This window comes from Caballeronia sp. GAWG1-5s-s (assembly GCF_023631445.1).
Taxonomy (GTDB): Bacteria; Pseudomonadota; Gammaproteobacteria; order Burkholderiales; family Burkholderiaceae; genus Caballeronia.
Genome location: NZ_JALQDC010000023.1, coordinates 165,508 through 273,329 on the forward strand (window position 1 = coordinate 165,508; position 107,822 = coordinate 273,329).

General features: G+C 63.1%; 99 protein-coding genes and 2 pseudogenes. 48 read left to right on the forward strand and 53 right to left on the reverse strand.

Going from position 1 to position 107,822, the window contains the following annotated elements; genetic code table 11:
- Nucleotides 1–501 precede the first annotated feature (501 nt).
- Nucleotides 502–1,683 carry a 4-hydroxybenzoate 3-monooxygenase gene (locus NCR34_RS17320; RefSeq protein WP_250500658.1) on the reverse strand — a complete coding sequence of 394 codons (1,182 nt, stop codon included), beginning with the start codon at nucleotides 1,681–1,683 and terminating at the stop codon, nucleotides 502–504.
- A gap of 183 nt (nucleotides 1,684–1,866) precedes the next feature.
- On the opposite strand from NCR34_RS17320, the gene NCR34_RS17325 reads away from it, so the two are divergent.
- A complete protein-coding gene (locus tag NCR34_RS17325; protein ID WP_250500659.1) occupies nucleotides 1,867–2,733 on the forward strand; it encodes an SDR family oxidoreductase in 867 nt (288 codons plus the stop codon).
- 33 nt (nucleotides 2,734–2,766) lie between these two features.
- Here the strand turns inward: NCR34_RS17325 and NCR34_RS17330 are convergent, their stop codons facing one another.
- The gene (locus NCR34_RS17330; RefSeq protein WP_250500660.1) at nucleotides 2,767–3,819 is read right to left on the reverse strand and encodes an aldo/keto reductase; all 1,053 of its coding nucleotides are present in this window, start codon (nucleotides 3,817–3,819) and stop codon (nucleotides 2,767–2,769) included.
- A gap of 220 nt (nucleotides 3,820–4,039) precedes the next feature.
- Between NCR34_RS17330 and NCR34_RS17335 the strand changes: the two genes are divergently transcribed.
- From NCR34_RS17335 to NCR34_RS17360, 6 genes are all read left to right on the forward strand, one after another.
- Nucleotides 4,040–5,029 carry an AraC family transcriptional regulator gene (locus NCR34_RS17335; RefSeq protein WP_248323324.1) on the forward strand — a complete coding sequence of 330 codons (990 nt, stop codon included), beginning with the start codon at nucleotides 4,040–4,042 and terminating at the stop codon, nucleotides 5,027–5,029.
- Nucleotides 5,030–5,194: 165 nt separating this feature from the next.
- Nucleotides 5,195–5,572 carry a COG4315 family predicted lipoprotein gene (locus NCR34_RS17340; RefSeq protein WP_502800098.1) on the forward strand — a complete coding sequence of 126 codons (378 nt, stop codon included), beginning with the start codon at nucleotides 5,195–5,197 and terminating at the stop codon, nucleotides 5,570–5,572.
- Nucleotides 5,573–5,616: 44 nt separating this feature from the next.
- Nucleotides 5,617–6,132 (forward strand): sigma-70 family RNA polymerase sigma factor, encoded by a 516-nt coding sequence (locus NCR34_RS17345; RefSeq protein WP_250500661.1) that lies wholly within the window; start codon nucleotides 5,617–5,619, stop codon nucleotides 6,130–6,132.
- Nucleotides 6,129–6,896 (forward strand): anti-sigma factor family protein, encoded by a 768-nt coding sequence (locus tag NCR34_RS17350; RefSeq protein WP_250500662.1) that lies wholly within the window; start codon nucleotides 6,129–6,131, stop codon nucleotides 6,894–6,896. Before NCR34_RS17345 ends, NCR34_RS17350 begins: the two co-directional genes overlap by 4 nt.
- 350 nt (nucleotides 6,897–7,246) lie before the next feature.
- A complete protein-coding gene (locus tag NCR34_RS17355; RefSeq protein ID WP_250500740.1) occupies nucleotides 7,247–7,726 on the forward strand; it encodes a DUF2778 domain-containing protein in 480 nt (159 codons plus the stop codon).
- Between the two features lie 324 nt (nucleotides 7,727–8,050).
- Entirely contained in the window at nucleotides 8,051–8,527 is a 477-nt protein-coding gene (locus NCR34_RS17360; protein WP_250500663.1) for an Hcp family type VI secretion system effector, read from the forward strand.
- A gap of 98 nt (nucleotides 8,528–8,625) precedes the next feature.
- Here the strand turns inward: NCR34_RS17360 and NCR34_RS17365 are convergent, their stop codons facing one another.
- Nucleotides 8,626–8,829, reverse strand: a complete 204-nt coding sequence (locus tag NCR34_RS17365) for a hypothetical protein (protein ID WP_250500748.1) — start codon at nucleotides 8,827–8,829, stop codon at nucleotides 8,626–8,628.
- 300 nt (nucleotides 8,830–9,129) lie between these two features.
- Nucleotides 9,130–9,552: a BspC domain-containing protein gene (locus NCR34_RS17370; protein ID WP_250500664.1), complete on the reverse strand. Its 423-nt coding sequence runs from the start codon at nucleotides 9,550–9,552 to the stop codon at nucleotides 9,130–9,132.
- Between the two features lie 204 nt (nucleotides 9,553–9,756).
- Between NCR34_RS17370 and NCR34_RS17375 the strand changes: the two genes are divergently transcribed.
- From NCR34_RS17375 to NCR34_RS17385, 3 genes are all read left to right on the forward strand, one after another.
- A complete protein-coding gene (locus NCR34_RS17375) occupies nucleotides 9,757–10,296 on the forward strand; it encodes a putative glycolipid-binding domain-containing protein (protein ID WP_250500665.1) in 540 nt (179 codons plus the stop codon).
- A 65-nt stretch (nucleotides 10,297–10,361) separates the two neighbouring features.
- On the forward strand, nucleotides 10,362–11,441 hold the full coding sequence (gene selD, locus NCR34_RS17380) for a selenide, water dikinase SelD (RefSeq protein WP_250500666.1): 1,080 nt from the start codon (nucleotides 10,362–10,364) through the stop codon (nucleotides 11,439–11,441).
- A gap of 34 nt (nucleotides 11,442–11,475) precedes the next feature.
- Entirely contained in the window at nucleotides 11,476–12,405 is a 930-nt protein-coding gene (locus NCR34_RS17385) for a cation diffusion facilitator family transporter (RefSeq protein WP_250500667.1), read from the forward strand.
- Nucleotides 12,406–12,429: 24 nt separating this feature from the next.
- On the opposite strand, the gene NCR34_RS17390 is transcribed toward NCR34_RS17385, so the two are convergent.
- Nucleotides 12,430–12,654, reverse strand: coding sequence for a hypothetical protein (locus NCR34_RS17390; protein WP_250500668.1), 225 nt, complete (start codon nucleotides 12,652–12,654; stop codon nucleotides 12,430–12,432).
- 245 nt (nucleotides 12,655–12,899) lie between these two features.
- Here NCR34_RS17390 and NCR34_RS17395 point away from each other — a divergent pair, with 245 nt between their 5' ends.
- The 7 genes from NCR34_RS17395 to NCR34_RS17425 all read left to right on the forward strand — a co-directional run bounded on the left by NCR34_RS17395 (nucleotide 12,900) and on the right by NCR34_RS17425 (nucleotide 24,207).
- Nucleotides 12,900–15,458 (forward strand): mechanosensitive ion channel domain-containing protein, encoded by a 2,559-nt coding sequence (locus tag NCR34_RS17395; RefSeq protein ID WP_250500741.1) that lies wholly within the window; start codon nucleotides 12,900–12,902, stop codon nucleotides 15,456–15,458.
- Between the two features lie 198 nt (nucleotides 15,459–15,656).
- Complete coding sequence (locus NCR34_RS17400; RefSeq protein ID WP_502800101.1) at nucleotides 15,657–16,733, forward strand: purine-nucleoside phosphorylase; 1,077 nt, start codon at nucleotides 15,657–15,659, stop codon at nucleotides 16,731–16,733.
- A gap of 513 nt (nucleotides 16,734–17,246) precedes the next feature.
- On the forward strand, nucleotides 17,247–17,564 hold the full coding sequence (flhD, locus tag NCR34_RS17405) for a flagellar transcriptional regulator FlhD (RefSeq protein ID WP_175941724.1): 318 nt from the start codon (nucleotides 17,247–17,249) through the stop codon (nucleotides 17,562–17,564).
- Between the two features lie 17 nt (nucleotides 17,565–17,581).
- Complete coding sequence (gene flhC / locus NCR34_RS17410) at nucleotides 17,582–18,253, forward strand: flagellar transcriptional regulator FlhC (protein ID WP_175941722.1); 672 nt, start codon at nucleotides 17,582–17,584, stop codon at nucleotides 18,251–18,253.
- A 176-nt stretch (nucleotides 18,254–18,429) separates the two neighbouring features.
- Nucleotides 18,430–20,835, forward strand: coding sequence for a DNA polymerase II (locus NCR34_RS17415; protein WP_250500670.1), 2,406 nt, complete (start codon nucleotides 18,430–18,432; stop codon nucleotides 20,833–20,835).
- Nucleotides 20,836–20,928: 93 nt separating this feature from the next.
- Nucleotides 20,929–23,595: an ATP-binding cassette domain-containing protein gene (locus NCR34_RS17420; RefSeq protein ID WP_250500742.1), complete on the forward strand. Its 2,667-nt coding sequence runs from the start codon at nucleotides 20,929–20,931 to the stop codon at nucleotides 23,593–23,595.
- 9 nt (nucleotides 23,596–23,604) lie between these two features.
- Nucleotides 23,605–24,207, forward strand: coding sequence for a ParB/Srx family N-terminal domain-containing protein (locus NCR34_RS17425; RefSeq protein ID WP_250500671.1), 603 nt, complete (start codon nucleotides 23,605–23,607; stop codon nucleotides 24,205–24,207).
- On the opposite strand, the gene NCR34_RS17430 is transcribed toward NCR34_RS17425, so the two are convergent.
- From NCR34_RS17430 to NCR34_RS17480, 11 genes are all read right to left on the reverse strand, one after another.
- Nucleotides 24,197–25,180 carry a UDP-glucuronic acid decarboxylase family protein gene (locus tag NCR34_RS17430; protein ID WP_250500672.1) on the reverse strand — a complete coding sequence of 328 codons (984 nt, stop codon included), beginning with the start codon at nucleotides 25,178–25,180 and terminating at the stop codon, nucleotides 24,197–24,199. The two genes, NCR34_RS17425 and NCR34_RS17430, sit on opposite strands and share 11 nt — an antisense overlap.
- A gap of 36 nt (nucleotides 25,181–25,216) precedes the next feature.
- A complete protein-coding gene (locus NCR34_RS17435) occupies nucleotides 25,217–26,176 on the reverse strand; it encodes a glycosyltransferase family 4 protein (RefSeq protein ID WP_250500673.1) in 960 nt (319 codons plus the stop codon).
- The gene (locus NCR34_RS17440) at nucleotides 26,163–27,227 is read right to left on the reverse strand and encodes a glycosyltransferase family 9 protein (protein ID WP_250500674.1); all 1,065 of its coding nucleotides are present in this window, start codon (nucleotides 27,225–27,227) and stop codon (nucleotides 26,163–26,165) included. The genes NCR34_RS17435 and NCR34_RS17440 overlap by 14 nt, the downstream gene beginning before the upstream one ends.
- Nucleotides 27,224–28,279, reverse strand: coding sequence for a glycosyltransferase family 2 protein (locus NCR34_RS17445; RefSeq protein WP_250500675.1), 1,056 nt, complete (start codon nucleotides 28,277–28,279; stop codon nucleotides 27,224–27,226). Before NCR34_RS17445 ends, NCR34_RS17440 begins: the two co-directional genes overlap by 4 nt.
- The gene (locus NCR34_RS17450) at nucleotides 28,276–30,021 is read right to left on the reverse strand and encodes a carbamoyltransferase family protein (protein WP_250500676.1); all 1,746 of its coding nucleotides are present in this window, start codon (nucleotides 30,019–30,021) and stop codon (nucleotides 28,276–28,278) included. The genes NCR34_RS17445 and NCR34_RS17450 overlap by 4 nt, the downstream gene beginning before the upstream one ends.
- A gap of 12 nt (nucleotides 30,022–30,033) precedes the next feature.
- Nucleotides 30,034–31,218 carry a lipopolysaccharide heptosyltransferase II gene (waaF, locus tag NCR34_RS17455; RefSeq protein ID WP_250500677.1) on the reverse strand — a complete coding sequence of 395 codons (1,185 nt, stop codon included), beginning with the start codon at nucleotides 31,216–31,218 and terminating at the stop codon, nucleotides 30,034–30,036.
- Nucleotides 31,215–31,793, reverse strand: coding sequence for a D-glycero-alpha-D-manno-heptose-1,7-bisphosphate 7-phosphatase (locus tag NCR34_RS17460; protein WP_250500678.1), 579 nt, complete (start codon nucleotides 31,791–31,793; stop codon nucleotides 31,215–31,217). The genes waaF and NCR34_RS17460 overlap by 4 nt, the downstream gene beginning before the upstream one ends.
- Nucleotides 31,790–33,079 (reverse strand): glycosyltransferase family 4 protein, encoded by a 1,290-nt coding sequence (locus NCR34_RS17465; protein ID WP_250500679.1) that lies wholly within the window; start codon nucleotides 33,077–33,079, stop codon nucleotides 31,790–31,792. Before NCR34_RS17465 ends, NCR34_RS17460 begins: the two co-directional genes overlap by 4 nt.
- 197 nt (nucleotides 33,080–33,276) lie before the next feature.
- A complete protein-coding gene (locus tag NCR34_RS17470; RefSeq protein ID WP_250500680.1) occupies nucleotides 33,277–34,245 on the reverse strand; it encodes a glycosyltransferase family 2 protein in 969 nt (322 codons plus the stop codon).
- Nucleotides 34,242–34,961 (reverse strand): PIG-L deacetylase family protein, encoded by a 720-nt coding sequence (locus NCR34_RS17475; protein ID WP_250500681.1) that lies wholly within the window; start codon nucleotides 34,959–34,961, stop codon nucleotides 34,242–34,244. Before NCR34_RS17475 ends, NCR34_RS17470 begins: the two co-directional genes overlap by 4 nt.
- Before the next feature lie 84 nt (nucleotides 34,962–35,045).
- A complete protein-coding gene (locus NCR34_RS17480) occupies nucleotides 35,046–36,005 on the reverse strand; it encodes a hypothetical protein (protein ID WP_250500743.1) in 960 nt (319 codons plus the stop codon).
- 122 nt (nucleotides 36,006–36,127) lie between these two features.
- On the opposite strand from NCR34_RS17480, the gene NCR34_RS17485 reads away from it, so the two are divergent.
- From NCR34_RS17485 to NCR34_RS17515, 7 genes are all read left to right on the forward strand, one after another.
- Nucleotides 36,128–36,556 (forward strand): hypothetical protein, encoded by a 429-nt coding sequence (locus tag NCR34_RS17485; protein ID WP_250500682.1) that lies wholly within the window; start codon nucleotides 36,128–36,130, stop codon nucleotides 36,554–36,556.
- Between the two features lie 438 nt (nucleotides 36,557–36,994).
- Entirely contained in the window at nucleotides 36,995–38,389 is a 1,395-nt protein-coding gene (locus tag NCR34_RS17490) for an MFS transporter (RefSeq protein ID WP_250500683.1), read from the forward strand.
- A gap of 183 nt (nucleotides 38,390–38,572) precedes the next feature.
- The gene (locus NCR34_RS17495; RefSeq protein ID WP_250500684.1) at nucleotides 38,573–39,919 is read left to right on the forward strand and encodes a glycosyltransferase family protein; all 1,347 of its coding nucleotides are present in this window, start codon (nucleotides 38,573–38,575) and stop codon (nucleotides 39,917–39,919) included.
- A 73-nt stretch (nucleotides 39,920–39,992) separates the two neighbouring features.
- Nucleotides 39,993–40,193: a hypothetical protein gene (locus NCR34_RS17500; RefSeq protein WP_250500685.1), complete on the forward strand. Its 201-nt coding sequence runs from the start codon at nucleotides 39,993–39,995 to the stop codon at nucleotides 40,191–40,193.
- 27 nt (nucleotides 40,194–40,220) lie between these two features.
- A complete protein-coding gene (locus tag NCR34_RS17505; RefSeq protein ID WP_250500686.1) occupies nucleotides 40,221–40,538 on the forward strand; it encodes a four-helix bundle copper-binding protein in 318 nt (105 codons plus the stop codon).
- Nucleotides 40,539–40,733: 195 nt separating this feature from the next.
- Nucleotides 40,734–40,964, forward strand: a complete 231-nt coding sequence (locus NCR34_RS17510; RefSeq protein WP_250500687.1) for a hypothetical protein — start codon at nucleotides 40,734–40,736, stop codon at nucleotides 40,962–40,964.
- A 98-nt stretch (nucleotides 40,965–41,062) separates the two neighbouring features.
- Nucleotides 41,063–42,907, forward strand: a complete 1,845-nt coding sequence (locus tag NCR34_RS17515; RefSeq protein ID WP_250500688.1) for a glycoside hydrolase family 15 protein — start codon at nucleotides 41,063–41,065, stop codon at nucleotides 42,905–42,907.
- 337 nt (nucleotides 42,908–43,244) lie between these two features.
- Here NCR34_RS17515 and NCR34_RS17520 read toward each other — a convergent pair whose 3' ends face one another.
- The 5 genes from NCR34_RS17520 to NCR34_RS17540 form a co-directional block, all read right to left on the reverse strand.
- The gene (locus NCR34_RS17520; protein WP_250500689.1) at nucleotides 43,245–44,633 is read right to left on the reverse strand and encodes an FAD-binding oxidoreductase; all 1,389 of its coding nucleotides are present in this window, start codon (nucleotides 44,631–44,633) and stop codon (nucleotides 43,245–43,247) included.
- Nucleotides 44,634–44,748: 115 nt separating this feature from the next.
- Nucleotides 44,749–45,633, reverse strand: coding sequence for an anti-sigma factor family protein (locus NCR34_RS17525; protein WP_250500690.1), 885 nt, complete (start codon nucleotides 45,631–45,633; stop codon nucleotides 44,749–44,751).
- A complete protein-coding gene (locus NCR34_RS17530; protein WP_206469523.1) occupies nucleotides 45,630–46,148 on the reverse strand; it encodes a sigma-70 family RNA polymerase sigma factor in 519 nt (172 codons plus the stop codon). The genes NCR34_RS17525 and NCR34_RS17530 overlap by 4 nt, the downstream gene beginning before the upstream one ends.
- 28 nt (nucleotides 46,149–46,176) lie before the next feature.
- Nucleotides 46,177–46,872, reverse strand: coding sequence for an anti-sigma factor family protein (locus tag NCR34_RS17535; protein WP_250500691.1), 696 nt, complete (start codon nucleotides 46,870–46,872; stop codon nucleotides 46,177–46,179).
- Nucleotides 46,873–46,965: 93 nt separating this feature from the next.
- Entirely contained in the window at nucleotides 46,966–47,277 is a 312-nt protein-coding gene (locus tag NCR34_RS17540; RefSeq protein ID WP_250500692.1) for a DUF4148 domain-containing protein, read from the reverse strand.
- 180 nt (nucleotides 47,278–47,457) lie between these two features.
- Here NCR34_RS17540 and NCR34_RS17545 point away from each other — a divergent pair, with 180 nt between their 5' ends.
- A complete protein-coding gene (locus NCR34_RS17545) occupies nucleotides 47,458–48,513 on the forward strand; it encodes a catalase family peroxidase (RefSeq protein WP_250500744.1) in 1,056 nt (351 codons plus the stop codon).
- On the forward strand, nucleotides 48,500–49,042 hold the full coding sequence (locus NCR34_RS17550) for a cytochrome b (protein WP_250500693.1): 543 nt from the start codon (nucleotides 48,500–48,502) through the stop codon (nucleotides 49,040–49,042). The genes NCR34_RS17545 and NCR34_RS17550 overlap by 14 nt, the downstream gene beginning before the upstream one ends.
- Before the next feature lie 13 nt (nucleotides 49,043–49,055).
- Here the strand turns inward: NCR34_RS17550 and NCR34_RS17555 are convergent, their stop codons facing one another.
- The 5 genes from NCR34_RS17555 to xylA form a co-directional block, all read right to left on the reverse strand.
- Nucleotides 49,056–50,438 (reverse strand): 3-deoxy-D-arabino-heptulosonate 7-phosphate synthase, encoded by a 1,383-nt coding sequence (locus tag NCR34_RS17555; protein WP_250500694.1) that lies wholly within the window; start codon nucleotides 50,436–50,438, stop codon nucleotides 49,056–49,058.
- An 88-nt stretch (nucleotides 50,439–50,526) separates the two neighbouring features.
- Nucleotides 50,527–51,729 (reverse strand): sugar ABC transporter permease, encoded by a 1,203-nt coding sequence (locus tag NCR34_RS17560; protein ID WP_250500695.1) that lies wholly within the window; start codon nucleotides 51,727–51,729, stop codon nucleotides 50,527–50,529.
- A complete protein-coding gene (gene xylG / locus NCR34_RS17565; RefSeq protein WP_250500696.1) occupies nucleotides 51,726–53,297 on the reverse strand; it encodes a D-xylose ABC transporter ATP-binding protein in 1,572 nt (523 codons plus the stop codon). The genes NCR34_RS17560 and xylG overlap by 4 nt, the downstream gene beginning before the upstream one ends.
- Nucleotides 53,298–53,359: 62 nt before the next feature.
- Complete coding sequence (gene xylF / locus NCR34_RS17570) at nucleotides 53,360–54,388, reverse strand: D-xylose ABC transporter substrate-binding protein (protein WP_250500697.1); 1,029 nt, start codon at nucleotides 54,386–54,388, stop codon at nucleotides 53,360–53,362.
- Between the two features lie 184 nt (nucleotides 54,389–54,572).
- Nucleotides 54,573–55,889, reverse strand: a complete 1,317-nt coding sequence (gene xylA, locus NCR34_RS17575) for a xylose isomerase (protein ID WP_250500698.1) — start codon at nucleotides 55,887–55,889, stop codon at nucleotides 54,573–54,575.
- A gap of 222 nt (nucleotides 55,890–56,111) precedes the next feature.
- On the opposite strand from xylA, the gene NCR34_RS17580 reads away from it, so the two are divergent.
- Both NCR34_RS17580 and NCR34_RS17585 read left to right on the forward strand, forming a co-directional pair.
- Nucleotides 56,112–57,299: a XylR family transcriptional regulator gene (locus NCR34_RS17580; RefSeq protein ID WP_250500699.1), complete on the forward strand. Its 1,188-nt coding sequence runs from the start codon at nucleotides 56,112–56,114 to the stop codon at nucleotides 57,297–57,299.
- A 21-nt stretch (nucleotides 57,300–57,320) separates the two neighbouring features.
- Entirely contained in the window at nucleotides 57,321–58,415 is a 1,095-nt protein-coding gene (locus tag NCR34_RS17585; RefSeq protein WP_250500700.1) for an aldose epimerase family protein, read from the forward strand.
- A gap of 6 nt (nucleotides 58,416–58,421) precedes the next feature.
- Here NCR34_RS17585 and NCR34_RS17590 read toward each other — a convergent pair whose 3' ends face one another.
- The 4 genes from NCR34_RS17590 to NCR34_RS17605 all read right to left on the reverse strand — a co-directional run bounded on the left by NCR34_RS17590 (nucleotide 58,422) and on the right by NCR34_RS17605 (nucleotide 62,928).
- Complete coding sequence (locus NCR34_RS17590) at nucleotides 58,422–60,224, reverse strand: alpha/beta hydrolase (protein WP_250500701.1); 1,803 nt, start codon at nucleotides 60,222–60,224, stop codon at nucleotides 58,422–58,424.
- A 209-nt stretch (nucleotides 60,225–60,433) separates the two neighbouring features.
- On the reverse strand, nucleotides 60,434–60,883 hold the full coding sequence (locus NCR34_RS17595; protein WP_250500702.1) for a hypothetical protein: 450 nt from the start codon (nucleotides 60,881–60,883) through the stop codon (nucleotides 60,434–60,436).
- Between the two features lie 728 nt (nucleotides 60,884–61,611).
- Complete coding sequence (locus NCR34_RS17600) at nucleotides 61,612–61,941, reverse strand: DUF4148 domain-containing protein (protein ID WP_250500703.1); 330 nt, start codon at nucleotides 61,939–61,941, stop codon at nucleotides 61,612–61,614.
- Between the two features lie 93 nt (nucleotides 61,942–62,034).
- Nucleotides 62,035–62,928, reverse strand: a complete 894-nt coding sequence (locus NCR34_RS17605; RefSeq protein ID WP_250500704.1) for a ketopantoate reductase family protein — start codon at nucleotides 62,926–62,928, stop codon at nucleotides 62,035–62,037.
- A 242-nt stretch (nucleotides 62,929–63,170) separates the two neighbouring features.
- On the opposite strand from NCR34_RS17605, the gene NCR34_RS17610 reads away from it, so the two are divergent.
- Both NCR34_RS17610 and NCR34_RS17615 read left to right on the forward strand, forming a co-directional pair.
- Complete coding sequence (locus NCR34_RS17610) at nucleotides 63,171–64,061, forward strand: FadR/GntR family transcriptional regulator (protein WP_250500705.1); 891 nt, start codon at nucleotides 63,171–63,173, stop codon at nucleotides 64,059–64,061.
- A gap of 112 nt (nucleotides 64,062–64,173) precedes the next feature.
- Nucleotides 64,174–64,647 carry a ferritin-like domain-containing protein gene (locus NCR34_RS17615; protein ID WP_250500706.1) on the forward strand — a complete coding sequence of 158 codons (474 nt, stop codon included), beginning with the start codon at nucleotides 64,174–64,176 and terminating at the stop codon, nucleotides 64,645–64,647.
- Between the two features lie 52 nt (nucleotides 64,648–64,699).
- Here NCR34_RS17615 and NCR34_RS17620 read toward each other — a convergent pair whose 3' ends face one another.
- Nucleotides 64,700–65,356, reverse strand: a complete 657-nt coding sequence (locus tag NCR34_RS17620; protein WP_175941559.1) for a peroxiredoxin — start codon at nucleotides 65,354–65,356, stop codon at nucleotides 64,700–64,702.
- 328 nt (nucleotides 65,357–65,684) lie between these two features.
- Between NCR34_RS17620 and NCR34_RS17625 the strand changes: the two genes are divergently transcribed.
- A complete protein-coding gene (locus tag NCR34_RS17625) occupies nucleotides 65,685–67,193 on the forward strand; it encodes an amino acid permease (protein ID WP_250500707.1) in 1,509 nt (502 codons plus the stop codon).
- Here the strand turns inward: NCR34_RS17625 and NCR34_RS17630 are convergent.
- The 3 genes from NCR34_RS17630 to NCR34_RS17640 form a co-directional block, all read right to left on the reverse strand.
- Nucleotides 67,190–69,220, reverse strand: coding sequence for an acyl CoA:acetate/3-ketoacid CoA transferase (locus NCR34_RS17630; protein WP_250500708.1), 2,031 nt, complete (start codon nucleotides 69,218–69,220; stop codon nucleotides 67,190–67,192). The two genes, NCR34_RS17625 and NCR34_RS17630, sit on opposite strands and share 4 nt — an antisense overlap.
- An 87-nt stretch (nucleotides 69,221–69,307) precedes the next feature.
- Nucleotides 69,308–70,027, reverse strand: a complete 720-nt coding sequence (locus tag NCR34_RS17635) for an anti-sigma factor (protein ID WP_250500709.1) — start codon at nucleotides 70,025–70,027, stop codon at nucleotides 69,308–69,310.
- Nucleotides 70,017–70,652 (reverse strand): RNA polymerase sigma factor, encoded by a 636-nt coding sequence (locus tag NCR34_RS17640; protein ID WP_206468310.1) that lies wholly within the window; start codon nucleotides 70,650–70,652, stop codon nucleotides 70,017–70,019. The genes NCR34_RS17635 and NCR34_RS17640 overlap by 11 nt, the downstream gene beginning before the upstream one ends.
- A 267-nt stretch (nucleotides 70,653–70,919) precedes the next feature.
- Between NCR34_RS17640 and NCR34_RS17645 the strand changes: the two genes are divergently transcribed.
- Nucleotides 70,920–71,819: a metallophosphoesterase family protein gene (locus NCR34_RS17645; protein ID WP_250500745.1), complete on the forward strand. Its 900-nt coding sequence runs from the start codon at nucleotides 70,920–70,922 to the stop codon at nucleotides 71,817–71,819.
- Entirely contained in the window at nucleotides 71,816–72,187 is a 372-nt protein-coding gene (locus NCR34_RS17650; RefSeq protein ID WP_250500710.1) for a cupredoxin domain-containing protein, read from the forward strand. The genes NCR34_RS17645 and NCR34_RS17650 overlap by 4 nt, the downstream gene beginning before the upstream one ends.
- 26 nt (nucleotides 72,188–72,213) lie before the next feature.
- On the opposite strand, the gene NCR34_RS17655 is transcribed toward NCR34_RS17650, so the two are convergent.
- The 3 genes from NCR34_RS17655 to NCR34_RS17665 form a co-directional block, all read right to left on the reverse strand.
- Nucleotides 72,214–73,317 (reverse strand): 4-hydroxyphenylpyruvate dioxygenase family protein, encoded by a 1,104-nt coding sequence (locus NCR34_RS17655; RefSeq protein WP_250500711.1) that lies wholly within the window; start codon nucleotides 73,315–73,317, stop codon nucleotides 72,214–72,216.
- Between the two features lie 145 nt (nucleotides 73,318–73,462).
- Entirely contained in the window at nucleotides 73,463–73,711 is a 249-nt protein-coding gene (locus tag NCR34_RS17660) for a hypothetical protein (protein ID WP_248322389.1), read from the reverse strand.
- An 11-nt stretch (nucleotides 73,712–73,722) separates the two neighbouring features.
- A complete protein-coding gene (locus NCR34_RS17665; RefSeq protein ID WP_250500712.1) occupies nucleotides 73,723–74,253 on the reverse strand; it encodes a lecithin retinol acyltransferase family protein in 531 nt (176 codons plus the stop codon).
- 384 nt (nucleotides 74,254–74,637) lie between these two features.
- Between NCR34_RS17665 and NCR34_RS17670 the strand changes: the two genes are divergently transcribed.
- Nucleotides 74,638–74,928, forward strand: a complete 291-nt coding sequence (locus tag NCR34_RS17670) for a hypothetical protein (RefSeq protein ID WP_250500713.1) — start codon at nucleotides 74,638–74,640, stop codon at nucleotides 74,926–74,928.
- A 52-nt stretch (nucleotides 74,929–74,980) separates the two neighbouring features.
- A complete protein-coding gene (locus NCR34_RS17675) occupies nucleotides 74,981–75,751 on the forward strand; it encodes a PP2C family protein-serine/threonine phosphatase (protein WP_206468316.1) in 771 nt (256 codons plus the stop codon).
- Between the two features lie 11 nt (nucleotides 75,752–75,762).
- Here NCR34_RS17675 and NCR34_RS17680 read toward each other — a convergent pair whose 3' ends face one another.
- The 10 genes from NCR34_RS17680 to NCR34_RS17725 all read right to left on the reverse strand — a co-directional run bounded on the left by NCR34_RS17680 (nucleotide 75,763) and on the right by NCR34_RS17725 (nucleotide 88,343).
- A complete protein-coding gene (locus tag NCR34_RS17680; RefSeq protein WP_250500714.1) occupies nucleotides 75,763–77,064 on the reverse strand; it encodes a sigma-54 interaction domain-containing protein in 1,302 nt (433 codons plus the stop codon).
- Complete coding sequence (locus tag NCR34_RS17685) at nucleotides 77,061–80,120, reverse strand: peptidase domain-containing ABC transporter (protein ID WP_250500715.1); 3,060 nt, start codon at nucleotides 80,118–80,120, stop codon at nucleotides 77,061–77,063. Before NCR34_RS17685 ends, NCR34_RS17680 begins: the two co-directional genes overlap by 4 nt.
- 15 nt (nucleotides 80,121–80,135) lie before the next feature.
- Nucleotides 80,136–80,888 carry a peptidylprolyl isomerase gene (locus tag NCR34_RS17690; RefSeq protein ID WP_250500716.1) on the reverse strand — a complete coding sequence of 251 codons (753 nt, stop codon included), beginning with the start codon at nucleotides 80,886–80,888 and terminating at the stop codon, nucleotides 80,136–80,138.
- A gap of 25 nt (nucleotides 80,889–80,913) precedes the next feature.
- A complete protein-coding gene (locus NCR34_RS17695) occupies nucleotides 80,914–82,287 on the reverse strand; it encodes a beta-barrel domain-containing protein (RefSeq protein WP_250500717.1) in 1,374 nt (457 codons plus the stop codon).
- Complete coding sequence (locus NCR34_RS17700) at nucleotides 82,265–84,778, reverse strand: FHA domain-containing protein (RefSeq protein ID WP_250500718.1); 2,514 nt, start codon at nucleotides 84,776–84,778, stop codon at nucleotides 82,265–82,267. The genes NCR34_RS17695 and NCR34_RS17700 overlap by 23 nt, the downstream gene beginning before the upstream one ends.
- A gap of 148 nt (nucleotides 84,779–84,926) precedes the next feature.
- A complete protein-coding gene (locus NCR34_RS17705) occupies nucleotides 84,927–86,330 on the reverse strand; it encodes an efflux transporter outer membrane subunit (protein WP_250500746.1) in 1,404 nt (467 codons plus the stop codon).
- Nucleotides 86,331–86,565: 235 nt separating this feature from the next.
- Nucleotides 86,566–86,844: a hypothetical protein gene (locus tag NCR34_RS17710; protein ID WP_175941592.1), complete on the reverse strand. Its 279-nt coding sequence runs from the start codon at nucleotides 86,842–86,844 to the stop codon at nucleotides 86,566–86,568.
- Nucleotides 86,845–86,884: 40 nt separating this feature from the next.
- A complete protein-coding gene (locus NCR34_RS17715; protein WP_248322398.1) occupies nucleotides 86,885–87,169 on the reverse strand; it encodes a hypothetical protein in 285 nt (94 codons plus the stop codon).
- Between the two features lie 218 nt (nucleotides 87,170–87,387).
- On the reverse strand, nucleotides 87,388–87,846 hold the full coding sequence (locus NCR34_RS17720; RefSeq protein WP_250500719.1) for a DUF4399 domain-containing protein: 459 nt from the start codon (nucleotides 87,844–87,846) through the stop codon (nucleotides 87,388–87,390).
- Nucleotides 87,847–87,905: 59 nt separating this feature from the next.
- Nucleotides 87,906–88,343: a DUF4399 domain-containing protein gene (locus tag NCR34_RS17725; RefSeq protein ID WP_175941598.1), complete on the reverse strand. Its 438-nt coding sequence runs from the start codon at nucleotides 88,341–88,343 to the stop codon at nucleotides 87,906–87,908.
- Nucleotides 88,344–88,566: 223 nt separating this feature from the next.
- Here NCR34_RS17725 and NCR34_RS17730 point away from each other — a divergent pair, with 223 nt between their 5' ends.
- Nucleotides 88,567–90,384: an SUMF1/EgtB/PvdO family nonheme iron enzyme gene (locus tag NCR34_RS17730; protein WP_502800102.1), complete on the forward strand. Its 1,818-nt coding sequence runs from the start codon at nucleotides 88,567–88,569 to the stop codon at nucleotides 90,382–90,384.
- Between the two features lie 6 nt (nucleotides 90,385–90,390).
- On the opposite strand, the gene NCR34_RS17735 is transcribed toward NCR34_RS17730, so the two are convergent.
- Nucleotides 90,391–92,268 carry a DUF3857 domain-containing transglutaminase family protein gene (locus tag NCR34_RS17735; protein ID WP_250500721.1) on the reverse strand — a complete coding sequence of 626 codons (1,878 nt, stop codon included), beginning with the start codon at nucleotides 92,266–92,268 and terminating at the stop codon, nucleotides 90,391–90,393.
- Nucleotides 92,269–92,419: 151 nt separating this feature from the next.
- Between NCR34_RS17735 and NCR34_RS17740 the strand changes: the two genes are divergently transcribed.
- From NCR34_RS17740 to NCR34_RS17750, 3 genes are read left to right on the forward strand one after another with little or no spacing between them, the layout of a single operon-like run.
- The gene (locus tag NCR34_RS17740; protein ID WP_250500747.1) at nucleotides 92,420–93,565 is read left to right on the forward strand and encodes an HPP family protein; all 1,146 of its coding nucleotides are present in this window, start codon (nucleotides 92,420–92,422) and stop codon (nucleotides 93,563–93,565) included.
- A 7-nt stretch (nucleotides 93,566–93,572) separates the two neighbouring features.
- Nucleotides 93,573–93,983: a MarR family winged helix-turn-helix transcriptional regulator gene (locus tag NCR34_RS17745; RefSeq protein WP_175941602.1), complete on the forward strand. Its 411-nt coding sequence runs from the start codon at nucleotides 93,573–93,575 to the stop codon at nucleotides 93,981–93,983.
- 29 nt (nucleotides 93,984–94,012) lie between these two features.
- Entirely contained in the window at nucleotides 94,013–95,788 is a 1,776-nt protein-coding gene (locus NCR34_RS17750) for a chloride channel protein (RefSeq protein WP_250500722.1), read from the forward strand.
- A gap of 3 nt (nucleotides 95,789–95,791) precedes the next feature.
- Here the strand turns inward: NCR34_RS17750 and NCR34_RS17755 are convergent, their stop codons facing one another.
- Entirely contained in the window at nucleotides 95,792–95,929 is a 138-nt protein-coding gene (locus tag NCR34_RS17755) for a hypothetical protein (RefSeq protein WP_250500723.1), read from the reverse strand.
- 414 nt (nucleotides 95,930–96,343) lie between these two features.
- Here NCR34_RS17755 and NCR34_RS17760 point away from each other — a divergent pair, with 414 nt between their 5' ends.
- The 7 genes from NCR34_RS17760 to acuI all read left to right on the forward strand — a co-directional run bounded on the left by NCR34_RS17760 (nucleotide 96,344) and on the right by acuI (nucleotide 100,872).
- Nucleotides 96,344–96,913 carry a hypothetical protein gene (locus NCR34_RS17760; RefSeq protein ID WP_248322405.1) on the forward strand — a complete coding sequence of 190 codons (570 nt, stop codon included), beginning with the start codon at nucleotides 96,344–96,346 and terminating at the stop codon, nucleotides 96,911–96,913.
- A gap of 258 nt (nucleotides 96,914–97,171) precedes the next feature.
- Nucleotides 97,172–97,531 carry a winged helix-turn-helix domain-containing protein gene (locus NCR34_RS17765; protein ID WP_175941611.1) on the forward strand — a complete coding sequence of 120 codons (360 nt, stop codon included), beginning with the start codon at nucleotides 97,172–97,174 and terminating at the stop codon, nucleotides 97,529–97,531.
- 65 nt (nucleotides 97,532–97,596) lie between these two features.
- On the forward strand, nucleotides 97,597–98,535 hold the full coding sequence (locus tag NCR34_RS17770) for an aldo/keto reductase (RefSeq protein WP_250500724.1): 939 nt from the start codon (nucleotides 97,597–97,599) through the stop codon (nucleotides 98,533–98,535).
- A 24-nt stretch (nucleotides 98,536–98,559) separates the two neighbouring features.
- A complete protein-coding gene (locus NCR34_RS17775; protein WP_250500725.1) occupies nucleotides 98,560–98,982 on the forward strand; it encodes a DUF1810 domain-containing protein in 423 nt (140 codons plus the stop codon).
- A gap of 58 nt (nucleotides 98,983–99,040) precedes the next feature.
- Nucleotides 99,041–99,256, forward strand: a complete 216-nt coding sequence (locus NCR34_RS17780; RefSeq protein WP_250500726.1) for a hypervirulence associated TUDOR domain-containing protein — start codon at nucleotides 99,041–99,043, stop codon at nucleotides 99,254–99,256.
- Nucleotides 99,257–99,384: 128 nt separating this feature from the next.
- Nucleotides 99,385–99,822 (forward strand): PRC-barrel domain-containing protein, encoded by a 438-nt coding sequence (locus NCR34_RS17785; RefSeq protein ID WP_248322408.1) that lies wholly within the window; start codon nucleotides 99,385–99,387, stop codon nucleotides 99,820–99,822.
- Between the two features lie 66 nt (nucleotides 99,823–99,888).
- Nucleotides 99,889–100,872 (forward strand): acrylyl-CoA reductase (NADPH), encoded by a 984-nt coding sequence (gene acuI, locus NCR34_RS17790; protein WP_250500727.1) that lies wholly within the window; start codon nucleotides 99,889–99,891, stop codon nucleotides 100,870–100,872.
- A 24-nt stretch (nucleotides 100,873–100,896) separates the two neighbouring features.
- On the opposite strand, the gene NCR34_RS17795 is transcribed toward acuI, so the two are convergent.
- Nucleotides 100,897–102,576, reverse strand: a complete 1,680-nt coding sequence (locus NCR34_RS17795; protein WP_250500728.1) for a methyl-accepting chemotaxis protein — start codon at nucleotides 102,574–102,576, stop codon at nucleotides 100,897–100,899.
- A 229-nt stretch (nucleotides 102,577–102,805) separates the two neighbouring features.
- Between NCR34_RS17795 and NCR34_RS17800 the strand changes: the two genes are divergently transcribed.
- Complete coding sequence (locus NCR34_RS17800; RefSeq protein WP_250500729.1) at nucleotides 102,806–104,068, forward strand: aminotransferase class V-fold PLP-dependent enzyme; 1,263 nt, start codon at nucleotides 102,806–102,808, stop codon at nucleotides 104,066–104,068.
- A gap of 878 nt (nucleotides 104,069–104,946) precedes the next feature.
- Here the strand turns inward: NCR34_RS17800 and NCR34_RS17805 are convergent.
- A pseudogene (locus NCR34_RS17805) lies at nucleotides 104,947–105,795 on the reverse strand (NAD-dependent protein deacetylase); the annotation flags it as partial.
- Nucleotides 105,796–105,975: 180 nt separating this feature from the next.
- On the opposite strand from NCR34_RS17805, the gene NCR34_RS17810 reads away from it, so the two are divergent.
- Nucleotides 105,976–106,986, forward strand: coding sequence for a zinc-binding alcohol dehydrogenase family protein (locus tag NCR34_RS17810; protein WP_206468337.1), 1,011 nt, complete (start codon nucleotides 105,976–105,978; stop codon nucleotides 106,984–106,986).
- Between the two features lie 139 nt (nucleotides 106,987–107,125).
- Here the strand turns inward: NCR34_RS17810 and NCR34_RS17815 are convergent, their stop codons facing one another.
- Together NCR34_RS17815 and NCR34_RS17820 are read right to left on the reverse strand one after the other, a co-directional pair.
- Complete coding sequence (locus NCR34_RS17815; protein WP_250500731.1) at nucleotides 107,126–107,527, reverse strand: GFA family protein; 402 nt, start codon at nucleotides 107,525–107,527, stop codon at nucleotides 107,126–107,128.
- A gap of 65 nt (nucleotides 107,528–107,592) precedes the next feature.
- A pseudogene (locus NCR34_RS17820) lies at nucleotides 107,593–107,822 on the reverse strand (hypothetical protein); the annotation flags it as partial.

Here is a 107,822-nt window from a genome sequence, read left to right on the forward strand (position 1 = left end):
TGTACGGGCGTAGCCGAGGCCGTCGAGTTTTACAAGCGCCCGTTTGGCGCGGTCGGGATCGGACGGCTTTCGGCGACGACGGCAAGCTCGTCGCCCGCGAACTGGGTGCGCCGCGCCCGAAGCGGTCGCGCTCGCGCTGCGAGTCGATGGCGAGCGCGGCTGCCGCGGTCCGGCGCGGACGCGGCAAGCAGAATCTCGCTCGCGCCGCGGCCGAAGCGCTCGCGCTGCGAGTCGATGGCGAGCGCGGCCGCCGCGGTCCGACGCAGATGCGGCAAGCGAATTCTCGCCCGCGCCGCGTCCGAAGCGCTAGCGCTGCGTGTCGATGGTGGGCGCGGTCGCGGCGGTCCGAACGAGTGCGGTTAGCGGATCCTGGCCATACTCTTCGCCGGGCAACCGCCTAGTCATGGCCGCGGCGTGCTCGATGCCAGGCGACTAACAGCCGCTGATCAAACCGCTAAGCGCAGCGCCTTGCCATCCGCGCAGAGTAGAGCAACCGCCAACTCAAACCGCAACACTCCCGACATAATTCTCCGCAAGCGCCGTCGCCGCTGCGCGCGACGTCGTCACGTGCTCGAGCTCCGCAACCTGCAGCCGCTGCTCGAACGGCGAGTTGTCGTCGAGCTTGTGCAACATGCGCGTCATCCACCACGAGAAGTGCTCGGCGCGCCACACGCGCTTGAGCGCCGTCTCGGTGTAATGGGCAAGCGAGGCCGCGTCGTTTTCCTTGTAATAGCCGACGAGCGCCGCCGTCAGCACGCGCACGTCCGACACCGCCAGATTCATGCCCTTCGCGCCGGTCGGCGGCACGATGTGCGCCGCGTCGCCAGCGAGGAAGAGCTTGCCGGATTGCATCGGCGTGGAAACGAAGCTGCGCATGCCGACGATGTTCTTTTGAAAAATGCGCCCTTCAGTGATCTGCCAGCCGTCCGCCGTATCGACGCGTGCATGCAGTTCGGCCCAGATGCGGTCGTCGGACCAGGCATCGACCGAATCTTTCGGGTCGCACTGGAAGTACATGCGCTGCACGCCCGGCGAGCGCGTGCTGATGAGCGCGAAGCCGCGGTCGTGCCGCGCGTAGATGAGTTCGTCGGACGAAGGCGGCGCTTCCACCAGGATGCCGAACCAGCCGAACGGGTACACGCGCTGATAGTCCTGCCGCACCGCCTCCGGAATGCACTTGCGGGAGACGCCTTGCGAGCCGTCGCAGCCGATGATGAAGTCGCACTCGATCTCCTCGTCGCGTCCCTCGTGGCGGTACTTGATGCGCGGCTTGCGGTCGCTGTTCTCGGCGAAGTCGTGCAGCGAAACGTCCGACACGTTGAACTTCAGCGCACCGTTCACCGCCATGCGCGCCGCGACCAGATCCTTGATGACTTCGTGCTGCGCGTAGACCGTGATCGAGTGGCCCGTGAGTTCGGTCAGCGCGATGCGTCGCCGCTGTCCTTCGAACGCGAGTTCGAAGCCGTGATGCAGCGCGCCTTCGGCCTGCATCCGCGCGCCGAGGCCGGCTTCGTTGAGCAGGTCCATCGTCCCCTGTTCGAGCACGCCCGCCCGAATGGTGGATTCGATGTCCTGCTGGCTGCGCACTTCGAGCACGACCGATTCGATGCCGCGCAGATGAAGGAGATGAGAGAGCAGAAGCCCCGCCGGGCCCGCGCCGACGATGCCGACTTGAGTACGCATGAATGTCTCCGTTGCGTCGTGATGTTGTGCGTACAGTGTCGGCATGGCGGCGATATGCCGCAACGGGATACAGCGGATAGCGCCTATCCATTATTGAGATAACGGCCGCAAACCCGCGTGAAATCGGGTCCGGTGCTTGCTGACCAAGGGTTTATCCCGACTCATCAACACGAGGACACCGACATGGACGCAAGCGCATATCCGAAGCCGCCTTTCGCCGACCAGCAACAGGAACGCACGCCGGGCCTGACCGAAGCGATGAACCCGAAGCCCGATCATGGCGAAGAGACTTACAAAGGCAGCGGCAGGCTTGCCGGCAAAGCGGCGCTGATCACGGGTGGAGACAGCGGCATCGGCCGCGCGGTGGCGATCGCCTTTGCGCGCGAAGGGGCGGACGTCGCCATCGCCTATCTGGACGAACACGACGACGCGAAGGAAACGGCGCGCTGGATCGAGCAGGCGGGGCGCAAGGCGCTCTTGCTGCCCGGCGACATCACGGATCGCCAGCATTGCCGCGACATCGTCGCGAAGACGGCCGATGCGTTCGGCCGGCTCGACGTGCTCGTGAACAACGCGGCGTATCAGATGACCTACGACAGCCTCGAGGAAATCAGCGACGACGAGTGGGACAAGACCTATTCGACGAACATCGGCGCGATGTTCCGCATCACGAAGGCGGCGCTCGCGCATATGAAGGAAGGCGCGGCGATCGTCAACACGACGTCCGTGAACGCGGACGCGCCGAATCCCGGCCTGATCGCGTATGCCAGCACGAAGGGCGCGATCCAGAACTTCACGGGCGGACTCGCGCAGTTGCTCGCCGAGCGCGGCATTCGCGTGAATTGCGTCGCGCCGGGCCCGATCTGGACGCCGCTGATTCCGTCCACCATGCCGGCCGAGAAGGTGAAGAACTTCGGCTCGCAAGTGCCGATGAAGCGCCCCGGCCAGCCCGCCGAACTCGCGCCCGCTTATGTGATGCTCGCTTCGGACGAGGGCAGCTACATCTCCGGCGCGACCATCGCGGTGACGGGCGGCAAGCCGATCATCTGACCGGCCTGCCGGCTACCCTCGCAGGCCCGAGACTTACTCGCCCGCCGCTTCCTTCAACTGGTTGCGGCGGTATTCGCCCTGGCGCGTGAGCATCCAGCCGGGGTATTCGGCCGGCAACTGGCTCACTTCGTTGAGCGCGGCGAGTTCGTCCTCGCTCAGCCGCACGTTCGTCGCCGCGATGTTGTCATCGAGTTGCTCGATGCGCTTCGCGCCGACGATCACGCTCGTCACCACTTTCTGATGCAAGAGCCACGCAAGCGCGATCTGCGCGACCGACACGCTCTTTGCCTCGGCCACGCGGCGCATTGCGTCGATGCAGTCGTATGCGCGATCGACGTTCACCGGCGGGAAGTCGAACTTCGAGCGGCGGCTGCCTTCTTCCTTGCCGCCTTCGCGCGTGAACTTGCCCGAGAGCAGGCCGCCCGCGAGCGGGCTCCACACCATCAGCCCGACGTTTTCGCTTTGCAACAGCGGCACCAGTTCGCGTTCCAGATCCCGTCCGGCGATCGTGTAATACGCCTGCAACGATTCGAAGCGCGCAAGCCCGAGCTGCTCCGAAATGCCGAGCGCCTTCATGATTTGCCACGCCGCCCAGTTCGACACGCCGATGTAGCGCACGTGGCCGTGCTGCACGAGCGTATCGAGCGCGCGCAGCGTTTCTTCGATCGGCGTGGCCGGATCGAAGCCGTGGATCTGATAGAGATCGACGTGATCGAGTTGCAGGCGCCTGAGGCTCGCCTTCACGCCGTCGATGATGTGAAACCGCGACGCGCCCCGCGAATTCACGCTCTTGGTGCCGGCTTCGCCCAGAATCTTGGTCGCGACGACGACATTCTCGCGCGGCACTTTCAGGTTCTTGAGCGCCTGTCCGGTGATGATTTCCGACTGGCCGTCGGCGTAGACATCGGCGGTGTCGATGAAGTTGATGCCCGCGTCGAGCGACCGGCCGACCAGCTTGTCCGCGTCCGCCTGCTGAAGCTGGCCGATGTTGTCCCAGATGCCGCCGCCACCGCCGCCGAACGTCATGGTGCCGAGGCACAGTTCGGAGACGAAGAGGCCGGTGTTGCCGAATTTCCTGTAGCGCATGGTTGCTCCCGAGTGGACGATAGGCGTGAAGCGTTCGCTGAAATGCGACGAGCGTTCGGTGCCGCCAATGCAGTATCGTCCGGCAACGCGCGGCGTTCATAGCCTGATCCTGTCGAATCCTTGCCTGTTCCTGCAAACGCGGGGGCAGCTTGCGCGCACGATCGCGCTCGCGCGAGTAAGCTATGTCGACTTCTTCCACGCTCGAGTCCCTTCGGAAACCATGGCGCTGAACGACACGCCCGGCCTCGCCGGAAAAGATGCTCACGATCATTCCCGCGAAACGCACCGCGTTTCATCCGACTCCACGCTCGATCAAGCGCGGCTCGATCTCGTCGCGCTGATCGACCGTTTTACCGTAGGCTGCGAAGGCACGACGGAGACGCCGGTGCCGGGCCTTTTCCTGCATCGCGTGATGAATCCCGGCGGGCCCAAGCCGGGCATCCAGACGCCGGCGCTCGCGCTCATCGCGCAGGGTTCGAAGCGCGTGATCGTCGGCGATGAGGTGTATGTCTACGATCCGATGCACTATCTCGTTTCGTCCGTCGATTTGCCGGTGATCGGCCAGGTCACGGTCGCGAGCGATTCGGAGCCGTATCTCGGCCTGCGGCTCGACCTCGATGTCGAAGAGATCACCTCGCTGATCCAGGACCAGAACCTGCCGCCCGCGACGCAGACCGACGCTTCGCGCGGCCTCTTCGTCAATCGCCTCGGCACGTCCATGCTCGACGCCGTGCTGCGCCTCTTGCGCCTCATCGACACGCCGGAAGACGTGCCGATCGTCGCGCCGCTCGTCAAGCGTGAGATTCTGTACCGGCTACTGATGAACGGCTCCGGCGCGCGGCTGCGCCAGATCGCGCTCAATGACAGCCAGACGCAGCGCATCGCGAAGGCCATCAAGCTGCTGCGTCAGCATTTCGATCAGCCGTTGCGCGTGGAGGACATCGCGAAGGACGTGCATATGAGCGTGTCGTCGCTGCATCATCACTTCAAGGCCGTGACCGCGATGAGCCCGCTGCAATATCAGAAGCAGTTGCGCTTGCAGGAAGCGCGGCGGCTCATGCTGCTCGATATCGCGGATGCCGCGACGGCCGCGCATCGCGTAGGCTATGAAAGCGCGTCGCAGTTCAGCCGCGAATACAGCCGGCTCTTCGGCGCGCCGCCGCTGCGCGATACGCGCCGCTGGCGCGATGCGGCCGCCGCCGGCGCCTGAGCCGCACGACGCACGACGCATGACGCACGACGCATGACCTCACGAATGCTGACTGGCGATGCGTCGGCGCTGCCGCATCGGTTTATTTCATCGTCCGCGGAATAACGCAGCGCCGCGGGACGTTCTGCGGAAACTGCCACGTACTTTTTTCGCGAGGAAGATGAAATGAACAAGCACATTCTGATGGCCGTCACCGTAACCGTCGCGAGCGCCGCTGCCTGCGTCGCGTCGTCGGCTTTCGCGGCGGCGCCCAAGGAAGCCAACGGCATGTATGTCGACGAAAACGGCATGACGCTCTACACGTTCGACAAGGACACCAAAGGCAGCCCGAGCGCGTGCACCGGCGGCTGCGCGCAGGCGTGGCCGGCCGCGATGGCGAGCGACTCGGACCAGCCGAGCGGCAAATGGACGACCGAATCGGCCGACGGCGGCAAGCAATGGGCCTACGACGGCAAGCGCGTGTACCGGTTCGCCAAGGACACGAAGCCCGGCGACAAGAACGGCGACAACTTTCGCAACGTGTGGCACGTGGTCAAGCCTTGAAGCCGTGACCGGCGCGTTATAAACGCACACTCGGAAGCACGCTCGTGAACTTCGAGCACGATCTTCTCGCGCATCTCCCGCAGTTGCGCCGCTATGCGCGCGCACTGACGGGCGATCGCGCGTGGGCCGACGACCTCGTGCAGGATGCCACCGAACGCGCGCTCAACCGCGCGAGCATGTTCCGCGCGGGCACGAATCTGCGTGCGTGGCTTTTCACGATCATGCGCAACATCTATATCGACCAGTTGCGGGGACGCCGCGATATTGCCGTCGACGATGAAACCGCGCCCTGGCGGCAGATGGCCGCGCCGCGCGGCGAAGTCGATGGCCTCGTGCTGCGCGACGTGCAGCGCGCGCTGTACTGTCTGCCTGTCGAGCAGCGCGAAGTGATGCTGCTCGTATGCGTCGAGGAAATGAGTTATCAGGAAGCGTCGCAGGTGCTGAACGTGCCTGCGGGCACGGTCATGTCGCGCCTCTCGCGGGCGCGCGAACATATGCGCGTCTTGCTGGGCGAAGAGAAGGAGCGTCCTGCGCCGTTGAAAGTGGTGAGCCGCTTATGACGAATCAAGACCGCCCGGCCGATGACAACGAGCGCGCGTTGCAGGCGCTCTCCGCCTATATCGACGACGAGTTGCCCGGCGACGAACGCGACGCGACCGCCGCGCGCATCGCTAACGACGCCGCCTGCGAAGCGACGGTGGCCGCTTATCGCGCGCAGGACAACGCGTTGCGCGCGCTGTTCGCGGCGGAACAGGCGGAGCCGCAGATCGTCGTCATGCGGCCGCCCGCGAGGCAACGTTATCTGCTGGCTGCGTGCCTGCTGGTTGTTGGCATCGCCTGCGGATTTCTCATGCACATGCTGCTGCCCGCTCTGGGCGAGCCGCGCGCGCGTTTCGCGGAGCGCGCGGATATCGCCTACGCGGTGTATGCGCCCGAGCAGCGCCACGCGGTGGAAGTGGCGGCATCACAGCAGGATCATCTCGTGAACTGGCTGTCGAAGCGGCTCAACCGGACGCTCACGATTCCATCGCTTGCCGAGTATGGCTTCGAGCTCGTCGGCGGACGCCTCTTGCCGGGCGAAGAAGGGCCGGCCGCGCAATTCATGTATCAGAACGCATCGGGCGAACGGCTCACGCTATACATGACCACCGTCGCACGTAACGACGCGAAGGTCAGAACGCTGCGCGACGGACCGCGCACGACGTACTACTGGGCATCGGATCGCGTCGGCTATGCGCTCTCCGGGCAGATCGGGCAGGCGAAGCTGCAGGCGATCGCCTATGACACGTGCAAGGAACTGGGCGGGGATCCGAAGAATTGGTGACGAGTGGATTCACGCGATCTGTGTTTGGATGCAAGCGTCAGGTGAAGTGACAGAAATCCATACATAGCATTCTTCGTTAGCGATACTCTTACGGCGCCGATGTCGATATCAATATCAATAGGGAATGCTAACTATAGTCAGGGAAGTTCAGTGCGTGCCAAGGACGATCCGGGTAGCGACTTGCTCGGTGCTCGGTTCGTTGACATTCGGCCCATTAGTTCCGAAATGGCTGCGCTGTCGCAAGACTTAATGGCGTCGTCGTTCAGCCGAGCCAGCGCGATGACTTGCGGCGACCGTTCGTCTACGCCGCATTCTTCTAGCGCTGTGCGCGAAGCAACAAGGTCTTGAGCATGCCGGTTCGCTGCATCTTCACTCTTAATAATCGCCGCACTTCTACGCTAGTGTGTGAGGGGTATGGAACGGTAGAGGCGTTCTCGGGCCAGAAGGAGGGCCGGGACAATCCGGAGAAGATAGCTACGCCGAAGATCGGTCCAATACCGCCGGGGCAATACTATATTGTGGATCGTCTTTCAGGAGGGATATTGGGAGCACTGCGCGATTTCGGGGCTCCTTTCGTCGGGAGCACAGACCGTACGAAATGGTTCATGCTCTGGAACCCGAGAACTGGCGACGTGACGATGATCAACGGCATACAGCGAGGGCAATTCCGATTGCATCCTGAGGGAACGCACGGTATCAGTGAAGGATGCATTACGCTCGTTAATCCCGCTGAATTCGAATTCCTTCAACGATTCATTCGCCGGTCCCCGCCCGCACTAAGCGTCCCGGGGTCGGCGCAAAAAGCATATGGCACGGTGACGGTTCGATGAAGCACACGAAGGCTCCGTACATCGTCCTTATCACCGTTGCGTCGCTAGTTCTAGGCGTCTTACTAGCACGCGCCATCATTGTCCGGTCCGGAATGATGTCCTACGAAGAGGATATGGCGATCCGTTGGCTACTTGGCGTCTTTGGCGTGAAGGACCCTGCGCCTGAAGATATTCAGGACGTCGGACTCTACTCGATTGTTCTCGCTTGTTGGGCAAGCGTAGCGGCGGCCTTAGTTCTTGTCTGGAAGTTTGCGAAGCGCATGCACCGCAGGCGTAAGTCAATAAGAAATGATTCGTGAAGCGAATCGTCCATCGAACAGTGCAATGACCTCAGACATCTTTATCCAATTCGACGGCATCAAAGGCGAATCACAAGATGCGGAGTTTCTCAATGCCATCGACGTAATTCACTGGCAGTTCCTGATCGAACAAGATGCACGCATGCTGTCGGGCTCCGGCGGCGGCGCAAGCAAAGCCTCAGTGTCCGATCTCGTGTTTCAGCACGAGATGGATTGCGCATCACCGACGCTCGCCGCGTTCTGCTTCCAGGGCAAGCACATAAGCGAAGTCAAACTTTCGATGCGCAAAGCGGGAGGGTCGCCCTTTACGTTCTATCGAATCACGATGTCCGATGTGGTAATCACAAAGGTCCTGCCTTCGGCTGACGGCGGATACGCAATCGAAACGGTCGGTCTATCGTTCTCACGCATGAAGCAAGAATATATGCTGCAAAATCGGCATGGCGGCGCCATGGGTGCCGTTACGGGATTGATTGACATGAGGAACAATCAGACCGCGTAAGCTTCATCGCAGTCTCGTGCACTAACCACCCGCCGAAAAACAAAAAGCCGCAGCGACACAACGCGCTGCGGCTCTTCTACCGAGCGAAGCCCGCCCGATCAACCGCGATGCATGTGATGACGTTCCCAGTCCGCGCGCTGCCAATAGCGATGGCCGTCCCAGTAACGATCGCCGTGCCAGCCCACCTTCACGGCATGGTGATGCCCGTGATGCACGTTGGCCGAGGCGACGTTCACGAGGCCCATGCCCAGCGAAGCAGCAACGGACGCGATAAGCAGGCTCTTCTTTGTCTTGTCGAACATGATTGGCTCCTTGGTATTGTGATGACTCGCAGCGTGTCAGGCCGTTCGGGCTTTAGCGGTAATAGTCGTGATGGTGGTGATAGCCGCCTCCATCGGGCACGATGATGCAGCCCGACAGCGTGCTTCCCAACACCACGCTCAGTACCGCAAGAATCGCTAACTTCTTCATGGGTTTCTCCGTGTGAATCCGTGGAAACCAATTTAGCCGTTAGCAAAATGACAAGCCGTGTTCGTTTGTAAGCAAAAGTGTTGCCTGAAATATTTACGAAGCAGGCTTATAAACGCGACGCTTGCCGCCGCTCATCGGACGATTTGCGGCTTCATGTTCGGCGTGAGCGAGACGCCGACCACTTGTCCGTCGCGTACGCCGCAGCGGCTATCGACGCGCATCCATTGCGCCTTGCCGCGCGCCTTGGCGAACGCGCGCATCAAGATCACCTTGTCGACGGGAATGGGATTGGCGGGGCTCAGAATCGCCGTGTCGTCGTCGATCTTCGCGGACAGCACGCGGCGGTCCGGCACGATCAGCGTGTCGTACTTCGGCGCGTTCTCGACCCAGCGGTCGAAGGCCGCGACGCATTGCACGACAGTATCGGGCACATGCAGGCGCGTGAGATACGAATAGTCTTCGGTAGGGTCGGGCGTCTCTTGAGCCTGAACGATCTGGAACAGCGACGCCGAAAGCAGAAGCGCGCACAGCGCAGGGGCGATCAAGGTTTTCATGCAGTCACGATGGGCGTTGTCGGCAGGGAACGAGATGGAGCACGGACGCGCATCGCAGGGAGAAGCGCGCCTCGTTTTTGAGATGCCGAAGTATACCGTGCGATGTTTTTCTCCGTCGAGCGCATCGAAGATCGAATGCCGATCGAAAGCCTTGACGTCGCGTTGTATGCTTGTCGTGAGCCGGCTTACGAATCGAGGCACATCATGAAACAGGCGCGATGGATGCAGCGGGATGGCCGAGGGCTCGAGCACCTCGTGCTCGATGAGCGGTCCGATGGCGTCGTCATCGAAAGCGTCGTCGTGGGCGAAGGCGAGGCCGGGGCGTTCGGCATCACCTACCGCATCGAGTGCGATGCGCGCTGGCAGGTCACGCGGCTTGCCGTGAAGCTAGCCGGCGGCGGGTCGATCGATCTGCATCGCGCGCAGGCGTGGACCGACGAGCACGGCGCGCCGCACGAGGCTCTCGACGGCTGCATCGACGTGGACATCATCGCGACGCCGTTCACCAACACGTTGCCCATCCGCCGCCTGCGCTTGCAGCCGGGCGAGCGGCGCGAGATTCGCGTCGCGTACGTGCGTGTTCCGGAGATGACGGTGAGCGCCGTCGCGCAAGCCTATACATGTATCGAGCCGAACAGGCGTTACCGCTTCGAAGGACTCGACACGGGATTCACCGCCGAGATCGCGGTCGATGACGACGGCCTCGTGACCGACTACCCCGGCCTCTTCGAACGGATCGCGTAAAGACGCGCCGGGCCGCGAGCGGCGATAATGCAGGTCATCGAAGACTTTCTGGCATGACTCAAACGATGACCGATACCGCACTTACTCCTGAATCGACAAACGGCCCGCGTCTCACGAGCCTCTCGCATGGCGGCGGCTGCGGCTGCAAGATCGCGCCGGGCCTGCTCGCCGATCTGCTCAAGCGCAGCGCGCCGATGCCCGCGTTCCCGAATCTGCTCGTCGGGAACGATACCGCCGACGACGCCGCCGTGTACCGGCTCAACGATGAACAAGCCATCGTCGCGACGACGGACTTCTTCATGCCGATCGTCGACGATCCGTTCGACTTCGGCCGCATCGCCGCGACCAACGCGCTCTCCGACGTCTACGCGATGGGCGGCAAGCCGATTCTCGCGCTCGCGCTCGTCGGCATGCCGATCAATGTCCTGCCGCACGACGTCATCGCGCAAGTGCTGAAGGGCGGCGAGGCGGTGTGCGCGGAGGCGGGCATCCCGGTCGCGGGCGGCCACTCGATCGACTCCGTCGAGCCGATCTACGGGATCGCGGCGCTCGGCGTCGTGCATCCGTCGCGCGTGAAGCGCAACGCGGCCGCCCGCGCGGGCGACGTGCTGATCCTCGGCAAGCCGCTCGGCGTCGGCGTGCTTTCGGCGGCGCTCAAGAAGAATCAACTCGACGCGGCCGGCTACGCCGCGATGATCGCCGCGACCACGAAGCTCAATCGCCCCGGCGCGGAACTCGCGCAGCTTGACGGCGTTCACGCGCTCACCGACGTCACGGGCTTCGGTCTGCTCGGGCACACGCTGGAACTCGCGCGCGGCGCGGGGCTGACGGCGCGCATCCGTTATGCCGCGCTGCCGTGGCTGCCGCAGGTCGAGCAGTTCGTGCAGGCCGGCATCTTCACGGGCGCGTCGGGCCGCAACTGGGCGGCGTATGGCGCGGACGTCACGCTGGGCGAACTGGCGGGCACGTCGATGGAAGCGGCCCGAACCTTGCTCACCGATCCGCAGACATCGGGCGGGCTGCTCGTGTCATGCGCGCCCGAAGCCGTCGACGACGTGCTGGCGATTTTCCGTGCCGATGGTTTCGCCGAGGCGGCGGTCATCGGCGAAATGACGGACGGCGCGGGGCGCGTCGAGGTGCGCTAACACAACTCTCCTGGACAATCCTCAGCGGGTGCACATGAAGGAAGAATCGCCGAAAGCCATCTTCTACGCGCTCGCCGCGAATCTCGGCATTGCGGTTTGCAAGTTCGCGGCAGCCGCGTTCACGGGTTCCGGCTCGATGTTCGCGGAAGCCATTCATTCCACCGCCGACTGCGGCAATCAACTGCTGCTGCTTTTCGGACTGAAGCGCGCGCAGGCGCCGGCGAACGCGCTGCATCCGCTCGGCTCGGGACGCGAGATCTACTTCTACGCGCTTCTGGTCGCGCTGTTGCTCTTCTTCGTGGGCGGCGCGTTTTCGGTGTACGAGGGCGCGCATCGGCTGATGCATCACGAGCCGTTGTCGAATCCGATCGTCGCGCTTGTGATTCTCGGCGTGTCCGTCGCGCTGGAGGCGTTCTCGCTTGCCGGCGCCATGCGCGAGATTCGCAAGACCACGCCGAACAAGACGCTATGGCGATGGTTCCGCGAGACGCGCGAATCCGAGCTGCTCGTCGTGGCGGGCGAAGACGTGGCCGCGCTCGCGGGGCTCGCCATCGCCTTCACCGCTGTGCTGCTCACGATGATCACCGGCAACCCCGCCTACGATGCCGCCGGCTCCATCGGCGTCGGCCTGCTGCTCATGGTCATCGCGTTTCTCGTCGCCCGCGAGGTGAAGTCGATGATCGTCGGCGAGTCCGCGAGCCCCGAAGTGCGCAAGGCCATCGACGCGCATCTGCGCGCCCGTCCGGAAGTCACGCACATCATCAGCCTCATTACGTTGCAGTGGGGCAAGCATCTCGTCGTCGCGGTTCAGGCCGAGATGATCGACTATGCGAGCGGCCGCGCGATGATCGACGCGATCAACGTCATCGAGGACGATCTCCAGCGTGCGTTCCCGCAAGTGCGCTGGGTGTTCTTCGAGCCGGATGTGCCGCGCGACGTGCGCAAGTCAGCCGCCGCAGCCTGAGCCCGCGCTGCATATAAGGCAGACTCAAGGCAAATGCGCGGGCGCCCGCGCATAGTGCGGGCGCGGCGTGACCGGCGTCGCGGGCACTTGGGTGCGGCCGTGGTCCGGAACCTGCGTGACGCCCATCTCGGGCAACGGCGCTGTGTGTCGCCCATTCGCCTCAAGGGCGCCCGACGCGGCGCGCGGCGTGTTCGGCATGCCGCCCGGCGACGCGAAAAGCGGAGCGGGTGCGCCAAGTGCTACAGACAACGAAGTCGCCGCGAGCGCGACTTTCGCCCCGCGCGCACCGTCTTTCAACCAGCGAAATCGACCCCGGTACTGCGAACGTTTGAGCATTGTCCTTGTCATTGTGGTTTCAACTTCAACGCGATAGCACGCTTCGGTCCGCGGCGTGCAGTGCTTGCGGCGCGCCGCCTGTCGAGCCATCGCGTGATTCCGTGCCGTGCGCGTCGTCCGCATCGAGTCCCCGAAATTTCGTGATCTTCATCCGACCCATGCGCAACTATCTACTTGCCGTCTATTTCATTGTCGTGTCGGGCCTCGTCTCGATGCTTTCGCCAACCGCGCTGGCCGCAGCGCCCGCGCAGCATGCGTCGCAGCCTGCGGTCGCGCTGACGCCGCAACAGGCGCGCGATGCGCTCTCCGTTCTCGACGATCCGCAGCGGCGCGCGCAAGTAGCCGACACGCTGCGCGCCGTAGCCGCGGCCGGCACGCTCGCCGCGCCCGCGAGCGCGGCGCAGCCCGCTTCCGCTGCGGGCGCCGCGCCGGCATCCGGGGCGTCGGGCGTGCTGGCGAATTCGCTGAAGGCCAACGGCCTCGCATCGCAGATTTCGCGTCAGGCGGGCAACTGGCTCGTGCATTTCGGCACGGGGCTGCGGCACTCGGTGGCGGCGCTGCTCAACGTGCGCTCGGTGGTGCACTGGTGGCACGACCGGCTCGCGAGCGAGCAGGCGCGGGATCTGATGGCCCATGTCGCATGGTCGGTGCTGCTCTCGCTCCTGCCCGCGCTCGTGATCGAATATCTGGCGGGGCGTCTTCTGAGGAAGTCGCGCGAGAAAGTCGCCGCGCGCGGGGTCGCGGACGCCGAAGTGACCGAGCCGGAACTGGTGCAGGAGCAACGCGCCGCCGAACATGCCGAGGATGCGGCGCACCGCTCTGGCGACGAAGTGCAGCAGCATGTCGCGGAGCGAAAGGCCGACGCGGCGCGCGGCAAGCGCCATGCGGCGCGGCACTGGACCTTGCTGCGGCGTCTGCCGAACGCGCTGCTCTATCTCGTGCTGAAGCTGATCCCGCTCGGCGTGTTCATGGGCGCGGCGACCATTCTGATGTCGTTTTTCATCGACGACAACACGACCGAGGCGCACGTCGCGGGCGCGTTGATCGACGTGTATCTGGTCTGCCGCCTCGTGATGATCGTGTTCGGCTTCTTCGTCGCGCCGCGCGCGCGGGGCTTGCGGCTCCTGCAAATGCGCGATCAGTACGCGATGTACATGTACCGCTGGCTGCTGCGCATCGTGATCGTGGCGGGCGCGGGCATCGCGCTCGCGAACGGCTGCGAGCCGCTCGGCCTGACCGATGCCGCGCATATCGCGATTCTCAAGGTCGTCACGCTCGTCGTGCATCTGATGGTCGCGTGGGTGATCTTCGAATCGCGCAGGCTCGTCGGCGAGAGCATTCGCCAGCGCATGACGGCGTATCGGTCGGTCGCGCTCGTCGGCAGCTGGGTCGCCGATGTCTGGGCGGGCGTCGCGATCTTCTTCGTGATCGCGCTGTGGTTCGTCTGGGCGCTCGACGTGCAGAACGGCTACAGCACGCTCTTCCACCTCGGCGGCGTGTCGCTGCTGGTGCTGGTCGGCGCGCGCGTGGCTGCGATCGTCGCGTTCGGCGCGCTCGGGCGCATCTTCCGCGACAACGACGACGAAGACTTCGCCAGCAAGTCCATCGCGCATCGCCACGCGTACCGCTATTACCCGGTGCTGCGCCGGATCGTGCAGACGGTCATCGGCGTGGCGACCGTCATTGCGCTGCTGGAAGTGTGGGGCGTGCATGTCGTGCGCTTCTTCACCTCGGGCGGCGTGGGCAACCGGCTCGCGTCGGCGATTCTGACCATCGCGGTCGCCGCCGTCTTCGCGGTGCTCGTGTGGGAGACGGCCAACGTGCTGGTCGAGCGTCGTCTCGAACAGTGGAACGCCACGGGCGACCGCGTGCGTGCCGCGCGCCTGCGCACGCTCTTGCCGATGATGCGCACGGCGCTCCTCGTCGTCATCGGCATGGTGGTCGTGCTGACGGGGCTCTCGGAGATCGGCGTGAACACCGCGCCGCTGCTCGCGAGCGCCAGTATCTTCGGCGTGGCGCTCGGTTTCGGCTCGCAGAAGCTCGTGCAGGACTTCATCACCGGCATCTTCCTGTTGATGGAAAACGCGATGCAGGTCGGCGACTGGGTGACGGTCGCGGGCGTGTCGGGCACCGTCGAGTATCTGTCGATCCGCACGGTGCGGCTGCGCGGCGGCGACGGTTCGCTGTACACCGTGCCGTTCAGTTCGGTGACAACGGTGAACAACACGAACCGGGGCATCGGCAACGCGGCGGTGCGCGTATCGATTGCGCTCGGCCAGGACGTCGATCTCGCCATTGCGACGCTGAAGGAGATCGGCAGCGCGCTGCGCCAGGACGAGGCGTTCCGCGACGGCATTCTCTCCGACTTCAGCTTCTGGGGCGTGGATGCGGTCGATGGTTCGACCGTCACGCTCGCCGGCCAGATTCAGTGTCGCGACAGCGCGCGCTGGCCGGTGCAGCGCGAGTTCAACCGGCGCATTCTCAACGAGTTCACGGCGCGCGGCATCGAGATCGCGAATCCGCAGCGCAATTTCGTGATCGTCGGCGGCAACGGGCACGAGACCGCGCAGGAGCTCCAGCAGGATAGCGAACGGGCCGGCGCGGAACAGCGCGCGGAGCCGTCGAAGGCGTCGCAGCATCCGACGAGCGAAGCGGCCTCGGGCAGCAATGTCGCCGCGAACGCGCCGCCGCCGCGCGGCGCGCAGAGCGGTACATGAGCGGCACATGAGCATGGGAGCCCGCGCGGTCGAATAGCTTATTGGCTCTCCTATAATCGTCCGGGCCGGCCGCGCCGGCACATGATTGCCACGGCGCGGCGGCTTTTCTTCGAAGTTCGAACCTTCAAGAGGACGATGCTCGCCATGAAAATCGCCGCACGGTTTCAATCGACTCGTTTCAAGCGCGCGCCCGCGAAAATGCGCACGGCGCTCGCCGCCGCCGGCCTCGCGACGCTGTGTGCCTTCACCGGTTGCGCCTTCGCGCAACAACCCGACGACATGAGCGGCGAACGCCACGGAGACGGCGAACGCCACGGAGACGGCGGCCGGCACGTCAAGGTGATGATCGTCACCATGTTCGGGCCCGAAGGCCAGGTCTGGCTCGACAACCTCGGCCCGTGGCAGGCGGTGCATGTGCCGGGACTCTCGCCGGACTATCCGGATGTGCACTGTAATCGCGACGACGTGTGCGTCATCACCACCGGCATGGGCCACGCGAACGCCACGGCGTCGATCATGGCGCTTACGTTCTCCGACCGCTTCGACCTGCGGCACACGTACTTCCTGATCGCGGGGATCGCCGGAATCGATCCGGCGCGGGGGACGCTCGGCTCGGCGGCGTGGGCGAAGTATCTGGTCGATTTCGGCATTCAGTGGGAAATCGACGCCCGCGAAAAGCCGGCGGACTGGCCGACCGGCTTCCTCGGCATCAAGACGAAGAGTCCGCACGACAAACCGCCGCTCGACTATCGCACGGAAGTGTTCGCGCTGAACGCGTCGCTCGCGGACGCGGCCTATGCGCTTTCGCGCAACGTGACGCTCTCCGACAGCGATCAGGCGAAGGTGGCACGCGCCAAGTTCAACTACGCCCCCGCGAACCAGCCGCCACGCGTGATCCAGTGCGACACGCTCGCAGGCGATACCTGGTGGTCGGGCAAGTACATCGGCGAGCGGGCGCGTTACTGGACGCGCCTCCTGACCGACGGAAAGGGCGTCTACTGCACGACGCAGCAGGAGGACAACGCGACCTTCGAGGCGCTCAAGCGCGCCGCGAGCGTCAGGCGAGTGGATTTGTCCCGCGTGGCGGATCTGCGCGCCGGCTCGGACTTCGACCGGCCGTACGAAGGACAGACGGCCAGCGACAACCTTCTGAACTATTCGGCGCAGGGCGGTTTTACACCCGCCATTCAAAATTTGTATCTGACCGGCAATCCTTTCGTTCAGGAAATCGTCTCGCACTGGGGCGCGTGGCGCAAAGGCGTGCCTCAGCGGTAAGCATCGGGCAAACCCTCGTTTTGTCCGATGTCACAGCCAAGTAACAACACATCAGAATCTATTACATCTATAGCCGCGAATCGGTAATTTCCGGTATCGCGGCTTTTTTACCGTTTTTTGGCCGAAAAGCGCGTCTCAAAAATATCCCTTCAATGTGTCAACCGAACGCCCGAACGCCCCGTTGTTCCGGGCGTCAGGCGATTACTCATATAAAAAACCAGCCTCGCGAAATTCGAACGAGCAGACGAAAAACTCACGTCGAAACGCAGTCAAACTTGCCGGTTTCTCGACGAAGCAAACGTTACCGATCGAAAGTGTTGTTTGCAACAAAATATTATTGAGATGGTCTTGCGTTCGATTAAGGCCGTACTTAGAATCCGTTTCACAGTGTTGTTACAACTTGTAACGGCCTGTATCAAAGTTCGTAGCCGGGCGAAGAGAGCCCGGTGAGGCACAAAAAAGATATCGGCAAAAGCCGGCGAGAAAATCGGGGATTTACTGGAAGCAGCAACCATGAACGGTCGCGAGACGCTGGAATCGATCCGGGAAATCAACTTGTCTTACATCATGCTCGCACAGCGTCTGCTGCGCGAGGACCGGGCCATCGGCATGTTTCGGCTCGGGCTGTCGGCCGAACTGGCTGACCTGCTGTCGGGGCTCACGCTCGCGCAGGTCGTCAAGCTCGCGCAATCCGACAACTTGCTGTGCGCTTTCCGCTTCAACGATCACTCGATGCTGTCCGCATTGACGCAGCCCGCGAAGAACGCGGACATCGCGCCGACGCACGCAGCCATCCTGCTGGCTGGCCAGCCGGCCGAACAGTTCGCTTAAGAGAGACGGAGCGAGCCATGCTGAAGAAGAGCCTCACCGAAGACGCCCAGGAAGTGTTCCGCGCCATCGCGCTGATCGAACTCGGCGCGCGCATGCAAGTGCTGGAGAGCGAACTCACGCTTTCGCGGGATCGCATGATTCGTCTCTATCGCGAAGTGAAGGGCGTGTCGCCGCCCAAGGGCATGCTGCCGTTTTCGGCGGACTGGTACATGACGTGGCTCGCGAATATCCACGCATCGCTTTTCTACAACACCTATACGTTCCTCAAGAACGAAGCCGGTTGTTCGCATCTCGATGCGTTGACCAAGGGGTATCGGCTGTATCTCGAGCACTGCAATCATAGCGGCGCCGAGGCGGTACTCGACCTTACGCGGGCCTGGACTCTTGTGCGCTTCTTCGACGCGGGCATGCTGCAGATGACGGCGTGCTGCCGCTGCACCGGGAAGTTTGTCGCACACAAACATGATTTGCAGAACAACGTGGTGTGCGGGGCCTGCCAGCCGCCGTCACGCGCGGGGAAGACCAAGAAAGCGGCGGCCGCTCGACAGGCCGTTCAAGAAGCCGCTCTGGAGGTTGTGTCTAGCAAGAGCGAAGTGCCGCCAGCACCGGAGTTTCCGGCGCATGTCGCACTCGAAAACGTGGCGGCCTTGCAGCCGCCGCGCGCAAGCCTGGTCGCACAGGCTGCTTAGGCGGTAGCGGCGCCGGCGCATCCTTCGAGGACCATCCAGCGTGGATGTTCTGGATGGTGGATGACCGGCATGCCGCTACCGCGTTTTACTTTCTGCACTAGCTTTCTCGCTTCGTTCACGCCGGCGCGCTTTTCATGCGCGCCGCTGCATTTTCCGCCCCCAAGTAAAATGCTTCGATGGCACGCGCTTTCGAAGGACACGCCTTGGCTCAGGCACCGAATCACTCCCAGCAGGGCTTTTTGCTGACGCGTCATTGGCGCGATACGGCTGCGGGCACCGAGGTCGACTTCTGGCTCGCCACCGATGACGGTCCGCGCAAGGTCCGCATCGCGCCGCAAACGCCGGTTGCGTTTATCCGCGCGGAAGATCGCGATACGGCCGAGCCGCTCGTGCGCACGGTGCGCGATGCGCAATTGCGCGAACTGCCGCTCACGGACTTTCGCCAGAAGCCGGTGCTGGGGCTCTATTGCGCGCAGTATCGTCAATTGCTCGCGCTCGAAAAGACGCTGAAGAATGCGGGCGTGACCGTCTACGAAGCGGATATCCGTCCGACCGAGCGCTATCTGATGGAGCGGTTCATCACCGCGCCCGTTTCCTTCGAAGGCGAAGCGCGCGACGGCGTGGTTCACAGTGAGCTGAAGCCTGCGCCGGCGTATCGTCCGACGCTCAAGCTCGTCTCGCTCGATATCGAAACGAGCGCCACGGCCGAGCTCTATTCCATCGCGCTCGAAGGCTGCGGCGCGCGGCAGGTCTATATGCTCGGGCCACGCACGGGCGAGGCGCATCCGCCGCTCGACTTCGACCTCGAATATTGCGCGAGCCGCGCGGAGATGCTTCAGCGTTTCAACGCGTGGATCGCCGAGCACGATCCCGATGCGATCATCGGCTGGAACGTCGTGCAGTTCGATCTGCGCGTGCGGCAAAAGCATGCCGACGCTTATGACGTGCCGCTGGCCATTGGCCGGGATGGCAGCGTGATCGAATGGCGCGAGCACGGCATGAAGCGCAATCACTTCTTTGCATCCGTCGCGGGACGGCTCGTGGTGGACGGCATCGAGGCGTTGCGCTCGGCGACGTGGAACTTTCCTTCGTTCAGCCTCGAATACGTCGCGCAATCGCTACTGGGCGAAGGCAAGGCGATCGACAGTCCGTACGCGCGCATGGACGAGATCGCGCGGCGCTTTCGCGAAGACAAGCCTGCGCTCGCACGCTACAACCTGACGGACTGCGAGCTCGTCACGAAGATCTTCGAGAAGACCGAGCTTCTGCCTTTCCTGCTCGAACGCGCGACGGTGACAGGATTGGCCGCCGACCGCAGCGGCGGCTCGGTCGCGGCGTTCACGCATCTGTACATGCCGCGCATGCATCGCTTAGGGTACGTTGCGCCCAATCTCGGCGACGTGCCGGAAGAAGCGAGTCCCGGCGGTTTCGTCATGGATTCGCGGCCCGGTCTTTATGATTCCGTGCTCGTGCTCGACTATAAGAGCCTGTATCCGTCGATCATTCGTACGTTCCTGATCGACCCCGTCGGTCTCGCGCAAGGCATGAGCGAAGCGCAAGAACAGACGCGCACCGTGCCCGGTTTTCGCGGCGCGCGCTTTTCGCGCGACAAGCATTGTCTGCCCGCCATCGTCGAGCAAGTATGGGAAGGGCGCGAGGCGGCAAAGCGTCAGCGCAACAAGCCGCTTTCGCAAGCACTCAAGATCATCATAAACTCGTTCTATGGCGTGCTCGGTTCGAGCGGCTGCCGTTTCTTCGATCCGCGGCTCGCCTCGTCCATCACCATGCGCGGCCATGAAATCATGCATCGCACGCGCGAGCTGATCGAAGCACGCGGCTACAGCGTCATTTACGGCGATACCGATTCGACCTTCGTGTGGCTGCGCCGCGCCCGCAGCGAGGACGACGCCGCGCGCATCGGCCGCGCGCTCGTCGAGCATGTCAACGATTACTGGCGCGAGCATCTGCGCGAAACATTCGACCTCGAAAGCGCACTGGAACTGCAATTCGAAACGCACTTCAAGCGGTTCCTGATGCCGACGGTTCGCGGCACCGACGAAGGCAGCAAGAAGCGTTATGCGGGACTCACGCAACGCGCGGACGGCAGCGAAGAAATCATCTATAAAGGGCTAGAGACGGTGCGCACGGACTGGACGCCGCTCGCACAGCGTTTTCAGCAAGAGCTTTATATGCGCATCTTCAAGGACGAGCCTTATGAAGACTATGTGCGCGATTACGTCGAGCGCACGCGGCGCGGCGAGCTGAACGACTTGTTGATTTATCGAAAGCGTCTGCGTCGCAGCCTCGACGACTATGAGCGCAACGTACCGCCGCATGTACGCGCCGCGCGGACCGCTGACGAATTCAACGCGCAGCAGGGACGCCCGCTGCAATATCAGAACGGTGGATGGATCAGCTACGTGATGACGGTCGGCGGCCCCGAGCCGGTCGAAGCGCGTCATGCGCCGATCGACTACGAGCATTACGTGAGCAAGCAGCTACAGCCCGTGGCCGACGGCATTCTACCGTTCCTGCGCAACGACTTCGCCACGCTGATGTCGGGACAGCAAGCGCTTTTCTAGGCATCGAAAGACGAACGGGCGTGCGCGGGCGCGGCACTTGCTGCCGCTTTACGCGTTGCTTGCATCGACAACGAGAATGGAAGCATGCACATGATGACTGCGTCCACGGAAATCAGCCGCTCGCAAGTTCGTAACCGCATCGTGAAGGACCTTTGGCAGGCGATCTGGACGTTTCGCTTGCAGACGCTCGGTGCCGTCGCGTTGATGATTGCGTCGCGCCTTGCGGTGGTGTCCGTTCCCCTGATGCTGAAACACGTCATCGACGAGTTCAGCAAGCCCACCGCGAACGCCGTATTCCCGGTCTTCGTGATCCTGACGTACGTGCTGATGCGCTATCTCGGCGACGTGCTCAACGAAGCGCGCGACGTGCTGTTCAGCGTCGTCACGCAACGCACGGTTGCATCGTTTTCCGCGCGCACGTTCTCTCATTTGCACAACATGGGCGCGCGTTTTCACGCGCAGCGTGAAACGGGCGGCGTGGTGCGCGACGTGCAAAAAGGCGCGGACGGTATCGGCTTTCTGCTCGGCGTGGCCATTTTCACCATCGTGCCGACGCTCATCGAAATCGGCACGGTCGTCGCCATCATGGTGAGCCAGTATGCGAAGACCTTCATGGTTGCGATCGGCGCGACGTTCGTTTGCTACGCGATCTATACGCTGATTTTCACGCGCTACCGCATGCGTTTTCAACGCGCGGTGAACCGGCTCGAAGCGCAATCGGACAGCCGCCTCGTCGACAGCCTGTTGAACTATGAGACCGTCAAGCTCTTCGCGAGCGAAGACGTCGAACGCCAGCGTCTTTCCACCGTGCTCGACAAGTGGGTCGACGCGCGCACCGCGAACCAGCGCGCGTTGACGATCCTGCATGTGGGGCAAAGCACCGTGATCGCCATCGGCATCGCAGCCGTGATGCTGCTCGCCGCGCAGAGCGTGGTGGCGGGCACGATGAGCGTGGGCGACCTCGTGCTCGTGAACGCGTATATCGTGCAAGTGTGCGCGCCGCTCAACACGCTCGGCTTCGTGTTTCGCGAGACGAACGATGCCATCGTCAATGTCGAACGCATGTTCGAGATTCTGCTTGCGCGAGGCCGTCGCGGTGAAGACGTGGACGAGGCGGATGCCAAGCCGCTCGTCGTGACGGCCGGCGAGATCGAATTCGAGCATGTGGACTTCGGCTACGATCCGGCGCGACAGATACTGCGCGATATCGACTTCCGCGCGCATCCGGGCAAGAAACTCGCGGTGGTGGGCGGCAGCGGCTCGGGCAAGTCCACGCTCATGAAGCTGCTTTTCAGGCTCTATTCGCCGACGGCCGGTGTGATTACGATCGACGGTCAGGACATCCGGCAGGTCACGCAAAAGAGCCTGCGCGAAGCCATCGGCATCGTGCCGCAGGACACGGTGCTCTTCAACGATACGATCGCCTATAACATCGCCTACGGCCGGCCATCCGCCACGCGCGCCGATGTCGTGCGCGCGGCGCGTGCGGCGCAACTGGACAGCTTCATCGAACGATTGCCCGATCATTACGACACGCGCGTCGGCGAACGCGGCGTGCGGCTCTCGGGCGGCGAGCGGCAGCGCATCGCGATCGCTCGAGCCATTCTGAAAGATCCTCGCATCATCGTGTTCGATGAAGCCACCTCGGCGCTCGATACGCGCTCCGAGCGCGCTATTCAAAGTGAACTCGACCGGCTCGCGCAAGGCCGCACGTCCATCGTCATCGCGCACCGGCTCTCGACTGTCGTGAATGCCGACTGGATTCTCGTGATGGAGCACGGCCGCATCGTCGAGCAAGGTCAGCACGCGGAACTGATCGAGCGCGGCGGCGTGTATGCGCGTATGTGGGCGCTGCAATCGCAACAGGGCGAGCTCGCGCAAGTGCAGCGCAAGGTGTCGGCGCAACCGGTCGGCCTCGGCGCGTTGATCGCGGGCGTGGTCGATGGTCTGCACGAGGAGATCGTCGAACATGGCGTGCAGCTTTACACCATGATGCCCGATGCCGACTTGCGCGTGACCGGCGACCCCGGCGTGTTGCAGTTCGTGATCGCGGATCTGTGTCGCACGGAGATACGCGCGGCGGAGCGTGGCGAGCGCGTCGAACTGCGTGTGGAACGCGAAGCGAATCAGGTACGTGTTTGCGTGCTGGGCCGTCGCGCGCAGCCCGCGCCGCTTTCGCAGGAGCAGGCTCGCCGGCTCGAACAGGCGCTGGCGGAAACGGGCGGCACGTTCACGGTCGGCTATGTCGACGGCCACCTCGCCTATGTCGCGATGATGCCGCTGCGTCCCGTGGTCGATACCGACAGTCTCGCGGGCCTCGCGGAGCCGAACGCAAACGTTACCGGCAATCTGGAGGGCCTGTGCGTCATGGTGCTGGACGATCAGGAAGCCGCTCGCGAGGCGCTCGGCGCGGTGCTGGAGATGTCCGGGGCGGGCGTGAGACTGGCGGCATCGGGCAAGGAAGCGCTCGAATGGCTCGCGCAAGCGCCCACGCAGGAATGGCCCGATGCGTTCTTGTGCGACATCGTGCTCGGCGAAGAGGACGGCTATCAGGTGTTGCGCCGCGTGCGCGAACTGGAAGCAAGCCGGCGCGTGTCGCTCGGGGAGCGCATGCCGGCCATTGCGTTGACCGGACACACGCAGACGGAAGACCGGCTCCGCGCGCAGATGGCAGGCTTTCAGTTGCACTTGACAAAGCCCGTTCCCGCCGAGCGGCTGATCGCGGCGATCCGGCAGGTCGCCGCGCGCACCGAAGCATGAGGAGATGATATGGACACCGAAGCATCGGCGCGCATCGTTGAACTGAGACCGACGCAAGGCGCGCTCGGTATGGAGCATGTGCGCGAGAAAGTGCATCAAACGAGCAGCACGCCCGAGCACGAACGCGCGGCATTTCTGCGCGAACACGCGCTCCGTTTGGTGCGCGGGCCGGGCGACACGCTGCATGTGATCGATCACCATCACTGGGCGCGCGCGTGGCACGAACTAGGCATCGAGGTCGTGCCGGTCATGATCGCGTGCGACTACAGCGACCGCGATCAAGCTTCGTTCATCGCCGCGTTGCGCGAGCGGCGCTGGCTTCATCCCTTCGATGAGCAAGGCCGCGATACGCCGGTCGAAGCACTGCCGCCGTCCATTGCCGCGATGCCGGACGATCCGTATCTGAGCCTTGCCGCATTCGTGCGAATGGCGGGCGTCTATTCGGATCCTCCCGAGGCCAATGCCAAGTTCGCGTGGGCCGGATACTTTCGCGAGCGCGTGCACGGCGACTTCTCGTCGATTGCAGGTTTCGCCAAGGCGCTCGCGCAGGCAGTCGCCGCTTCTCGTGAAGACGAAGCGCGCGGACTGCCGGGACTCAACGTCAAAGCGTAGCCAGTGCCGAACGGGTCTGTTGCGCCTCGATGATCTGCCGGAAGTACGCGGCGGTGCGGCGCAAGCCTTCGTCGAGCATGGTCACCGGTTCCCAGCCGAGAAGCTGGCGCGCCTGCGTGATATCCGGCTGACGATGCCACGGATCGTCCATCGGCAGCGGGCGGAACACGATCTCCGACTTCGAGCCCGTCAACGCAACGATGCGCTGCGCGATCTCCAACATCGACAGTTCATGCGGATTGCCGAGATTGACCGGGCCCGTCACGTCGTCGGGCGTGTTCATCAAACGGATGAAGGCGTCCACCATGTCGTCCACATAGCAGAACGAGCGCGTCTGCGTGCCTTCGCCGTAGACGGTGATCGGCTCGCCGGCGAGCGCCTGCATCATGAAGTTGGACACCACGCGGCCATCGCTCGGATGCATGCGCGGGCCATACGTATTGAAGATCCGCGCGATCTTGATGTTGAGACCATGCTGCCGGCGATAGTCCATGAAAAGCGTTTCGGCGCAACGCTTGCCTTCGTCATAGCATGAGCGCGGGCCGATCGGATTCACGTTGCCCCAGTACGCTTCCTGTTGCGGGTGAACGCGCGCATCGCCATACACTTCGCTCGTCGATGCCTGAAAAATCTTGGCCTTCACGCGCTTGGCGAGCCCGAGCATGTTGATCGCGCCGTGCACGCTCGTCTTCGTGGTCTGCACCGGATCATGCTGATAATGAACCGGCGACGCAGGACACGCGAGGTTGTAGATCTCATCGACTTCCACGTACAGCGGAAAGGTCACGTCATGACGCATCAGTTCGAAGTTGGGACTGTCGAGCAGATGCGCGATGTTGTCCTTCGTGCCCGTATAGAAGTTATCGACGCACAGCACGTCGTGCCCTTGCGCCAGCAGGCGTTCGCACAGATGCGAGCCGAGAAAGCCCGCGCCGCCCGTCACCAGAATGCGCTTGCGATATGCTTCCTTCATGTCGGTTCCTTTTTGTGGTGATTGGGTCGCGGTCGGTCAACTGCACACATGGCGCAAGGTCGCTTCCCATTCGGCGGCGAAGCGGTCGATGTTGAAGCGTTCGAGCGCAAGACGGCGCGCGCCATCGCCGAGACGCCGCGCTTCTGCGGGATCGCGCAACAGTTGTTGCATGACATCGACGAGCGCGTTCGTATCGGTATGAATGAAGCCGCTCTCGCCGTTGCGAATGACGGTGGCGAGCTCCGTCGTAGCGAGACCGATGATCGGCATGCCGATCGTCATGGCTTCGACGATTGCGAGTCCCAGGCTCGTCCAGCGAATCGGGTTGAAGAAGAAGCGGTATTGCGCGGAGAACGCAGCCAAATCCAGATTGCCGATCTCGCCCAGACCGCCCGCCGATTCCGCGTCCATGCCGACCAGATCGAGCGGCACGCGTTGCGCGGCATCCGCGAACACGTCGCTGCCGAGCCTGCGCCCGCGCTGCCGCAAATGATTGATGACGACGATGCCGCGGTCCTTCTCGCCCGTATAGCGCACGCCTTCCGGCACGACCACGCCATGTTCGATCACGCGCGTCGGTGTCTCGCTGCTGTCCCACATCAGGCGATTGAAGTGCGTCACATGCACGAGTAGCGTGTCGCGATCCTGCACCCAATGGCGTTGCTCGAACGGATTCTCCTGCGGCGGATCGTGTTCGATATACACGCGAGGCAAGCGCCGCTGCGCATCCGAAAGCAGGTTGATGCGATCGTCGTCCCAGTGCGTGCGATGCTGAAACAGCACGACGTCGAACTCACGCGAAGCCACTTCGTCGGCGGGTACCTCATGGACGTTATCGCCCCACGGCAGCACGCCGACTTTGCCCGCGTAGCCGGGCGGATGACCGGGCTTCGTGACGAGATAGAAATCGTGCTTCGCCTGAGTCAGGTAGTAGAGGTAGTTGCCGTGCACGTGCCATGTGAGCACGCGCAGACGTCGTTGATTAGCAGTGGGCATCGGTTTCCAGTTTTTCTACGGGCAGTTGAAGTCGTGCGACGTCGAGCACTTGCGCGACGCTCACGTTGAGCGCGCAAGGATGCCCATACGGACACTCGCGGAACGAACACGGACGGCATGGCGGATAGTCCGCGAGCACGCGATGCCTGTCGTGATCGAGCGGCGCCCAACGTTGCGTGTCGCTGCCCGAGGCGATGACGACGCTTTTCGTTCGCATCGCGGCCGCCACGTGCGAAAGCCCCGTGTCGTTGCACACGATGAGTCGCGCGCGCGCGACCAGCGCCGCCAGCCCGCCGAGCGAAGTCTTGCCGGTCAGGTCGATCGCGTTCACGCCGGGCGTGTTCGCGATGCTCGCGGTGATGGCCGCTTCGCCTGCGCTGCCGGTCAACGCGACTTGCCAGCCATCGCTCGAAAGCGCGGCTGCCACTTGCGCGAAGCGTTCGGCGGGCCAGCGTCGCGAAGGCAACTGGGCGCCGGCATGCACGAGAACAAGCCGCGCGGTGTCGAGGCCATATCGTTCGATCAGTTCGTCGCACTCGCGCGTGTCGTGTTGCGTGAGCGGAATTTCGAGCTGCGTGTCGTGCGCATCGATACCGAGCGCCTGCATCAGCGCGTTGTAGCGCGCGACTTCCTGCAACGCGTCGGGCCACGGAATGAATACGCCTGCGCGCGGCGCTTCGTCCGGCTTGAGAAAGCCCGCGTTGACGCGCGCGTGCATCGCTTCGACGATATCGTTCGCCACGCCGCCGCTGCCGTGCAACTGGATAGCGAGATCGAAGCGGCGCGCGCGCATGGCATCGTAAAAGGCGGGAAGGTGCGCGTCCGTTTCTTCCTGCTCCGGAAAGCCCACGGCGCCCGGAAACAGGATCAATTCATCGACGAGATGCGCATAGCGTTCGACGAAACTATGCGCCCACGGCAAGCCGATCAGTGCGATGTGTGCATTCGGATAAGTGCGGCGCAGGGCACGCATCGCGGGCACGCAGCAGAGCATGTCGCCTAGCTGAAGCGCCCGAAAAATCGCAATGCGCTCGACGTGCTCCGGTTTCATATGAACACCACGCGGAACTTGACGGCGCCGTAAATTCGCCAGTACACCGAAAGAAACGGTATCCATAGCGATGTCCACGCCATTTCGAGCACGTGCGACGGTGTCAGCGCGGTCGACTTCAGGCGCTTGAAGCAGAACCATGCGGTCATGCCGAGCCAGGCCGCGAGGCACACGCCCGCGAGCTTGTTGTTGCCGTTCGCGAGCGCGAACACCGCCACGACTACCGCGACGATGATCGCGTAATAGAGCAGCGGCGGCAGGCTGCGAATGCGTGTCTTGAAGAGCGACCGATGCTTCTTGTAGAGCAGCGCATCGAACTGGCTCTTCTTCTGCTGCGACAAGCTCACGCCCCAGCGCGCAGGCCGCACCGGATGCAGAACCATCGCATCGTGCGATCGCACGATATGCGCGCCAATGCGCATCAGTTCGAATTGAAGGTCGGAGTCTTCGCGCCATGCCGACGTGAAGCGCGCATCGAAGCCGTCCACGCGTGCGAGCGCCGAGCGCGTCACGAACGTGTTCGCGGTCGCGAATTCCGCGCGAGAAAGGCCGGCTGCGTCTTGCTCGTAGTCGGTCGGACGAGGGCCGAGCGGCACCACGATACGCCCCGATACGGCGTCCGCGCCCGCCCGCAACGCGGCCACGCCTGCCGCGAGCCAATGCGGATCGGGAATCGTGTCGTCGTCGGTGAACGCGATCAGCGGCGCGCCCGATGCGCGCCATCCCGCATTGCGAGCGCCCGCAGGGCCTTGCGTCGCGGTGACGGGAACATAGCGGATGCGGGGCGCTTCGTCGAACTCGCGTGCGAGCGCGGTCACGCGCGAGCGCGTGGCTTCATCGGGACCGTCATCGCACACGATGATCTCGAAGCGCCCCTTGTCGTAGTCCTGCGCGATGATCGCGCGCAGACAGCGTTCCAGCATGTCGGGCCGCCGATACGTCGGCACGACCACCGACACGTCGAAGGCCGCGCCCGCCGCTGCGCCCGCATTGCGCTGCGTGGACGCGTCCCTCGCGCCGTCGTAGGGAAACGAGCCTGCAATCGTGCTCATGCACGCACTCCCGGCTTTTCGATCAGGAACGGCCCGATCACGAGCGCATCCAGCGGCGAGGTCCAGAACGATTCGAGCGCATCGCGCGGGGAATTGACCATCGGCTCGCCGCGCGTATTGAACGACGTATTCACGAGCACCGGCACGCCCGTACGCGCCTTGAATGCGGCGAGCAAGTCGTAATAGAGCGGATGCTGCGGGCGGTTTACGGTCTGCACGCGAGCGGTGCCGTCGATATGCGTTACCGCCGGAATGCGCGACTTCATGTCCTCGCGCACATCGAATACGAAGAGCATGAACGGCGCGACGCGTGCATCGACGAACCAGTCGGCGGCGTGTTCTTCCATCACCACGGGCGCAACAGGGCGAAAGTCTTCACGATCCTTGATTTCGTTCAGGCGCGCCTGCATGGACGGATCGATCGGCGACGCGAGGATCGAGCGGGCACCGAGCGCGCGCGGACCGAACTCCGTGCGTCCCTGATACCAGCCGATCACGCGATTGGACGCCAGAATCTCAGCGGTTTCGCTCGCAATGTCGTTCAGCCGGCGATACGGCGTCTTCGACCACTTGAGGAACTGCTCGATCTCGTCGTCTTCATAACGCGGGCCGAGATACGCGTGATTCATGTGCCAGCGGCGGCTGCTATCGCCTTGCTTCACGCGCTCCTGATAGTCAGTCCAGAGCGCCGCGCCGAGCGCGGTCCCCGCATCCCCCGCAGCAGGTTGAACCCAGATGTCTTCGAACGGACCCCGGTCGCGCAGACGCGCGTTCATCACGCAATTGAGCGCGACGCCGCCCGCCATCGCGAGATGCTTGAGGCCGGTGCGTTCATGCAGCCAGCGCGCGAGATCCAGCGCCGTTTCTTCGAGCACCACTTGCAGCGAATGCGCGATGTCGTAGTGATGCTGCGTGAGCGGACCGCCGCGTTCGCGTCGCGGGCCGAAGCGCTCGACAAGACGCGGCGCATCCACGGTATAGCTGCCGTCGTTGCGATACTTCACGATCTCGCGGAACTGGTCGACGTATGCGGGCTTGCCGAACGAGGCGAGCGCCATCACCTTGTACTCGTCCGACGAGTGAAGGAAGCCGAGATAGTCCGTCACGGCTTCGTAGAGCAAGCCCAGCGAATGCGGTAGTTCCACCTGTTTGAGGCGCTTGTACTCGCCATCGACGAACTGGCCGAGACTCGTCGTCACGCCTTCACCGCGGCCGTCCATCGTGAGCACCGCCGTGTTCTCATACGGCGCCGCGAGAAACGCGCTCGCCTCATGCGACAGATGGTGATCGACGTTGTGCCATTCGAAGCGCGGCGCGCGTCCGCCGCTGGCGAAACGCTTCTTCAGATGATGCGGCGCGCCGTCGAGCAACTGGCCGCGCGCATTGACGATATAGCTCAGGAAAAGCGGGTCCCACGGCGATTCAGAGGGATTGCCAGTCACATGCTCCGACGGCATGAAGGGCAGGGCGATGGTCGCCTTCGCCTGCTTGGGCATGCCCGAGAACAGATGCGGATCGTACGAATACGCTACATGGTCGATATCCGCGAGTTCGATGCCGGCTTCCTTCAGGCAATAGTCGATGGCATCGAAAGGAAGCTGCCACGTCGAGAAAGGCACGGGGCGCTTCGCATGCTTCACATGCGTGAAACGCTCGTCTTCCGCCGCCGCGATCACGACGCCGTCGCGAACCAGCGCCGCCGCGCTGTCGTGATAGACCGCATTGATTCCGAGTGTGTACATAAGGCGCGTCTCTCAGGGTAGTGTCAGATGAGCAGGATGGTGTTCGGTGCGGGCATCGAGTAAGGACAGCGCGGCATCGACGACTTCATCGACGCTCACGCCGAGCAGACACGCGTGATGCCCTTCGGGACACACGCTGCGATAGCACCAGCGGCAGGGCACATCGCGGTACAGCACGCGATGCGGCGTTTGCCACGGCATATGCTGCGGATTAGTGAGCGCATAGAGATCGACGACCGGCGCGTTAAGCGCCGACGCGATATGCACGGGACCGCTGTTGTTGGAGATCAGCACGCGCGCATGAGCGATCAGTGCCGCGAGCTCGCCCAGTTCGAGCGCGCCCGCGAGACTGACGACGCGCGCATCGCCGGCACTGACGGTCTCGCACAATGGGGCTTCGCTCGCCGAGCCGGTCACGAGCACGGGCCAGCCGGTTCGATCCGCGAGCACGCGCGCGGCCTGCGCGAATCGCTCGGGCGGATAGCGCCGCGATGCAGCGGTCGCGCCGGGATGCATGACAAAGAAGGGCGCGTCGAGATCGACACCGCGTTCGTCGAGCTTGCGCCCAAGCGATGTCTCGTCTTCGGCGCGCAACGCGAAGCGCATGCGCGTATCCGCGTGCGTTGCGCCGACGCTCTCGACGAGCGCAAGCTGCCGCTCGACTTCGTGTCGCGTGCCCTGTTGCGGCTCGCGTTCTGCGACCCAATCGGTTAGCAGGCCGTATGGATTCTCGCGGCAATGCGCGAGGCGTCGGGGAATCTTCGCCAGATGACAAAACATCGCTGCGGGAAGCGGATTCTGGCTATAGACCGTGAAGATGACGGCGGCATCGAAGTCGAGCGATGCAAGCCGCTCGCACATCGCGATGTCGCCGCTCGCATCGATGGGCTTGTCATGCTTGACCCACGGCGCGTCGTATTCGATCACGTCGTCGATATCGTCGATGAAGCGCGCCGCCTGCGCGCCCGAGCGCGATGCGAGCAACGTGAGATGCCGCCCCGGATACGCGTGTTTGAGCGCATGCAGCGCGGGCGTCGTCATCAGCACGTCGCCGAGATTGTCGAGTCGAATGCAGAGAATGCGCCGCACGTCCGCGCCCCATACGCGCTGAGGCGCGATGGCCGGCGCGCGCGCGTGCGCGTTCGCGGGCTGAAGAGGGATGGCGATATCGTTCGCCCGTGGCGGATCCCGCTTCATGTGGCGAGCTCCGTCGCATGCCACGCACGCTCGATGATGCGCGCGGCTTCGCCCATGTCCTTCGCAGTGGCATCCGGTTCACGCAACGGACCGCGCTGCCACAGCGTCTCGTTGCCGTTGTCGATCAGCACCGCGCGACAGCCCGCGCGATGGCCTGCTTCGATATCGTCGAGGATGTCGCCGACGAACCAGCTTCGCGCCAGGTCGAGGTCGAGTTCGCGCGCGGCCCGCTGAATCATGCCCGGCGCGGGCTTGCGGCAATCGCATGCGCGTGCATAACGTGCGACCGTGCCTTGCGGATGATGCGGACACCAGCAGATGCCCGCGAGCCGCGCGCCCGCTTCGGCAGCGAGCTCGTGCAACTTGCGTTCAACGTGCCGCAGCGCGGATTCATCGAACTTGCCGAGCGCGACACCACTCTGATTGCTGATGACGACAATCGGCACATTCATGCGCGCGAAGATGGCGAGCGCATCGCGTGCGCCTGGTGCAAGACGCATCTTCGCGGGGTCGACGTTATAGGGCACGTCGTCGAGCAGCGTGCCGTCTTTATCGAGGAAAACGGCGGGCTTCATGCGGTGGCGCTGCCGTATGCGGCGCGCCGGCTGTCGAGGTCCTGCGCGATATCGACGCCCGCCACGCGCGCATAGACGCGTTCGAGCGACTGCGCGACGCCGGACCATGTGAACATCGCGCGAGCGCGTTCGAGGCCCGCTGCGCCCATGCGTTCGGCGCGCGCGGGGTCGCGCTTGAGCGTGGCGAGCGCATCGGCAAGCGCGCGCGGGTCTTTCGGCGGCACGAGCAGGCCCGTTTCCTCGTGCGCCACCGAATAGCGGATGCCGCCCACGTCCGCGCCGATGACCGGCCGGCCGCAGGCCATGGCTTCGAGCGGCGTGATGCCGAACGGCTCATACCACGGCGTCGTCACGAACACATCGGCTGCGTTATAGAAGGTCTTGAGGCGTTGCCTTCCATGACGGCCGAGAAAGTTCACCTTGTCGGCCACGCCGCATTCCTGCGCAATGCCGCGCAAACGCCCGATTTCCGGCGTCGCGATCTCATTCGCTTCATCGGAGTTGCCGCCGATCACATACAAATGGGCGTCTTCGTTCAACTCGCGATTGCAGAGGCCGATGCCGCGCACCACGTTGTCGATGCCCTTGCGCGGCACCATGCGTCCGAGTTGCAGCACGATGAAGCGGTCCTGCGGCCAGCCGAGACGTTCACGCGCTTCGGCCTTCTTCATCGGATGAAACTCGGTGCTGTCGAAGCCGCACGGCACGAGGTCGATGCGTTCGCGCTCCGCGCGATACAGCGACACGAGGTCCGCTTCGTCTTGCGGGCATTCCGCGATCACCGAATCCGATTCGCGCACGAGCGCATCTTCGATCTCGAAGCGTTCATCGGGAAAGCCATCGCCCGCGCCTTGATGAATGCGCCGCACGCGGCCGAGCGCATGAAACGTGGTGACGAGCGGCACGCCCAGCGCTTCCTTGATGCGCATACCGACGAGTCCCGACATGAAGAAGTTCGCATGCACGACGTGATAAGGCGTCGCCTGCTTCTTGAAGAAGCCGATCATGAAGCGAGCGAACTCGTCCATGTGCGGAAGAAGCTGTTCCTTCGCCAGTTGCACCGGCGGACCCGCCGGCACGTTGATGACGCGAATGCCGCGTATGCCTTCGAAACGCGACACCAGCGGCAAGAGAGAACGGTCGCGGCGCGTGAAGACATCCACTTGATGGCCGTTGCGCGCGAGCTGCCGCGCGACGTGCGCGACATAGATATTCTGCCCGCCGCTGTCGACACCGCCCGCTACCGCGAGAGGCGACGCATGCTCACTGATAAGTGCGATCTTCACGTGTAGGCCCCCTCGATTCGCGTTGTTCGAAATGGGCTTCGAGCCGTTGAGCGCGCACAGGGATTGCCGCGTCTTTCGAAGCTTGATGGCCTGTGAGCATTCGTTGTGCCACCAGCGCAAAATTGCGCAGAATCGTTGGTTCGTTGCGGGACGAACAAAATTTCGTTAGACGTAGCTTCGACAGCAGCGGCGCGGTTTTACACGGTGTGTGTAGCGTCTGCCGGTATCGTGGCGTGTTTGCTTGCTTCTGCTCGAGCATGGCGGCGATCGTCTTCGCGCACGATCGATCGCATGATCCGCACGTGAGCGCCCACCACGCGCCGATGTGCGAGCGCCCAGGGCAATCCACGCAACATCTGAATCGCATCTCGCCAGAACGCGCCTTCGCGCCGCATGACGGCGAGCGCCTGCATGCTCGCGTGCAAGGCTTCGGAGAGCGGCAAGCGAAGCCACGCGACCCACGCCGCGTTACGCGCGAGCAGGCGCCGGCGCAAGGCGCTGTCGCGGATCGGAGAAGGGTGATGATGCAGCACGAGTTCGTCTGCATAGACGAGCGCGTGGCCGTGATCGAGCATGTCGAGCGCAAGCAGCGATTCCTCGCCGCCTATGAAAAGCCGCGGCTCATAGCCGCCCATATTCCGATAGACGCTCGTGCGAAACACGCTCGCGCCGGCCATGTAGCCGATGAGCGCCGGCCCCGGCAGACCGTTAGCGCCGAGCGGGCTCACGCGCATGCGCTCGCAGGTTTCGTCGGCATCGCCGTTTTCGCCGACGACCACGCGCGCGCTCAGCACCGCGACGCGCGGCGCGGCATCGAGGATCTCGACTGCGCGCGTGAGCGAGCCCGGGCTCCACCACGTGTCGTCGTCGCAGAAGGCGACGTACTCGGTGCGGACCTTCGCCACGCCGAGATTGCGCCCCGCCGCGCCCATGTTCGACGGCGCGACGACGAGTTCGACGAACGGGAAGGCTTGCGCGATGCGTGCCGCGGTATCGTCGGACGACGCGTTATCGACCACGACAATGTCGATGCGATCCGGCAGCGCCGCGAGTCTTTCCAGCGTGTCGAGTACCTGGTCCGCGCGGTTGTAGGTCAGCACGACAACGGTGAGGCGCGCGGCGGCGTCGTGAGCAGCGCGCGCAACGCGTTGCGGCAGCGAGCTCATGCGCGTGCCTCCGCAACTTCGAGCGTCCAGAATCGCTCGGGCAGGAATACGTCGTCGTATCCGTTCGGGCCGAACGCCTTCAACTGGCTCGGATACGCGTTCACCGCTTCGCGCTTCACCGCTTCGCGGCGCGCGGCTTCCGCATGCTCGGGAAGGCGCGCATTGAGCGGCGTGGCGTCGATGCCGCGTTCCATCAAGTCCGCGAGCCGCTGCTGCAAGAGTGCGCGCTTGCATCGGTACAGCGCCTCTTCATATGCGATGCACGGCCGCTCCGGATGACGCAACCATGCATCGCACGCGGCCTCGTGCACGAGCGCGTGGTCCGAATGAAAGAGGCCGAGCGGGATCAGCAGCGCTTCGGGGCGATGCTCGTCTATCGCGTCGAGAAACGCCTGCGTCAAGGTCGCGCGCGTGGGCTTGTCGGCCTCGGGCGCGAAAGGTACGTATTGCGAGTCGAGGAAGCCGAGATGCAGCGGCGTCACGCCGAGCAGCCCGAGCGCGCGGTTGTCTTCTTCGATACGCGCGACCATCGCCTCTTTCGCGTCCGAGAAGCCGCACTGGGCGTCCCAGTCCGTGCTGGCATCGGCAGGGGGGCAGCCCGTGAAGACCGTGCAGACGAGTACGTCCGAGGCGCCGGCGAGCGACGCGCCGCAGCCGAGCACGGCGTCGTCGAGATGGGGAGAGATGAGCAGCGTTTTGCGCGGGACGTCGATCATGGAGGAGCCGTTGAGAGCGAATGACGGCTCGTCCAAACGCAAATACCGCGCCAGCGGTGAAACGCGACGCGCGGAACGGCGCGGTCAGAAACGCATGCCGATGCCCGCTTCGATGATGTCCGCATCGCGGTCGTAGCGCGTGACCATGCGGTTCCACGTCGCGCGCACGAGCCAGCGATTCGTGAAGCGGTAGCTCGCCGACAAGGAGACGAGGCCCGCGAAGCGGCCATCGCCGGTGCGGTTCTGCGGCAGATCGTCGTTCTGCGTGATCGACAGATACGGTCCGGCGCCGACGCCGAGCGTCAGCCGGTCGTCGAAGAACGCGCGCGTCGCCCACAATTGAGCGGCGACGCCGTCGCGCCGGGATTGCACGTGGCCGCCCTCGTGCAGATACGACGCGGTGAAATCGACGTACTTCCACAGCCCGCGCCGGTATTCGATGCTTTCCGCCACGTTCGATTCGGAATCTAAGCTGTTGAGGATGGTCGTGCCGACCAGCACCGTGACCTCGTTGCCGGTGACGTTCGTGGTGCGCGACGGCGCGGAGTCGCGCGGGCCGTGGCCGTTCGGGGCGTCCAGTTGATAGCCGATGCCGAAGAGCAGCGCGGTCGTGTCCGGGCCGCCGAACGCCTGCACGCGATTGAGCTTCATCTCCGCGATCCAGCGGTTATCGAAGTAATACGCGGCGCGCAGCGTGAAGAGGCCGCCCCAGCCGTGCGTGTTGGAATAGTCGCCGCCGGCTTCCGCCTCGCTGGTGTCGAAGTAACGGTACGGGCCCGCGCCCGCCGACAATTCGAGGCGGTTGTTCCAAAGCGGCATCCGCGCCCACAACTGCGCCGCCTGACCGTCGCGGTGATGGTTCGGAATATGACCTTCGTTGATCCACGAGAAGCTCCAGGCCGCGTACGGGCCGAGGCCCTCGCGATAGCTTGCTTCCCACGAATACGTGTTCTGGCTGCCGCTCTGGAGCGGGCCGGCGAGAATAGAGAATTCCTGCGCTCGGGCCACGTGAGCCGTGGCGCTGAGCGCGAGGGCGGAGAGCATCAAGGCGGCGTTTCGGTACTGTCGTCGTAGGCTGAGAGAAGGCATCGATGGCGGATCGGAAGCGAGAATGCGGACGCTTTCGAATGAAAGCTCCGGCGAAGCATACCGGCTAAACGAGAATCATGCCGATCTGGCGCGGAGGGAATGTTCGTCGACGCACGTCCTGTTTTTTGTTTCGGCGCTACAAAGGAGGCGTTCCTTTCGAAGGTCGTCAGCAGGCGAAAGACGGCTTCGCACTCAAGCCTTTCCGAAGCGAGGATAAGATGGACGCCATTCCAGTGGAGTACCGCGGGTGTGAGTTGTCGGCGGTCGTCGTGCGGGCGGCCGGCGAGTTCATCGCGACGGTTCTGATCGAGCGGCCAGACGGCGTGCGGCGCGCGATCGGCCCGTTTCGACCGTTCGCGACGGCCCGGGCAGCCGAGCAGTTCGCGATTCAGTACGGCAGGGACGAACTGGATGGACGCCATCCGCCGCGCGGCGTCCATATGACGACTCACGATGATTCGACCGTTGGACGCTCGACCGGCTTTGCGCCCGAGCGCCGTCTGTAATCACGCGAGGAACGGCTCGGCCGATCGCGCCGCTTCAGCTGTCGATAACGCATGGCGGAGATTCGCGCGTCTCCGGCCCGGGATCGCACACCGCCTGAATCCTTCTTAAAAGCCGGACAAGCCAGGCGCCCTACGCGCGGGGGACCGCGCCACTCCAAGCTTGCGGCCTGACAGACATCGAAACCGAGGACCAAGACATCCGCGTCGTCGGGTCGGGCGCAACGCGCGAGTCGCCGACAAGTCACAGCGTGCGCGTTGTTGGCCTGCGAACGGTCGTTCGACAAAAATTTCGGTGATGCGATCGCCGACGCGCTCGCGCCAAGCGTCAGGCAGCAGTCAGCAGATTGGCGACCACCTGCTTTTGCACACGGACAGCCCTGTCCGTTACCATGCGGGCGCCGCGCGGCTTCGCTTCCCGCGGGCATTTCGAAAGAACACATGAACAGCGCCATACCCGCCACCCGCGTCAATTACTGGGCAGTCGTCTCCGTGCTGCTCGGCACGTTTCTCGGCAACCTCGATTCGTCCATCGCGAACGTCGCCTTGCCAACCATCGCGCACAACCTCTCGCGCAGCGCAGCCGATACCGTCTGGGTCGTCACCGCGTATCAGCTCGCGGTCGCCGTCTCGGTGCTGCCGCTCGCCGCGCTCGGCGAAAAGCTCGGCTTCCGGCGCGTGTTTCTGTGGGGCTTCGTGGTCTTCACGCTGGCGTCGATAGGCTGCGCTCTGGCGCCGACGCTGCCGCTCTTGGTCGCTGCTCGCGCGATTCAGGGCGTGGGCGGCGCATGCATGTCGACTATCGTGCCCGCGCTGCTGCGGCAGGTTTATCCGCCGAAGCTCGTCGGGCGCGGCGTCGCGCTGCTCGGCTTGACCGTGGCGCTCTCGGCGGCGCTCGGGCCGACCGTCGCGGCGGGCATTCTGTCGGTAGCCGGATGGCGCTGGCTCTTCGCGGTTAACGTGCCCCTCGGCATCGTCGGCCTCGGTCTCGCCGGCACGATGCTGCCGCCCGGCACGCCGAACGCCGCGCGCCGCTTCGACTTCGCGGGCGCGACGCTGAGCGCGCTTGCCATCGGGCTCTTCATTCTGGGCGTGGGCGGGCTCGGCGCTGGCGAAGGCGCGGGCGAGGGCCATGTGCAACTGCGGGCGCTGCCTCTCATCGAGATCGCGTGCGCGTGCGTCGCCGGTTTCGTGCTCGTCCGCCATCAACGCGGACGGCCCGCGCCGCTCGTGCCGCTGGATCTGCTGCGCATTCCGATCCTCTCGCTGTCCTCGCTGACGTCCATCTGCTCGTACGTGGCGCAGACGCTCGCCTATCTCGCGCTGCCGTTCATGCTCCAGCACCAGTTCGCTCGCAGCGCGACGACGACCGGACTGCTCGTCACGCCGTGGCCGCTCGTGATCGTCTTCGTCGCGCCGCTCGCCGGTCGCCTGTCGGACCGGCGAGCGCCGGGGCTGATCGGCGGCATGGGACTCGCCATCATGGCGATCGGGCTGTGCCTCTTGATCGGACTGCCGTCATCGCCTTCGAACGTGGACATCGCCTGGCGCGTCGCGGTATGCGGCATCGGATTCGGCTTCTTTCAGACGCCGAACAATCGCATCATGCTGACGTCCGCGCCGCATGAACGCAGCGGCGCCGCGGGCGGTCTCATGACGATGGCGCGCATGATCGGCCTTTCGCTGGGCGCGGCACTGGCCGCCGTGGCCTTCGGCATGTATGGACAGCACGGCGCACAGGTGTCGCTCGTCGGCGCTGCGGCAGCGGCCGCGATTGGCGTCGCGGTGGGCATCGTGCGCGTGATGCGAACACGCGAGCGCGCCGCCGGTCGTTAGTGCTTTCATGCTTCTGCGCGCGTCCTACAATTGAGCGCGGGTCGCTCTTCGCTGCGCGCGGCGATACTTCGGTTGACGCAATAATTTGCAAGTTCGTTGACTGCAACGGATATGCTTGGCCCCTTGCGCGCGGCCACTTGCGCCGCGCTTCGTGCGTCCACGCTATTCACTTGCCGGTACAACATGGTCACACTGGTTAGCTGCTTCTCCGACCGCCGCGCGACATCGTCACGCGACAACCACGCCGAGTTCTGTCGCCGCACGCAAGCGGCGCATTACGACGAGTCGATGTCGAGCAGCGTCGATTCGCTCGAACTCCGTGTCCTCTTCAAATACCAGATGATCAGCGACCGGCTCGCGCGCGCGGCCGAAGGCGAGGTCGTCATCTTCGCAACGGAAAATGCGCTTTTCGTCCGCTTCGAAGATTTCGGCCGGATCATGGAAGGACGAGACAGCCTCGTGACCAAAGGCTTCTTCGGCATCAATACGGAAATGTTCGTTATCCGAAATAACGAAGAGAACCGCCGCATCGCGCGTGGCATGGCTGCGCGATGCCGGGCCTTCTACGAATACGGCAAGTTCGTCACGGAAGAAGAATTGCTGGAGGCGTTTCCGACTGTTGCCGACTGGGACTTGTTGAACGGCGTGGTACCGATTGCATCCATGTGGTCGGGGCAGCACCCGGACTTGCGCGGCGCGCCGGTGGTGGCGGTGTCGCTCGTGTTCACGCCGCGTCTCTACAGCAAGTACGGTCCGCGCTGGCGAGCCGTGTTCGCGCGTCATCTGAACGCGTGCCATGCGGCCGGACACAGCGCGTTCTTCGACGCCTTGCCGGCACCGCAATGCGATACCGACGAGCCGCTGACCGTCTATCAGCCGGGCAGGGCGATCGCGGTCGTCATGTTGTACACGCCGAACATCGCGGGCTATGCGCGCTTCGGCGAAGCCAGTCTGCGCGCGTTCTGCGAGCGTCACGGCTACACGTTGTATCAACATCGCGCGGTGCCGGCCGACTTTCAGCGCGAAGCATGCGGCAACTGGTCTAAGCCGTTCTTGCTCGCCAAGTATCTGCCGCATCACGAATGGGTCTTTTGGATCGATGCCGACATTCTCGTCATGAATCCTTCCGTAAAGCTCGAACAATTCACCGAGGGCCGCGACCGCGTGCTGACCGCCGATATCTGCGGCTGGCGCTTCAATTCGGGCGTGATGGGCTTTCGCAACACCGATGCGAATGCCAGCGTGCTGCAAAGCGTCCTTGCGCGCGTGCTGGAAACGGAGGACATCAAGTACACGTTTTCGAGCCAGGGCGACCAGTTCTATTTCATGGAGCAGATGATCTCGCACGGCCTGTGCCCCGAGCCGGACTCTGCGGATCTCGTGAGCTTCAACGAACTCAACACGCCGTGGTACTACGCGAAGCCAGATACGTTCATGTGCCATTTTCACGGCTTGAGCACGGAGTTGCGCATGCTGTTCATGTCGATGGATAAGGTTCCGGAAGGCGGATACGAAGCGATCGAGATGTAGCCCCTGAGCGGCACGACGGGACCGCGGCTTGCTGCAACCTAGACGAACGATGACCGCGTCAAAGGAGGGCAGCATGACTCAGATTTCAGGCGATAACGACAACTCGCGCGCAACGGCCGACGACATGGACGAACCGGTGGGCGCCCCCGCCACTGGCGATACGCGGCAAGATAAGCTGGATGAGCGCGAAAAGCAGAAGCATCCCGCGAGCGAGAACGCGCTGCCGACCGCGCAGGACAACAACCCCGTGCCGCCGCAATCGACGCGCGGCTAGTCCAACTATCTGACGAGGATTTGCCGAATGAGCGACTATATCGACTGCATTGCCGCGCTGGACCGATGCGCCGCCGCTTGCGACAACTGCGCCTCCGCGTGCATTGCGGAAGGCCATCTGCCGGACATGGAGAAGTGCATTCGTCTGGACCTCGACTGCGCGGCGCTGTGCCGCTTCACGTCGGAATCGCTGGCGCGTGATACGCAGTTCATGCGCGATTTCCTCGACCTGTGCGCGCGAATCTGCGATGCATGCGCCGACGAGTGTAGCCGGCATACTGCGAGCCATTGCCAGGCTTGTAGCGACGCGTGCCGGAAGTGCGCGGAGGCGTGTCGGGCGATGTGACGCACGGCGGCAAGCCAACGCGCCGCGCCGGGCTTATCCACACTTTCTGTGCTCAACCCTGTGGACAAGCCGGGGACCCGCTCGCTATCCATTTGACGCGACGACCAAATCCCCGCGCGAGCGAATGCGCGTCGCCCCACGGTGCGCATCGCTCGTCGATGTTACGCTGGTACGTCAACACGAAATGGGGATGAGATGAAGCGCAAGTCATCGGGCGTGGCCGTAGTCGCGGTGCTCGTGGGCGTGGCCGTCGCGGTGACGCTCTATATCGCGAGCTATGGCAGGTCGTCGCATCACGCCAGCATCGACATGCCGGCGACGCACGACGCCATCGCGACGCAAGACGTGCCCGCGAGCGAAGCGAGCTTCACAGCAGCGCCGATGCAGCCCGTCTCCGGTCCGAGCGACACGACCGCGGCGCGTTGAGCTCGATCACCGGCGCGTCCATTCTTGTCCTCGACGCGACGCCGCGCGGGAATGCCCCTTGCTAAACGGCTTGGAACGTCAAGCCGGAGCACGTTCCCTTGGGCCATCCATCGCAGCAGATTCCGCCCGCCGTCCTGCCCGTCGATGCACGCGGCATCATCGGCAACATGAAGACGGCGGCGCTGGTGTCGGTGCGCGGCACGATCAACTTCATGTGCTTTCCGCGCGTCGATTCGCCCACGCTGTTCGCGGCGCTTCTGGACGACGAGCACGGTGGCGCGTTCGCGATCTCCCCGCGCGATGCGAACGCCAACGTCAAGCAGATGTATCTGCCCGAGACGAACGTGCTGCTCACGCGCTTCATGACAGGCGAGGGCGTCTGCGAGTTGCTGGACCTGATGCCCGTGCCGTCTTCCGACGCGCGCGTGGATGTGGTGCCCAACTGCGTGATGCGCATTGTGCGCATCGTCTATGGCCGCATGACACTGGACGTCCGCTGCGATCCGCGCTTCGACTATGCGCGTGTTTCGCATACGGCACATGCGGTAGAAAAGGGCGTGCAATTCACGAGAGCCGACAACGGCACGCCGCTGGAACTGCGCGCGAGCGTGCCGCTTTCCATCGAACGTGATGGCGTGCGCGCGACGCTCGACATGAAAGAGGGCGATTCAGCCTGCTTCGCGCTGGGCGCGGTCGATGACATGCCGAAGCTCGACACCAAAGAGAAGTTCGACGGCATGTTGCAGGAGACGATCGCTTTCTGGAAAGAGTGGTCGTCCCGCTCGATCTATCGCGGACGTTATCGCGAAGTCGTGTTGCGTTCCGCGCTGACGCTCAAGCTACTGAGTTCCGACGAACATGGCGCAATCGTCGCGGCGCCGACGTTCGGCTTGCCGGAAGCGCAGGACGGCTCGCGCCGGTGGGACTATCGCTATACATGGATTCGCGACGCCGCATTCTCCGTTTATGCGCTCTTGCGTCTCGGCTATACAGGCGAGGCCGAGCGCTTCATGCACTGGATTGCCGAGCGCAATCGCAATTGCAGTTCCGACGGATCGCTTGCCGTCATGTATGCAGTGGACGGCAAGCCTGCGCCCGACGAGACGCAGCTCTCGACGCTGGGCGAATCGACGCCGGGCACGCTCGTCGTGGGCAACGGCGCGCGTGGACAAACCCAGCTCGATGTGTATGGCGCGCTGCTCGACTCCGTTTATCTCTACAACAAATACGGCGCGGCGATCTCGTATCAAGGCTGGCAGCATGTCACCCGTACGGTCGACTATGTGGTGAAGCACTGGCGCGAGGCCGACCACGGCATCTGGGAGTTTCGCAACGGCAAGCGGCCGCTGCTGCATTCGCGGCTGATGTGCTGGGTGACGGTGGATCGCGCGCTGCGTCTTGCGCAGAAGCGCTCGCTTCCTGCGCCGCTCGCGACATGGTTTCAGACGCGCGACGACATTCATCGCGACATACACGAGCAGTTCTTCAACGAAGAGCTGCAGTCATTCGTGCAGACGCCGGGTTCATCGACGCTCGATGCATCCGCGTTGATGATGCCGCTCGTGCGTTTCATCGGCCCGAAAGATCCGCGCTGGACCGGCACGCTGGATGCGATCGGCCGCGATCTGCGCGTGGACCCGCTGGTGTTCCGCTACACGCGCGGCACGACGCTCGACGGTCTTCCCGGCATGGAAGGCGGCTTCAGCGCGTGCTCGTTCTGGTATGCGGAGGCGCTCGCGCGCTCGGGCCGCGTGGACGAAGGGCGGCTCGTGTTCGAGAAGATGCTCGCCTATGCGAACCATCTCGGGCTGTTCTCGGAGGAAGTGGCGACCAACGGCGCGGCGCTGGGCAATTTTCCGCAGGCGTTGACGCATCTGGCGCTGATCAGCGCGGCGTATCAGTTGGATCGGGATCTGGATCATACGCATGTGCCGTGGACTTGAGGGCGGGATAGGAGCGCTTCGGCGCTGGGCGTTAGTTGACATAACATAAATTAGCAACGTTTCAGTAAGCGCCCAAAACAGACTTTGCCGCGCCCTTGATGCATTCAGCCGAACACGGCCGGCTCATTCCGCTGGCGGCATCGGCTCCGACGCCTCGAGCGAACTCTCTTGCGCCGGCGACGCGCCCGGCCCGCCGGATTCACATCCGGCGGCGTGCCGAGCGTCGGACTCGGCTTGCGCTCGGGCGGCGCAATCGGCTCATTCGACGGATCCGCAGCGGGTGACGTGTTCGCCTAGTCCGTACACGACGAAAGCCAACCCGCCAGCGGACGAACGCCTAGACCACTTTGCCCGGATTCAACAGCCCGAGCGGATCGAGCGCGCTCTTGATCGCACGCATCGCGTCGATGTCCGTCTCGCGACGGCTTTGCGAGAGGAACGCTCGCTTCTTGACGCCGATGCCGTGCTCGGCCGATATCGACCCGTTCAACTCGCGCGTGACGTCGTAAATGACGCGGTCGATATCGTCATGGTCGTGCTTGCCCATGCCCGGCACGTCCACGACGATATGAATGTTGCCATCGCCCAGATGCCCGTAAATCATGACGAGCGATTGCGGCCAGTGCTCGCGCAGACGCGCCTCGCAGCGCGCGGCAGCTTCGCCGACTTGCGCGATGGAAAAGCTCACGTCATAGGCGGCGTGGTTCGGTATGAACCGCTGATACTCGCCGGGCGCATCGCGGATCGCCCAGAACGCAAGCGCGTGCGCTTCCGACGACGCAATCGCCGCGTCCGTCACGATGCCTTCTTCCAGCATTGCGCCGAGAAACTCCTCGAACGCTTCGCCGTGGCGCGCCGGATCGGTCCCGACGCTTTCCAGCAAGACGTAGAACGGATGCGCTGAACCGAGCGGCGCGCGCAACTGCGGCAGGTTGGCGAGGACCGCATCGTGATAGCCGGCCCACATGACCTCGAATGCCGACACCCCCGACGCCAGCCTCGCCTGCGAACGCGCGAGCAGCGTGGTCACCGCGTTGAAGTCGGGCAAGCCGCACCATGCGGTCGCCGTCGCAGTGGGCTTCGGACGCAGACGCAGCACGACGCGCGTGATGACCGCAAGCGTGCCTTCGCTTCCGATCACCAGATGCCGCAAGTCGTAGCCGCTGTTGTTCTTGATCATCTTGTTGAGATCGCCGACGATGGCACCGCTTGCCAGCACAGCTTCCAGCCCGAGCACCTGATCGCGCATCATCCCGTACTTGATGACGCGATTGCCGCCCGCGTTGGTCGCGAGATTGCCGCCGATCGAACAACTGCCGCGTGCGCCCAGATCGAGCGGAAAGTAGAAGCTCGCCGCGCTCGCCGCTTCCTGCACGGTCTGCAACGCGGTGCCGGCTTCGACCGTCATCGTGCCGGACACTTCGTCGATCTCCACGATGCGATTCATGCGATCCAGGCTCAGCGCCACTTCTCCGCCGCGCGCATTGGCGCCGCCGACGAGTCCCGTCAATCCGCCCTGCGTGACCACGGGTTGCCGAAAGCGCGAGCAAATGGAGAGCGCCTGCGCCACTTCTTCCGTCGTGCGCGGGCGAATGAGTGCAAGCGGAATCTCGCCCGGCAGTCCGCTCCAGTCCACGACGCGCCGGTCGCCGAATTCTTCCGGAAGCGCGACCACTTCCGCGCCGAGAGTCTCGCGCAATGCGCGTATTGCTTCTGTTGCCGTCATGTGCTGCGTGTCTCCGTGTGCGTTGCGGCGCGCTTGATCGAATGCGCGCCTTCGTCACCATATACCGCACCGGGCCGCGACGGCAAGCGCGCGAGCGTAGGCACCTTGCATGCGGTCATCGCGCAGCCGCGCCCTGCCCGTTCCTCGCGGTCAATTGTTCGTACACGTCGTGCGACACGGCGAGCAATTGCGGACGCGGGATCGCACCCGACACCGCATAGCCGAAATCGCCATCGACCCAATAGAACACGTTGACGGAGCCATCCTGATAGAGCTTGAACGCAGTGACGTCCGTGCTCACCTTGCGATGCGACACGTTGAGCGTGATGCGCTCGCCCTTGGCGTCGTGATACATGAATTGCGCAATCGGACCTTCGTCGCCGGGCAAGAGCCGTCCGCCCATCAGATTGAACCCGACGCGCGTGAGCACGGGCGCATGCACGTCGGTGCCGAGCCGGTTCGACAGCCACTTGACGAGCTCCTCTTCCTGATCCGCGCCGACCTCGACCGGGCGCGTCACCATCGGCGCATACGTGACATACGCGATCGCGGATTGCCGCGCGAACGACTCGTCCTTCGTCAGGCTCGCATGACGAAGCGACGCGTTGTCGTCGCCGGACGCGAGCATGTCGCGCGCAGGCGGACTCATCATGCCGGCCACGCCAATGCCTATGCCGAGCACGAGCGCCGCCGCCATGCCCGCATACTTCGGCCAGTTCGCCGCGGGACCTCGGCCGGCGTTCACCTTTGCGGTGCGCGTGGTGCTCACATCGGCCGCATCCAGCACGCGCGTCAAACGCTCCGGCAACGGTTCTTGCAATACGCGATCGAAGCGATCGTGAAGCATGCCGCTCAACGCGAAGTAATCGCTGACGCGGCTTGCGAGCGCAGGGTCGGTCTCCAGCAGCCGATCGATCTCTTCGCGCCGGTGCTCGGCGAGCACGCCATCGACATAGCCCTGGACTTCCTCTTCGCTGATGGGAGTCGTTTGTTTGTTCATCGCACCACCTTCAGTTGCACGCCTTCCTGCTTGCCCGCCATGAGCGCGCGTAACCTTTCCCGTCCACGCGATAGCCGCGACATGACCGTGCCGAGCGGAATCTCCAGCGCGAGCGCCACTTCCGCATACGACATCTCTTCGAGTCCGACCAGCAGCACCACCTGACGCTGTTCGACCGGCAGCCGTTGCAACGCGTAATCGAGGTCTCGCATTTCGAGCGATTGCGTGTCCCGGCTTGCCACCGCGAACTGGCTTTCGTCGAGAGGATCGTCGTCGACCGAAACATGCACCGCGCGTGCATCCGCGCGTCTCGTCTGATTCGCGAAGACGTTATGCATGATCGTGAAGAGCCACGCGCGCAGATCGGTGCCCGACTGAAACTTGTCCGTGTGCCTGAGCGCGCGTTCCAGCGTGTCCTGCACGAGGTCGTCGGCGAGTTCCTGATTGCGGATCAACGCGCGAGCATAACGACGCAAGCGCGGCAGATGATCCATGAGTTGTTCGCGCACGCTCATCGGCGCACCTCGCGGGGCAATCTTGCGTTCATCGTTCATTCCATTGCATGTTCTGACGAGCCATCGACACTTCGGCGGCACGCATGAGCCCCGGCGTACCGGCGCGAGCTCCGACCACCGTGCGAACGCCCGATGTCGATATCCATTCGACAAGACGCGCGGTTCCGATTCTATGCGCGTGCCACGTTGCGCGCATGAACGACGGCGGCGCACACGTCGAGAGCAGCACGAGCGGCTGATTTCTCTCATTGCGATACGCGAACACCTTCACGGTCGAGAAGGCCCCGAGCGTGACGTTCGTCGCATCGACGGCGTGAAAGCCCGCTGATGAAAGATCGGGCGCGTCCGCGATGCTCGCCGCGCGCGCGGGCGCCGCCGACTGAATCGCCAATGCGGACACGGCTGCGCGTTCCAATGCCGCGTCCGGTAGGCGCACCGTGGCCCAGATCGTGGCGATCACGAGCGAAAGGCAACCGGCAATGGCTGCCCACAGTCGCAATCGCGCCCCGGGCCGCCGATGAGTCCTTTGTCGCGCGCTGCGTTCGTCGCCGAACATCTCGCGCAACTGCGCATTGAGCCGATCATAGAACACCACTCTGCGCGCTTCCTCGGGCCGGCGAGCGAGATAGGCATGCAGCGACGCGGCCCGTTCCGACGCGAGCAGGCCGTCGGCGAAGGCCTGTACGTCGGCTTCGGAAAGGCGAGTGTCGGAGTGCGGGTCCACGGTCGTTGTCCTGCGCGCTGGAAAGGTCGTCTTCGATTGCTAACAACGTTGCGAGACGTTTATTCCCGCGAGCGTCGATTTTTTTTGTGGCGATCACGAGCCCGCATAGATGTGGCAGAAGCTGTAAGGGCCCACGCAATCGGACGGACTCATCGACGCACTTCCCGCGCCCGACGCGGTCTTCATGCCGCCGTAAGCGCCGCTCTCCGGCGTCTTGATGCGCGCTGTTTGATTCTGATAGATGGGGCTGATGTCCGGATACGAGGCATCGGTCACGAGACGCGAGCCGTTCTGCTCGGCCTGCACGAGTTGAGCGCGCACTTCGTCGCGCGTCAGACCTTGCGCGAATGCGCCCGTCGAGACGACGAATGCGGCGGAAACGGCGATAACTTTGGCGATGTTCATGTTCGACTCCTTGAGGAAGAATTCATTGGGCTTGCATGAAGGCAAACCGTCCGCGGAGCCGATCTATTCCAAAGAATTTAATCGACACGTTGCTGGAATAACGCTGCAAGCACTTGTGTTCGCGTCACTGATCCATCGAACAGCGAGCGAAACACCATGAAACAGGCACCTTTCTCACTGATGAGACTCTTGCGGAGTCCAAGGCGACATGCACGCGACCTCGCGAAACTGGCGGTCATCGGCGGCAGCGTGCTCGCCATCGGCACTGCGTTCGCCTACGTGGCGGGCATCGGCGACACGCACAGGTTGACTTCGACCAAGATCGTTGACACGCTCGAAAGTGTGAGCGGCGTGCACGCGGGATACCGGCGCAATCATGCGAAAGGCGTATGCGTCGAAGGCTGGTTCGACGGCAACGGCAACGCGTCATCGCTTTCCCGTGCCGAAGTGTTCAGGCGGGAGCGCACGCCGGTGACAGGTCGATTCGCGATACCCGGCCCGAATCCGTTCGTCAGCGATTCGGGCAACCCCGTGCGCAGCCTTGCCCTCGAATTCCGGCTGCGCGATGGCGAGCAGTGGCGCACCGCGATGAACAGTACGCCTGTGTTTATCGTGAACAGTGCGCAGGGGTTCTATGAGCAACTGGTCGCATCGCGTCCCGATCCGAAGACCGGCAAGCCTGATCCCTCGAAGCTCGCCGCCTTCTTTGCGGCGCATCCGGAAACCCGGCCGTTTCGCGATTGGGTCAAGACGCACGCGCCCTCATCGAGCTATGCCAATGCCGCGTATTACGGCATCAACGCGTTCCAAGCGACCGACGCTTCGGGTGCTACGCATGCCGTGCGCTGGTCCCTTGTGCCCGAAGCCAACTACGAGGCTGTATCGCAACGCGACGCCGCGCGTCACGACTTCCTCGACGACGAACTGAGAGATCGCCTCGCTCACGGCCCGCAACGGTGGCACCTGATCCTGACCGTCGCGCAACCGGGCGACGTCACGAACGACGCGACGAAAGCATGGCCTGACGACCGGAAGCATATCGACGCGGGCACGCTCGTGATCACGCGCGAGAGCCCGCAAGCCGACGGCGCTTGCCGCGACATCAACTTCGACCCGACCGTGTTGCCCGCTGGCCTCATGGTCTCGGACGACCCTTTGCTCGCGGCGCGTTCGTCCGCCTATTCCGTTTCGTTCAACCGCAGAACGCATGAGGAGGCGCATCATGAAGCGCACTGACGCGAACCACTTCAGTCCGGCGGCGCGCTGGATTCACTGGCTCATGGCGGTCCTTGTGATTGGCATGTTATTCATCGGTGTCGGCATGGTCGCGACGCTTTCGTCGTGGCACCAAACCTTGATCGCGATACATCGCCCTCTCGGCATCGTGATTCTTGCGCTCACGGTGCTGCGTCTCGCCGTACGCCTGACGCACCGCACGCCCGCCCTCCCCGACGACATGCCGCGTTGGCAGCAACGCATCGCGCATGGCTCGCACTGGCTGTTCTATGCGCTGCTGTTCGCGATGCCGCTCGTCGGATGGTCGATGCTATCCGCAGGCGGATTTCCGATCATCATGTTGGGCGGCGTGCATCTGCCGCCGATCGCGCCGGTGAACGTGCGCCTCTATGCGTTGCTGAGGAGCGCGCACACGTACCTCGCGCTGCTGTTGTTCGCGACCTTCGTGATGCACTTCGCCGCAGCCCTGTTTCATGGGCTGATTCGTCGCGACGGCGTGCTCGCGAGCATGGCGCGCAGCGGCCGATGACGAACGTGCGCGTTCATTCATTCGGCGAGACCTGATCGATTGCAACCATCAAGTCTTCCGTATGAACCATGAGTTCGCGCACTCGTTGCAGCATCGGGTATTGGTCCAACACGCCGCGCCAGCGAGGCGACTCCAGCAGATCATCCCACACGGGTTCGAGCATTCGGACATCGGCTGGTCGATGATCTTGCAGCATGCAGGCGTAATCGAGGCTGGCTTGCGCCGACAGCAGCTGCATGCGGCTGCCCGCGCCGAGCACGCGCTGCGCCGTGTCGGCAGGCGCATCGCAGCAGTAGAGAACGGTGCGTTGCAAGCCGGCCTCGTCGGTGGTCAGGCGGTGTAGCGACGAACCGCGCAAACGCACGGCGCCCTGCGCAGTTTCGAACGCGTACGAGACGTTTTCCTCGGCGTGCGCAAGGAGTTCGATACCACGAAGCAGCCGGGAAAGATCGGTCGTCGCTGCATCGACAGAGGCCTTCGATTCGACGAGCAGACAGACATCCCATTCCGGCGCTTCATCGGCGTTGTTGGCTCGCCTGAGCAGCACCGCATCCCACTCGCTCTTGGCGCGTTCGGCGCGACCCGGAATGGACGCAGGAACGTGCATGGAGGTCACGACGCGATACGCCGCGCGATCACCCTCTTCGTCTCCAAGACGGTCTGCCATAGCCTGCAACGCGTGACTGGCGCGCCCTTCGGCCGCTGCCCCGCGCTTCTGCGATGCGTTACCTTCCGCGGCGGCTTGCGCGCTGCCGGAACGCGGACCATGCCGGTCCCATAGCGACAGATACGCCTGCACACGCTCATCCCGAAGCAGCGTTTCCAGGCGTTGCAGCCGAAGCAAGGAAGGACTTTCGATCAGCCGCGTCAGGGCATCACGGGAGCGAGATTCCTCGGCGAATTCGGGAATGGTTAGCAGGTGTTGCGCGATATCGGCAAGGCCGGAAAAGTACGGCGATGACGCATAAGCGTGCAATTGCGCCAACGCCTCGCGCTGCGCATCCGACGACGCGCGCTGTTTGCCGGGATGAGCGATGGCGTTGACACTGGCGCGAATGGATCGACGATCCTGCTTCGCGTGCGCCGATAGCGACACGTATTCACGCACTTCCGCCACGCGGTGCCGGAGCAACGTGGCCTTGAAGACCGGGTCGCCGGATTCCTCGTGCAAGGCTTCTTCGATCAGACGTGCGAGCCCTTCGATAAAGGCCTGCTTCATCTCTATGGTCGGCGCTTCGCCTCGAGAAATCGCGCAGCGTGCCTCTTCGATGACGATTGCAAGCGCCGTGGCGGGTGACGGTATCGACGATCCATCGGACAAGGCAGCGAGCGCCGGCAAGCGGTACCGGCGCGCCGCGACGCGCAATGTTTCTCGCAGCAGAAGCGATGCACACATGAGAGGACGAGGGACGAAACGTAGCCTCGTACTTTACCTCGTCGATGCGCGGGCGGCCGCCTGCCGCCCGGCACCTCGCTGCTTGCGCTTATCGACGCGCAGTTCCCGACACGACATCGATCCACACGGCGAGCACGAGGATCGCGCCCTTGACGATCATCTGCCAGTAAGAGTCGACATCCAGCATCGACATGCCGTTGTCGAGGCTCGCCATCACGAGTGCGCCGATGATCGCGCCATACACGGTGCCGGAGCCGCCACGCATCGACGTGCCGCCGATGAAGCATGCAGCGATCGCGTCGAGCTCGCCCATCGATCCCGCAGAAGGCGAGCCAGCCGCGAGACGCGCCGTATTGACGAGTCCGCCGAACGCGCACATCAAGCCCATGAGCGCGAAGATAGCGAGCTTCACGCGGTCGGTGTTGATGCCAGAGAGGCGCGTCGCTTCCAGATTCGAGCCGACCGCATAGATGCGCCGGCCGAAGACCGTTTGCGTCGCAATGTAGGTGAAGACGCCGAGCAGCGCGAGCAGCACGAGCACGGGAACCGGAATGCCACCGTAACGGTTGAGCGTCGCGACGAACGCGAAGAGAATCACGCCCGCCGCGATGATCTTCACGGCGTCCTGCCACGGCGCGACAACCGGCAAGCCATAACGCTGACGGCTGCGTCGCTGGCGCAACGTCAACACTGCGAGCAGAGCGAAGAGCGCGATGGCAAGCGTATCGCCGGCCACGCGCGGCAAGTAGCCTTGCCCGATGAACACCAGTGAATCGGACACCGGCGCAATGGTCGAACCGCCGGTTATACCCAGCAACACGCCGCGATACGCCAGCATGCCGCCCAGCCCCACGATGAACGAGGGCACTCTTCGATACGTGGACCACCAGCCGTTGAAAAGACCAATGGCAACGCCGAGCATCATCACGACCAGCAAGGTGGCGGCAATAGGCCAGTGATACGTGACATCGAGAATCGCGGCCACGCCGCCGAGCAGCCCGAGCAGCGAGCCCACGGACAAATCGATTTCGCCGGAGATGATGACGAATACCATGCCGCACGCAAGCATGCCGGTAATCGACATCTGCCGCAAAAGGTTCGAGAGATTGCGCGGCGTGACGAACGCGCCATTGGTCAGGAACGAGAAGAACAGCCAGATGACGGCGACGGCGAGCAGCAGCGCTAACAGCTTATAACGCGTGAATAACTGCTTCATGCGCTGGCCGGCGGGCTGCGGCGCGCCCTTCTCGTCCTTGCTTGGCTTGGGCGTCGAAATGAGATCGGGAGTCATGCGAGGCTCGCTGAATCGATTGAGTCGGTTTCCTGCCGCGTTGCGATGGCGGCCGAAAGAATGTCTTCCTGCGTGAGGCCGTCGTTAAGAAAATCGCCTCGTAACTGGCCTTCGCCGATGACGAGCACGCGGTCCGAGACACCGAGCACTTCCGGCAATTCCGACGACACCATGATGATGGATACGCCGCGTTGCGCGAGTTCGAACATCAGCTTGTAGATTTCGTACTTCGCGCCTACGTCGACGCCGCGCGTGGGTTCATCGAGAATCAGCACATCGGGATTCGTCAGCAGCATGCGCGTGAGTACGGCCTTCTGCTGATTGCCGCCGGACAGACTCGCGATGGACAACATCGGATGCGCGGCGCGCACGGACAGGCGCTTCATCTCGGTGTGAATGGTGTCGAGTTCCGCTGCGGTATCAATACGTCCGCCTTTAGCGAAACGCTTGAGCACCGCGAGCGTGATGTTATGCCCGACGCCCAGTTGCGGAACGATGCCATGACGCTTGCGATCTTCGGGCACCATGGCGATGCCTGCCGCGATCGCGTCGCCGGGCGTGCGAATGGAAACGGGCTTGCCTTTCACGATGACTTGCGTAACGCTCTCCCCAGCGTATGCGCCGAACACTGCCTGCATGAGTTCGGTGCGCCCCGCGCCGACGAGCCCCGCAACGCCGAGAATCTCGCCTTTTCTCAGCGCGAATGACACGTCGTCCACGCGTTTGCGGTTCGGATTGTTGATATCGAAGCACGTGACGTGACGCGCTTCGAACACGACTTCGCCGATCGGCTGGCGGTCTTCCTTCGCCGGGCGCGGAAAGAGATTCGTGATCTCGCGCCCGACCATCATCGCGATCACGCGGTCGGTGTTCACGTTACGCATCGGATGCGTCGCGACGTGCTTGCCGTCGCGAATGACCGTCACGGTGTCGCATACGGCTTCGACTTCATCGAGCTTGTGCGAGATATACACGCAGGCGACGCCGCGCCGCTTGAGGTCCCGCACGATATCCAGAAGGATTTGCGTTTCCGACGCGGTAAGCGATGAAGAAGGTTCGTCGAGAATGAGCAGTCTCGCCTTCTTGTTGAGCGCCTTCGCGATCTCGATCAATTGCTGGTGGCCGCCGCCGTAATTCATCACCGGCTGCGCCACGTTGATGCCCTGTATGTTCAGCTCGCCTAGCAGTTCGCTTGCGCGCTGATACATCGCCGGGTAATTCATGCGCCCGCCGGGCAGCGTGAACTCGTTACCCAGGAAGATGTTCTCGGCCACCGACAGTTGCGGCACGAGCATGAGTTCCTGGTGAATGATGATGATGCCTGCTTGCTCGGTGTCGCGAATGCCGGCCGCCCGAAGCGGCTTGCCATCCCAGATGATTTCGCCCTGCCACGTTCCATGCGGATAGACGCCCGACAGCACCTTCATGAGCGTCGACTTGCCTGCGCCGTTTTCACCGCAAAGTCCCACGCATTCGCCTTGATTCACGACGAGGTCGATGCCGTCGAGCGCCTTGACGCCGCCGAACGACTTGGCGATGCCGCGCATCTCCAATAGCGCCTGTGCCATGCTTGGTGTCCTGACTGTGCTGAACGAAGCGGGCATCGCCTAAGGCAACGCCCGCAGGACCATTAATTGCCGGCCAGTTGCGCTTGCGAATAGAAGCCGTCCTTGATGACGACATCGACATTGGACTTGGTCAGCAATGTCGGCTGCAGCAGGACCGTGTCGACTTGCTTCTTGCCGTTGTCGTATTTCGCGTTGAACGCGGGCTTGTCGCCCTTGGCGAGATCGACGGCGAGCTTGGCGGCATCGCCTGCAATGAGTTTCAGAGGCTTGTAGACCGTCATGGTCTGCGTGCCGGCCACGAGGCGCTTGACCGCGGCGAGGTCGGCGTCCTGTCCCGACACCGGCACCTTGCCCGCGAGTTTCTGCGCGGCTAGCGCCTGAATGGCGCCGCCCGCCGTGCCGTCGTTCGATGCGACGATCGCATCGATCTTGTTGTTGTTCGCGGTCAATGCATCCTCGGTGATTCGCAGCGCCGTGGATGCGCTCCATTCCGGCACCCACTGCTGCCCCACGATCTTGATATCGCCGCGATCGACAGCGGGCTTCAGCACTTTCATCTGCCCTTCTCGCAGCATCTTCGCGTTGTTGTCGGTGGGGGCGCCGCCGAGCAGGAAGTAATTGCCCTTGGGTTGCGCGTTATAGACGCCTTGCGCCTGCAATTCGCCGACCTTTTCGTTGTCGAACGAGATATACGCATCGACGTCGGCATCGAGCACCAGGCGGTCATACGACACGACCTTGATGCCTGCCTTGTGCGCTTCCGCCACGACATTGCCGAGCGTCTTCGAATTGAACGGCACGATCACGATGACATCGACGCCACGCGAGATGAGGTTCTCGATCTGCGAGATCTGACGCGCTTCGCTTGCGTCGGCGGACTGCACCGACACTTTCGCGCCGAGCTTCGTGGCGGCCGCTACGAAATAGTCGCGATCGCGCGACCAGCGCTCCACACGCAGATCGTCGATGCAAAAGCCGATCTCGGGCTTGTCCTTGCTTGCATGCGCGAGCGGCGCCGCCAGTGAAAAGCCCGCGCACATGGCGGCGCAGACGAGCGAACTCAATACCGAACGGCGAATGGATGATTTCATGTCTCACTCCTGTTTTGGATGGCCGCGGGCGTAGTCGTGCGAGAGCGCCCGGCGTTACATACAGTGCGCCGCGAATACGTGTTCGCAGGCGTCGGTTTGATTGTTTCGACTCGAAGAGTGGCCGCTATTCGCCCGCGCTGCAATTGCGAAATCGACCGCTCGCGCTAACGTTTTTTGGCGTCGTTCAACCGTAGATCGCGCGGTTGACCCAATTCTCCAGGCGCTCCTGCTGGCCGCTCACATGTCGAGGATCGATTCCGCGAGAGATGGCATCGTTCGCCAGTGCGTCGAGTGAATAGCCGCCCGCGAACACCTTGCGCCCGAATTCGGATTCCCAACCGGCATAGCGGTCTGCTTTCAACTCGGCGAGCCGATCGTTCTCGACAAGCCTCGCTGCGCGTTCGAGCGCTATCGCAATGACGTCGATTGCGCCGATGTGGCCATGCAGCAGATCCTCGGCATCGATACTCTGTCGGCGTACCTTCGAATCGAAATTCATGCCGCCTGTCGTGAAGCCGCCGTTGCGCAGAATCTCGTATAGCGCGAGCGTGAGTTCTTCCACGCTATTCGGAAACTGATCCGTATCCCAGCCGTTTTGCGGATCGCCGCGATTTGCGTCGATACTGCCGAAAACGCCGAGCGCGAAGGCCGTCGCAATCTCGTGGTGAAACGAATGGCCGGCAAGCGTTGCATGATTGGCTTCGATGTTCACGCGGTACTCGTCTTGCAGGCCGAATTGCGTGAGAAAGCCATGCACGGTCGCGACGTCGTAATCGTATTGATGCTTGGTGGGCTCTTGCGGCTTCGGCTCGATCAACAGTGCGCCCTTGAAGCCGATCTTGTGCTTGTGTTCCGCGACCATCGCAAGGAAGCGCGCAAGCTGTTCGCGCTCGCGTTTGAGATCCGTGTTCAGAAGGGTCTCGTAGCCCTCGCGGCCGCCCCACAGCACGTAGTTCTCGCCGCCGAGATCGAGCGTGGCTTGCAGCGCCTCGCGCACTTGCGTGGCGGCGAAGGCGAATACGTCCGGGTTCGGGTTCGTGGCGGCGCCGGCTGCATAGCGCGGATTCGAGAACAGGTTCGCCGTGCCCCAGAGCAGCTTCACGCCGCTTGCCTCTTGCTTGCTCGCGAGGTACTCACGCATGCGCTTGAAGTTGTCGACGTATTCGCGAATGCTCGCGCCTTCGGGCGCGACGTCGGTATCGTGGAACGTATAAAACGGCGTGCCGAGTTTCCCGAAGAATTCGAACGCGGCGTCGGCTTTCATGCGCGCCATTTCCATCGCATCGCCCGGCTTGTGCCACGGCCGATCGAACGTGCCGGCGCCGAACACATCCACGCCCGGCCACACGAACGAATGCCAGTAACATACGGCAAGCCGCAAATGATCGGCCATACGCTTGCCGAGGACCATCTTGTCGGCATCGTAATGACGATAAGCGAACGGATTGTCTGAACCCGCGCCCTCGAAACGGGCGCTCGGAAGATGTTCGAGCGAAGGCATCGCGTCTCCTGTTTTCGAATGCGCGCATTCGAGTCGCGCTTTAGAGTGACGCCATGCTGCCAGCCGCGCGCCCGGTGCTTCAATTGCGAAATTCGCCAGCGCGATTAGCGATTCTTGGCAATGGCCCGAGTTGATTGACGCATGCCATTAGAATGAAGCGGCTGCATAGTCGGCAGTCGCGCTTCACATATGGAAAACCCTTAAGTCCGCTAAGAGATTTTCATGAATCGTCCGCATCGCATAGCGTTGCTCTTCAACGCAAACAAGGTGTACGACCGCGAGATCATCACGGGCATCGGCCAATATCTGCTCTCTACGCGGGTCGCCTGGGACCTCTTTCTCGAAGAGGATTTCAGGGCGCGGCTGACCGGTATCGAACGTTTCGACGGCGACGGCATCATCGCGGATTTCGATGACCCCGCCGTCTGCGAAGCACTCGCCGATTGCCCGCTTCCTGTCGTCGCCGTGGGCGGTTCGTATCACGACGCAGCGTGTTACCCCGCATCGTTGCCGTATATCGCCACAGACAACGCCAAGCTCGTATCGCTCGCCTATACGCATCTCATCAGCGCGGGACTGCAGCGCTTTGCGCTGTACAGCCTGCCGGAATCGAGCGAGAACCGCTGGGCTCAGGAGCGCGAACGCGCGTTTCAGGCGCTGGTCGAGGCGGACGGACTCGAAGCGGAGATCCATCGCGGTTTGCCGACGAGCGCCCCGGTATGGAGCCAGGCGAGCGCCGAGCTCACATCGTGGCTGCAAAGTCTGCCGAAGCCCGTCGGCATCATCGCCGTCACCGATGCGCGTGCTCGGCATCTGCTGCAAGCGTGCCTCATTTCGGGCATTGCGGTGCCCGAGGAAGTCGCGATCATCGGTATCGACAACGATCCGCTCACGCGCTCGCTCACGCGCATCGAGCTGTCTTCCGTGATTCAGGGAACAGAGGAAATGGGACGAACGGCCGCGCACTTGCTGCATCAGATGCTCGGTGGGGCGCGCTTTGCAGGGCGGCGAATACTGGTGCCGCCGGTCGGCATCAACGTACTCGAATCCACGCGTCATCAGCCCGTGGCGAGCCCTTACGTGATGCGCGCGCGCCATTACATTCGCCAATACGGATGCCAGGGCATCAAGACCGACCAGGTGGCCGATTACGTCGGTGTATCGCGTTCTTCGCTCGAAGATCACTTCCGGCGCGAACTGGGTTGCACCGTGCATCAGGAAATCCTCAGCCACAAGCTACAGGTGGCCAAGCAATTGCTTGCGAAACAGGACATACCCAGTGCGGAAGTGGCGATACGCTGTGGCTTCACATCGCTGCAATACATGTACGCCGTTTTCAGGCGCGAGCTCGATTGCACGCCGCGTGAATATCAGGAACGGCTTCAGGCCTCGTCTTCGCACACCGCCTGACGCCACGAAGGGTATCGACTTATGAATATCGCCGACACCGAGGGCGCTTCCCGAACGAACGCCGACCGAATCTCCGCCGAGCGCTGGGGCAGCCTGCCAGGCGGCGACAGCGTGCGTCTCTTCACGCTGCGCAACGCGCACGGCATGAGAGTCGCGATCAGCGATCTCGGCGCGACGCTCGTCTCATGGCATGCAGCGGATCGCGCGGGCCGCGTCGCCGACGTTCTGCTCGGACACGACACGCCCGAAGCCTATCTCAAGGGTCGCGCGTATCTGGGCGGCATCATCGGGCGATGGGCCAATCGCATTCGCGACGCCCGCTTCATGCTGGACGGAGTGAGTTATTCGCTGGATCGCAACGAAGGCTCGCAACATCTTCATGGCGGCGCAGCGGGGTTTCATCGGGCGATCTGGAGCGCACGCGAGAGCGACGGCGCACTGGTACTCACTCACGAGTCGCCGGAAGGCGACGCCGGCTTTCCGGGCAACGTCATAACGACCGTGCGCTATGCGCTCGACGACGACGGCACGCTCACGATCCAATACGATGCTGTCGCGGACGCACCCACGCCCATCAATCTGACGAATCATGCGTATTTCAACTTGTCCGGCGACGGTGCGCCTGGCGCATGCGATATACGCGGCCATGTCATTGCGATAGACGCCGATAGCTTCTTCGACATAGACGACGCGATGATTCCCGTCGCTCGCGCAAGCGTGGTCGGCAATGCGTTCGACTTTCGCGCGGGTGCGCCGATCGGCGCGCGACTGGACTGGCCCGATGCTCGTCTTTCACGCGCCGGCGGCTTCGACCATTGCTATATCCTGCCGGATACGAACGATGGCGGCGTGCGCAAGGTCGCGGTGCTGTACGACCCCGCGAGCGGCCGAGAGCTGACCGTATCGACGGACGCGCCCGGCTTGCAGTTCTATACCGGCAACTTTCTGCAAGGCGTGCCCGGCCGCGACGGCAAGCCGTATCGCATTCATGCGGGGCTGTGCCTCGAAGCCGGTGCGTTTCCGAACCAGATCAATATGGCGGATGCGTCGCGCGTGGTGCTGAGGCCCGGAGAGCGGTACAGTCAGACCACGCGCTATCGCGTCGGCGTGCGATAGATTCGCTCAGGAGACAGCGGGCGCGCGCACGCCCAATGTCCCCTCTCGTACCGGCGCGTTCGTTTCCTTGATGACGCTTTCGCACAGCGCGATGACTTGCGCCGCGCTCGCCGGATTGAATAGCGAATGGTCGATGTCCGGAAACGTCATCACGCGGACATTCGGGTATCGCGACAAGCGCACGCCCAGCTTGCCGCAATGCGCGGCCAGCAGATCGAGCCCCGCGTCATAGCTGCCATAGACGAGCAAGGTCTTGACGCCCTTGGCATCGAGCACGCGAGCGATCGCTTGGGGCGTCGTCGCTTGCTCGACAGATGCAACCGTGGAACTGTCGAGGCGGAACATGTCCGCGATGCGCGAACGTATGCGCGTCCCGGCATAACCCGCAATGAAGCCGAGCACGCGCAGCAGGTTTTTATCGCCGCGCAGTATCGCTTTCCATTTCTGCAACTCGAACATCGAGGCTGCGTAGCCCGCCATCGAATTGCGTGTCGATTGACGCATCTCGTCCGCCGACTTGTCCTCTGGCTGTTTGAACGTCGGAATGTTCACGGCGATCACGCCTGTAATGGCGGGCTCGGACGCGGCCGCTTTGAGTGCGTGATAGGCGCCGGAACATATGCCGAACGAGTAGATCGACGCGTAGCCGCGTTGCGAGAGCCATCGCGCGGCCGCCGCGGTATCGCGTGTCGCGACCGGATGATAGATCCGGCTATAGGGCGTATCGGTCTGACCCACGCCGGGTGCAGCGGGACTATCGCCGCGACCACGCGCATCGAAACGCAACGAAGCGATGCCACGTCTTGCGAGATCGCGCGCAATGCGCACGGAGAGCCGACTATCGCCTACTCGCGAACTCGCCGATGTATTGGCAAGCAGGAATGCGGAGCCACGCGACGCTGGACGGCGCGGTTCGCACATGATGCCGACGAGCCCGTCCTCGCCTATTCTCACGGGTCGCTCAATGGCTTCGGGCGTTTCGATGCTTAAGTCTTCGGGCCATTCAGATGTCATCGATGGTTCGTTGCAACGCTCATGCGATCCGTCGGCAAGCCACTGCACCGCCTGCGCGAACGCTGCATGCGGCATCACCATGAAGGCCGATTCCTGAATGAATCCGGTGAGGTCGTCGAAGGTCTGAACTTGTACATCGACGTCGAGCGAAGCCAGCGCATCGCGTAGCGCGTCTTTCGAACCGGCACGTCCGTGCATCAACAGGACGCGGGGCGCGGGTGCAATGCCGGATTGTTTGACGCTGGCTGCCAGATCGACGGCTTCCAGATCACGCCTGAAGTCTTCGCCATAGCTTTGACCGAGAACGTTCAGCGGACCGTCCTGTGGCTGTACTTCGCGCAACGGCGCAGCGAGCTTTTCGAGCCACGTCTTGCGCGTCACACTGAGTTCGCGCATGTACGTGCGTCCACTCACAACGGGCGCGAGGAGCACGAGCTCGTCCACGGGGTGGCGCAGTGCCGCATGCAACGCGAACGCAGCGCCCACCCGGAAGCCACAAAGCGCCACATGTTCGACGCCCGTCTGCTCTCTCAGGAAATCGACGGCGGCGCCGATGTCATCGACTGCCGACTGGAACTGACCCGGCGCGGCATCGTCGCCGATGGAATCACCAGTGCCGATGTAGTCGAAACGCAAGACCCAAAGGCCTTGGGCTGCGAGCAACTCCGCAAGCAGACGCAAGCCGCTATAGGTCCAGACATACTCATGGCCATAGGTATTGCAAAGCACGACGCCCCGCTTACCCGTTCCTGCATGCAGCCACCCCAATCGCCCACCGAATACGACCGGTCTCATTGTTCTGTCCTCGCTCTGGCGACGTACACGAATCCCAAGGGATGCCCCCGCTCCCTTTGCTCGCCTTTTGCCGCGGGATTCGTCGTGCGAGATCCGCAGCGTCGGTGTGCTGGTTGTCGCGATTATATTGAGCAAGTCGACTTAGCAATGTCGGCTTCCGACATTTCGTTTGAATAAGCTAGTGATTGGCGGCTATGGCAGCGCCTGAGTCATTGTGATGTGGTAGACGAAGGCACCGCCCATATGCTCTCTCCGCTCCAGGCGGCCATCGCGGGATTCACGGCATCTTGTGCAGCAAGGCGCGCATGTGCGTAGACACGGTCGCGCTCTCGGGCGACAAGGGCCTTCTTCGAGGCCACTGTTTGACGATGGAATCTCGGGTCGCCCATCATTGCGACGTATTCGCCGCGGCGGTAGCGCAAGTAGCGCTGAAAGAACTCGGCCCCGGGCAAGCCGCTGTCGAGCGCCAGAAGCACGCCATAGTCGATATCCTCGACGTCGCCCAGCGTCCTGACGGCGGACTCTAAAGCGGCGTATCGCTGTGTAAGCGGCACGCTCTTGTCGCACAAGGCATGGAAACGCTGATAAGTCAGTAATTGCCGATGTAATGCACAGCGTCTTAATGCCTTTGCCAGTTTCAGACTCAGTTCGGTTTCCACTTTCCCTCCCGCCATATCACGGATTGCAGGCGCGCGACTGCACACCATCCGCGAAAGCCGATGGCGGCTGAAACTGGCCTGCTTCAACTGTCAAAGCAAAGAGAAATGCCGATACTCACAGTCATGTTCAACATGACTGGCACGGCCAATTAGCGTCGATTCGCTCGATGCGAAGATTGGAACGCAGTCAAAGAGTGAGAGATTCCGTTAGCATTGCGTCAACGTTCGGCAAGCGATTGTCAGGACGCGACAATCATTAACGATGAATGCTGTCCCACCGGGCGATGGCCGTTGTTGGTTGAGCTCGATGGTGTTTACATGCTAGCAAACATATCGCGCCTAACCAAGAACAGAATGCTGTTTTTGCAGCCTCGTATTTTTCATCAAACTGTCAACCGGTAGTTTTTCCTTCTGGTGCGTCCGCATGAGTCATTGGCCCAGAGCCGATAAGCGAACTCATACGTAGTCGCTGAAGATTATCTTTATTATCCAAGCTGACTAAGCACCGCTCATTGAACAAACGTTGCCGGAAAACGTATCAATTGCACAGTATTGACACGGGCGATCTCAATGGCCGTTTAATGCGTAGTGAATTGAAATAGTCATAGACAGGTGCAATCAGGCTTAAGGGCCCGAGCGTCACCAATAAGCATGAAGGGCTGCTGCGAAGGCGTCCATTCAACCCCCTCGCAGCAGCCCGCCGTCAATGATGTGCTTCTCGCCGGAAATCAGTGCCCGAAGTAGACCGGCTTGTTTGCATCGTTCATCGGTCGCAATGCGCGCATGCCCGCTGCGGATGTCCCGCTGTCGACGCCACCATATGCGCTCGTTGCGCCCTGCGTTGCACCATTCTGGCCCGAGACGCGGCTTTCTGCCTTCTGCACGTCGCTCGGGTAGGTCGTGCGATCCGACTGTCCCGGGTTATAGCCTGCGGCCTCTACCTGCCGCAGATCCTGCTGCACCTGACCGCGATCCACAGCGGAGCCGGTTTGCGCGAAGCAAAGCGCCGGGGCAGCGAGCACAGCGGCAGCAGCGACTGCTTTAACGATCGACTTCATGACAGATCCTCCAGTTGTTAGACGGCGCGACAGCATTTCTGCGCCTGCTCCCAACATTTAGCATCGGTCGTTCCTGCGCTGCCCGCCGCGTTCTCATTCCGCCTTGGCTTCGACCAGCTTGACCAGCACGTGCAGCATGCGGTTAGCGGGCGTGGGCACGCCCAGCGCTTCACCGCGACGAACGATCAAACCGTTGAGGTGATCGATCTCGCTGTGCTTGCCGCGCGCGAGATCCTGGGCCGTAGACGAATATTGGTTCGGCATGGTCTCCGCGATGCGGCGCACGGCGGCATCCACATCGCCGGGGAGCTTCACGCCATCGGCCTTGGCGACGGCAACACACTCGTCGATGACATCGCGCATCGCGCGTGCGACGCCCTCGCCCTGAACCAGTCGTCCATAAGGCACCTGTGCAATGGCCGAAAGCGCGTTGTACGCACAGTTGAGAACGAGCTTCGCCCATAACGCGCCGCGCACGTTGTCCGATATCTCGGTAGGCACGCTCGCGGCGGCGAACATATGCGCGACGTCTTCGCTCATGCTCGAAGGTTCGATGACCAGTTCGCCACGCCCATGGTGTCGAATATGCCCCGGACCGGCCATTTCCGCAGCGACATAGACTACGGCCGCCGCGACTTCTTGCGGCAGCGACTGGCGCAAACGCTCGGCATTTTCCACGCCGTTTTGCAGTGACAAGACCAGCGCGCGGGGATCGAGATAAGGCGCAAGTGCCTGTGCGGCGCCGTCCGTATCCGTCGACTTGACGCAGAACAGCACCAACTGCGCGCCCTCTGCCGCGCTCGCGTCTGTGCTGGCCGCAACGCGGACGCGCTCATCGAAAGTCTGCGTGTCGAGTCTCAAGCCTTCGCGCTGGATTGCTTCGACGTGCTGGGGCCGTGCAATCAGCGCAACCTCATGTCCTGCGCGAGCGAGCATGCCGCCGTAATAACAGCCCACTGCGCCCGCACCCATGACAGCAATCTTCATGTTTCCTTTCTCCTGGTCACTGCATCACGCGAAGTCCGTTCGCTTTGCAACGGGAAAATATCACAACACCGCTCAAGGCTTCCGGCGCGGGCTTGGACCCGCAAACGCTTGCGCTTTGTATGCCGGCGCAACTTTGTGGGACGACGCACGATAGTCAGTCGAATTCCCAATGAACCATATTGTTAAAGCATGCCGAGGGACGATACGCTTGCTGCAGCGGATAGACGGCGAGTTTCCAGACCATGACCGACCGCTATGGGGTATGTGCTGCACGCCTTCCCGGCCGAAGGTGCCGGGAAGGCAGGCAATGTAGGGAGACCAATATACGGCGCGCCGAGGCGCCGCATGGCAGGAAAAGCGGTAGCGGCCCGGCAACGGGCGACGCGCAGCCGGAGCGTGGGGTGTTTTCACGAGAACAAAAAATGAACCATGGATATGAAGCATCGCTCGTCAAGCGCGTGGTGAACCAACTCGTCGCGGGCATTATCAACGGAGAATACAAGGACAACATTCTGCCGCCTCAAATCCTTCTTTCGCAGAAGCATGGTGTCTCCCGCACCATCATGCGCGAGGCATTGAGCGTTCTCATCTCGCGGCGCATGCTGGACGTGCGGCCGAAGACAGGCACCCGCATTCGGCCTGCGCACGAGTGGCTCATCATCGATTCTGAAGTGGCCGAGTGGCGCTTGCGTGCCCTGCCCGATCCAGACTGTCTGCGACGTCTCGTCGAGTTTCGGTCGCTCGTCGATCCACCGGCGGCCGCGCTTGCGGCGGCGCGTGCGAACAGGCATCAGCGCATCGGGATCAATGCCGCGTTTCAGCGGCTCGTGCATGCGAGTCCCGAAGAGACTTCCCATGCGGCCACGGAAGAAGCGTTGTTGACCGCTATTCTCGATGCGAGCGGCGACGAGATTCTGCGCCAGATGGGTAGCGTGGTGCGTGTGGCCATGAGGACCATCAAAGCCACGTTGCGCAATCACTCTCAGGGGCTCTCGCGCATGCCCGAGTCGGAGATCAGCGATTACGGCAAAGTGGTCCGCGCCATCGACGCGGGCGATGCAGACAGCGCGCGGTCAATCATGTCGCACATGCTCGAGCGTACTGCGTCGATGTGGATCGAAGAAGCCGTGTAATCGCCTCTGCCTTTTCCAATGCGAGTGCAGGAATCAATGACTACAATGGATCGATGATTCGGTCAATGATTCGGTGTGCCAGCCGCTCGGCATTGAGAACTCGGAGGCAGAGATGGCAGAACTCGACAAGGAAGAGATCGTCGTCGTATTGAACCGGATTCTCGAATCCGAGCTCGCCGGCGTCGTGCGTTACACGCACTATTCGTTTCTCGTCTTCGGGTTCGGGCGCATACCGATCGTTTCATGGCTGCGCGCGCAGGCGGATGAATCGTTGACGCACGCGCATCAGGCGGGCGAATGGATCACCACGCTCGGTGCGTATCCATCGCTGGAAATCGGCCCGCTCCTGGACAATCACACGTTCGATATCGCAACCATTCTTCGCGAGTCGCTGCAAGCAGAAAAAGTCGCGCTGGACCTTTATCGCGATCTCCTGAGACTCGTGGAAGACCGCTCGGTCGCGCTCGAAGAATATGCGCGGCAGATGATTCAGACCGAAGAACTGCACGCGGGTGAAGTGGACAAGATGCTGCGCCGTCCGGGAGAAGTCGACACGTCCCCGGAAAGACGCACGGGGCACGTCTGAGAACATGCGCTGCGCGGGACACCGCACAGCGCACGGAAGGTCCGGCAGCCGCTTACTTCGGCTGCGCGACCGTACGCAGATAAGGCTTGAGCGTCTTGAAGCCTTCCGGATACTTTTTCTTGGCGTCTTCGTCGGAAACCGAGGTCGGGATGATGACGTCATCGCCCGGCTTCCAGTTCACCGGCGTAGCGACGGTGTGCTTGGCGTTCAGTTGCAGCGCGTCCAGCAACCTGAGCACTTCGTCGAAGTTGCGGCCCGCACTCATCGGATACGTGAAGGTCGCTTTCATCTTCTTGTCCGGACCGATGATGAACACGGCTCGAATGGTGGCGTTGTCGACGGCCGTGCGCGGACCGCCGCCGCTCGCATTCGGATGAATCATGTCGTAGAGCTTGGCGACGGTCAGGTCCGCATCGCCGATCATCGGGTAATTGACGGCCGTGCCCTGCGTTTCCTCGATGTCTTTCGCCCACTTGGCATGATTGTCGACCGGATCGATCGACAAGCCGATGATCTTGGTGTTGCGCTTGTCGAACTCGGGTTTCAGCTTCGCCATATAGCCGAGCTCGGTGGTGCAGACGGGCGTGAAGTCCTTCGGATGCGAGAAGAGGATCGCCCAACTGTCGCCGATCCACTCGTGAAAGCGAATCGGGCCTTCGGTGGTTTCTGCGGTGAAATCGGGGGCTTCATCGCCAATGCGGATGGACATATTTGATCTCCACGTCAAGGAATAATCAGAGAGCGTTGCGCCTTCGTGCAACAGGTCCCGTTGGTCAAAGCGAAACCGACAAGCCGATTATAGTGCCGCTCCGCGCGAGAGCGGACCACCGCCACGAATCACCCCGCTGAGCATGCGGTCTTCGGCACAGGGAATGCTTAAGCGACCGAGCGTTTCTTGACCTATGCGCTCGGGCATGCGCGGCTTCGTTCTCGTATTCCTCGGCAAAATCTGCTATTACGAAACTGCAACCCAGGCCGGCGTCGACTCGTCGCCCTGCAACTGTCCTGCCAAGGGACCGGAGGTGATCGTGGCCGTCATGCAGAGAAAGACCGTCGCTGCACTGCAAAAAGAAGCATCGGAAACGGAAGAGATTTTGCAGGAGCAAGGCGGCCACGCGTTGAAACGTTCGCTTACCGCGCTCGATGTGACCATGCTCGGCATCGGCTGCATCATCGGTGCGGGCATTTTCGTGCTGACCGGACACGCCGCGGCTTCAAATGCAGGCCCTGCCATCGTCATATCGTTCGTGCTGGGCGCAATCGTATGCGCGCTTGCCGGCCTTTGTTATGCGGAAATGGCTTCGACCGTACCGGTCTCAGGAAGCGCTTATACGTACGCTTATGCGACGATGGGCGAACTGATCGCATGGCTTATCGGCTGGGACTTGATACTGGAATATGCAGTCGGCGCGACGACCGTGGCGATCGGCTGGTCGGGCTATGTCGTCAGCTTTCTGCATTCACTGCATATCGATATTCCTGCGCAGCTTTCGCAAGCGCCCTTCGCCTATGACCCCGCCAAGGGATGGAGTCACGCGGGCGCTATCCTCAACGTACCGGCCATGGTCATCGTGGGGCTCATCACCATCCTGCTGGTGATAGGCATTCGCGAATCGGCGCGGGTCAACAGCTTCATCGTCGTTATCAAAGTGCTCATCGTGCTTGCGTTCATCGCGGCAGGCATTGCGTATGTCGATACGGGTCATTGGGTCACCGCAAAGAATCCCACGGGCGCATTCATTCCGCCCAATACCGGTGAATCCGGCGTGTACGGCATGAGCGGCGTTCTGCGAGGAGCAGCGGTCGTCTTCTTCGCTTATATCGGCTTCGATTCGGTGTCGTGCGTGGCGCAGGAGACGCGCAATCCACGCCGCGACATGCCGATCGGCCTGCTCGGCTCGCTCACCATCTGCACGATTCTGTATGTCCTCGTCTCGTACGTGCTGACGGGCATCGTGTCGTACGACAAGCTCAACGTATCCGACCCGATCGCAGTCGGCGTGGATGCCATCGGCATGCGCTGGCTCTCGCCCATCGTGAAGCTGGGCGCGATCTTCGGCCTGACTTCGGTCATTCTCGTCTTGCTGCTGAGCCAGCCGCGTATTTTCTATTCGATGGCGCGCGACGGCTTGTTGCCGCCCTTCGCCTCGAAGATTCATGCGCGCTTCCATACGCCGTACATCACGACGATCATTACCGGCCTGATCGTCATGGTCCTCGCAGGGCTGCTTCCGATCGGTCTCGTAGGCGAACTCGTCAGCATCGGCACGCTGTTCGCATTCGCCGTGGTCTGCGTCGGCGTGCTGGTGTTGCGCATCAAGCAACCCGAGCTGAAGCGGGCCTTCAAAACGCCCGCCGTGTTCATCGTGGCTCCGTTAGGGGCAATCTCGTCGGTGTTCCTCATGTCCGGCTTGCCTGCCGATACCTGGATACGGCTCATCATATGGATGGCGATCGGCATCGTCATTTACTTCACATACGGCATACGGCATAGCCGCTTGCGCGTGGACAAGCAAACGCCTCCGGCTCAAACAGCAAGAAGCTAAGGTTGACGAGGCCGCCGGGTGCCATGTTCGCGCGCTTCTTGCGGGCTTTCGTAGATATACGGCGCGACGCCCCGGCGTTTCAGCGCATCGCCGAGTTTCATGCGTAGGAAGCTGCTCGTCGTATAGCGCGTTACGCCGCCATAGAACTGACTGACTAGCCGCGTGACCATCTCCGAATAAGCGTCGAGCATGCTCGGGCGAATGGAGAAGTTATCGTAATTGACGATAGCGTGCGGCTTGACGCTCACGCCCGCGAGTTGCTTCTCGACTTCGAGGCGAATTGCTTCGACGTCGTGCAGGCTCGCCACCTCAAAGCCTTCGAAGTTGATGAAGAAAAGGTTCTTGTCTGCGTCGTAGCTGAATCGCTCCGAAAGATCGAGGCCTAGAAGTATCTTGCGCAGACCCATCGGCTCGTCAGTGAAAATGCGCGGATTCATCAGGCTCGGAGGCGACTGAATCACGGGGCGAAAGTCCATCTGAGCCACGATATCGCGCTCGACGTCTATGCCGGGCGCCACTTCCTTCAGCGCCAATCCCTCGCTAGTCAGTTCGAACACACAGCGTTCGGTAATGTAAATCACCGTCTGACCGCGCTCCACGGCATAGGGCCCGCTGAACGTGCGATGCTCGACGGCATCCACGAATTTGCGGCAATTTCCGTCTCGGCGGATGATGAGCTTGCCGTCTTCGATAACGATATCGAGCTTGCCCGCATTGAACGTTCCGACGAAAACCACCTTCTTGGCCGACTGACTAATGTTGATGAACCCGCCCGCGCCGGCGAGCTTCGGTCCGAACTTACTCACATTGAGATTGCCTTCGCGGTCTGCTTGCGCAAGCCCGAGGAAGGCGATATCCAGCCCGCCGCCATCGTAGAAGTCGAACTGGTAAGGCTGGTCGATGATCGCCTGTGTATTCGTCGCCGCGCCGAAATTCAGGCCGCCAGCCGGGATGCCGCCTATCACGCCCGGTTCGGTGGTCATCGTAAAGAGGTCGATCACCTGCTCTTCGTTGGCCACACTTGCAATGCCTTCCGGCATGCCGATGCCGAGATTGACCACGCTATTGGCCATCAGTTCGAACGCGGCGCGACGCGCGATCACCTTGCGTTCGTTGAGTGGCATGGGCGGCAGCGAACCCGCGGCGACTCGCAACTCGCTGGAAAACGCAGCGCTGTATTGCTCGCCGAAGGTCTGCCAGTGATTCTCCGGGCGCGCGACAACGACGCAATCCACCATGACGCCCGGCACTTTCACTTGCCGCGCGTTGAGCGTGTTCGACTCGGCGAGCCGTTCCACTTGCGCGATAACGATGCCGCCTGAGTTGCGCGCGGCCATTGCAATGGAGAGTGCTTCCAGTGTCAGCGCTTCCTTCTCCATCGTGATGTTGCCGTTCAGATCGGCCGTCGTCCCGCGTACGATTGCGACGTCGATGGGAAAGGCTTTGTAATACAGATAATCGGTGCCGTCTATCTGCATGAGACGCACGATATCCTCGGTCGTGCGGGCATTGAGTTTTCCTCCGCCATTGCGCGGATCGACGAAGGTGCCGAGACCGACAGTCGATAGCTGGCCGGGACGATGCGCCGCGATATCGCGAAACAGCTGCGAAATCACGCCTTGCGGCAAGTTATACGCTTCGATGCGATTCTCGATGGCGAGCTTCTGTAAGCCGGGAACGAGTCCCCAGTGGCCGCCGATGACGCGCTTGACGAGCCCTTCATGCGCGAAATGATTGAGGCCTTTCGCACGCCCATCGCCCTGGCCGGCGGCATAGACGATGGTGAGATCCGCGATCGGCTCGTCTGCTTCAGCGTCGCCTGCTGTCTTGCCTTCGAGAAAGCGCGCCTCGAGCGCCATCGCCACTTCTTCCGCGAAGCCGACGCCCACGAAGCCGCTGGTTGCGATCGTGTCGCCCGACCGGATGAGGCGCACGGCCTCGCGCGCCGATACGATCTTGCCGCGCTCGACAAGCCGTGCCGATGACGAAAAGGCGTGGTGACGAGGCGGGGCGCTGCTGTTATTCATGGCGTCTCCTTGTCCGTTTCGGGCAAGGTAACACCAAATGAGCGCAGCGCGAAATGCGCGTCGTCCAGAAGTGCCGGGCTGTGTGCTTTAGCGAGGCGCGCCGGCCTCGATCGCCTGTATGAATTGATGCAACACTGCGCCGGACGCATCGGTCACGGCCCAGAACGTCATGCCGTCCTGATTCCAGCGGGCAAGCGCATAGCCGTCGTCCGAGCGCGTGACGACCGCCTTCGCGTCCTTTTGCGCCCCTGTCGATGTTTTCTCGGGGAACACATAGACGTCGATCGGATGCTTCAGATAGCGATAAACGACCACGGCCACCGGGCGATGCCCGATGTAGTCGAGCCGTCCGCCGACCAGCGCATAGCCGGGTCCTGCCGGGTCGATGACAGGCGGCGCATAGTCGATGCGGCCGTTGAACCATGGCTTCACCGTATGTTTATCGCTGGATAAAACGTCTATTGGACGATCCGACATGAGCGCCCGCACATGGCTCGATACGATCTCTTGCGCGATCGGCGGTTCGGCCGGCATGCGGGCGGCGGTCTGAATCCACAGCACGGCGCCCAGCACGACTGCCGATAGCGTCGCGCCTGCGAATGCCCCGCCGAAGAAGGGCCACGGCGCGGAAAAAGGCAGCCGCCATGTATTGCGCGCGTTAGGCGTTGGCGATTGCCGGCGTGCCTCGCGAGCCGCTTCGTCCCGCACGCGCGCCAGCACTTGCGCTCGCAGGTGCGTCGGCGCGTGGTGATAGAGCGAGCCATCGGTCAACCTCGTTTCGAGCGAGGCGGTTTCGTTATTGTCCATTGCCCGATTCCTCGGAATGACCCGGTTCTGATTTGCGCACGAGCCGCACGTTCGGTCTGTCGCCCTGAGCTGCGCGCACGGCTGCCGCCAGCATCTTCCGGCCGCGCGCGAGTCTCGACATCACGGTTCCTATCGGCACGCCCGTAATGGCAGCCACTTCCTTATAACTCATGTCTTCCAACTCACGCAGCACCAGCACCTCCCGAAAGACGAGCGGCAGTGACTCCAGTGCGCGATGCACCAGTTGCACCTCGTCCTTGCGCACCGCGAGCGTTTCCGGACTCACGCCGGCATCGTCAGACCATCCCGGCAATGCCTGGTCGCCCGCGATCTCCTCGTCATATGGCGTCGCGTCCGCCAACTGCACGCGACGCCGCCACTCCGTGAACCACGTATTACGCACGATCGCGAGCAGCCATCCCCGCGCATTCGACTCATCGCCGTCTTCGAAACCCGAGAAGAAACGGAACGCGCGCAGATAGGCTTCCTGCACGACGTCATCGGCATCGCTCGGGCTGCCCGAGAGCCAGCGCGCAAGGTTATAGGCGGCATCCAGGTGCGGCATGACCGTCGCTTCGAAGCGCGCATGCGGAGACTCGTCTACCTTCGACCTGCTTGGCCACATTGCGCGGATCTCCCAAAGCCACCGGATTCGAACCTATTGATTGCGTCCACACTGGCTGTTACCGCTTGTCTCGCCGATTTATTCCTTCGTATTTCGACCGAGGGCTAAAAAATATCTATCGGGAATATCGGAGGTGCTACGCCGGTTCGATGGACGCTGGATACGTCATTTCATCAAGGAGCCGCCGTGCAAACCGAACTCAATCCCTTATCTTGTCCGTCCGAACTCGACGATCACGGCAAACGCCGGCGCACCGCTCTCTCGTGCATGGCGTGGGCCGGTGCGGGCGTGCTCTGGACGATCAGCGGCGGCGTGCCGCGCTCGCAACTCATTTCGTCGGCTCATGCGGCCGAAACCACGCGCGCTTTCAGTTTCGTGCAAATCAGCGATAGTCATATCGGATTCAACAAAGATCCGAATACGGAGCCGACAGGCACGCTTCAGGAAGCCATCAGTCATATCCGCGCGATGCCGCAGCGTCCCGCATTCATGATCCACACAGGCGATATCACGCACCTGTCGAAGCCCGCTCAATTCGACACGGCCACGCAGATCATCAACGATGCCGGCATGCCGGTCCATTACGTGCCCGGCGAGCACGACGTGCTCGTCGAAAACGGCGATCCGTTTTTTGCGGGCTTCGCGGACCAGTATGGCAAAGGCGGCGCGCGTCACTGGTACAGCTTCGATGAGGGCGGTGTGCATTTCATCGGCCTGACGAATGTGCTCGACCTGAAGGGCGGCGGCCTCGGCTTTCTCGGCGACGCGCAACTCGCGTGGCTCAAACAGGACCTGCAGGCACGAAGCAGCAGCACGCCGATTGTCGTCTTCGCGCATATTCCGCTTTGGGCGCTCTACCCGCAATGGGGCTGGGGCACCGACGACAGCGCGCAGGCGCTCGCGCTTCTGAAGCGCTTCGGTTCCGTGACTGTGTTGAACGGACACGTTCATCAGGTCGCGCAAAAAGTAGAAGGCGACATGCGATTCTATTCCGCGATGTCGACTGCGTTTCCTCAGCCTGCGCCCGGTTCGGCAGCCGGCCCCGGACCCATGAAAGTCGGCGCAGAACAGTTGCGGTCCATGCTGGGCCTGCGAGCCGTCACGCATATACCGGGACGCGAACAGTTGGCCATCGTCGATACGTCACTCGAAGGAGCACGCGCATGAATGCCTCTTTCGCAGGACGATGCGTGCGTCAGCTAGCCGTCGCGATCATCGTCAAGGGACTCTTCGGCCTGATGCCCTCGGCTTGCGCCGAAGAGCCAGCGCAACAAGTCGCAGCGGTAGCGGCGCCGACCATCACCATCGACAACTTCTCGTTCAGCCAGCCGACGCTCACGGTCCCGGCCGGTACGAAGGTGACGTGGATCAATCGCGACGACATGCTGCATACCGTCGTGGATGAAACGAAGTCGTTCAAATCGGACCCGCTCGATAGCGGCGACACCTTCTCGCATGTGTTCGATCGGCCGGGCACGTACAAGTACTTCTGCTCGTTGCATCCGCATATGACGGGAACGATCGTCGTGCGGTGATGCAATGATGGCAAAGGCGCGCGCTGTCAGCGTTGCGCCTTTGCTATCGCATCAAGATTGCCTTCGCCGAAGCCATGATGCCCGCGTCTCTCGACGATCTCGAAGAACATGTCGCCGGGCCGCCGTTCGAGAAACGTTTGAAGAAAGAGTTGCGGCGTGCCGTCCGGAAGTATTTCCCCGTCGACGAGAATGCCGCGTGTACGCAGTTGCTCGATATCGAGGCCATGTCCTGGCAAACGCGTGTCGATCTCGTCGTAATAGCGCGGCGGGGGCGTGAGAAAGCGCACTCCGCGTGCGCGCAGCGCATCGACAGAAGCAAAGATGTCCGATGACGCAAGCGCGATATGCTGCACGCCCTCGCCTTCGTGGTCCGGTAGATACTGCTGCATGAGATCCGTGCGATACGCGCCCTCTTCATACACGGGAATGCGAATAGAACCGCACGGTGAGACCGTGACAGCGGAATCTTGCGACACGTGCCAGTCCGGATGCACCTCGTGAATCTCTTCGAAATGCAGGACTTCCCGGTAGAAATCGAGCCACTCCTGAATGCGGCCCGCGCCGACGGTTTGCGTGAAGTGATCGACTTCGAGCAGGCCCGTACCGCCGAGTCCAGTCGGCTCATGATCGAGCGGCCGAAAGTCGATGTCGTAGATCGAGGCTTCGCCGCTGTTCTTGCCGGGCCAGTGATCGACGAAATAGATATGCGAATCGCCGATACCCTGAATAGCGGGAATGGCGAGTTCGTTAGGGCCGATCTTCTCGCCCTCGAAGTCCCACGCGCCGTAGTCCACCGCGCGTTCATGAGCGATTTGCGCGTTCAGGACGCGAATGCCGATGGCCGCGATGCCCACGCCATGCGTCTCTGCGAAACGCGTGGCGAAGGAATCGGGCTCGGCGTTGAGCAGGAAATTCATGCTGGCCTGACGATAGAGCGTCACCGCCTTGCTGACGTGCTGCGCCACCGGCACGAAGCCTAGCCGTTCGAACAGCTCCGCAAGGCCTTGTGGATCCGGGCTCGAGAACTCCACGAACTCCAGCCCCGCAATGCCGAGCGGGTTGTTCCCGGCTTCGGAATCGGGGATCGCGCCGGCGGCCGTGGAAAGGTCAGCGGATTGCGGCTGGGTCATCGACAATACCTCGAAAAATGTACGAGTTGGTTCACGGACGTAAAAAGTACCATGACTGCCCCATCGTACGCCACAACGGACGCGGGCGGTCGTGCCAAGCGTAGCGGCAGCACGTCGCCCGTGTCAAAGCGAGGCATTGTTCGGCTCAAGCTGCAAGCCGCTGGGCATTCATCGAGGGACGGCGTGCCTGAGGCGGAAAGACGTTCCATGTGCCGTCGTCGTGACGAAAAAAAATGATGTCGATCAGCGCCCCGCCATGCCAGCCCTCGATGCGCACATAGCGCATGCCCGTGACGTGCGAGCGGCACAGTTGCGCGACGCGCGCGGGATGAGCGACCGTCGGCGCGAGCCATTTGTCGACGGCGCTATGCAGTGAGTTTGCCGAAGTTTGCATGATGGTCTCCCTTAGATGGCCAGTGCGGCGCAATCCGTGGCGCAGGCAGGCAGTGAATTCGCGCGACGGCGACGCTGCGCGGCGACATAGGCTCGCACGAGCCCTCTCACCGCGTGAATGGCGACGCGAGGATGAACGAGGCAGGCGCGCACTTGCGTGCTGCGCGCCTCACCGAACAGGCACCACGAGACGAAGTGCTCGCAGTTGTTGGTCAGAAGGCGATAGCGGTTCTCGCCAAGACGGCTGCGCGCGCGACGCACTGCTTCGACGCCGACGAAGTACGCTGAAGCATGTTGACGAACGATCACGCCGTAGCCGTCTGCGAACTGCGCGACACTCACCTCTTCGACGGGACCGCGGTGCAATGACTTGGCGAAGCCCGCATAGTGAATGACCTTGCCGTTACCCGCATAGATGCCGTGGTGTTCATAGCCGCAGCGGCGCGTGATCAGTTCGCTGCCGACCGGCGGTTCGTCATCGAACGCAAGCACGCGCGATACGGGCGCCTGATTGGTCCTGATCGACGTTGACGTGATTGACATGGCTCGCTCCATCTTTCGCAGGCTCGGCGCGATGTGTTCGTTTCGCGCCCGTTTGCCATGTCGTTTGCAGCTTTCTTGCCAGTCGTTGCGGAGCCTTGATTTGCGGGCTTCAGCGAAGCATGCGATGCTTCGGCTAGCCCGATGTGTTGAGGCTGGGCCAACGCTCTACGGCCTGTTTCGTTGGGTGTCTAGCGTCAGTTCGGGCTTAAAGGCGGTGTCGGTCTCTAGCGTTCTCTTCGGCAGACAATGTTGTTAGGCCGCTAACATCCTCGCTCGGGTAAGAGCGCGGAAGTCCGTCGATCAGACCGCTCGCGAGGCGCACGGAATCGGCACGGGCCTTGCATTGACTTCGTGCGTTCCTATGACACAGCCTGGAGAGGCACAATGGCCACGCTCACCATCACCGATCTCGCCTTCGACCGCCGGCTCGACCGCACGGCAATGTCCGCGATTGCCGGAGGAGGCGGCGCGCCATGGGTCTACGGCTGGATCACGCCGTTCATAGCGGACCGTCACGCGAACATCGGCGGCGTTGTCAACGTCTTCGAGATTACGAACAACTTCACGGCCGGCCAGATGATCAACCAGTTCCAGTCCGTCGACGTGCGCAATTCCGGCGATGGAGCGAATCTCACGGTGACGCCCAATGCGATATCGGCGAACCGTGCAGGCTGAGGTCGCGCGCAGCAAGATTGCACTGCTTTAGCGTCCGTTCAAGGAGACTCGCGTGACTTTCTCAACAGAGTTCGGATGGACATCCGCCGCGCGCTCGGACGTGGGGTGCGTCCGCTTAGTCAACGAAGACGCGGTGCTCAACTCGCCCGAGCAGGGTCTATGGGCCGTGGCCGACGGCATGGGCGGACATGCAGTGGGCGATCTCGCAAGCCGCATGGTGATCGAGCGCCTTACCGGCTTATCGACAGGCGGCGCACTGGGGAACGTCATCGCAGAAGCACGAGATCGGCTTCTGCGAGTGAACGATGAACTGCGTGCAGAGGCAGCACGGCGACAGGTATCGCGCATAGGCAGTACGGTAGTATTGCTCGCCGCGCGCGGCGGCGCGTGCGCATATCTCTGGGCTGGCGATAGCCGCATCTATCTATTCCGCAACGGCCGCCTCGCACAGTTGACGCGCGATCACAGTCATGTCGAAGAACTCAAGGCACGCGGCCAATTGACGGCGGAAGAAGCATTGCATCATCCCGCGCAGCATCTCATTACGCGTGCCGTAGGCGCGCTCGACACACTGGAACTCGACGAAAGCAGCGTTACGCTCGCCGACGGCGATACGTTCCTGCTATGCAGCGATGGCTTGTCCAACGAAGTGACCGAAGCCGAAATGGCGAGCGAACTGGCGCCGGGCAATTGCGAGGCGGCGGCGCAGCGGCTGCTGGAAATGGCGCTGGAGCGCGGTGGACGAGATAACATTTCACTCGTCGTCGCTCACGCCGAAGACGTGCTTGGATCGGACAGAACGCAAGTGAATCCCACTCTGTGAACCACGCTTGCTCACTGCTTGTTTCGTTGCGCTGCGAGCCTGAAGTCTTTCGAATGAAGCCCGTGCTTCTTCAGAAGCATTTGCAAGTGAGAGCGGTTCATGTCGTATCGCCGCGCAAGTTCCGCTACCGTGCCGCCGACTTCCTGCAAGCCGCGTTCGAGAAACGCGCGCTCTGCTTCGTCGCTGGCTACACGCTTCGCTTCGCTCAGCGAGCCGGCCATGGCGACACCTTCGCCGCTTGCCGAAGGCGCTCCCATCGCAATGGCGAGCGATGACTTCGGGCGTATGTCCACCGGCAGATGTTCGATATCCGCCATGTCGCCTGCGAGGCAAGCAAGCCGATACACCATGTTGCGCAACTCGCGGATGTTGCCGGGGTAGTCATAACTGCGCAGGAAATCCCGCAGGCGCGGCGATATTTTCACCGGACGGCGCTTGAGCGCAGCCGCCGCTTCGTCGCCGAAATACGCGAGCAGCAGCGGAATTTCATCGCGCCGTTCACGCAATGGCGGCAGCGTCAAATGAATGACACTCAAGCGATAGAACAAGTCTTCGCGAAACCGCCCTTCCTCGCACCAGCGCCGCAGATTACGATTCGTCGCTGCGACGATGCGCGTGTCGACTGCAATAGGCTCGTCAGAGCCGACGCGCTGTATCTCATGCGCCTCTAGCACGCGCAGTAACTTGACTTGGCCCGACAGCGGCAACTCACCGATCTCGTCGAGAAAGATTGTCCCCGTATGCGCGCTCTCGAACTTTCCTTTGCGGTCGTTCGTCGCGCCCGTGAATGCGCCCTTGCGATGGCCGAATAGTTCCGATTCGATGAGATTCTCCGGAATCGCGCCACAGTTCACGGAAATGTACGGCTTGTCCGCGCGCGAGCCGTTCGCGTGAATGACCTTGGCCATCAGTTCCTTACCGGTTCCGCTCTCACCGTCGATCAGCACCGGCAGATCGGTCGGCGCCGCTTTTTCCGCGATTTCCAGCGCCTCGAGCAGCTTCGGGTTATCGCCGAACGTGCCTTCGAAGACGAAGCTGCGTTCCAGGAGTGCCTGTCGCCTGGCGCCCGGCGACATCTCTCGCTTCGGCTCCGACGCCGCAGCCTGTACGAAACGCTCTTTGTGCGAGAGCTGCATGACCTCATCGCGCAGCGCGCTCGCCTGTCGCAACAGCTTCTCGATCTCGGGGCGCTCGAGGCGCGAGGTCCACCGCAGCGTCGAGCGCAATATCTCGATCTTCTCGATGAGACCCGCATACGAAATAGCCGATGCAGGTACGTTGCTGTCGCTTTCCGGTTGGTCGAGTATCTTCATGCTGCGCTCAATTGCTTCTGCACGAGTTGGTAATACATGCCTTTTCTCGCGACTAGCTCATCATGCTTGCCCTGCTCCACGATGCCGCCCTCGTAGAGCACGAGGATCTTGTCGGCGCGCATGATGGTCGACAGGCGGTGCGCGATGATGACGGCCGTTCGCCCTTTCAAAATCTCCTGCATGTTGCCGAGGATATTGCTTTCGGATTGCGTATCGAGCGCGGAGGTCGCTTCGTCGAATACCAGCAGGCGCGGGTCATGATAGACCGCGCGTGCAATGCACAGACGTTGCATCTGACCGCCCGATAGCCCCACGCCGCGTTCGCCGACCACCTGCTCATAGCCGAGCGGCATCTTGCTGATGAAACCGTGCGCGTCCGCCATCTTCGCGACTTCCTCGATGCGCTTGCGATCCGGCGCTTCGTCGCCGCTTGCGATGTTGTCGGCGATGGTCCCGGAGAACAGCAAATTGCTTTGCATCACATAACCGATTTGCGCGCGATAAAAGCCTTTGTCGATCACATTGATGTCGTAGCCATCGACGGTCATCTTGCCTTCCGTCGGCGCATAGAAGCCGACGAGCAGTTTCGCAAGCGTCGTCTTTCCCGATCCGCTGCGTCCGACCACTGCAATGAGTTCGCCCGGCTTGATATCGAAGCTGATGTTTTCGAGCACGTAAGGCGCGTCGCCCTCGCCGTAGCGGAAGTAGACGCCGTTGAACTTGATGTCGCCCTGAAGGTCGGGCAGCATCACGCGTTGCTGCATGTCCGCTGGCTTCTGCTCGGGCTCGATGTCCAGCACATCGCCGAGACGCTCCATGGCGACGCCGGCATCGTTGAGCAGACTCCAGAGATTGATGAGGCCCATGAGCGGGGACAATACGCTTCCCATGAATGCGTTGAACGCGATGAGCTGGCCGATGGTCAACTCGCGCGCGAGCACCAGATTGGCCCCTGCCCATAGCACTGCAATGGTCGTGGCGGCATTCAGCAATTGACTACAGAAGCCGACCGCAATATTGAAGCGTTGAGACTTATATTGAATCTCGAGTGACTTGGCGTACTTCTTCTCCCACTTCAGGCGAACGGCCCGCTCGATGCCCATTCCCTTGACTGTCTCCGCGCCACCCAGCGCTTCCATCAGGTACGACCGCGCGTCCGTCCCCGACGAAAATGTCTCGCGCGCGTTCTGCTTGATGCGAGGCGTGGCGAGCACGGTCAGCGCCATCAGCGGAATAATGAACGCGATCAGCAGCAACGTCAGCTTGACGTTGTAGAGAAACATGATGGTGAAGTAAATGAAGATCATCAACAGGTTCAGCACTGTCGTGACCGTGGATTCAGTCAGAAACGCGCGGATGGTGTGATTCTCCTGAAAACGCGCGAAGATGTCTCCGGTCTTGCGTTTGGCGAAGAAGCTGAACGGCAATGAGAACGTATGCTTGAAGAACTGCGACATCATCGCGAAATCCATGTTGCGCATCATGAAGTTCGCCAAATACGCGCGTATCGTGGACATGAGTTGCGAGAAGACGTTCGAGATAATCAGTCCGGCAATCAGCACATGGAGCAATCCGACATTCTGGTGAACGATCACGCCGTCCAGAATGTTCTGGATGATGAGCGGTGGAATCACGCCCAGAACCTGAATGACGAAGGTGGCGAGAAAGAGATGCAGCAGGATGGTGCGGTACGGTTTCATGTATCCGACGAATCGTATCCACGGCGAACTGGATACCGCCTTCTGCACCATATCGTGCGCTGGCGAAAAGACCAGGCACGTACCGCTCCAGCCGCGTTCGAACTCGTCCACGGTCATCTTTTTGAAGCCTATCGCCGGGTCCGCTACCCACACGTTCGCCTTCGAAATGCCGTAGACGATAATGTAGTGATAGCCCTCCCAGTGCGCGATGAACGGCAATTCGAAGCCGCGCAACGATTCATACGTGCACTGCACGCCGCGCGTGGTGAAGCCGAGCGCCTCGCCCGCGCGCGCCAGACTGTCGAGCGTCGCGCCTTGCGTCGTCACGTTAGCCAGTTCGCGCAGCTTGCCGAGCGTCATGCCGATGCCGTAATGCCGGCAGATCATCGCAAGACACGCGGCCCCGCAATCCATTTCCTCGGCCTGCTGCACCCATGCAAAGCGTTTGATGACCCGTTCGCCGAGTTCGGGCTTGCTGTGCAGATCGAGCATCGCGGGAAGACTTCGGCGTTCGGCCAGCTTCTTTTGCCGCTGTAACTCGCGCTCGCTGAAGCGGATGCGTTCTTCGAGCACTTCGCGCAGCCTGACGTTGCGCTCGATGATGAAGTGCACTGTCTTCTCGGGGATGACGAGTAGGCGCGTATCGGCGTTCGCAATGGCCGAGGCCATTTGCTCCTGACGCATCACGCACGCTTTCTCGCCGAAAATTTCGCCGGGGCCGAGCGTTGCCAGCACGTACTGATGCCCGCCTTCCTCACGCACGATGCGCACTTCGCCTTGGCGCACGACATAGAGGCGCCTGTCGTCGCGAGCGTCCTGCCTGAGAATCTCCTTCCCTTCACCGATACGCTTGACGCCGACGCTTCTCACGCATTCTTCCAGTTCCGCCTTGTCGAGCTTTCCGCGCAGGTCGAACAGCTTGGCGACGAAACCGCCTGCTGAAGCAATGGCGACATAGCTGGTCGCGAACGCAAGCGCCGCGGGATTCTTCGCGATGACGGGCTCGATCGCGCGACGCGGAATGTACAAAAGTTCGGTCTTGCCCGATGACCGCACGGACGACTCATGCCGATAGTCGCGCAGCATCGCGATATCGGCGAAAGTCTCGCGCTCCTTCTTCAGGCCCATGCTGATTTCTTTGCCATGCTCCTCGGTGAATATGCGCACCGAGCCTGCCCGTACGACATAGAGGCCATCAGCCACGTCGCCGGCATTGCACACGGTTTCGCCGAAGCCGTAGCGGCGCGACTCCGCGTGTTGCGCCAACTGCTCGATTTCATCGCGCGAAAGCGGTGACAATATCTCCACCGTCGCGAGGAAACTGGCGAGCGAGTCGAGGTTTGATGGTGCGTCCATGTCCGTGTGCAATATTCAGCGCGCCTGAATCACATGTTCCTGCGCTCTTGCAAAGAGCCATTCTTCCCGCAATAGCCGACGGATTTCCGCTGTCGTGTCTTCGTCCAGCTGCGCGGGATACTTGGACGTCACCGCAAAGATCTCGTATGAGGCGCCGTCTGGGGAGACGAACGGACCCAGCAGGTCGCCCGGCTCGGCGTTGAACACCTTGGCCTCGATATCCGCCCGCAACTGGCCACGCATCACGCGGCCGATCAGCCCGCCTTCTTCGCGCGTATCAGCGAGGGAATGCTCGCGTGCCATGTCCGCGAAGCTGTCGGGATCGTCGTTGAGATAAGACATCATCTCCTTCGCGCTTCCCTCGGAATCCAGAACGATATGACGCACCTCGATGCCGTCGAATCGCGGCGAATTGAGTTGGAAATACTCTTCGATGGCGCGTTGCGTGCCTACCTGCTCCAGCATTTTCTCCTGGTACAGCGTATCGGTGATATAGGCCTCGAATTCGTCGAGGCTCACATTGAGCGCGTCGAGATAGTTGTTCATGTCCGCTGCGCGGTGCAGCCCGCGGATGCGCCGGAACTGATCGGCGCGGGTCTGTATCTCGTCCGCCGTGAGCGTGACGCCGGCCTTCTTTGCCGCGCGCACCGTGAGCTTGTCGCGAACCAGTTGCTCGACGAGTCCGTCGAACTGTCCATTGAGTTTAAGAAGCCTCAGAAATTCGTCGACATCGACCACTTCATCGTCGATTCGCACAATCGCCGTCATGTCGTTCTCCGTTCGGTTTAGCCCGCTAGCCTGCTACGCTTCGGAAAGGATCGAGTCCAAGGTCGATCAGTCGCCGCTCGCGCACCACGATTTCTGCAGAAGCCGTCATGCCATAGCGAAGCGGATATCGCGTACCGGCAATCTGGTAGTAGTCGCGGTCCAACGTCACTCGTCCTTCATAGACCGGCTGCTTGGCGATTGCGCTCGGCTTCGTCGCTGGCGAAATGAAGGCGAGCGTGCCGTCAATCACGCCATATCGTTGATAAGGAAACGCATTGAACTTGAGTTTCACGCGCTGTCCTTCGCGCAGGAACGCGCGATCATGCTCGGCAATCTCTATCTTCAGCATCGGCCGCGCATTTGCCGGCGCGATGCCGCCGAGCGGCGTGTTCGCCTGAATCTTGTCGCCTGGCTGAGTCGAGGTCACGTCCGTGACCACGCCCGACACAGGAGCCAGAATCAGCAGAAAGTTGTCTTTGTCGATGTTCTCGAAACGGATGCGCGCGGCGGCGTCGGCAACGAGACGCGCGGTCTGCAATTGCAAACGTAGCTTGTCTTCCGTACTCGTCACCTCGCGCATGGCCGACTCATATTGCAGTCTTAGGCTCGTTGCTTCCTGACCGCTCGTTTCGAGTTGCGCCTTTGCTTGCTTGTATTCATGGCTCAAGCGAAAGTCGAGTTCAGCGAGCTTCGCCTGTTCGACGCGATAGGCGCCATCCGCTTCGAGATAGATGTTGCGCTTCGCTTCCACTTGCGATTCCGACACGCCGCCGCCGCCCGGCAAAGCGAAGAGTCGCGCGAAGCGGTCGAGTTCGCTCTTTGCAGCGTCGCGGGCGCGGCGCGCATTTTCCAGCACGCTGCGCTGCTCCTGGAGTTGCGCCTTCTGCCCTTCGGCGAGCTTGCTCGTTCCTTCGCTCACTCGCTGCTGATGCTGATGTTCCTCCACTTCCATCTGGTCCTTGAGCGCGGCGATTCTTCGTTCCATCAGCAACTTCTTCTCGGGAAACTGCTTCCATTCGCGCTCGGCGTCGTCGAGCTTGAGTTGCGCTTCCAGTGCGTTCGTCGCGGCTTCGATTGCGCCACGTGCGTTCAGGCGCGCCACGACGTCGTCCTTGCGCACCGGTTGCCCTTCCGCGATATAGAGGTCGGCCAGTTCTCCGTCGATAGGCGCGTAGAAGCGCCGCACCTCCGATTCGGGCGCAAGCGTGCCTTGCGCGGTGACGAGGACGTCCGCGTGACCGATGAAGGACCACGCGAGCGCCGCAACCACGAGCGCGACCATGGCAAGCACCACGGCTTGCGTGAGCTTCAGCGGCTCAGCGGTCAGAATCGCGACGCCTTCCGCGCCGTGATCGCCGAGCGCCTCGGAGAATGGCCTAAGGGGCGCGTTGCGCTTCACCGCTCGTCCCTCCAATCAGGTTCAGTTTTGCTTGCAGCAGCGACGGATCCAGCACCATGCGAAGGTCTTGCAGCGAGCGCCGTTGCAAAGCCGCTTCGTCATCGATCTCTTTGCTCAGCGCATTCCATTTGCCTTGATCCCCCTCGCCGTTTTGCGAGGCTTGCCTGAGCATGCGCATGCCGCGAACGGAAGCGTCCCGCGCATCCGACAAGCGCTTGGCTTGCGTTCGAAAGCCATCCGACACATCCGACTCCAGCCGTTGCGACCCGCCAATTCCACCGTTCGTCCGGTACTGCTCCCAAAGCGTCTGCGCATGAGTCATCAACGCTTGTCCTCGCGCGGCTGCTTTACCATTGAGCGCTGCAATGTCGGGCGCGATAGCCTTAGCGAAATAGCCGTCGCTCTGCGGGTCGATCGATTCATAGAACGAAAGCAGTGTGTCTTCATAGCGTCCGGAGCCGCGTGTCTTTTGCAACTCGTCGAACTGGGCGGCCACTGCCTTCTTGTGAGCCAGTTCGCCCTGCAAGGTCGGCGTCCAGTTGCCTTGCGGAATCTTCGTCAAGAGGTCAATTGCCTGGGCACTCCGCCCATTGCGCCAGGCATCGGATACAGCGGCGTATTGCGCCATCACAGGGGCGGGCGGCAACTGGTGCGCGCTCAATTCCGCCCACCTGTCCTTGAAAGGCGGCGTCGAGAATGTGGTCGTTCCGATCCAGTCGGCGAGCGGTGCGAGGCTCTTCGCGGTCATCGCGTGCTTGAGGCTCGCGTAGGCGTTCGCATCGGCGCGCAGGCGATCGAGGCCGCCCAGACGCGGATACCGGTCTGCATAGTCTTTCAACGCGGCATCGATTGCATCGAGGTCGTCCGTGGCGAGGCTCTTCACGACACTCGCATTCAATCGATCGATGGCGGCGAGATAGACCGAATCATCGCTTTGCAGCTTGCGCAGATGGCTTAACGCGAGCGCGTACGGATCGCGGAACTCGGGCACGTAGCCCGCGATGCGGTCCAGATCGCGCTGATGACTTCCTGCATCCGCTTCCCAATGCTTCAGGATGTCCCCGATGCGCGGTTCGTCTGCGTACATTCGAACGGGGGCGTCAGGGCCGCCACGGCTCATGACGAAACGTTCGAGCTTGCCGATCGAGCGCAATTCATCGAGCATGGAACGGACTTCCGCGTTGTGCTCGCTCAACGCTTCCATCTGCGCGATGATGCTGTCCGCCTGCTCGTAATCGCCTTTGCGCACCGCGGCGAGCCAACGCGGCACGTCGGCCTTTAGAACGGCCTCTGTGTTCATCGACGCTAACGGCGCGTCATGCGGATGCATGCGGAGATAGTCGTTGCTCAACACCGCAGCTTGCGCATAGTCGCCGCTTGCCATGAGCGACTTCGCGCGGCGCTCGAGTGATCCTGCATGGAAAAGCGCCAAGCCTCCGGCTGCAAACCCCAACAACACGCAGACAGTGACGACGCGTGCCCGCCGCGTGACGCGCTGATCCTCGCCGATGAACGCCCGTCGCAACTCGCGAATGAAGAGAGCCCACTTGCCGCGTTTGGATTTGACCTCGCCGCGTTGTTCCTTTTGAGCCGAGTCCGCCTGAGCGTCGGCGTTGATCTCATCATCGCCCGGCGCGGCATGATCCACGCAGAAGATGTCGAGAAACGAATGCGCGGAGCCGACGAAAGTCGTCTTGTCGCTGTCGCGCTCGTCTTGCGCATCAGGCTGCGCTGGGACCGCCATTTCGGTCAACGTAGATTCGCTTTCGTCGCCATGCAGACTCACTCGATAGACGAAATGCGTGCCGCCGAACGCCACCGTGTCGCCGTCCTTGATTGCAATAGCGGAGTCGCCCATGCGTTGGCCGTTGACGAAAGTGCCGTTCGTGCTGCCGAGATCTTCGACGAACGGCGCTCCGCCTCTTACGAACACATGCGCGTGACGGCGCGACACGTAGTTGACCTGATGCGGGTAACGCGGGCGATAACGCGCGAAGATGTCGTCGATCTTGCTGACGAGAAATGGAAACTGCGTGAGTTCGATCGGTTCGAGACCGAGTTCTTCGCGCACCGGCACGAGTGTGAGCGCGACCTGCTTCGCCGCATGAATTCGACGCCGGCGGGGCACGAATTGCACGCGATACGCGAGCCGGCTACCGAACGCAATCTCATCTCCGCCTCTGACGCGAGCGGGGACATCACGCACGGGCGTGCCATTCAACGTCGTCCCGTTCTTGCTCCCCAAGTCCGCGATATAGACGCAGCCGTGCTCGACGAAGATGCGCGCGTGACGGCGCGACAATTGCGCGACGGCTTCGGGCGGGCTCTCGTCGAATGGCGCTTCGCCGCGGCCGATCGCGAAGAGATCGTCCTCGATGCGAATCTCGCTCAACGCATGCGCTGGAGTGCCGCGCGACGCCGGCTCAAGGACGACATCGAATGCTTCGTCCACGCGCGGCTGCGGTTCGGCTATCGGTTCGCCTGGAGCCATGTCAGTTCACAGGATGCGTCGGACCGCTGCGAATCGAGCGGCTGTTCGAAGTGTAAGACACGCATTCGCTTAGTCAATTGGGCATTAGAGTGTGCGAACGTCATCGTGTCGACGTCGCGTATTCCGGTACGATCGTTAGCCATGCGATTCACTGATTCTTTCCAATGGCGGCGCTCTGTACGTCGACTGCCGGCCATCCGCCGCCGAGCGCCTTGTAGAGCGTGACCGTGTCCGACAAGATCTGCTGATGATTCGCGAGCAACGCGAGTTGTGCCGCGAGCAGCGTGCGTTCGGTTTCGAACACTTCGAGTTGTGAAATCACGCCTTCTTTGAGTTGCGCATCGATCTGCGCGGCGACGATCGTCAGATGCGCGACTTCCTGCTGCAATTCTTCTCGCTGTTTCGTATGCGAATCCAGATTGACGAGCGCATTCTCCACTTCCTCGAACGCATTCATCACCGTGCTTCGATACTGCTGTTCCGCTACCGTGCTTTGCGCTTCGGTGGTCTTGACGTGCGCGCGCACGCTCGGGTCGAGAATCGGAATATTGATGCTCGGTAAGAAGCTGAACGTGAAGGACTTCAATAAGTCCGTCAACGCAAAGCTCGCGGTGCCGCCACGCCCTGTCAGGCTAATCGTGGGTAACTGCGCGAGTTTCGCTTGTCCGACGAGATCGTAAGACTCGAGCACGCGATACTCAGCGGCAATCAGATCGGGCCGTCGCGCAAGCAACTGCGACGGCAGTCCGGAAGGCACAGGCGGAATCTGCACGCGCTTCTGCAATTGGCCGTCGGGCACTTTGAATTCGCCAGCCGGCACGCCGGTCAACGTAGCGAGCGCATTGTCCGCAAGGTCACGAGCGCGGCGCAGTTCGAGCAGATCACGCGTAAGACGATTCAGTTCGGCGCGTTGATTCAGCACCTGCGTGTGCGGTACCAGGCCGTTCTTCTCCATGCCCTCGAATATCGTCAGTATTTTCTGGTTCGTCGCAATGGTCAGCATCTGCTGCTGAATCTGGTCATCGAACTGAAGGATCTGGAAGTACGTCGTCGAAACGTTTGCAACGAGTTCGAGATAGCCGGCACGCCAGTCCGCTTCGCTCGCGCGATACTCGGCTTTTTGCGCCTGCACGCCCTTTTCCACCGCGCCCCAGATGTCGATGTCCCAGTTCACCTGCGTGCCGAGGTTGTATTGCTTCGTGAACGGCTGGCCCGTCGTCTTTTCGAAACTGGCGCCCGCGCCCACATCCATCGAAGGCAGCGCGCCCGCGCGCGCCTCGCCGATTTGCGCACCCGCTACCTGAATCCGCGCTGCAAGCACCTTGATATCGAAGTTTCCGTTGATGGCCTTGTCGATCAGTCCGTCGAGATACGGATCCTGAAACTGTTTCCACCAATCGGGCCGAATGGTCTCTGCGGGGGCAGCCTTGGGGACGCTTATCGTGGTGAACGCCGTCTTCTCCGGCGTATCGGGCCGCTTATAGACCGGCACGTTCACATCAATGCAGCCGGCGAGCAGCACGGCGGCAACGAGGCTCGCGCATGCGGTCATGAGGCGCGACGAGGGGATTAAAGCTCGCACGATCAGCTCCGACGATCACGCTAGTACGAGGAATGCGCGTTTCTCCATCACCGCGCTCGGGTGCGGATCGCTCGCCGTCTCGGGAACGACGAGCGATCCGCGCCGCCTTGCGACAGGCGGTTGATGCAGCGGAGCTCCCCGTGCTCCGCCTCTACTGCCAACAACATGAAACACCTACTCCGCCGTTATCCGGCGTGTTCCTGCTTCACGCCGCATACGGCCCATAAACGTTGATGTGGCTCGTGTTGTCCGCTTTCTGATGCGGCGCGACTTTCGCCGTGGTGTCATACGTGAAAGCGTTGTTCACGCCGTTTGCGCTGAGCGTGTTCTGCGCCTGATTAGTCAGTTGCTGCGTAGTGGCGCTCAAATCGAAGCTCGACTTGTAGCTCGGGAAATAGAAGCCGGTGCCGCCGCGCACCGCGGACATTTCATGGCGGCCCAGTTCGGCGTGATGGACGAGATCGTGGATGGTCAGCGTAGACATGATGTCGGTTCCTGGCTTGAGAGTGATGGATGGTGGTCGATCAGCGGAGCTCGAAGCCCGATCCGATGTTGATGGTGCTCGTGTTGGTCGCTTGCTGCTTCGGCGCGACGTGGGCCGTGATGTTGCCGCCGAACGCCACGTTCACGCCGTTCTGGCTCTGCGTGTTCTGCGTCTGGCCGATGAACTGCTGCGTATCGAACGAGAGCTCGACCTTCGAGACGTCATAGCCGGGAAAGTAGAACGAGGTGCCGCCGCGTACAGCCGACATCGCGCGGCGGTCGAGTTCTTCGGTGAGGGGAATGTCGAGGATCGTCAGCGTCTTCATGGTGGTTCTCCTTGGGTGCGCATTGCGCGTCGGGTGGGTTCGAGCAATCTGTTTGCTCGGGCCAGTACAATGCACGGGGTATGCCATCTTTGCGCTGATTCGTGCAATGCCTTGCGGTATAAGGCTTTCCACTTTAACTTCCCAATGCCGGTTCCCGTTCGCGATCGGTTGCAGACAAACACTTCGGAGTCCGACTGTTTGTCTTTCACCGACACCGTTCACCTGACGTAGACCGTGATCTTCTTCGAATAGACGGGCGGATTGTGCGGAATATGCCGGTCGTCGCCCATTAGAAGTTGAAGCGTATGCTTACCCGGCGGCAATTCGAGCATGGTCTCCGTCTCGCCTGCGCCGTAATGCAGATGATTACGGTCGGACGGAATCTCCTGATCCAATGGCGGCAAATCCGTATCGATCAATAGATGGTGATGTCCGGTGTTCGGAAACTTGACGCCGCGCGGAGCCACGCCCATGAACCGCAGCCCGAACCATACGCGGAATGGTTTCCCCGCCGGGAGCGTCTGCCCGTCGTTGGGATAGCCGATATACGCGTGCGCGTTGGCGGGCGCGGGCGTCGGTCCGCCCGCCGCGTGGCTCGCAGGGAATGGCGCGGCTAACGCCGCGGCGAGCAGAATCGAACGTGCGCACGAATGTGCGCCGGCAGTGCGTCGTTTCATGTCGTGTACCTTCAGGATGTGCGCCGGACGGTTTGCATCGGACGAAGCGACGGCCCGGCTCATTTCATCGTGATCGTGATCTTCTTCGAATAAACGGGCGGATCGTGCGGTACATGGTTGTAATCGCCCATGAGCAGTTGCAGCGTGTGCTTTCCGGGCTGCAACTCGATGCGCGCATCCGTTTCGCCCGCGCCGTAGTGCAGATGATTGCGATCCGACGGAATCTCCTGATCCAGCGGCGGAAGGTCCGTATCGATCAGCAGATGGTGGTGGCCCACGTTAGGCATATCGATGCCCTTCGGACAGACGCCCATGTTGCGCAGGCCCATGCGCACCCATAGCTTGCCGCCTGAAAGGACGGCGCCGTCGGGCGGCCAGATGATGTACGCCTCTGCGTTCGCGGGTGCCGGGCTGCGGGTACGCCCGGCGGAAAACGACGCGTCCGCGGCCAGCGCCGCTATCGAAGCGAGCGCGCCGAGCACAGTTCTTCTCAGCATGTTTCGGATGCCTCTTCAAAGAAAGGCCGTTCACAGGCCAACGATCAAGCTCTGTGTTCAGATTAGGACGTAACGATTTGAAAAGATACATGCGTGCGAGGGGTCGCAGACGCTGCATGCGGATACCTACGTTTAGGGGATCAAAACGTGGCGGACAGCGTGCTATCGTTGTTTGTGCGGCACACGTGCGTCTCCCTCAACGCCATACGGACAGGGTATGAATATGTGGCGGATATTCTTCGTTGCGACTGTGTTCGTCGCCATGAACGCAGCCTTCGCGCAATCCGGACAGTCGCCCGCTCCCGTACTCATCGATCACGACGGTTCAGCGCATAGCGTCGCGCTCGTCATCGGCAACGACCGTTACGGCGAAGAGCCGCTGAGCAGCGCGGCCACCGACGCGAGAGACATGAGCGCCGCACTCTCCGCAATGGGCTTCGACGTGACGCGCCGCACGAATCTGACTGCCGATGCAATGCAGCAAGCCATTCAGTCATTCATCGATCATCTTGGTCCGCGCGACACCGCATTGGTGTACTTCGCCGGGCACGGCGTTGGGGCGCGCGGGCAGGCGCTGCTCTTGCCGATCGATGCGAGCAGCATCGAGAAAGGCATCGCAGCGCAGGATCTCGCGGCGCGCATGGCGCGTGCGAGGCCGCTTGCGACCAACGTCGTCATACTCGACATGTGCCTCGGCTATTCATCGCCTCATGCTTCGGCCAGACCTCTTCAACTTTCGCCGCGAACGCTGATCGCATTCGCAACGCAACTCAATGCAGGCGCAGCCGAAGACGGGCGCAACGGTCGCTATACCGCAGCGCTGATACGCGCCTTCGCGAAAGACAAGCAGATGACGTCCGCTTCATTCGATACTGCCGCGTCCGACGTCGCCAACGCCTCGCGGGGCGCGCAACGGCCGTGGGTAGCGTCGACATTGACGGGCCATGTCACGCTCGGACGCGAAACGGTCGCTCTGCCGGCGATGGCCGAATCCGCCGGTATGGATGGCGGACCGATCCGCATGCGCGGCATTCTGCCGAAAGACAGCAGCGAGCAATACGAACTGGCGTTCTGGGAATCGATCAAGGACAGCACGTATCCGAGCGATTACGAGGCGTACTTGAAGTCGTATCCGAACGGGCGTTTCGCGGCACTTGCGAAGGCGCGCATCGACCGGCTCAAAGCGACGGCGAGCGCGAAGCCTTCCGTTGCGGCTCCGGCATCGGCTCAAGCATCGGCTCCGGCCAAGTCGCCCAGCCCCGTCGCGAGCGCCAAACCGATGGCACCGACGAACACCACGGCCAAGCCCACGGGCAACGAAATCAAGGACTGCCCGCAGTGTCCGTTGCTCATTCCCATCGTGCCGGGCGCTTTCACGATGGGCAGCAATAACGATGATCCCGGCGAGAAGCCGTCGCATCGCGTGACGCTCGGGCGGCCGTTCGCCATCGGCAAATACGAAGTGACCGTGGAGCAATGGAATGCGTGCGCCGATGCGGGCGCCTGCACCCGCATCGCGTCGGACAGCAACGCAAGCGCCCCGCCGCCGCCCAATTCGCCGATGCGCAACGTCAGTTGGGACGATGCGCAGGTCTACGTGAAGTGGTTGAGCAAGGTAGGCGGCAAGCCGTATCGTCTGCCGAGCGAAGCGGAATGGGAGTTCGCCGCGCGCGGCGGCACGCAAAGCACGTTCTGGTGGGGCGATCAGATGAAAAAAGGCACGGCCGACTGCAAGGACTGCGGCGAGCCGTATCACGCGGATGCGCCGGTGCCCGTGGGTTCGTTCGCGCCGAACGGGTATGGCCTCTACGACATGAACGGCAGCGTGTGGGAATGGGTCGCCGACTGCTGGCATAGCTCATACAAGGGCGCGCCCGTCGATGGCCGCGTGTGGGACGAGCCCTCCTGCTCGGTGCGCGTGATTCGCGGCGGCTCCTGGCGCGAAGGCGGCGACTATATGCAATCGGCCACGCGCTTCAAGTACAGCGCGAGCGTGCGTCAGTCGCAGAACGGCTTTCGCGTGGCGCGCGACACGCAGTGACTGCGCTCACTGCGCCGATACCTTCACGATGATCTGCGCCTGCGTATCGCGTTCGATCTTTCGAAGCGCCGGCAGCGATGCCTCGAAATCTTCGGGCGAACAAACCTGCTTGCCGAAACGCGCATCCAGCGTGCGCGATACCTGGATCACATTGCTCGCCGGATCGAACACATAGCGCGAGCGATAGCGGAAAAAGCCGCTCGTCAGTTCGAGATCGTCGGGCACTTCGGCGACTCGCATGGTTTTCGGCAGCGCGATCTGCGATACCTCGTCGTAAGCGCCACCCACGCACAGATACGGCTGCGTGCGCGAGCGTTCCGCGAGCCAGTTGCGCGTCTGCGTGGCGATGCCGCCCGACAGGCTCGTGAGCGCGGGCAAGGCGGTCGTGCCGGTCGGCCAGACGACGTCGTCGAGCGTGCCGCGCAGCGTCGTCGCGAACGGGCCGCTGGTGGCATCGACATCGGTGGTGGTCAGCGCGCCCGCGCCGCGCAAGTTCGTGAAACGCAGGCGGTCCGCGGCGATCTGGTCGCGCCGCTGCGCGCTCGCGAGCCGCAGATTCATGCGCTCCAGCGCGGCGCTCCATCCCGCGTCCTCTACCCAATACGCGAACGTCGCCTCGCCTTGCGGCGCGACATCGATCTGAAGACGCGCCGTGCGCGACAACGGCTGCGTCGCGGGCGTGCGCGAGAGCGCGCCGCTATCGACGAGCAGCGTCGGCCGGTCCATGTCCGCCAGCGGCAAGAAGCCGAACTCGACGCTCGACGCCGTGCTGTCCGCGAACATCGCGAAGTCCGGCAGATACGTGATGATGTGATTGATCGCGCCCGCGCCGTAGCCCGGCACCGAAGGCAGCGAGTAGACGGAGCCGAGGCCGATCAACGCGGGCTCGTTGCGAATGCCCACCGCGTCGAGCAGCGCGCCGTACAGCGCGACGTGATCCTTGCAGTCGCCGTAGCGGTTCGCGAGCACGTCCGTCACGCGATGCGGCACGGCCGGACTCTGCCCGATGAACATCGCGACGTAGCGGATGTTGCGGCGCACCCAGTCGTAGAGCGTCCGGGCCTTCGCGCGGGCGTCGGCGTCGTTGGCGGTCAGCGCTTGAGCGAGCGCCCGCACGGCAGGATCACGCGCGCTCGCATCGGCGGCGGACGCGCGATAGCTCGCCGCGAAGCTTGCGTAGTCGGGAAACGTGGAAACCATCAGCCGGTCGCCGTATTGCGCATAGCCGACGGAACCGCTTTCGATGCGCGCGATCTGCTCGCGACGGTAATCGAACACATAGCGCGTGCGGCCGTTTGCGGTGACAGGCGCGCGCGCGACATAGCCGCGCGTATCGGCGTAGAGCGGCTTCGTCGCGGGAAGATCGAAAACGAGTTGCTGATCCAGCACTGGCCGCTGTCCCGGTTCGACGTAATAGCCGAACTGGCCGGGAATGACCGGGCTCGCCTGGCTCTTGCGCGAATGCAGGTGCACCGTCGAGCCGACGCCCACCGCCGGAAAGATCACCGCGCGCAGCTTCGCGTCCTGAAACGTCGGCGCGCCCGCCGAGCGCGGCTCCTGAATATCGCGGATCTGATCAGACGAGACGTCGTGGCGCGCGCCGTTCGCATCGACGGAATACGCCTCCACGATGTCCACCTTCGACACGCCGCGGTCGTACCAGACGTAACGCTGCGCGATCTCGTCGACGCCCGCCGCCGTGTTCGCGCGCAGCACGGTGCGGTCGTCCTCGCTGACGGAGCCGTCGTCCGCGACGACGAACTCGTGCACGTCGGATACGACGGTGGACGGCTCGTCGGCGTCCTGCGCCGGCGCGGCCCACGCGCCGAGCGCGACCAGGCACAGCGCCAATGCGTACGGGATTTGCCTGAAGAACCGGCTCATGTTCGGCTCACGAGGAAACGCGCGAGCGTTCATCGTACCCGAGCCGATGTCGCCGCGACACTTTGTATCACGTTGCGATACAATTTCACGCTTCGCCGCGTTACCGACGCGCGATTCATTGAACCTCTCACAAGAACTCCTCGCTGAAAACGTGTCGCGCACCGTCCTCTTACGCTGGTTACATGGCTTCCTTCCCGCTCCCGTCACGCTTAGATGGACCGAACGGCTGCGCGCGGGCGCGGGCGCGCTCATCGGCATTGCGCTGACGGGCGGCATCGCGCGTCTGCTCGTCGGCGATAGCGCGGCAATCCCGTTCCTGATCGCGCCGATGGGCGCGTCCGCCGTGCTGCTCTTCGCCGTGCCCGCGAGTCCGCTCGCGCAGCCGTGGTCGATCATCGGCGGCAATCTCGTGTCGGCGATCGTGGGCGTGTCGTGCGCCGCGCTGATCCACGATCCCGTCGATGCCGCCGCGCTCGCCATCGCGCTCGCCATCTGCGGGATGTTCGCGCTGCGCTGCGTGCATCCGCCTTCGGGCGCGGTGGCGCTGACCGCGGTGCTCGGCGGCCCGTCGATCCACGCGCTCGGCTACGGCTTCGTGCTCGCGCCGGTGGCCATCCAGTCGGCGGCGCTGCTGTGCTCGGCCATCGTCTATCACGCGCTGACGGGGCACCGTTATCCGCACGTCGCGCAGGCGTCGCCGAAAGCGCCGGACGGCGCGGCTTTCACGCGCGCCGATCTCGAAGCCGTGCTCGCGCGTCGCAGCGAAATGCTCGACGTCGATCCGGACGATCTCGAAGCGCTGCTGCGCGAAACGCAGCTGCAGGCCTACGCGCGCCGCTTCACCGAATTCAGCTGCGCGGACATCATGTCGCGCGGCGTCGTGTCCGTGACGCCCGACACCACGGTCGACGAGGCGCTCGCGCTGCTCGCCCGGCATCGCGTGAAGGCGCTGCCGGTGATCGACATGACGCGGCGCGTGCGCGGCATCGTCACTCGAGCGGACCTCGCGCCCGCGCACCGGTCCGCGCCGCGCGATGCTTTCGCGCGCGCCGTCGAGCGCATCATGCGCGGCCCGTCGCAAGCGCCGGCGCGCGTCGGCTCGCTAATGACCACCGATGTCTGCACGATCGACTCGCGCACGCCCATCGCGGAACTCGTGCCGATGTTCGCGGACTTCGGGCACCACCACATTCCGGTGGTCGATCACAACGAGCGCCTGCTCGGCATGATCACTGAAACCGATCTGATCTCGGGGCTGTATCGCCAGAGCTTCGCGAGCGAGCGCAAGAGCGCCTGAAAAAACGATGAAAAACGCACGCACCCTGACCAAGCCGGACTTCGAGCAGCTTTCCGAATTCCGCTATCAGATGCGCCGCTTCGAGCGGTTCTCGGAGCGCGCCGCGCAGGAAGAAGGCATCACGCCGCTGCAATACCTGCTGCTTCTGCACATCAAGGGCTTTCCCGGCCGCGCGTGGGCGACGGTCGGCGAGTTGGCCGAGCGATTGCAATCGCATCACCACGGCGTCGTGGCGCTCGTCACGCGCTGTGAAGCGCTCGGGCTCGTGCGACGCGAGCAGAGCGCGGAGGATCGCCGGCAAGTGCAAGTGCATCTCGAAGCGCGCGGCGAGCAGGTGCTCGCGCGCCTCGCGGCGCTGCATCGCGCGGAGTTGAAATCGCTCGACGGCGCGTTCCGCGTCCCGCAAATCGATCTCTGAGTCTCGCGGAGTTTTCTGGAGTGACAGGCATGAACCATCATAAACGCGACTTTTCCGTGAACGACCGGCTGCTGCGCATCTGCGGGCTCGCGGCCGTGATCGGCGGCATCAGCACGCTTGCGGCGGTCGTGCTGCTCGCGCTCATTCATCTCTTCACGAATCTGTTCTTCTTCCAGACCTTCTCCATCGAGGATCGCTCGCCCGCGCTCCATACGCTTGGGGCCTGGGTCATCGTGATTCCGGTGATCGGCGGGCTGATCGTCGGACTGATGGCGCGCTTCGGCTCCGAGAAGATTCGCGGCCACGGCATTCCCGAAGCGATCGAAGCGATTCTGTTCGGCAAGAGCCGCATGTCGCCGAAAGTGGCGGTTCTGAAGCCGCTGTCCTCCGGCATCGTGATCGGCAGCGGCGGGCCGTTCGGCGCTGAAGGCCCGATCATCATGACGGGCGGCGCGCTCGGCTCGCTGATCGCGCAGTGCATCGACGTGACGGCCGCCGAGCGCAAGACGCTGCTCGTGGCGGGCGCGGCGGCGGGCATGACCGCCGTGTTCGGCACGCCGGTCGCGGCGGTTCTGCTCGCGGTGGAACTGCTGCTTTTCGAATGGCGGCCGCGCAGTTTTCTGCCCGTGGCGCTCGCGTGCGCCGTAGCCGGCTTCGCGCGGGCATTCGTGTTCGGCACCGGCGCGCTATTCCCGATGCAAACGCAGCCGCCGCACATGATTTCGCTGCTGTCGTGCCTCGTCGCGGGGCTGTTGTCTGGCGTGCTCGCGTCGGGTCTGTCGGCGGCGCTCTACAAGCTCGAAGATGCGTTCGGCAAGCTCCCGCTGCACTGGATGTGGTGGCCGGCCATCGGCGGCGTCGTGGTCGGCATCGGCGGATATCTGGAGCCGCGCGCGCTCGGCGTCGGCTATGACGTGATCGGCGATCTGCTGCATCAGCACATCGCCATTCAGGTGGCGCTCGCGATTCTGGCCGTGAAAGCGGTGATCTGGGTCGTGGCGCTCGCGTCCGGCACGTCGGGCGGCGTGCTCGCGCCGCTCTTGATGCTCGGCGCGGGCCTCGGCACCGTGCTCGGCGCGGTCTTGCCGGGCCACGACACCGCGCTCTGGCCGCTCGTCTGCATGGCCGCGACGCTCGGCGCGACACTCGGCGCGCCGCTCACCGCCATCGTCTTCGCATTCGGCCTCACGCACGACAGCAACGCGCTCCTGCCGCTGCTGGCGGCGACGCTCGTCGCGCACGGCTTCGCCACCGTGGTGATGCGCCGCTCGATCATGACGGAGAAGATCGCGCGGCGCGGCTATCACATCTATCGCGAATACGGGGTGGACCCGCTGGAGCGTCACCACGTCGATGAAGTGATGACGCGCGACGTGAACACCATCGACGCCGCGACGCCGCTCGCTGACGTGCTCGCGCGGCATTTCGGGCCGCAGCAGGCGCACCGCGCGTATCCGGTCGTGCGCGACGGGGCGCTCGTCGGCATGCTGGATCGCGCGGCACTGGCGGCGCTCGGCGAGGCGTCGCACGCGGGCGCCGTCACCATCGGCGAGGCGCTCACGCAGAGAAACGAAGCCGCGCCAGCCGTCGCGCTGCCCGGCGAACCGTGTCGTCTGGCTGCCACGCGCCTTGCCGTGCATGACCTGGAACGCCTGCCGGTCGTGGCGGACAAGGCGTCGATGCGGCTTGTCGGCATCGTCTCGCGCAGCGATCTCGTGAAGCCGGCGCGCGCGCATTTCGACGAAGAGCACCAACGCGAACGCTTCCGCGGCTTTCGGCGCGCTCAGGCGTTGCGCAAGCCTTAAGCGTCATCGGACGCGGCAAAAGCGATGCAGGTCCGCCTGCAATTCCGCGGGCGGATGCGACCAGTCGCCGAGCTGCGTCTGCCGGTAGAGACGCATGGACGGATACCACCGCGTGAACTGAAAGCGGAACACGTCCGACATCGGAGAGCGAAGGCCACGCTTCGGCCTCGGCGTACATGCCGAGACAGTTCATGTCGATGCGCATCTGCCCCACCCGCCCACCGCCGGCATCGGGCTGCGGCGATCTGGCGCAGCATGGCTTGCGCTTCGGGCGCCCGCCGTGCCATACGTAATGCGCGAACATTGTCGATAGTGACCCGAAGTTGAGCGTCGGATTGAACGTGCATTCTCTGAACGAGAACGAATGACAGCGCACGACGCCAGTTCGGCTGCTTCTTTCAATGTAATAAAAGGTGCCGACTTAATTGATAGGCGTGTTGCAGCGGGAATCGATCAATAAAATAACGCTGCTTGTCTGCGATTTGCGCATATCAGCCGAACTGAAAGTCGCACTTTAGCGCGACTCGCGCCGTTGCCTCACCGTTATCACATGTCATGGAATATCTTCGTCAACGCGTGCCGATAATCGCGGGCACGGCCGCGCTCTTTCTCATCACGCTTGTCGGAAATGAATTACTGTTTCCGCATTCCGAGTACGTGCCCGGCGCTAACTGGATTTATCTGCCGGCGGGAATGCGCTTGCTCTGTACGCTGCTCTTCGGAGAAGCCGGCGCAATAGGCATGCTGTGCGCAGCCTGGTTGAGTTGCGTCTTTCTGTATTTTCCGCACGATCCGGTGCGCTCGCTTTTTTACGGCACCATTTCGGCACTCGCGCCCTATCTCATCTATCTGTTCGCGACTGGCGCGCTCGGCTTGCGCACGTCGTTATCGAACTTGACGGCGAAGCGTCTTCTTTTACTGATTTTGCTGTATTCGATTGCCAGTCCGGCGCTGCATCAGATATGGCTCGCCATGCATGGCGAAGCCGCGGGCGCGGGCAAGCGCTTCGTGGTCATGGTGGTGGGAGATTTGTCCGGCAGTCTGATCGTGATTTACGCAATCAAACTGGCGTTATGGGTGATGGTGACGGTCCCGCCGTTGCGGCGGCGTTTGAGCGACTCGTGAACCGACTCGTGAACCGCGCGAAGGATGACGCCGCCCGGCTCGAATACCGGGCGGCGCCTGTTTTCACTGCTTCTCATCTCTCTCAGGTTCTCGCGTAGCAATCAGCCATATGCAGCAATTCATTGCCAACTCGATTACTTCGCATCATAGCATTTGCTTATCAGCTTGATAAGTTTTTTTGTGGACGAAGCGCCACACGCAGACAAGTATGATTCAGTGCACTACGATGTCAAATTCCCTGGACGCTGGAGCAAGCGCATGACAATGACGAAGAAACCGCTCGTCGACGCTTACTTTCGCTTTCTGAATCTCGCGCAGGCCGTGCAGGCGCTGCCTTCCGTGCCGAAGCTCGACGCGGCCGAGGAGCGCCTTCTCGAAGCGCTGACGGCGGCCTGGCACGCGGGCCGCACGCTGACGGTCACCGAAACAATGGCGCTGTCGGTCGCCGGCGCGCCCGCCACCGTCCACCGCAAGCTCACGCGCCTCAAACAGCAAGGTCTCGTCACGCTCGATGAAACCGGCGCGGACTTGCGCACGAAATCGGTGGTGCCGACCGCCAAGGCGCTCGCCTACTTCGAAAAACTCGCCGCGTGCCTGGAGGAAGCGAGAAAGAAGTAGCGCGCGGGTCGGCGCCGCGCGGTTTATTCTGTGGCTCCTGCACAACGAAAGCGGGAGTCCGAGCCATGAAGCCTCTCAACGCGCGGCGCTCGCCCGGCCGGCGCGACTTCCTGCGCGCGACCGCGGCCGCCGCGCTCGCCCTGCCCGGCGCTGGCGCATTCGCCGCGGACACGGCCATCGAGCCGATGCACAAACGCCCGATTCCCTCGACCGGCGAGGCATTGCCGGTCGTCGGATGCGGCACCTGGCGAACGTTCGATGTCGGCAACGACGCCGACCGCCGCCGCGAACTCGCCGACGTGCTGCGCGTGCTGTTCGCGGCGGGCGGCTCGGTCATCGATTCCTCGCCGATGTACGGCAGCTCCGAAGCGGTCGCCGGCGCGCTGCTCACCGAACTGCACGCGCGCGACAAGGCGTTCATCGCGACCAAGGTCTGGACCGAAGGCCGCGAGGAAGGCATCGCGCAAATGGAGCAGTCGATGCTGCGCCTCGCCGCGCCCCGCATCGACCTGATGCAGATCCACAATCTCCTCGACTGGCGCACGCAGCTTGCCACCCTGCGCGACTGGAAAGCCGCCGGGCGCGTGCGCTATCTCGGCATCACGCACTACACGTCGAGCGCCTTCCCGCAGGTCGAAGCCGTGTTGCGCGCCGAGCGCGTCGACTTCGTGCAGATCAATTACGCCGCCAACGACCGCGACGCCGAAGCGCGCCTCTTGCCGCTCGCGGCGGACCGCGGCGTCGCGGTGATCGTCAACCAGCCGTTCGGCGGCGGGTCGCTGCTCGCCGAACTGCGCGGCAAGCCGCTGCCGCCTTTCGCAGCGGAACTCGGCTGCGCGAGCTGGGCACAGCTTCTGCTCAAGTTCGTGCTGGGCAATCCGGCGGTCACGTGCGTCATTCCGGGCACGGGCCGCCGCGAGTACATGATCGACAACGTTCACGCGGGCATCGGCGTCTATCCGGATGCGGCGCTGAAACGGCGAATCCAGGAAGCCGTCGCGTGACGTTCAACGGGAGAAAGACAATCGATGGGCGATCCGTTCAACCTGCAACGCTTCGTGAGTGCGCAGGAAAGCATCATCGATGAAGCGCGCGCCGAGTTGTCGGCCGGCCGCAAACGCACGCACTGGATGTGGTTCGTGTTTCCGCAGATCGCCGGGCTCGGGCACAGCCCGATGGCGCAGCGTTACGCGATTCAGTCGCTTGCCGAGGCGCAGGCGTATCTCGCGCATCCGGTGCTGGGCGCGCGGCTCGTCGAACTGACGCGCATCGTCAATGGCGTCGAGGGGCGCAGCGTCGAGGACATTTTCGGCTATCCGGACCACATGAAATTCCATTCGTCGATGACGCTGTTCGCGCGCGCCGCGCCCGACGAGCCGATCTTCGACGAAACGCTGCGCCGCCATTTCGACGGCCAGCCGGACGAAGCGACGCTCATGCGCCTGCGCTGATTCGGGCTACAGGCATGGCCGTTGCAGCAGGCGCATGTCTACTTCAACGGAGCCCGACATGAGCCGATCGCTGAAAGTCCACGACCACGTGAGCTGGAACACGCCGCAGGGCGAAACCACGGGCCGCGTGGTGCGCGTCATTTCCGAGCGCACCACCCTCGACGGTCACACGGTCAACGCGTCGAAAGACGATCCCCACTACGAAGTCGAAAGCGACAAGAGCGGCAAGCGCGCGGTCCATAAAGGCAACGCGCTCAAGCACCTATCGCACTGAGTGGCGGAAGAAAGAAAAGAGCGGCGGCGCGGTTCATGCAAAAGCCCCGGGAAACGGTCAAACTGCTACCGCGCCGTCCATTGCGCCTTTTCGCAGAACCGTCTTGCCAAATCTTTTGAGGAATCGATATGAACTTGAAACTCGTGGCATCGCTCTTCGCTTCGTCGGCCATCGGCCTTGCTTCCACCTCTTCGTTCGCGCAGGTCGCGGGCGCGCAGCCGCTCGGCGTGTCCGTCCAGGTCTCGACCGCGATCATCGACGGATGGAGCGTCAAGAAGTCGATCCTGAACAAGCCTGTCGTCAATGACGAAGGCGCGCGCGTCGGCGTGATCCACGACATCATCATCGCGCCCGACCATTCGGTCTCGTTCGCGATCATCGCGGCCAATCAGTTCCTCGGCGTGTCGCACCACGACGTGGCGATTCCGATCGAGCAGTTCGACGTGAAGAACGGCAAGCTCGTGCTGCCGGGCGCGACCAAGGACGCCATCAAGGCGCTGCCCGAATTCCAGTACTCGAAGGTGAAGTCCACGCCGGCGCCGCGCGCCGACGCCGAACATCACTGACGTGGTAACTGAATGACGCAGCGGCGCGGCCGCCGCTGCATCCCTCTTACGTTCGACGGAACTCCCATGTTCAACGCGCTGCTGCTCGACAAACAGGACGACCGCACGGTTGCGTCGATTCAGTCAATCGACGAGTCGCGTTTGCCGCAGGGCGACGTGCTCGTGCGCATCGAATATTCGACACTCAATTACAAGGACGCGCTCGCGATCACGGGCAAGGGACCGGTCGTGCGCACCTTTCCGATGGTGCCCGGCATCGACTTCGCGGGCGTCGTCGAGGAGAGCACGCACGCGGATTACAAGCCGGGCGATCTCGTCGTGATGAACGGCTGGGGCGCGGGCGAAACGCACTGGGGCGGTCTCGCGCAGAAGGCGCGCGTGCCGGCCGGGCATCTGATTCCGCTCGCAGCGGGCATCACGACGCGTCAGGCGATGGCCGTCGGCACGGCCGGCTATACGGCGATGCTCTGCGTGCAGGCTTTGGAGCAGCACGGCGTCGCGCCCGGCGATGGCGACGTGCTCGTGACCGGCGCGAACGGCGGCGTCGGCAGCTTCGCGGTGGCGATTCTCGCCAAGCGCGGCTATCGCGTCTTGGCATCGACGGGCCGGCCGGAGGAAGCGGCGCGGCTTCGCGAGCTCGGCGCGGCGGATATCGTCGACAGACAGACGTTGTCCGGGCCGGGCAAGCCGCTGCAGAAGGAGCGGTTCGCGGCGGCGGTGGATTGCGTCGGCAGCCACACGCTCGCCAACGTCTGCGCGAGCTTGCGATACGGCGGCGCGGTCGCCGCGTGCGGGCTCGCTCAGGGCATGGATTTTCCGGCGACGGTCGCGCCGTTCATTCTGCGCGGCGTCGCGCTGCTCGGCGTCGATAGCGTCTACGTGCCGCGCGAACGGCGCATCGCGGCGTGGAATGCGATTGCGGCGGACGTGCCTGTGGAGACCATCGAGCGCGTCGCGAGCACCATTTCGCTCGCCGATGCGCCGGAAAGCGCGGCGAGCCTGCTGCGCGGCGAGATCAAAGGGCGCGTGATCGTGGATGTGAACGCGTGACCGCGGCGGCGGCGGTTGGCGCCGTCAGAACGTGCTCCATCCGCTCGCATCAGCTTCAGCGGTTGCCACTTCCTTGCGGACCGGCGCGGGCCGCGTTGCCTTGCGCGCGACGACCGGCGCAGGCGCCGCAACAGCCGAACCGCCCGCTTCGACGCTGAAGAACGCCATCACTTCGTTCAGCTTGCGTCCCTGTTCTTCGAGCGCCTGCGACGCGGCCGCCGCTTCCTCCACGAGCGACGCGTTCTGCTGCGTCACTTCGTCCATCTGCGTGATGGCCTGATTGATCTGCTCGATGCCGCGTCCCTGCTCCACCGACGCGGCCGCGATTTCCTCCATGATGTCGGTCACGCGCGCGACCGCCTGCGTGACTTCGCTCATCGTCGAGCCCGCTTCACCGGCGAGCGCCGAGCCGTCGCGCACCTTGTCGACCGACTCCGCGATCAGTTCCTTGATCTCCTTCGCCGCCGTCGCGGACCGCTGCGCCAGACTGCGCACTTCCGTTGCGACGACCGCGAAGCCGCGTCCCTGTTCGCCCGCGCGCGCCGCCTCGACCGCCGCGTTGAGCGCGAGAATGTTCGTCTGAAACGCGATGCCCTCGATCATCCCGGTGATCTCCGCGATCCGCGCCGAGCTGTCGCTGATGCCCTGCATCGTCGACACGACGCGGCCGACGTCATCGTTGCCCTTGCGCGCGACTTCCGACGCATTCGATGCCAGCGAGCTCGCCTGCTGCGCGTTGTCCGCGTTCTGACGAACCGTCGACGTGAGCTGCTCCATGCTGGCTGCCGTCTCCTGTAGCGACGCCGCCTGTTCTTCGGTGCGCTGGCTCAGGTCGGTATTGCCCACCGCGAGTTCCTTCGCCGCGCTGCCGACGGCACCGCCGCTTTCACGCACGAGGCTCACGGTATCGGTCAGGCGCGCGTTCATGTCGGCGAGCGCGCGCAGCAGATCGCCGGTTTCGTCCTTCGTCTCGGCGACGATCCGGCTGCGCAGATCGCCGCGCGCCACGGTCTGCGCGATCCTGACCGCTTCGGCAATCGGCGCGGTGATGGAACGCGTGACCGCGATGCCCGCGATCACAGCGAACAGCCCGCCGAACACGCTCAGCGCGAGCAGAAAGTCGCGCTGCGCCTGATAGTTCGCCTCGAATTGACGCACCATGTCGTCGCGGCGCACCTTCGTGTAGGCCGCGTAGTCTTCGGTCGCCTTCACGAGGCGCGCGAGCAGCGGGCGGCAATCCTCGTCGAGTTTCAACACGGCCTCGTCGTGACGGCCCGCGAGCGCGAGCGCTTCGATGGCGGTCGCAACCGGGCCGTACAGCGCCTCGACGCGCGTCATTTCGGCGACGAGACTGCGCGCCTTGTCGCTCGCGTCGCTTGCGGAGGCGATCATGTCCTGCAACTGCTTGAGGCGCGCCTGGACGTCCGCGTGCGCGCGCTCGACGTCGGCTTTCTCCAGTTCGACATCGGCCGGCTTCGTGACCAGCACGAGATTGCGCGCTGCGATGGCGCGGCGGTCGACGGCGGCGCGGACCTGCGCGGCCACGTCGGCGCGCGCGTTGATGCCGTGCACGTAATGCGCGAAGCCGTCGGTCGCCGTGGACAGCGCCCGCAGCGACATGCCCGCGACCAGCACGAGCAGCACGGCGAGCAATCCGAAGCCGGCAATCAGTTTGTTCTTGATGGTGACGTTGCGGAGATTCACGCTTGGGCTCTCTCAGGTCCGGAAATTCGTTGTGTGCATGGCGCTCACGCGCTTCGGCGTGAAAAAGCACGCGCGAACGTTTGCTGACGTCGCATCGTGCGTTCGTTTTTTATTACGGCGCGGCGAGCGCAGGTCTGAAGGGCTGGACCGGCGAATCGTCGATGCGCTGTCCATGGAGTGCCGGTCGCGCGATCGGCGATACTGACGCCTTTCCCCGCTCGATTTCCTCATGACCGATCCGCTCGATATCCGCACGCCCGAATTCGACGCCGCGTTGCGCGCGCTGCCGCCCACGCCTGCATCGTCCGCCGACGTCGCCACCGACGAGACCTACTGGGACGCCGTGCGCGCGCTGTATCGGCAGACGGATGCGGTCGTCAATCTGGAGAACGGCTACTGGGGCGCGATGGCCGAGCCGGTGAAGTCGGTGTTCCATCACTGGATCGACCGCCTGAATTTCGAAACGACGACGCTCGTGCGCCCGCATTGGGGCGCGATCCACGACGGCCTGCGCGAGCGCGTCGCGGCGGCGATGGGCTGCGGCGTCGACGAAATTGAACTGACGCGCAACGCGACCGAGGCGCTGCTCGCGCTCATCAGCGGCTACAACCGCCTGTCGCCGGGCGACACCGTGCTGTACAGCGATCTCGACTACCCGTGCGGCAAGGATGCGATGGAATGGCTGCGCGAGCGGCGCGGCGTGACGCCGGTGCGGATCACGATTCCCGAACCGCGCGCGAACGAGGATTTTCGCCGCGCGGTCATCGAAACTTACGCTGAAGCGCTGCGCCGGCATCCGCGAACGCGGCTCGTGCTGCTCTCGCACGTCTGCTTCGCCACCGGCCTCGTGATGCCTGTCGCGGAACTGTCGGCGCTGGCGAAAGAAGCAGGCGCGGACGTGATCGCCGATGCCGCGCATTCCTGGGGCGCGCTCGACTTCGACGTGCCCGCGCTCGATGTGCCATTCGCCGCGCTGAATCTGCACAAGTGGATCGGCGCGCCGCTCGGCTGCGGCGCGATCTTCATCCGCCGTGAACATCTGAACAACATCGATCCGTATCTGGGCGACCGCGCCTGGCCCGCCGACGACATCCGCTCGCGCGTGCATACCGGCTCGCCGAACTTCGCCGCGTGGGCCACGGTGCCGGCGGCGCTGGACTTGCACGCGCGCATCGGCGCACGTGCGAAGGAAGCGCGTCTGCGGGCGCTGCGCGATGCGTGGGTAAAGCCGGCGCGCGCGCTGCCGGGCGTGCGCATTCTGACGCCGGACGATCCGTCGATGGCGGTCGGCATCACCGCTTTCCGGCTCGACGGCCAGAGTGCCCGCGCGACGTGCGATGCGCTGCGCGAACGCTTCGGCATCTTCACGGTGACGCGGCCGGGTCCCGACGCGGGAGACGTGGTGCGCGTGACGCCCGCGCTGTTCTCGCGGATGTCGGATGCAAAGCGGTTGGCCGAGGCGCTCGGCGTGTTGTCGCGCGAGGCGAACTAGGCGGGGCGCGGCTTCGCTGATTGCGGATGGTGCATCGAGCCGTGCAATGAGGTCGCGTAGGCCTTCAGCGCGGGCGACGAAGGTTCAACATTTTCACAGTGACCCGGCCCGCGCGACGCCCGCGTTGTTCTCGCGGATGTCCGATGCCGAGCGGCTCGCCAAGACGCTTGGCGTGGCTTGGCGTGTTGCCGAACCAAGCGAGCTAGGCGGGCGCGGCTTCGCCGTCCACCGGCCTCGCGTCGACCCGCGCGATCAACATGCCCAGCCGCTCCGAGGTTGGCGCTTCCCCGTCAGCGCGCGAGGCAAGCTAGGCGGGCGCGGCCTGGCTGATTGCCAGCGCCCCGGACGGAGCACGACGCTTCCGCCTTCGCGCGGTCGGCGAAGGTTCGACATCTTCACCGCAACGCGGCCCGCGCTGTTCTAGCGGAGGTCGGATGCCGAGCGGCAGGCCGGTGCTCAGAGTGTTGTCGATAAGAAGCTAAGCGGGCGCGGCCTCGCTGCCTGCCGATCGCGCGTCGAGCCGCTCGATCAGCTCGCCCAGCGCCTCGGAGCACGACGCTTCCACCTTCGCGCGGTCAGCGAAGGTTCGACATCTTCACCGCAACGCGGCCCGCGCTGTTCTAGCGGAGGTCGGATGCCGAGCGGCAGGCCGGTGCTCAGAGTGTTGTCGATAAGAAGCTAAGCGGGCGCGGCCTCGCTGCCTGCCGATCGCGCGTCGAGCCGCTCGATCAGCTCGCCCAGCGCCTCGGAGCACGACGCTTCCACCTTCGCGCGGTCAGCGAAGGTTCGACATCTTCACCGCAACGCGGCCCGCGCTGTTCTAGCGGAGGTCGGATGCCGAGCGGCAGGCCGGTGCTCAGAGTGTTGTCGATAAGAAGCTAAGCGGGCGCGGCCTCGCTGCCTGCTGATCGCGCGTCGAGCCGCGCGATCAGTTCGCCCAGCGCCTCCGAGCACGGTGCTTCCACCTTCAGCGCGAGCAGCGCATCGGCGCGCGTCTTGCCGATGTTGATGGCCGCGATCGGCTTGCCGCTTTTCGCGGCCCACTCGCACAAGCGGTAGCCGGAATACACCATCAGCGACGAGCCGATCACGAGCATCGCGTCCGCGCCGTCGAGCGCGCTCGCCGCGTCCTGCACGATCTCGCGCGGCACGCCTTCGCCGAAGAAGACCACGTCCGGTTTGAGCAGCCCGCCGCAACGCGTGCAGCCGGGCACGTCGAACGCGCCGAAGTCCAGGTCTTCGATCAGCGCGTCGCCGTCCGGCACGGCAGGCGCCGTGTAGCCCACGAAGTCGGGATTCGCCGCTTCGAGCAGGCGTTGCACGTCCGCCCGCTCGTGCCGCGCGCCGCAGTCCATGCAGCGCACGCGGCCGATGTTCCCGTGCAGTTCGATCACGTCCGGATTTCCGGCGCGCGTGTGCAGTCCGTCGACGTTCTGCGTCACCAGCCGATGCACGCGCGAGCGGGCCGCCAGCGCCCGCACCGCGTGATGCGCCGCGTTGGGCCGCGCGCTCGCCACCACCGGCCAGCCGATCAGGCTGCGTGCCCAATAGCGCCGCCGCGCGTAATCGGAGTCGAGAAAGTCTTTGAGGAGAATCGGCGCGCGGCCGGTGCGCTGGCCTTCGCGATCGCGATAACAGGGAATGCCGGACTCGGTGCTGATGCCCGCGCCGGAAAGTACGAAGAGCCGCGGATGCCGCTCGACAAAGTCATGAAGTGAAAGCACGTGCTGTCCTTGGTGCGCAAAAAAACGCGCGGTAGTTGCCGGTGCGGTATCTTGAAAATATAAGGCTTAATGCCGACCGATGCACCGGCCTTACCACTTCGTCGATTCTGGAATTGGCTTGACCAAACGGCGGCGCGCCGATAGATTGATGCGCTGCCCCACCTTATTCGAACGAGAGACACGATGCTGACCGTCATCTGCGAAACCCCCGGCACCCTCAAGGCCGAAGAACGCGCGAAGCCGCAGCGCGCCGAGAACGAAGTGCTGCTGCGCGTGAAGCGCGTCGGCGTGTGCGGCACGGACCTGCACATCTTCACCGGGAATCAGCCGTATCTGTCGTATCCGCGCGTGATGGGCCACGAGTTGTCCGGCGTGATCGAGGAAGCGGACGCCGCGAGCGGCCTCAAAGCGGGCGATACCGTCTATGTGATGCCGTATCTGTCGTGCGGCAAGTGCATTGCGTGCCGTCAGGGCAAGACCAACTGCTGCGTCAACATTCAGGTGCTCGGCGTGCATCGCGACGGCGCGTTCACGGAATATCTGAATCTGCCCGCGCAATTCGTCCATAAGGCCGAAGGCGTCACGCTCGATCAGGCGGCGATGGTCGAATTTCTCGCGATCGGCGCGCATGCCGTGCGCCGCGCCGACGTGCAGCCGGGCCAGCGCGTGCTGGTGGTCGGCACGGGACCGATCGGGATGGCGGCGATCACGTTCTCGCGGCTGCGCGGCGCGAACGTCACCGCGCTGGATACGCGCGAGGACCGCCTCGCGTTCTGCAAGCGCGAACTCAAGGTGAACGCCACCGTGCAGATCGGCGAGCGCGACAAGGAGGAGTTGTCGCAACTGACGAACGGCGAGTTCTTCGACGTGGTGTTCGACGCGACCGGCAATTCGCGCGCGATGGAGCGCGGCTTCGAGTTCATCGCGCACGGCGGCAAGTACGTGCTCGTTTCGATCGTGCCGGACCGCATCTCCTTCGCCGATCCCGAGTTCCACAAGCGCGAGGCGACGCTGCTCGCGAGCCGCAATGCGACGCCCGAGGACTTCGAGACGGTGCTCGCCGCGATGCGCCGCGGCGACGTGCCGACGGATGCGCTCAACACGCATCGCATGGCGCTCAACGATGTGCCCGCGCAGTTTTCGTCGTTGCTGGACCCGAAGGCGGGCGTCGTGAAGGCGATCGTGGAGTGCTGAGGCGCTGATCTGGCCGGCTGCGCGTAGCGCGGCTGGCCTTGGGGGTGGCACATCGGTCTTGAAGTATTGCCCGCTACTGAGGCCGCGCCGTTTGCGCTGAAACGAACGGCGTCAACCCGATCGTAAAACTGCAGAACTGCTACTGAGGCCGGCTGCGCACGTAACGCGGCCGGCCTTGAGCGTCGTGCCACGGCTCGGCGGTATCGCGCCAGATCTCATACTCGGGCGGATACAGCCCGATCTCATCGAAGATGCCGGTCGGCACTTCGATCTCGGGCACGCCATCGAACGCGAGATAGACCGGCGAGCCGCACGTCGGACAGTGATGGCGGCGGCCCGTCGCGGAGCTTTCCCACCCGATGGTATCGCCGGACACCTCCACCGCGTCGCGCGCGAAAATCGCGTACACGCCGAACGGCGCGCCGTGGATGCGGCGGCACGTCATGCAGTGACACAGATTCACCTCGTTCGGCTCCGCGAACACGCGCACCCGAACCGCGCCACACGCGCAATGTCCTTCGTGAATGAATTGGCGGCTCATGCATCGCTCCCGGCGTTGCCTGCTTCGCCGCAATCTCGCGACGAAGCTCGAGCGCGCTCAGGCGCTCATCGCACGAAGTATCCGCGGTTTTGCATGCACTCGCTGTACGCGCGCCAGTAGCGGACCATCGGCGGCTCGGGCGGCGGAAGCGGCGGCATCTTCATGTCGCCGCTATAGAGCGCATGCGATGCGCCGCTCGCCATGCCCGGCATCGCCGGCATGCCTGCCATGCCCGTGCCTGCGGCGCCGGACGCCGCCATTGCCGCCGACGCGCCGCGCGGCGCCGATGCGCCCG

Coding starts and splice junctions, on each gene's coding strand:
- NCR34_RS17420 (WP_250500742.1), top strand. CDS start 20,929: ATGACTGCGTCCACGGAAATCAGCCGCTCGCAAGTTCGTAACCGCATC.
- NCR34_RS17510 (WP_250500687.1), top strand. CDS start 40,734: ATGAAGCGCAAGTCATCGGGCGTGGCCGTAGTCGCGGTGCTCGTGGGC.
- NCR34_RS17470 (WP_250500680.1), bottom strand. CDS start 34,245: ATGAGCTCGCTGCCGCAACGCGTTGCGCGCGCTGCTCACGACGCCGCC.
- NCR34_RS17715 (WP_248322398.1), bottom strand. CDS start 87,169: ATGAAGACGCTGACGATCCTCGACATTCCCCTCACCGAAGAACTCGAC.
- NCR34_RS17720 (WP_250500719.1), bottom strand. CDS start 87,846: ATGAAACGACGCACTGCCGGCGCACATTCGTGCGCACGTTCGATTCTG.
- NCR34_RS17445 (WP_250500675.1), bottom strand. CDS start 28,279: ATGAGCACGATTGCAGGCTCGTTTCCCTACGACGGCGCGAGGGACGCG.
- NCR34_RS17665 (WP_250500712.1), bottom strand. CDS start 74,253: ATGTCAATCACGTCAACGTCGATCAGGACCAATCAGGCGCCCGTATCG.
- NCR34_RS17580 (WP_250500699.1), top strand. CDS start 56,112: ATGAATCGTCCGCATCGCATAGCGTTGCTCTTCAACGCAAACAAGGTG.
- xylA (WP_250500698.1), bottom strand. CDS start 55,889: ATGCCTTCGCTCGAACATCTTCCGAGCGCCCGTTTCGAGGGCGCGGGT.
- NCR34_RS17440 (WP_250500674.1), bottom strand. CDS start 27,227: ATGAAACCGGAGCACGTCGAGCGCATTGCGATTTTTCGGGCGCTTCAG.
- NCR34_RS17765 (WP_175941611.1), top strand. CDS start 97,172: ATGACAATGACGAAGAAACCGCTCGTCGACGCTTACTTTCGCTTTCTG.
- NCR34_RS17460 (WP_250500678.1), bottom strand. CDS start 31,793: ATGAAGCCCGCCGTTTTCCTCGATAAAGACGGCACGCTGCTCGACGAC.
- acuI (WP_250500727.1), top strand. CDS start 99,889: ATGTTCAACGCGCTGCTGCTCGACAAACAGGACGACCGCACGGTTGCG.
- NCR34_RS17705 (WP_250500746.1), bottom strand. CDS start 86,330: ATGACCGCATGCGCGAGCCTCGTTGCCGCCGTGCTGCTCGCCGGCTGC.
- NCR34_RS17750 (WP_250500722.1), top strand. CDS start 94,013: ATGAACCATCATAAACGCGACTTTTCCGTGAACGACCGGCTGCTGCGC.
- NCR34_RS17495 (WP_250500684.1), top strand. CDS start 38,573: ATGGTCACACTGGTTAGCTGCTTCTCCGACCGCCGCGCGACATCGTCA.
- flhD (WP_175941724.1), top strand. CDS start 17,247: ATGAACGGTCGCGAGACGCTGGAATCGATCCGGGAAATCAACTTGTCT.
- NCR34_RS17560 (WP_250500695.1), bottom strand. CDS start 51,729: ATGACTCCCGATCTCATTTCGACGCCCAAGCCAAGCAAGGACGAGAAG.
- NCR34_RS17430 (WP_250500672.1), bottom strand. CDS start 25,180: ATGAAGGAAGCATATCGCAAGCGCATTCTGGTGACGGGCGGCGCGGGC.
- NCR34_RS17400 (WP_502800101.1), top strand. CDS start 15,657: ATGCGCACGGCGCTCGCCGCCGCCGGCCTCGCGACGCTGTGTGCCTTC.
- NCR34_RS17415 (WP_250500670.1), top strand. CDS start 18,430: ATGGCACGCGCTTTCGAAGGACACGCCTTGGCTCAGGCACCGAATCAC.
- NCR34_RS17700 (WP_250500718.1), bottom strand. CDS start 84,778: ATGGCTCCAGGCGAACCGATAGCCGAACCGCAGCCGCGCGTGGACGAA.
- NCR34_RS17650 (WP_250500710.1), top strand. CDS start 71,816: ATGAATGCCTCTTTCGCAGGACGATGCGTGCGTCAGCTAGCCGTCGCG.
- NCR34_RS17550 (WP_250500693.1), top strand. CDS start 48,500: ATGAAGCGCACTGACGCGAACCACTTCAGTCCGGCGGCGCGCTGGATT.
- NCR34_RS17505 (WP_250500686.1), top strand. CDS start 40,221: ATGAGCGACTATATCGACTGCATTGCCGCGCTGGACCGATGCGCCGCC.
- NCR34_RS17500 (WP_250500685.1), top strand. CDS start 39,993: ATGACTCAGATTTCAGGCGATAACGACAACTCGCGCGCAACGGCCGAC.
- NCR34_RS17395 (WP_250500741.1), top strand. CDS start 12,900: ATGCGCAACTATCTACTTGCCGTCTATTTCATTGTCGTGTCGGGCCTC.
- NCR34_RS17435 (WP_250500673.1), bottom strand. CDS start 26,176: ATGCCCACTGCTAATCAACGACGTCTGCGCGTGCTCACATGGCACGTG.
- NCR34_RS17810 (WP_206468337.1), top strand. CDS start 105,976: ATGCTGACCGTCATCTGCGAAACCCCCGGCACCCTCAAGGCCGAAGAA.
- NCR34_RS17685 (WP_250500715.1), bottom strand. CDS start 80,120: ATGGACGCACCATCAAACCTCGACTCGCTCGCCAGTTTCCTCGCGACG.
- NCR34_RS17760 (WP_248322405.1), top strand. CDS start 96,344: ATGGAATATCTTCGTCAACGCGTGCCGATAATCGCGGGCACGGCCGCG.
- waaF (WP_250500677.1), bottom strand. CDS start 31,218: ATGAAGCGGGATCCGCCACGGGCGAACGATATCGCCATCCCTCTTCAG.
- NCR34_RS17475 (WP_250500681.1), bottom strand. CDS start 34,961: ATGATCGACGTCCCGCGCAAAACGCTGCTCATCTCTCCCCATCTCGAC.
- NCR34_RS17590 (WP_250500701.1), bottom strand. CDS start 60,224: ATGAGACCGGTCGTATTCGGTGGGCGATTGGGGTGGCTGCATGCAGGA.
- NCR34_RS17450 (WP_250500676.1), bottom strand. CDS start 30,021: ATGTACACACTCGGAATCAATGCGGTCTATCACGACAGCGCGGCGGCG.
- NCR34_RS17710 (WP_175941592.1), bottom strand. CDS start 86,844: ATGTCTACGCTGACCATCCACGATCTCGTCCATCACGCCGAACTGGGC.
- NCR34_RS17680 (WP_250500714.1), bottom strand. CDS start 77,064: ATGAAGATACTCGACCAACCGGAAAGCGACAGCAACGTACCTGCATCG.
- NCR34_RS17670 (WP_250500713.1), top strand. CDS start 74,638: ATGGCCACGCTCACCATCACCGATCTCGCCTTCGACCGCCGGCTCGAC.
- NCR34_RS17610 (WP_250500705.1), top strand. CDS start 63,171: ATGACCGACCGCTATGGGGTATGTGCTGCACGCCTTCCCGGCCGAAGG.
- NCR34_RS17355 (WP_250500740.1), top strand. CDS start 7,247: ATGCCGGTTCGCTGCATCTTCACTCTTAATAATCGCCGCACTTCTACG.
- selD (WP_250500666.1), top strand. CDS start 10,362: ATGACCGATACCGCACTTACTCCTGAATCGACAAACGGCCCGCGTCTC.
- flhC (WP_175941722.1), top strand. CDS start 17,582: ATGCTGAAGAAGAGCCTCACCGAAGACGCCCAGGAAGTGTTCCGCGCC.
- NCR34_RS17525 (WP_250500690.1), bottom strand. CDS start 45,633: ATGAACAAACAAACGACTCCCATCAGCGAAGAGGAAGTCCAGGGCTAT.
- NCR34_RS17735 (WP_250500721.1), bottom strand. CDS start 92,268: ATGAGCCGGTTCTTCAGGCAAATCCCGTACGCATTGGCGCTGTGCCTG.
- NCR34_RS17320 (WP_250500658.1), bottom strand. CDS start 1,683: ATGCGTACTCAAGTCGGCATCGTCGGCGCGGGCCCGGCGGGGCTTCTG.
- NCR34_RS17520 (WP_250500689.1), bottom strand. CDS start 44,633: ATGACGGCAACAGAAGCAATACGCGCATTGCGCGAGACTCTCGGCGCG.
- NCR34_RS17585 (WP_250500700.1), top strand. CDS start 57,321: ATGAATATCGCCGACACCGAGGGCGCTTCCCGAACGAACGCCGACCGA.
- NCR34_RS17630 (WP_250500708.1), bottom strand. CDS start 69,220: ATGAATAACAGCAGCGCCCCGCCTCGTCACCACGCCTTTTCGTCATCG.
- xylG (WP_250500696.1), bottom strand. CDS start 53,297: ATGGCACAGGCGCTATTGGAGATGCGCGGCATCGCCAAGTCGTTCGGC.
- NCR34_RS17555 (WP_250500694.1), bottom strand. CDS start 50,438: ATGTGTGCATCGCTTCTGCTGCGAGAAACATTGCGCGTCGCGGCGCGC.
- NCR34_RS17490 (WP_250500683.1), top strand. CDS start 36,995: ATGAACAGCGCCATACCCGCCACCCGCGTCAATTACTGGGCAGTCGTC.
- NCR34_RS17815 (WP_250500731.1), bottom strand. CDS start 107,527: ATGAGCCGCCAATTCATTCACGAAGGACATTGCGCGTGTGGCGCGGTT.
- NCR34_RS17340 (WP_502800098.1), top strand. CDS start 5,195: ATGAACAAGCACATTCTGATGGCCGTCACCGTAACCGTCGCGAGCGCC.
- NCR34_RS17745 (WP_175941602.1), top strand. CDS start 93,573: ATGAAAAACGCACGCACCCTGACCAAGCCGGACTTCGAGCAGCTTTCC.
- NCR34_RS17770 (WP_250500724.1), top strand. CDS start 97,597: ATGAAGCCTCTCAACGCGCGGCGCTCGCCCGGCCGGCGCGACTTCCTG.
- NCR34_RS17775 (WP_250500725.1), top strand. CDS start 98,560: ATGGGCGATCCGTTCAACCTGCAACGCTTCGTGAGTGCGCAGGAAAGC.
- NCR34_RS17385 (WP_250500667.1), top strand. CDS start 11,476: ATGAAGGAAGAATCGCCGAAAGCCATCTTCTACGCGCTCGCCGCGAAT.
- NCR34_RS17335 (WP_248323324.1), top strand. CDS start 4,040: ATGGCGCTGAACGACACGCCCGGCCTCGCCGGAAAAGATGCTCACGAT.
- NCR34_RS17690 (WP_250500716.1), bottom strand. CDS start 80,888: ATGACGGCGATTGTGCGAATCGACGATGAAGTGGTCGATGTCGACGAA.
- NCR34_RS17325 (WP_250500659.1), top strand. CDS start 1,867: ATGGACGCAAGCGCATATCCGAAGCCGCCTTTCGCCGACCAGCAACAG.
- NCR34_RS17625 (WP_250500707.1), top strand. CDS start 65,685: ATGCAGAGAAAGACCGTCGCTGCACTGCAAAAAGAAGCATCGGAAACG.
- NCR34_RS17620 (WP_175941559.1), bottom strand. CDS start 65,356: ATGTCCATCCGCATTGGCGATGAAGCCCCCGATTTCACCGCAGAAACC.
- NCR34_RS17725 (WP_175941598.1), bottom strand. CDS start 88,343: ATGCTGAGAAGAACTGTGCTCGGCGCGCTCGCTTCGATAGCGGCGCTG.
- NCR34_RS17730 (WP_502800102.1), top strand. CDS start 88,567: ATGTGGCGGATATTCTTCGTTGCGACTGTGTTCGTCGCCATGAACGCA.
- NCR34_RS17365 (WP_250500748.1), bottom strand. CDS start 8,829: ATGTTCGACAAGACAAAGAAGAGCCTGCTTATCGCGTCCGTTGCTGCT.
- xylF (WP_250500697.1), bottom strand. CDS start 54,388: ATGAAATCATCCATTCGCCGTTCGGTATTGAGTTCGCTCGTCTGCGCC.
- NCR34_RS17530 (WP_206469523.1), bottom strand. CDS start 46,148: ATGAGCGTGCGCGAACAACTCATGGATCATCTGCCGCGCTTGCGTCGT.
- NCR34_RS17360 (WP_250500663.1), top strand. CDS start 8,051: ATGACCTCAGACATCTTTATCCAATTCGACGGCATCAAAGGCGAATCA.
- NCR34_RS17800 (WP_250500729.1), top strand. CDS start 102,806: ATGACCGATCCGCTCGATATCCGCACGCCCGAATTCGACGCCGCGTTG.
- NCR34_RS17655 (WP_250500711.1), bottom strand. CDS start 73,317: ATGACCCAGCCGCAATCCGCTGACCTTTCCACGGCCGCCGGCGCGATC.
- NCR34_RS17375 (WP_250500665.1), top strand. CDS start 9,757: ATGAAACAGGCGCGATGGATGCAGCGGGATGGCCGAGGGCTCGAGCAC.
- NCR34_RS17605 (WP_250500704.1), bottom strand. CDS start 62,928: ATGAAGATTGCTGTCATGGGTGCGGGCGCAGTGGGCTGTTATTACGGC.
- NCR34_RS17615 (WP_250500706.1), top strand. CDS start 64,174: ATGGCAGAACTCGACAAGGAAGAGATCGTCGTCGTATTGAACCGGATT.
- NCR34_RS17780 (WP_250500726.1), top strand. CDS start 99,041: ATGAGCCGATCGCTGAAAGTCCACGACCACGTGAGCTGGAACACGCCG.
- NCR34_RS17425 (WP_250500671.1), top strand. CDS start 23,605: ATGGACACCGAAGCATCGGCGCGCATCGTTGAACTGAGACCGACGCAA.
- NCR34_RS17640 (WP_206468310.1), bottom strand. CDS start 70,652: ATGTGGCCAAGCAGGTCGAAGGTAGACGAGTCTCCGCATGCGCGCTTC.
- NCR34_RS17660 (WP_248322389.1), bottom strand. CDS start 73,711: ATGCAAACTTCGGCAAACTCACTGCATAGCGCCGTCGACAAATGGCTC.
- NCR34_RS17480 (WP_250500743.1), bottom strand. CDS start 36,005: ATGCTCTCCGCCCTCGCGCTCAGCGCCACGGCTCACGTGGCCCGAGCG.
- NCR34_RS17330 (WP_250500660.1), bottom strand. CDS start 3,819: ATGCGCTACAGGAAATTCGGCAACACCGGCCTCTTCGTCTCCGAACTG.
- NCR34_RS17785 (WP_248322408.1), top strand. CDS start 99,385: ATGAACTTGAAACTCGTGGCATCGCTCTTCGCTTCGTCGGCCATCGGC.
- NCR34_RS17600 (WP_250500703.1), bottom strand. CDS start 61,941: ATGAAGTCGATCGTTAAAGCAGTCGCTGCTGCCGCTGTGCTCGCTGCC.
- NCR34_RS17545 (WP_250500744.1), top strand. CDS start 47,458: ATGAGACTCTTGCGGAGTCCAAGGCGACATGCACGCGACCTCGCGAAA.
- NCR34_RS17485 (WP_250500682.1), top strand. CDS start 36,128: ATGCCGATCTGGCGCGGAGGGAATGTTCGTCGACGCACGTCCTGTTTT.
- NCR34_RS17350 (WP_250500662.1), top strand. CDS start 6,129: ATGACGAATCAAGACCGCCCGGCCGATGACAACGAGCGCGCGTTGCAG.
- NCR34_RS17540 (WP_250500692.1), bottom strand. CDS start 47,277: ATGAACATCGCCAAAGTTATCGCCGTTTCCGCCGCATTCGTCGTCTCG.
- NCR34_RS17755 (WP_250500723.1), bottom strand. CDS start 95,929: ATGTCGGACGTGTTCCGCTTTCAGTTCACGCGGTGGTATCCGTCCATG.
- NCR34_RS17645 (WP_250500745.1), top strand. CDS start 70,920: ATGGCGTGGGCCGGTGCGGGCGTGCTCTGGACGATCAGCGGCGGCGTG.
- NCR34_RS17635 (WP_250500709.1), bottom strand. CDS start 70,027: ATGGACAATAACGAAACCGCCTCGCTCGAAACGAGGTTGACCGATGGC.
- NCR34_RS17370 (WP_250500664.1), bottom strand. CDS start 9,552: ATGAAAACCTTGATCGCCCCTGCGCTGTGCGCGCTTCTGCTTTCGGCG.